Genomic DNA, 115,343 nt, shown 5'->3' on the forward strand with positions numbered 1-115,343 from the left:
CGAAAAGGCAGCAAGCGGTAGTGCTTGGCGTCTGTCGCAATCAGTGTCACCGCGAAACCCCACATCCAGCGAGCGCGGCTCGGGCCAGGACTTCGCGCAACCCTGCTGTTTCGCGGTTGATATGCTCGCGTAGGGCGAAGTCGTTGAGATGCTGGAGGATCAGCGAGTGAGCCTGCTCCGGGGAAAGCGTCAGCCTTGCTTCAGCGGGGTAGGCCGTGAGGCTTATTTGATTGGTTTCAATACCGACCTGGATCGCGACAGTGTCGGCCAGGGAATAAGCGGCGCGTTGCACCACGCTGAGCGGGTAGGCTGCGCTGTCGAGTTTCAGCGTGACTGGCCATGTCATCGGAACCGGTCCTTCAAATCCGTTGGGAACGTGTGGATTTTGTAGGTTATCGAGGCATTATGCCATCATAATTTTTTACATTTTCACGCATTTGTCCAGCGTGGTAGGTGGTGCGTTTACACGGCTCGGCCATTGATACGGGGTAGGGCCGAGGGTTGATATCTCCCTCAGTCCACCCACCGCCACAGCGGCTCATTCAGCATCCCAACCCCACGCAACTGCATTTGCCTCTGGTTCTTCTGCAACTCCAGCACATTGCCCCCGTTACACGACGACAACGCCTCAATCAGCAGTCTGCTGTGCGACACCACCCACACCTAGCTACGTTGCGACGGGCGGATGATCAGCCGCGCCGAGGCCGATAGCAGGTCGGCATACAGGCTGTTTTACGGTTCGTTGAGCACCATCAGCGACAGGGGGACGTGTCCTCCAGCGCGACGACGAGGTCTTCGACCTCACCGTTCTCGATGATAGTTTTGATCCTGAACTGACAATCTTCGGGGTTGGTGGTGATGTTGGATAAAGCATTTTTCTACCTGTCTGTGTAGCTTGGCACTGCGATAAACATGGCTCAGTTGGCAGGCTCTGTGTATTCGCGCCTAGCAGACGGCGGGCTTGAACCCCACCGTCTGCTCGCGTCAACCCTGGGAGACCGCTACTTACAACCCTTCAATAAACATCTCTTGAACTTGATCGGCACATTCAAACGCAGCCTCAATTGCTTTTTGATTCGCCCGCGTAATCTCCCCCAGCACGTCGCGTAGCGCATCCAGGCCGTCATCAAGACTACCTGCCTCCATCACACTTCTAAGCGCTTGCACATAGCACTCTTGCCCAGGATACATATCGACACCGGCCCGCTCGGTCTGCCCGAACACGCGGTAAATCAACCGTCCCTGAATCATCATGTACGCTACCTGTAGTTCCAGGCTGCTCCACAACTCGTCACTGCTTCGGAGCGCGAACACAGTCGCCAGGGTTTGTGCCAGCAGGTATTGCCCCAGCATCTCTGCACGGTCTGAACTCTGATGCTCTTGTAGGCGAGCGCTCACCAGCAAGAATGTGGCGAAGCAGCAGTCAGTCAGTGCCGTAATGAGCTCTCGACCCTGTGGATTGTCTAGGCGCATACGGCTGACGGCATCGTTGATGACATCGTCGTATATCGCAGACAGAACGTTGTCTAGCAGGCGAGGTAGCTGTGGTTCGCCCCCGCCAACCGAGCGCTGCTGCTGGTTGCCCAACGCCACAACCAGCTCTTTGAGCATGTTGGTCATCACTAGCACTTCGTTCTCTGAAAGCTGATCGAAGTACTGGAAGTCGTAGTCGTTGATGTAGAGATTCTTCGCCTCGCAGCGAATGCTGCGAATCTCGCTGATCGGGAATTGCTCGAGTTTGCGAAGTGTCCCCTTGGCCCACACTGCCTGAGCGGTCACCACCATGAAGTCCTTGGCGGTCTGCAGGAAGGTGTTATCGACGATCATCAGGATGTCGTATGGCTTGATCTGCCCAGCCGATACCTCGATGACCTTCTCGACCTTGTACACCTTGATCGAGGGTGCCACCTGGATCTGGTGAGACAACCTGTGCCGCTTGGCCACCGCATTGACGATCTGCAGCTGATCTTGCTGATAGCTGCCTTCGAACGCGGGCTTGCGAACAGGCTCGGGCTCGGGCTCGGGCTCAGGCTCAGGCTCAGGCTCAGGTTGCGGCGGCCGAGGAGGAATAACAGTTGCAGGCGGGGCGCTGACAGGCTCTTCGCGTACAACCGGCGCCTGGCCGGCAGCAGGTTGCCCAACGGGCGCCTCGACTGCTTGCCCCACCGGCTCGGCAGGTTCCTGCAACTGGTCCGCCAACTTCTCCAGCAGTTGCAGCAGAGTCTTGGGCTTCATGCTCGAACCGGCCATGCCGAACGCGCAGCCATTACCCAAGAACAGTTCAGAACCTTTCGTGGCCCGAGCCTGGGTCGTGGCTTTGAACTCTTCCCACTGCATATGAGTTTTAGCCGAGGTGGTAGTCCAGTCGTTTTTCCAGAACAGGCCATGTGAGGTAAACGCCAGGCCGTTCTTCGCCGAACCGAAAACCGTCGAATCGACGATGGCGAACACTTTCGCGGAAGAGGGCATGCCATAGGACGCGGCGGCGTTATCGGCCTTCTTGCGTGGAATGTCTGGGGCAACGTAAAGACCTTCGGAATGGAAATTCTGCAAAACACCAAGTACTTTTTTTTCCATGACTGCTCTCACTGGATCAACTGCGTTCGCATTCGTTGCGCACGGATTTCTACGCGCCAGAGGGCAGGCCCGCGGGCGCGAATTTGATAACTATCAGAGTTCGGAGTTGTGGCTGTATGGTGCTTCCGTCTGCTAGCGGCGCATTGGGTGGCCTGCGATAAGGCCACCGTACGTGCGGTAGTCCGGCGGTCTCTCCTTTATATCTGCCAAGCTTTCATTCTTTGAATCTGTCACGCACTCGCCACTAGCCGCTCGTATTCAGCGTCCAGGTAGGTATCGACGGCCTTGATGTCGAGCCTTCCGTCCTGGTACCAGGAGTTGAGTTCCTTGAGTGCCAGTGTGCCGAAGCGCGCCCAGGCAATGAGGTTTGAGCGCAACATGAACTGGATCATGTCGCCGCCCGAGCGAATCGCCGCATCGGCGCCATCCAACACACAAAGGGTGCCGTGTGCCATCAGCAGCATCCGCTGAAGTTCGGGATTAGTGGCCGATGGAATGCACTCAACCCATTCCTTCTCGTGATAGAAGCGCAGCTTCACGACCCACATCACTCGGGTCAACATTTCGCTAAGCATCACCGGAATAGCCATTGCGAGGCCGTGACGCAGGTCGTAGCCCTTTTCGAATACCTGGACGGCGATCGTGGCAAAGGTTTGCCGATGCTGTCCAAACTCGCCGAGGTTGATGAACTGCAGTAGCGAGTAAAACGGAATCGGAATACCCGACCCTCGCGTTTTCGCACCAGAGGAGCCGGCCACATCCGAAAACAGGTGCCCCAGCCAATTCATGCAGCCGCAGAACAGCTTAGCCACCAGGTTCGAGCCCTTGAGTTCGAACGTATCGGTATCGACACTGATGATTCGGCCGGCATCGACGAAATGTGCGCTACTGGTGAACTGATCCAGTATCGAGAAGAACAACCCGACAAGGTCCGGCGAATGCGCCAGGCTCTTGATGTGGTGGTTGCGCGTGCTCATCTTGAACAGGCCGCCGACATCGCCTCCGTGACGATGGTCGTAGTTGACCTTGTACTTCCTTTCCAGGAAACCAATGGCGCTGGTTACCGGGTCACTGCCTTTGTTAGGGCCTTGCCAGCCGTTCCAGGCAGCGAACCTCTGCACCGCTTTATCGGTCATGTCGTCAGTAAAGTGGGTGAGCGCTCCCTGACCTGGGAGGCCGACGAACAGAACGTCCACCAGGCCGCCGATCAGGCCGCAGGTGCCGGCGATCATGTAGTCGTATTTGTCGCAGTGGGCGCCCTTGTAAGAGAACTCATCGCGGATGCGTTTTTCCAGCGCAATACGTTGGCTTGCGCTCATCAGGTCGCGGAACGGATCGTGGCCAAACTCGATCCTCTGTCGCTGGGCATAGGCAGTGACCTGGTCGAGGTAGCCACTCCAGTCGCTCTCGCCTTTCATGTCGATGAAGTCGAGGTTTGGCAGCGGCGTGCCCACGCTCACGATGTTTTCTTGTACGGCATAACTGCTCTCGACAAGCAGCGCATCGTCGTCATCCACCTCGAAAATCACCTGGTTCCCTTCGACCAGTGTTTCAGCTTCGAGCATCAACAGTTCGAGATGCTGGCGGCTCTGTGCCTGCGTGGCCTGCAGGTTTTGCAGTGCACCATCGACCAGTTCTAAGTGGTTTCGCGCGGTGTTCAACTGGTGCTTTTGCACCAGCATCGCCTGGGCCTGTTCGGTCGACGCATCCTTATTGCTCATGAGAACAGACCGAGCAGCTTGCCCTTGGCCTTGTCTGCCATGTCGGCGGCGCCGCCGACAAGTACATCGCTGACGTTGAAATAACCGACCGCTTCAAAGGCTCGGGCAAGGTTCTCCAGCGCCTTCGGCGAAACGCCTGGTTTGATTGCGAGCTTGAGCGTCTCGAACTGCTGGCCGTCCTTCTCCTGGGAGAATGAACGTTCTTCGTAGAACGACCTGATGAAGTCGAACAGCTCTGCCTTAGTAGGCTCCTTGGTGAGCGTCTTGAGCTTGGCGTCGTCGAGGAAACGAGCGCAGCGCAGTTTGGTCGCGCTGCTCTGGGTCGCTTCGCACTTGTTGGTCAGCACGGTACCGGCGCCGATCATCTGCCCCATCATGGCGGTAAGGCGCTGGATCATCTGGCCTTGCTCGCCATGTTCGGCCAGGGCTTGGCTCAGCCGATCGGTAATGTGGTTGAGGTCCTGCATCAGCAGCGAGATGGTCGCCTGGGTCTGCTTGATGACCTCGACCAGCATCAGCTCGCGTCGCTTCGAGCGCGTGAGCTCGTCCGCACCCGTCAGTTTGCGCACGCCTGCGTAGGCGCCCACACCGAGCAGCACGGCGACACCGATCCCCGTGGTCATGCCCGACAGGCCGAGTATGCCGCCCATGCCCAGCGTGGCGAGGCCGGACGTCAGCCCGGCCGCAGACATGCCTACCACCGAACCCGAGAGATACACTGCGGCCAGTGGAGTGCCGACAGCCGCGGCCTTCGCCGAAAGCAGCTTCAGCGCGCTGACAATTTGGTCATCGGTGACATCGTCCTTCAGCATGCTGTGGTCGTTACGGATGGCCGCGACGGCGAGGTCGATCTCGTCATCGGTGACCTGCAAGAGCGCACGGTTTCTTTGCAGGAAGCCGAAGGTCTCCAGCGAGCCGCCGCCGGTGGAGAAGTACAGGTTGATCAAGTCTTTGGTCAGCGAAATGTGCAGCGGCCTGATCTGCCCCCGTGGGCAATGGCTGTCCAGCTCCGCAAGCAGTGCTTCGAGCGCTGCCGTCTGGTTGAAACCGGTCATGTAGGCGCGCACAGTGAAGCGCGACTCGGGTTCCAGGTCCAGCCGCGTCATCAACAGCAGGATCTCCGCGAACTCTTTTTCATCGATGACCGAGTCGTTGTCGTAGGCCATGTTCACGATGACTTTGAGGTAAGCCACTTTGACCGCTTCTTCCATCTCCTCGAGAGGGATGAGCTGTTTTTCGTCCTGGAACTCGGTGAAGTTTTCGATAACGCCCTGCAGCACGGATGCGAGTGCTGCGTAGTCGCAATCACTCAGGTCCTTGATGACCAGTTGGCTATTGTCCTTGCGCTCGAAGATCAGGGCGTGCTCGAGCTTGTCCATGCTTCCGGTGTGCACCTGGGTGTACTTGGCGCTGCGGATCTCTTCGTAGGGGAAGTGGATCGGGTCGGCGAATCCAGAGCGGTAGATCACTTGCTCGCCAGTGAACAACAGACCGTCCTTGCCATTACCGAACAGGTTGTTGTCGAACAATGCCACGACGTTTCCTGGCAGCCCGTTGTATGCGAAGGCCTTGAGCGCGTTGTTCAGCTTTTTTTCATCGATCCCCGGAGCAACGGAAACATTCTTGGAAGAGATAGAGCCGAGGTTTTCGCGAAGATAGGCGCTAACACTCATGGAAGGTCCTTTTCTAGATTAAGCGAGTCGCGACATGCTAACTCGGATGGTGGCGCAATGCCATTTTGACTTTAGGCGATAGCGGCTACACACAAGCAGCTCATGACTGAGCCTTTTCGCGTGCCGAAAGGGCGCGTTTTAGCTCCGAATATTCGCGGTACAACTCGTAGCCCTTTTTGATCACCACCACGAGCCCAATGGCTGCCAGGAGATTTTTCATGGCGCGTTCCTTTCGGGTAATTTGACTTATTGGGTCTGAAGCAGCGACCTGAGTCGATGAGGTCAACCGTGTCAGACAGGGGCAAGATATGTAGGATTTCAGGGCGTATCTAGAGTGTTTACATGTACAGGTAAACAATCCATGCAGGTTCGGGGGCGAAGTCATGGATGAACACCTGGCGTAGTTGGAAAGGGGCTTGCAGTTCGAGAGGAGGACGTTCGAGCCCTGGGCTCGGAGGCAAGGGCGCTTGCCCCCAGGGCCACTGCAAGTGGAGCTTCTGCAAGTGAATCAATGGGCGTTGAAGCGCACGCACGTCCCTAGCACCTTGGGTGCGTCGCAAACTTTACATATGTCTGCACACTGGCCACGATTTAACGGCCATCTCTCCTGTAACAGGGCTTATACATAGAGCCAAGGGGTCAGCGCCTCCAGGTTCTTCACCACGATCTGTTGCGCCGGAGCCTTGGGTTCAAGCTTTTTCGGATCAATCTGGTAGCGCTGCAGCACGTAACCCACGAGCGCACACCGCGTCGGGATGACCAGTTCGCCATCGTCCATACCGAAGTCGACTTCGATGATCGCCTTCTGGTCAGGTTTCAGCCGTGAATCTGGCTCGATGATCACATCGATGAGGGTGTTCCATTCCTCGTCATCGCCGATCAGGTTCTTGCTCGTTCGCTCGAACTCCGGCTCCCCGCGGAACCTGCTCAACACGAAATCCCGATACTTGCGGTTCTTCTCGCAGTAGGCCCGTACATGCCAGCGCATGCCTGTGTAGATCAAGGTATGCGGCGAGATCAGCCGCGTCTCCGGTATCGGGTTGGCTAACGACACGTATTCAATGGCAATCACCTCGCCATTGCGGCATGCCTTGAGCAGTGGCCTCAGTACCTCTGGGCGTATCGTGCGGTTCGGCACCTCCAGCACCTTGGTGTGTGCATAGGCGAGTGCCAGCCCCTCCACATGCGGTGCCCGCGAGTGAGTCTGGTTCAGCAGTTGCAGATAGGCATTGGCACTGTCGTCGATGAACAGCGGCTTGAAGTGCTTGCTCGGCACATAGCCCTTCAGTTGTTTGTCATATGTAAGGTTCTTAGGCGCATGCTCGGTGATGTAGGTGTTGATGTCCTTGGATGCCTGCTGGCGACTGATGCCGAAGCTCTGCATCAGATGGCCCGTGGTCAGGCGGCCTTCCCACCAGGCCACGGTCTCGATCAAGCGATAGCGAAGTGCCAGGTCCCAGCGAACCTGATTGATCTCTTGAGTGCGTTTCATGGGCCGTCCATGTGTGTGATTTGTTTACCTGTATAAGTCTACAATCTATACGTGTAAAACATCACTACATATCCTTTGACTGTCTTCGGAACAAATGACCTAGCGAAAGGATTGAGCATGACTACGACGGATGTGATTTCGACAGCGGCGCTGGTGATGACGGTGGTGATTGCTGTGCTGCTGTTGGCCCACTACTTGAAACTGCAGAAGGTGTGGACGGTGGTCGTCAATTGCCGTGCGAGCCTGCGTTGGGCGCGGATTCATGAGGCAGAGAACAAGGAGCTACGTTCGGCGCTTCGAGCGGAGAGGGAGCACGTAGATCAGTTGCTGAGGAAGGTGGCTCTATTGAATGTGGTAGAGCCGGAGGGCAAATGAATATCATCTGCTATCAATCGCGGGCTACGGATTACGGCGATGATCGGGGTTAGGAGGCGCTGTCCTTCATATAGAACGGCAGCAGAAACCCGCGATAATAAAGTGGCATTTCATTCGTTGCATCTGCCTGCGTGTGACCGGTTTGACACAAAATATAGAGAAATCCGCTTTACGTTTGATCGCTTCTTCGTAGATGCAGTTGGGACTGAATTTTTCGGAAGACACGGTACCGTCTGGAAAAAGCGGAAGTGAAATTACACGCTCCAATATCGAGAGTGTAAGGCCTGAGCAAGACTTATCTGAATCTATCCGGTTCACAGCTTTAACGATGGCTTTTGATAAGATCTTGTGAATAAGCGGAATACCAAATTGCTGTCAGACAGACATCGCCTATCCCATGCTGCTAACCCGACGAAGGGAAGTTTAAATTTTCATACTTCAAGTTCAGGCTTTCCTCCGCTGCCTGGCGGAACTGCTCAGCATCTATGGTGCAGTTAGGTCGGACGACGTAGATGCTTTCGTCAGATCCTGAGCTTGGGAATCCAGCCATAAACGATCCTTCTGGTCCGGTATGCAGTACCTCCCAGGTATCATCGTCGAACGCTTTGATGACCAAGCCAGCATTGTGAAATGGCCCTTTGTTGCGTCAGCAATGCGCCGTGACCTGCGGCAGGTATGATCGAAGAACAGCAGAATATCTCCAGGAAGAAAATTCGGGGACAGCATGGCTTGGTGCTGTGTTATTTGGTTTTGCCAAGTCGTTTTCTTCATTTTCTCACACGATTGGAGGCTATTTGCCATTGCAGTGGCATTTCATTTATGCAGCGTCAACAGTTGCACCGGCGGCATCCAAAATCCCCTCCAAAACGCGGCAGCCTTCATCGTCGTGGGTCAACTCACGCAGCAGATCCTCCACATCCAACGTAAACCCCTCATGGCTCCAGTTCATATTGAAGAACTTGAACGCCAACAACACCCCCGCGCGCTCAATCAGTTTCTGCTCCGGCTCCCGCACCAACTGCGGAAAGAACACCGACATCACCGCCGTAGCCAACGGCCGCATCTCCGACGAAAACTGAACATAGTCCCAATACCAGCGCCCCTTGCTCGGGCAACAGGCAGGCCCATCCTCCTCCAGCTCATGCCGCCAGCGGCTGCTCTCCCACATCCACGCCGGCGGCATTAAGACATACTCCGCTGCTCCCTCCGGCCGTACCGTAACTTCATGAGTCTGGCCACTCCCCCAAATCGTCATCGGTCGTTGATTCAAGAAGGCGAGGGCGCGCTGCCGCAAATGAAAAAGCGCCAAGGTGGCATTGATCTCTCTCTGCAACTGCGCCTGGCTGCAACCTTCCGCCACCCCGAGGACAGTTGTCCCGATATGAAGATTTCGACTGTGCAACGGCTGCAGGTTCAGGTACAGACGGCCTGCCAAAGGAGCGGGCAGTTGCCCAGAACAACAGGACTCCAGAATCAGCGGTATTATCCGCACCCCAGGCTCGTCAGCGATCTCCGCCAACATCAGAAGCTCATCGTACAGACCTCGTCCTTCGAGCTTGGCCGCCGCAAGATAGTCCTGGTCACACAAGCACAGAACCAGCAGTGGCCGCTTGGCCAAAGCTTTGCGAATGGTGCCTGTGATCATCTCGCCAAAGGCGATGTTGTCCCGATCCCAGAACACGTCGTGCCGCCAATCGAGACTGGCGACGATGCTTTGCCGTACCCATTCCTTTTTCTCAAACCCTTCGCCCCAGGCGTAAGAGATGAAAATTGATATGCCCTCGTCTTCTTTCGTCATGTTGCCTGTCTATATGCCAGTAGCCCCCGTCGGAGCACAGATGCATGATGATCTCTAAGGTCTCCTTAGGCTGCCCGCATCCCAACACACTGCCTGAGGTCCTGAACATGTCACAGAGACAATCCGGCACGTACCGGTGAGCTCCGCTTGGCCACGTCGGATCAGTTCGACTTGGAGCAACGGCTGTGGATCATCCCGCCTGAAGAGGTCAAGCAGCTGCAGCTCAGGAACCGCAAGACTCGCAGTCTAGCCTCCAAGGTGCCGCTTACATTGTTCCGTTAGACTTTGGAAACAGCCTGGTTTCTCCAAGGGAAGTTTGATCTGGCTGATGGTTGGCAGAGAGTAGTTGCGCGAAGACATTGGGTGTCTTGTCAGAGACTATCAGGATCGCCAAAGAACATCTGAATCCTCGAACGCAACCAACGCTCCGCCGGATCATTATCCTGCGCCCCACGCCAGGCCATATGCAGCTCAAAGCTACGCACTTCGATCGGCAGATCCTCCGCCCGCAAACCGCCGCCAGCGGTGAGGGCTGCGGCGGTGTAGTCCGGCACCGTGGCGACGATATCGGTCCCGGCCAGCAGGCTGCCCAGGCCGTTGAACTGAGGCACCGCCAGCACCACATGGCGCTTGCGGCCGATCTCGTCCAGCGCTTCATCGATAAAACCGGACAAATCGCCAGCAAACGACACCAGCGCGTGCGGCCGGGCGCAGAAGTCGTCCAGGGTGATGCTGCCGGGCATGCTGTCGGCGCGCAGCAGTTTCGGCTTGCTGCGGCGCAGCACCTTGCGCTTGGCGTTGGCGGGCAGGTCGCTGGTGTAGCTGACGCCCACCGAGATCTCGCCTGAGGCGAGCAGGGTGGGCATCAGCAGGTAGTTGACCCGGCGCACCACCAGGACGATGCCGGGCGCTTCGGCGCGGATGCGTTTGAGCAACTGCGGCAGCAGGGCGAATTCGGCGTCATCCGACAGGCCGATGCGAAACACCGAGGTGCTGGTGGCGGGATCGAACTCGGCGGCGCGGCTGACGGCGGTGGAGATCGAGTCCAGCGCGGGCGACAGCAGGGCGAAGATTTCATGGGCGCGGGCCGAGGGCTCCATGCTGCGCCCAGTCCGCACGAACAGCGGGTCGTCGAACAGGTTGCGCAGGCGCGACAAGGCGGCGCTGATCGCCGGCTGGCCGAGAAACAGCTTCTCGGCGGCGCGGGTCACGCTGCGCTCGTGCATCAGAGTTTCGAACACGATCAGCAGGTTGAGGTCTACGCGACGCAGGTCGTTACGGTTCATCGATGCGCTTAGCCTATTCGCCAAAGGTGGGGCAGGGGTGAATCTTAAGGCCAAAGGCTGTTACCCTGCACCGATTTCCGGGGGCCAATGTGCGAAATTGCCAGGGGCCCAATCAATGACAAGCATGTCGACTATTAACGGCCACTGATGGTCTAACGCTCAAAGCCCGGATAAAGTCCATGGTAATACGAGGTTCACACAGGCGAGGTATGCGATGTCCCGCATGATCCGATTCCATACGTTCGGCGCGGCCGATGTGCTCCGTTGCGAGGAGCAGGGCGAGCCGTCGCCCGCCGCCGGCGAGCTGCAGATCCGCGTCGAGGCGATCGGCGTCAGCTGGTACGACGTGCTCTGGCGACAGAACCTGGCGCCGTCCAAGGCGCGCCTGCCGGCGGGCATCGGCCATGAGATGGCCGGGGTAGTGACGGCAGTCGGCGAAGGCGTCGACGATATTGCTGTAGGCGACCGGGTGGCTAGCTTCCCGGCCACCAGCGCCAATGATCACCCGGTGTACGGCGATGTCATCGTCTTGCCGCGCACGGCCATTACCCGTTACCCCGATAACCTGACGCCGATCGAGGCCAGCGTTCACTACACGCCGCTGCTGATCGCCTATTTCGCCTATGTCGACCTGGCCCGGGCCAAGGCCGGGCAGACAGCATTGGTGACCGATGCCAGCCACTGCGCAGGGCCGGCCTTCGTGCAGTTGGGCAAGGCCTTGGGGCTGAAGGTATTTGCCGCCACCAAAGAGCCGGAGCAGCGTGATTACCTGTTGAGCCTGGGTGCTGACAAGGTCATCGTCACCGAAGAGCAGGACCTGCTCATGCAGATCGGTAAATACACCGATGGGCGTGGCGTCGATATGGTCCTGGACGGCCTCGGTGGCCCGCAGATGTCGCTGCTTGGCGATGTCCTGGCGCCACGTGGCAGCCTGGTGCTGTACGGGCTGCAGGGCGGCAACCAGACGCCATTTCCGGCGTGCGCTGCGTTCCAGAAAAATATCCAGTTCTACGTGCACTGCATCGGCAATTTCACTGGTAAGCCCGAACTGGGCATCACCCAGGACCAGGTGGCGCTGCAACGGGCGCTGCGCGATATCAACCAGTTCACCGCCGACAAGCTGCTGACGCCGCAGATCATCAAGGTCTATCCGTTCGAGCAGGTGGTCGAGGCGCATCGTTACATGGACGAATGCCCATGCGGTGGTCGTGTGGTGTTGGACATGGGGCAAGCCTGAGCGCTGTCTATCTAGTTCAAACTAGGCCTTAACCCTCAAACGCCCGGTGCAATGCATCGGGCGTTTTGCTTTTCTGGGGCTATGAGGCCGATCTGAGGTGTTGATTCACCCTTGCCTTAGCAACCCTCAGCAGACCTGCTGACGACTCACAGGGCTGCTCAGCAGCCGCTTTACCCAAGGCCTGTCCTGCACCCGCTGGACCTGCGTTCATTAAGCAGCGATCACTCTGCGCCAGGCAGCCTCTGCCTCCCAAGCGACCCACCGTAGTGACAACGTCGCTACATCAGCGGGTGCGGCTGACGAGCTGCGTTTTGCGACCCATAAAAAAGCCCCGCGGACCAAGGCCAGCGGGGCAAACGGTTGGGGGAGGAGCCAACCAAAGGAGTCGTTAAATCAGTATCAAGAATCAGCGCACACTGGCCACCGTCTCAGGCTGCCAGCCACCGCCCAAGGCCTTGTAGATCGCGACGATGCCGCGATACAGCTCGACCTCGCCCTGGGCCTGGGCATCCTCGGCACTGAGCCGTTCGCGCTCGGCGTCCAGCAGTACCAGGTAATCCACCGTGCCTTCGCGGTAGCGCACTGAAGCCAGCTCTGCGGCTTTGCGGCTGGCATCGCTCTGGCGCATCAACGCCTGCAAGCGTTGCTGGGTCTTGCCGTAATCGCTGAAGGCATTGGACGATTCTTCCAGCGCCAGCAATACCTGCTGCTCATAGTTGGCCAGCGCGCCATCGGCATCGGCCTTGGCCCCGCGCAGGCGGGCACGCACGCTGCCTAGATCGAACGCTGCCCACGTGATGCTCGGGCCAAGCGCCCAGGCGTTGGCGGCGGACGAGCCGATCTGCGAGCCGCGGGCGGCGGTGAAGCCGAGAAAACCACTGAGGCTGACCCGTGGGAACAGGTCGGCGGTGGCCACGCCGACATTGGCCGTGGCCGCTGCCAGCTGCCGTTCGGCGCTACGAATGTCTGGGCGACGACGCAGCAGTTCACCCGGATCACCCACTGGCAGCGCCTTGGCAATCGCCGGCAACTGCTTGGGCGACAGATCCACGCTCAGCGCGTCGGGCCGCTGCCCAAGCAGGGTGGCGATGCGGTTGCGGGCACGTACCTGCTCGGCCTGCAACTGCGGCACCGTGGCTTCGACTGCTGCCAGCCGGGCATCGGCGCGGACCACGTCCAGCTCGTTGCCCACGCCAGCATCGCGCAGGGTCTCGGTGATGCTGCGTGAGTCCTGCTGGGTCTTGAGGTTGGCCAGGGCGATTTTCTCGCGCAGTTGCGCACCGCGCAGTTGCCCATAGGCATCGACCAGCTCGGCGATCAGGCTGACCTGCAGTTGTTGCAGGTCGGCTTCGGCTGCCGCTTCCTGGGCTTCGCTGGCTTCGATCTGGCGGGCAATGCGGCCGAACAGGTCAAGCTCCCAGGCCATGTCCAGGCCCAGGTCATAGCGTTCGCTATTGACCCGGCGCTCGGTCTGGCCAGGAATCTGGCCCTTGCCCAGCTCGCTGCTGGCGCGGCTGCTGACCACCGGCAAATTGTCGTTCTCGGCATCTTCGCGAATCGCCCGGGCCGCCTTGAGGCGGGCAAACGCCACGCGCAGGTCACGGTTGCCTTGCAGCGAGGCCTGCACCAACTGGTTCAGCGCCGGGTCGTCGAATTGCTTCCACCACACGCTTTCAAAGCGGCTGCGATCGAACGCGTTGGCCTGTACGTCAGTGTCCAGCCTTGCCGGTTCGGTGTTCGGCGCCTGGTAGTCCGGGCCCACTGCGCAGGCCGCCAAGGCCAACGCCAGCAGGCTCGGGGTCAGGGGTTTGAGCAGCTTCATGCATGGTTCTCCAGCGGCTTGGCGTGCGCAGCCTTGCGGGCCTGGCGACGCTCGACGAATCGGCGGATCAGGAAGAAGAACACCGGGGTCAGGAACAAGCCGAACAGCGTCACCCCAATCATCCCCGAGAACACCGCAACACCCATGGCATGGCGCATCTCGCTACCGGCACCGGAGGAGAACACCAGTGGCACCACACCCATGATGAAGGCAATCGAGGTCATCAGGATCGGACGCAGGCGCAGACGGCAGGCTTCCAATACCGCTGCCAGCGGATCCAGGCCTTCGGCCTGTTTATCCTTGGCGAACTCGACGATCAGGATGGCGTTCTTGCACGCCAGGCCCACCAGTACGATCAAGCCGATCTGGGTGAAGATGTTGTTGTCGCCCCCGGAGATGATCACCCCGGTAATCGCCGACAGCAGGGTCATCGGTACGATCAGGATCACCGCCAGCGGCAGGCTCCAGCTTTCGTACTGGGCCGCCAGTACCAGGAAGGCCAGCAAGACGCAGAGCGGGAATACCAGCAGTGCAGTGTTGCCGGACAGGATCTGCTGGTAGGTCAGGTCGGTCCATTCGAAGGTCATGCCGTTGGGCAGTTCCTCTTTGATCAGTTTCTCGATGGCCGCCTCGGCCTGGCCGGAGCTGTAGCCGGGGGCCGCAGCACCGTTGATTTCGGCGGTAATGAAGCCGTTGTAATGCATCACCCGATCAGGCCCGGAGGTGTCGCTGACCTTGAGGAAGGTCGCCAGCGGGATCATCTCGCCGAGGTTGTTGCGCACCTTCAACTGGCCGATCTGCTCGGCGTCGAGGCGGAACTGCTGCTCGGCCTGGACGTTGACCTGGTAAGTGCGGCCAAAGCGGTTGAAGTCGTTGGTGTACAGCGAGCCCAGGTACACCTGCAGGGTGTCGAAGATGTCATTGATGGCCACGCCATGGGTCTTGGCCTTTTCCCGGTCGATGGCAGCATCGACCTGTGGCACGTTGACCTGATAGCTGGTGAACAGGCCCGCCAGCTCCGGCACGTTGTGGCTCTTGGCAATGATGTTCTGGGTTTCTTTGTACAGCGCCTCATAGCCCAGGTTGCCGCGGTCCTCGATCTGCAGGCGGAAGCCGCCGATGGTGCCCAGGCCCTGTACCGGCGGCGGTGGGAAGATCGCGATGTAGGCATCCTGGATATCAGCGAACTTGGCGTTCAGCGCGGCAGCGATGGCCGCCGCCGACTGGCTTGGGTCCTTGCGCTCATCGAACGGCTTGAGCGGGGTGAACACGATGCCGCTGTTGGGGCTGTTGGTGAAACCGTTGATCGACAGGCCCGGGAAGGCCACCGAATCGGCCACACCTGGCTGCTCCAGGGCGATCTCGCTCATGCGCTTGATCACAGCTTCCGTGCGATCCAGGCTGGCCGCATCCGGCAGCTGGGCGAACGCTACCAGGTACTGCTTGTCCTGGGCCGGGACGAAGCCGGTCGGTGTGGACGAGAAGCCGAGGTAGGTCAGGCCCATCAAGCCGGCGTAGACGAACAGGGCGATACCACTGGAACGGATGACCCGACCCACACCGCCGACATAGCGATTGCTGGCGCGGTCGAAGAAACGGTTGAACGGGGCGAACAGCCAGCCGCCTAACAGCCGCTCGAGCAGCCGCGAGAAGCGGTCCTTGGGTGCATGGTGCTCCTTGAGTAGCACCGCGGCCAGGGCCGGCGACAGGGTCAGCGAGTTGAACGCCGAGATAACCGTGGAGATGGCGATGGTCAGGGCGAACTGCTTGTAGAACTGCCCGGTAAGGCCGGAGATGAACGCCGCCGGGACGAACACGGCGCACAGCACCAGCGCCGTGGCGATGATCGGCCCGGTCACTTCGCCCATGGCTTTTTGCGTGGCTTGCAGCGGTTTCAGGCCAAGGCCGATGTTACGTTCAACGTTTTCCACGACGACGATGGCGTCGTCCACCACGATACCGATCGCCAGTACCAAGCCAAACAAGGACAAGGCGTTGAGCGAGAAGCCGAACAGGTGCATCACGGCAAAGGTACCGATCAGCGACACCGGCACGGCCAGCAGCGGGATGATCGATGCGCGCCAGGTTTGCAGGAACAGGATCACCACCAGCACGACCAGGATCAGCGCTTCGAACAGGGTGTGCACCACCGCTTCGATCGAGCCACGGACGAACACGGTCGGGTCATAGACGATGCTGTAGTCCATCCCTTCAGGGAAGTCCTTCTTCAGCTCGGCCATCTTCGCCCGCACTTCGTCGGAGATCTCGATGGCGTTCGAGCCTGGGCGCTGGAAGATCGGCAGCGCCACCGCCGGCTGGTTGTTCAGCAGCGAGCGCAGGGCGTACTGGCTGGAGCCGAGCTCAACCCGGGCGATGTCCTTGAGGCGAGTGATCTCGCCATCGGCGCCGGCGCGGATGATGATGTTCTCGAACTCTTCTTCATTGACCAAACGGCCCTGGGTGTTGATCGACAGCTGAAAGCTGGTCGAACCTGGCGCGGGCGGCGCGCCGAGCTGGCCGGCAGCGACCTGGCGGTTCTGCTCGCGAATCGCCGCCACCACATCACTGGCCGTCAGGTTGCGCGAAGCGGTCTTGTTCGGGTCGAGCCAGACCCGCAGGGAGTAGTCGCCCATGCCGAACAGCTGCACGTCACCGACACCGCCCAGGCGCGCCAGCTCATCCTTGATGTTGAGGATGGCGTAGTTGGACAGGTAGAGCATGTCGTAGCGCTGGTCCGGCGAGGTCAGGTGCACGACCATGGTCAGGTCGGGCGAGGCCTTGTCGACGGTGATACCAATGCGCGTGACTTCTTCCGGCAGCTTGGGCTGGGTGCGGGTGACACGGTTCTGCACCTGCACCTGGGCGTTGTCCAGGTCAGTGCCCAGGGCGAAGGTGATGGTCAGGGTCAGCTTGCCGTCGGCGGTCGACTGGGAGGACATGTAGAGCATGTTCTCCACCCCGGTGATGGCCTGCTCCAGCGGTGCGGCGACGGTTTCGCCGATCACCTTGGGGTTGGCGCCGGGGAAGTTGGCACGCACCACCACGGTGGGCGGGACCACTTCCGGGTATTCGCTGATCGGCAGCTGGAACAGCGCGATCGAGCCTGCAATCAGCAGGATCAGCGAGAGCACGGCGGCAAAGATCGGCCGTGTGATGAAGAATTTCGAGAAGTTCATCGGTGTTGTCCCTTAACCGCGCGGTGCCTGGGCACTGGCGACTTTCTCACTGGAGCCGGCCACGCGCGGCGCCGGGTTGCTGGCTTCGAGCGCCTGGCGCTGACGGGCCAGGGTGGCGAGGGTCTGCTCACTGGCCATGGCGATTTCTTCCGGGGTCACCGGCGAGCCCGGGCGTACCCGTTGCAGGCCCTTGACCACGATGCGGTCGTCCTTGCCCAGGCCGCTACGCACGATGCGCAGGCCTTCAAGCTTGGGTCCCAGCTCCACCGCGCGGTAGGCGGCCTTGTTGTCCTTGTCCATGACCAGCACGAACTTCTTGCCAAGGTCGGTGCCGACCGCTTCGTCGTTGATCAGCACGGCGTCGTACTTGGCGCTGCCGACCAGCTTGAGACGGGCGTACAGCCCCGGGGTGAACTGACCGTCGCGGTTGTCGAACACGGCACGGCCACGGATGGTGCCGGTGCGCGGGTTGACCTGGTTGTCGACAAAGTTCATCTGGCCCAGGTGCGGGTTGCCAGCTTCGTTGGTCAGGCCCAGGTAGACCGGGGTGCTCTGGCCGCGCTGGCCTTCGCGCGCCAGCTGGGTGTACTTGAGGTACACGCGCTCGTCGGCGTCGAAGTAGGCGTACACCTTGTCGGTGGAAACCACCGAGGTCAGCGGGGTGACGTCGGCAGTGACGATGTTGCCGGCAGTGAACTCGGCGCGGCTGACCCGGCCGCTGATCGGCGCGGTGACGCGGGTGAAGCTCAGGTTCAGGCGGGCCAGGTCCAGCTGGGCCTGGATTGCAGCGACACCGGCACGCGCTTCGGCAGCAGCGCTGGTGCGCGATTCGGCAAGCTCGGCAGAGATCGCGTTGCTGTCGCGCAGGCGCTCGCCACGACGCGCTTCGTTTTCGCTGCGCACGGCGGTGGCGCGGGCTTGTTGCAGCTGTGCTTCGAGGCGGCGGACTTCGGCCTGGAACGGGCGCGGGTCGATCTGGAACAGCAGGTCGCCTTTTTTCACTTGGGCGCCTTCGGTGAAGCCCACCAGGTCGATCTGGCCCGAGACCCGCGGCCGCACCTCGACGGTTTCCGGAGCTTCCAGGCGCCCGGTGAACTCGTCCCACTCGTTGATCGGCTGCTCGATCACCTTCGCCACACTGACCTTGGGCGCAGCGGGGGCCTGCACGGCGTCGGGGGTTCGACCGCAAGCGCTGATCACCAGCACTGCCAGGGCAGCGAGGGGATAGCGCAGGGGTTTGAGTGATGGTTCCATGGAGAACTCCGCCAATTATTGGATAGTGGGCGGATTCTGCGGCTCGTGCGCGCAGGGAACGAATCGAACGCGGCGAAGGTTATTATCACGCAGAATGATATGTCGCGATATTTCATCGATGGCGGGCATGATGCTTGGCGTCAATCAACTCAGGGACTGATGAGGCCGCTCAGGCTTGGAGCTAAGGGCTAGTGAGAATCCTCAGGCACACACGTAGCGCCCACGCCTGGATGCTCGCTTCGTCCAGTCCACCGCTGCGAAGATCCGCCGCAGCGTTGACGACCGCCAGTATGCCCGCCACCGCTGTGCGCCGGTCCATCACCCGAAAGCGCCCGCTGCGCTGTCCCTGCTCGATGATCGCCAGCAACGGCGCCTTTAACCGCTCAAGCCGCTGTTCGAGCCAGCGCCGCTGATCATCCAGCAGGTGCCGAGCCTCATGGCGCAACAACACCTCCTCCAACGGATGCGAGCACTGGCGTGCCAGCACATACTCCAGGTAGGTGCGCAGTTCGCGTTTGTTCCGGCGTACTCGCCAAGCGGCCAAGCGCCGATCCAGCACATCCATCAACACCAGCAACAATAGGTCCTGCTTACCGGTGACGTGATGATAGAGGCTGCCTGGCAGCATGCCCACTCGACTGGCCAACTGGCGCATGCTCATCGCGCCAAAGCCAATTTCAGCCATCAATTCGGCGGCTGCCTCAAGGATCGACGGCGGGCAACCGCCGCGCGCGTCAGCGGCTTGCGCGGTGCAGGAGCGCGCGGGCACGGAGGATCACCGGTGCATCGATCATCTGGCCATCCAGGGTAAAGACCCCGGCACCGTCTTCAGCCTGCGCCACCACACGCTGTGCCCACTGCAGCTCGGCGGCATCGGGCATGAAGGCTTGATGGATCAGGGCCACCTGCGCCGGGTGGATGCACAAGGCGCCGCCAAAACCCATGTCGCGGGCAAAGCCGATATGTCGGCGTAACCCCTCGCTGTCGGCAATTGCCGCAAACACCCCATCCAGCGGCGGCGCCAACTGCGCCACGCGGCTGTGCAGCAGTACCGCGTAACGCGCCTGGCCCAGTACCTGCGCAGCTGCCTCGCTGCCATCGCGCAGGTTCAGGTCCAGCGCCAGGTCGAGGCTGCCGAACGACAAGCGCTCGACACCTTGGGCACTGGCCAGTTGGGGCAGGGCGGCCAGGCCCCTGGCGCTTTCTATGATCGGCCACACCGGCTTGCCGGTGGCATGCACGCTGCGGATCTGTTCGACGGTTTCTGCCTTGGGCAGCAAGATGCCGATCACGCCTGGATAGCGCTGGCACACCTGCAAATCCGCCTGATGGCCGGTGTGCTCAGGGGCATTGACCCGCACCAGTACCTGCAGCGGGGCCGATTGTTCGAGAAATCTTTCAAGGTTTGCTCGGGCCTGATCCTTGAGGGCTTCCTCCACGGCATCTTCAAGGTCGATGATGACCCGCTCGGCGCCGCTGGCCAAGGCCTTGGCAAAGCGTTCTGGGCGGGTTGCCGGCACGAACAGTGCCGTGCGCACGATCTCCCGGTTCATTGGCTATCCTCCGAAACGAAAGCGACTTCGCCTATTTGTGCCAAACCCGCCTGGTTGCCGGCCCACACTTGCGCTTTGCCGTCTGCGAGCAGGCAACCGCCTACCTCGAATGGCTGCGGTGAGATCAGCGGCCGCAAGCCGCGGAAGGCAAAGCCAGTCACTCGAACGTGCGGGTTGGCGCGCTGGAACGCGCGCAGGCTAAGCGTGGCAATCAGCGGGCCATGCACTACCAGGCCCGGATAGCCTTCGGTTTCGCGCACGTAGGGCCAGTCATAGTGAATGCGATGGCCGTTGAAGGTGACTGCCGAATAGCGGAACAGCAGGGTCGCATTGGGCTGTACCGGTTCATGCCATTGCCCTTCAGGCATCGCTTGGGTCCCGCCAAGTTTGGGTGGGCTCGGTTCGCGGTAGACGATGTCCTGTTCATCGCGCAGGGCGATGCGGCCATCCTGGAAGTATTCATGCAGCACGGTGACGAACAGCAGCGCGCCAGTGCGGCCATGCTTTTCTTCGACCTTGGCTATCGTCGAGCGACAGATCACCTGCGCTTCCACCCGCAGTGGTTCGATGAATGTCAGGCGGCTGCCGGCCCACATTCGATTACGCTTGTCCGCCGGCGGCAGGAAACCGCCCCGCGCCGGATGGCCATCATCGCCCAGGCCGGATTCGGGCAGCGGGTCCTGGAAGAATGCCCAGTGCCAGAGTAACGGTAAGGCCTCGCCTGGACTGGGCGCAGCTTCGCCCAAGGTTGCGCCGATGCGCTTGACCAGGTTGTGGCTGAGGCGATCGCTGCGCTCTTCGCTGCGGCCGATCCAATCCTTGAGGTTGTGCGTTGTCATTGTTGTCCTCGTTGCAAGTCAGATCGCGCCAGCGCCTCGCAGGCTGGCAATTCGCTCAGGGCTAAGGCCCAGTTCGGCGAGGATCGCGGCACTGTGCTCACCCAAGGCCGGCACCGGATCCATGCGCGTTGTATAGGCATTGCTGGTCGCCGGCGGTAGCAGGGCAGGCACCTCGCCGGCGCTGGTCTTGACCAGGCGCCAGCGTTGCCGTGCTTGCAACTGCGGGTGCTGCCAGACACCGCGCATGTCGTTGACCTGGGCATTGGCGATACCGGCGCGCTCCAGGCGCCCGATCACCGTGGCCAGGTCCAGTGCCGTGAAGGCGCCAGTGATCAGCTCACGCAAGGCGTCGCGGTTTTCCACACGTTTGAAGTTGGCGGCAAAGCGCTGGTCCTCGGCCAGCGCGGGTTGTTCGAGCACCTGTTCGCAGAACACCTTCCATTCCCGCTCGTTTTGCAGGCCGAGCATGACCGTGCGGCCATCGCCGGTAGGGAACGGTCCGTACGGATAGATAGTGGCGTGAGCTGCGCCCGCCCTGGGCGGCGGGCTGGCACCGGCATAGGCGTAATACAGTGGATAACCCATCCACTCCACCAGGCTTTCCAGCATCGACACCTGTACCTGGCTGCCGACACCGCTCTTCTCTCTGAGTAGCAACGCCGAGAGAATCCCGCTGTAGGCATACATGCCAGCGGCGATGTCGGCGATGGAGTTGCCGGCCTTGGCCATGTGATCCTCCCCGGCATTGCCAGTTACCGAGAGAAAACCGCCTTCACTCTGGATCAGCAGGTCATAGGCCTTCTTGCCTGCATAAGGCCCGCCCGCACCGTAGCCGGAGATATCGCAGACGATCAGCCGCGGGTAACGCGCATGCAGTTTGTCGAAGCCTAGCCCCAGACGCTCAGCGGCGCCTGGCGCCAGGTTTTGCACCAGCACGTCGGCCTGCTCGAGCAACTGCTCGAGGATACTGGGTGCGATATCTTGCTTGAGGTCCAGGGTCAGGCTCTCTTTCGAGCGGTTGGTCCAGACGAAGTGCGAGGCCAAGCCATTGACGCGCTGGTCGTAACCGCGGGCGAAGTCGCCCACCCCAGGGCGTTCGACCTTGATCACGCGTGCGCCCAGATCGGCCAATTGACGGGTGCAGAACGGTGCGGCGATGGCGTGCTCCAGGCTGACCACGGTGATGCCATCGAGCGGACGGGTGCCAGTGGACTGAGTCATGATTCAGGCTCCAGATCAGAACGAGCGCGGCAAATCCAGCAAATGCTCGGCCACATAAGACAGGATCAGGTTGGTGGAGATTGGCGCCACCTGATACAGGCGTGTCTCGCGGAACTTGCGTTCGACGTCGTACTCGTTGGCAAAGCCAAAGCCGCCGTGGGTCTGCAGGCAGGCATTGGCCGCCTCCCAACTGGCCTTGGCCGCCAGGTACTTGGCCATGTTCGCCGCAGCCCCGGCATTCTGGCCGCTGTCGTACTCGGCGCAGGCGCGCCAGCGCATCAAGTCGGCCGCCTCAAGCTCGATATGCGCCTCGGCGATAGGAAATTGCACGCCCTGGTTCTGCCCGATCGGGCGGCCGAACACGACCCGGTCGCGCGCATACTGGCTGGATTTCTCGATGAACCAGCGGCCGTCACCAATACACTCGGCGGCGATCAACGTGCGTTCGGCATTGAGCCCATCGAGGATGTAGCGAAAACCCTTGCCTTGCTCGCCAATCAGGCTGCTGGCAGGAATGCGCAGGTTGTCGAAGAACAGCTCGTTGGTCTCGTGATTGACCATGTTGGCGATCGGCTGCACGGTTAGCCCGTTGCCGATGGCTTGACGCAGATCCACCAGGAAAATCGACATGCCCTCGGACTTTTTTTCAACCTGAGCCAGCGGAGTGGTGCGGGCCAGCAGGATCATCAGGTCAGAATGCTGAACTCGCGAGATCCATACCTTCTGGCCGTTGATCACATAATGCTCGCCGTCGCGCACGGCAGTGGTCTTGATCTTGGTGGTGTCGGTACCGGTGGTCGGTTCGGTGACGCCCATCGACTGCAAGCGCAGTTCGCCACTGGCAAGCTTGGGCAGGTAATAGCGCTTTTGCGCTTCGCTGCCGTGGCGCAGCAAGGTGAACATGTTGTACATCTGGCCATGAATGGTGCCGGAGTTACCGCCGCAGCGGTTGACCTCTTCAAGGATCACCGAGGCCTCGGCCAGCCCCAGGCCCGAGCCACCGTACTCCTCCGGGATCATCGCCGACAGCCAGCCAGCACTGGTCATCGCCTGGACGAAGGCTTCGGGAAAGCCCTTGTGTTCATCGATCTTGCGCCAGTACTCGGCAGGAAAGTCGGCGCACAGGGCGCGCACGCCTTCGCGAATCGCAGTGAGTTCTTCGTTGTGGTAATGGCTCATCTGGGTTCTCCAGGCAGGTTAGAGGGGCAGCAGGTCCAAAGCTGCACGAAAGCGATTCTTGATGTAGTGGCCATCGCGCGGCGGCAGAATCCGGGGTGGGTTTTCGGCCTTGATCTTGACTGTGGCCAGCTTGACCCCTTCGCGGTTGGCAAAGCGTTCGCGCAGTGCCTGCACACCTTCGATGTCACGAATTTCATCGGTCCAGCTGAAACCGCAGGTACGCGCGACCTGGTCGAGCTGGATGCCGAACCCTGCGTGACTGACCTGCATACCGGTCTCGCCGAAGTGGCCGTTATCCAGCACCACGATGCTCAGGTTGGCCGGTTTTTGCAGAGCAACCGTGGCCAGGGCGCCAAAACCCATCAGCAATTCGCCGTCACCGGTGATCACCACCACCGACTTGTCCGGCTGGGCGTTGGCCAGGCCCAGGCCGACAGTGATCGCGCTGCCCATGGCCGCCCACAGGTAATAGTTGTTGGGGTGATCACCGGCGGCCATCACGTCATATGAAGCCGAACCCAAGCCAGTTACCACCAGCAGGTCGTGGCGGTCGGCGAGCAGGCTGCGCACCACTTCGCGGCGGCACAGGCTGTGGTTTGCACTTACTTGACCCATTGTTTTTCTCCGATCAGGCGCTGGCCGAGCAGCAGGGCAGTGGCGGCATCACCGTTGAAGGCCATGGTTGCCGCGCCATGCAGCAATGGCGCGACATCCTCGGGCTGGTCGGCGCGCCAGGTCATGACCTTCATCAGTTGCAAGGAGGCCTCGGTGGCCTGGCCCATGGGGTTTTGCCAGGCATTGAACTCAGCCCAGTCGCCGCGCATGGTCACCACCATCAGCAAGGGGAAGCCGGCACAGTTCTGCAGGGCCAGGGTGTTGAGGCAGTTGCCCACGCCGCTGGACTGCATCAGCAGAGCGCCGCGTTCACCTCCCAGCCAGGCGCCGGCCAGGTAGCCGATGCCTTCTTCTTCGGTGGTGAGGACCACAGCGTTGATCTCGGGGTCTTGATAGGCCAGGCGGATGGCCGCCGAGTGGCCGGCATCGGGGACGAACACGATGTGCTTGACGTCGTGGGCCTTGAGGACGCGGAACACGTCTTGCTGCCAGGAAGGTTCAGTTGCATGCGATGACATGAGGGGCTCCAGTGCTGCGCTTGTTTTGCTTGATCATGGCGGCCATCTGCGGCTTGGACGACTACCGTTTTTCTCTTTGAGATATGCCGCCTGGGTATAGCTCTACGCGTTAAGCCACATAGAGTCAGGCAACATCGGCCAGCCGTTGGGCATCCTTCATTCCGGTGTTTTCCTCAACCCGCCCATCGCCGCTGATGTAGCCATGACGCGATAGATTGGGCATCAGCACCGAGGCGATGAACGTCACGCACAACACGGCTGCGACGTAAAAGAAGAAGTAGGTTTCAACGCCCTCGGCGCGAAATGACAACGCGACATACTCCGCTGTGCCGCCGAATGCCGCGTTGCCGAGCGCGTAGGGAAAACCCACCCCCAATGTACGCACTGCGGGCGGGAACAACTCGGCTTTGACGATTCCGGCAATCGGCGTGTACAGCGAAGCCACCACCAGCCCGCCGAATACCAAGGCAAACGCCATCAGTGGGCTCTGCGTGCCCTGAATGGCGAACAGCAGCGGGATCACCAACATTACCCCCAGACCGGAGAACAGCAGCATGTGGGTCTTGATCCCCAGGCGATCGGCGAGCAGCCCGAACAACGGCTGACAGAGCATGAAACCGATCAGTGCCGAGGTCATGATGAAGCTCACCGTCTCGGCATCGAAGCCGGCCGAGATCACCAGGAACTTCTGCATGTAGGTGGTAAAGGTATAGAAGTACAGCGAACCGCCAATGGTGAAGGCGATCACCAACGCCACGGCGCGTTTGTGCTTGAACATTGCGCGCAGGGAGCCGGCGCCTTCGCGGTGCATGTCTTTCTTCGAGGCGGTCTCGTGCATCGAGCGCCGTAGGTAGACCACCACCACTGCGCTCAATGCGCCAATCAAGAACGGAATGCGCCAACCCCATTCGCGCAGCTGTTCGTCACTCAGCGTCTGTTGCAGAACCACCACGGTGAACAGCGCCAGCAGTTGTCCGGCGATGATCGTGAAGTACTGGAACGAGCCATAGAAGCAGCGCCGCCCAGGGGTGGCGATTTCACTGATGTAGGTGGCGCCGGTGCCATATTCAGCGCCCACCGACAGACCCTGGATCAGCCTGGCAAGCAGTAGCATGATCGGCGCGGCGATACCGATGGTTTCGTAGGTTGGCATCACGGCGATCAGCAGCGAGCCGCCGCACATCATGAACACCGAGATGATCATCGACACCTTGCGTCCACGGGTGTCGGCCAGCCAACCGAAGATCCAGCCGCCAAGTGGGCGCATGAAAAAGCCGACCGCGAACACCCCGGCGGTGGCCAACAGTTGCGTGGTGGTGTCGCCCTTGGGGAAGAACGATGCGGCGAAATAGATGGCGGTGTAGGCGTAGATGAAGAAGTCGTACCACTCGACCAGGTTGCCCGAGCAAGCGCCCAGGATCGCGCGCACGCGGTTGGGCTGGGGCGGGGAGGTGGACGGATGCATGGCGGGGTCCTCGCTTATTGTTGTTGTAGGCGCGCAGGCAGGCTGCCTGGCGTTGGACCTCACGCTACTCCAGCCAGCGCGGGGCAATAAGGGGCCTGGGCAGCTAGCTGATATGCCGGATTTCTATAGCTGATGCAGGTAGACTCTGCGCACGCCAGTGCCGGACAAGCCCGCGTGCCTTTCGAGGATGCAGGCTTGCCCCGGGGTGGTGCCGGCATTGCCACCGCAAACCCAACGGACCCGCCCATGGACGTCGTTCAACTCAAAACCCTGATTCATGTCGCTGAGCTCGGCAGCCTGAGCAAGGCTTCCGACCGCCTGCACATCGCCCAGCCGGCGCTGAGCCGGCAGATCCGCCAGCTGGAAAAGGAGCTGGGCGTCTATTTGTTCGAGCGCCACGGCCGAGGCATGCAGATCACCGAGGCGGGCCGCGAAGTCCTGGCCCATGCCACACGGATCATGGAAGAGATGGAATCTATCCGCAGCTCCGTAGCCGGCGGCCGTGCGGCGTTTCGCGGTAGCGTGGTGGTGGGGACCACGCCAACGGTGGCTGAGATCGTCACCGTGCCCCTGGTCAGCCGCATCCGCCAGGCTCATCCGGATCTGGCTGTGCGCTTTTCTTCGGCCTTTAGTGGCTATCTACTGGATTGGCTGCAACGCGGCGAGCTGGAATTGGCTATCTCCTACGATCCGCAACCGCTGCACACATTGCGCATCGTCCCGGTAATGATGGAAAACCTCATGCTGGTCGGGCCTGCCCAAGCCGGTTTGCGCCTGGATCAGCCAGTGCCCTTCGACAGCTTGGCCGGACATCAGCTTGTGCTGCCTAGCGCCCGGCATGGTTTGCGCAAGATCATGGATGAATGTGCCCAGGCGCGAGGGTTGAAGTTGACTACCAGTGTCGAGGCGGATTCGTTCGGCGCGATGATCGACCTGGTGCGCCATGGCTTCGGCCTGACCGCGCTGCCATTGGCATCGGTACATGCCCAGCTGGAAAGCGGCACGCTTTGCGCCGCACCTTTGGTCGAGCCGACGCCGATGCGCAAGTTGGTGCTGGTGTATCCGGCTGATCGGCGGGTCAGTCCGGCGGCGCGCTATGTGGGCGATACCTTTGTCGAAATCGCTGCTGACCTGGTCGGACGCGGGATCTGGGCAGGGCATATGTTGTGAATGAGCGTATTGTGAAAGTTGATCCCCTTAACCCCAGCACGCAAACCATCATCGGTCTGGGCGTACTGCAGATCCTGGTCTGGGGCGGTTCGTTCTTCATCCTGGCGGTGATGGCCGAGCCGATCATGCGCGAGACCGGTTGGGCCAGCCAATGGGTGTATGGCGCGCTGTCGCTGAGCCTGATGGTCGCGGCCCTGTTGGCGCCGCTGTCCAGCCGACTGGTGGCGCGCTACGGCGGGCGCTCGCAGCTGGCTGGCAGCGGCGCGGTGGTCGCACTGGGGCTGCTGATCATGGCCGCCAGTCACAGCCTGGCGTTGTTTCTGCTGGCCTGGGCAGTGATCGGCGTGGGCATGGCGATGGGCTTGTACGAAGCGCTGTTTTCCACCCTCGGTGCGTTGTACGCCGAGGGCGCCGGGCGGGCGATCACCGGCATCACCCTGATCTCAGGCTTTGCCTCGACCTTGTCGTGGCCGGCCGTGGCCTTGCTCATCGAGCAGTTCGGTTGGCGTGTGGCTTGCGTGGCCTACGCGCTGGTCTTGCTGCTAGTGGTGGCGCCGCTGTACATGAAGGTGCTGCCCAAGGGCGGCCAGGGCGAACAGGCCAAGCTCGCCACAGCGGGCGAGAGCGCCGTGGTGGACCGGCGCCTGTACCTGTTGCTGACGGCGATCTTTGCCCTGGGCGCAATCATCATGACTGCAGTCGCCGTGCAATTGGTGGCGGTGTTGCAGGGCTTGGGGCACTCCCTGCCAGCGGCCATCGGCCTGGCGGCGATGCTGGGGCCGAGCCAGGTGGCGTCGCGGGTTCTGCAGATCCTTGCCGGCAAGCGTCATCCGATCTGGACCGCGCTGTTTTGCGTGTCGCTGGTAGCGTTGGGGCTGTTGTTGGTGGCCTTTGCGCCAGGTATGACCGCGCTGGGGCTGTTGATCTTCGGGTGTGGCAACGGCCTGCGGGCCATCGTTCGCGGGCTGTTGCCGCTGGCACTGATGCCACCTGCGCACTATGTGTTGCTGATGGGGCGTATGTCGCGGCCATCGTTGATTGGCCAGGCATTGACGCCGTTGCTGGGTGGCTACCTGTTCGAGCACTTTGGCGCGATGGGGGTGTTGGGCACGTTGTGTGGGTTGGCGTTGGTCAACGTGCTGCTGGTGTTGTGGGTGATGCGGTGGATGCAAAAGCCGCCAAGGGGGCTGCCTAGCAGCCCCGGTCACTCTACAGCCAGGCTTTGATCTGGCGGGCTACCGCTTCAGTCGATATCCCGTAGCGATCATGCTGACGCCCTATCGCCGGGCAACCGCAGAACTGCGTGGGAGCGGGCTTGCCCAGCGATGAGGCCGGCCCAAGCCCCACAAAACTATCGTCAGGTCATAGGTAAATCCTTCCCCACCCGCACGCCCGCTGAGCAAGCGCTAAGGTAAGGTGACAGGAATGATTCGAGCGCGCCGTCCACGGCGCCAGAGAGGTGCCTGTGGCTTCCTATACCTTGCGACAACTCAAGTATTTCGTCACCACGGTGGAGGCGGGCAGCGTGGCCGAGGCCTCACGCCAGCTGTACATCGCCCAGCCGTCGATATCCACGGCCATCAAAAGCCTGGAAGAAAGCTTCGGCGTGCAGTTGTTCATCCGCCACCATGCCCAGGGCGTCTCACTGACCCCCAGCGGCAAGCGCTTCTACGCCAAGACCAAGTCACTGCTGCAGATGGCCCACGAGTTTGAGCAGAACGCCCTGGCCGACAACGACACCGTGGCCGGGCAGATCGACATCGGTTGCTTTGAGACAGTGGCACCGCTGTACCTGCCGCGGCTGATCGCAGGTTTTCGCCAGCGTTACCCGGGCGTGGATATCCGCCTGCGCGATGGCGAGCAGCAGGACCTGATCCAGGGTTTGACCGCTGGCACCTTCGATTTGGCGTTTCTCTACGATCACGACCTCGATGGCACCATCGAAGCCGAACCCTTGATGCCGCCCCAAAAACCTTATGTGCTGTTGCCGGAAAAACACCGCTTTGCCGGGCAAGCCCAGGTGTCGCTGCGCGACCTCTGCCCAGAGCCGATGATCCTGCTGGATGTGGCGCCGAGCCGAACCTACTTCGTCAGCCTGTTCAACGAGCTGGGGCTGACGCCGAACATCGTCTTCAGTTCGCCGTCGATCGAGATGGTGCGGGGGATGGTGGGGCAGGGCTTTGGTTTTTCCCTGCTGGTGACCCGGCCGCATTCGCCGTGCACCTATGACGGCCAGCGGCTGGTGACAGTGGATATCGCCGAGCCTGTGACCCTGTCGGGGTTGGCGGCGGCGCGGTTGAAGCGGGTGCAGTGGACCAAGCCTGCGCAGTTGTTCGTCGAGTTTTGCCGCGAAGAGTTGGCCAGGATGTGAACACCATCGCGGGGCAAGCCCGCTCCCACGTGTGCGCACAATCAGCTGTGGCACGTGGGAGCGGGCTTGCCCCGCGATAGCGATCTCGCCTCATCCCACTTCAGAGATGATTGTATGCACACGTGGGAGCGGGCTTGCCCCGCGATAGCAATCTCAGCTCATCACACTTGATCCGGTACCACCGCAATCACGTCAATCTCCATCAACCACTCCGCCTGAGCCAACCCCGCCACCACCAGCCCGGTAGAAATCGGGAATACCCCTTTGAGCCACTTGCCAACTTCCTGATAAACCGGCTCGCGAAAACGCGGATCGGTGATGTAGGTAGTGGTCTTGACGATATGCGACATGTCCGAGCCAGCTTCTTCAAGCAGCTGCTTGACGTTCTTCATCGCCTGCTCTGCCTGAGCACGCGGATCGCCCAAACCCACCAGGCGCCCTTCGAAGTCGGTTCCCACCTGGCCCCGTACATACACCGTGTTGCCGGCGCGCACGGCCTGGCAAAGGTCGTTGTCCAGCGACTGATTAGGGTAGGTGGCCTTGGTGTTGAACATGCGAACGCGAGTATGAGTAGGCATCAGTGGGCTCCGAGGGTGCTCAGGGTAGTGATCGAGGTTTGGCCTTGCTCATCGGCATCGCGCTGCAGGCGATCGCGGTAAGCCAGGTAGGTGCGTTGGGTGGCGATATGGCCGGCAACGTGCTTGGCGTCGTGCCACACGCCCCAGATGAACGACGAACCGCGCCGCGACAACCACGGCAGGCCGAGGAAGTACACGCCAGGCTCTTTCGCGACGCCGCGCTGGTGTAGCGGCTTGCCATGGCTGTCGAAGGTGTCGACCTGCAGCCAGCTGAAATCCACCCCGTAACCAGTTGCCCAGATGATGCTGGTGACGCCAGCCTGGACCAGGTCGAGTTCGAGAATCGGTGCACTGACGCACTGCGGGTCGGCCAGGCGTTGGCGCGCTTGAGGTTCTTCAGGCAGGTCCAGGCCATTGCGCTCGACATAGGCATCGGCGGCATCGAGCAGGGCCAGGTAGTTGTCGTCGCCGCGCTGGATGTTTTCGGCCAGGTTGTCCTGAAAGCGCGCCACACCGTTGGCGAACGACTGGGTCAGCCCGACCAGGGTCATGCCTTGGTGGGCGAGGGCGCGGAAGTCCACGGTGTGGCCGCCACGCGCGCCGCTGACGGCGATGGTTACGTGCTCGCGGCCGGGCTTGGCGATTTCCGCATCCCATTCGCCGAGCACGCCCAGCCACCAGCAGAAGTCGCGGTTGCGATAGCTGCGCGGCGGGCGGTCATGGGCGCCCACCGACAGGTACACCTGACGGCCTGCGCGCATCAGCTCCTCAGCGATCTGCACCCCAGAGGAGCCCGCGCCCACCACCAGCACCGCGCCTTCAGGCAACTGCTCGGGGTTGAAGTAGGCGGCCGAGTGGATCTGGTGCAGACGCTCATCCTGCGGCGCGATGGCTGGGATGACCGGGCGCTGGAACGGACCGGTGGCGGCGACCACGCGGTTGGCGAGAATGGTGCCGTGGTTGGTCTCGATGGTGAAACCAGGGCGGTCGGCGTTGCGCACCACCTTTTTCACCTCGACCCCGGTGCGTACCGGCAGGTTGTATTTGCGCACATAGCGCTCGAAGTAGTCGGCGACCTGCTCCTTGCCGGCGAAGGCATCGGCATCGAGGTCGAATTCCAGCCCTGGGAAGCGGTCGTGCCAGACCGGGCCGTTGGCCACCAGCGAATCCCAGCGGCCAGTGCGCCAGGCCTCGGCGATGCGGTTGCGCTCCAGCACCAGGTGCGGCACGCCGAGCTTGCTCAGGTGTTCGCTCATGGCAACCCCGGCCTGGCCGGCGCCGACCACGAGGGTATCGATTTCAATTGTGTTCAAGTTCATCTCTGAGCCCTTCTTGGAAGGCGGTTTTAATCAGGTCGGTGGGTGAACCGCCTTTGCCTGGAATCAGCCTAGGGATGTGCCTTGGGTCGCGAAAATAGTATTTAGCTAGTGCTTGCCTATAGTTTGGCGAAGGCCTTGATAAATAAGGGCTGCAGCGCTGTCGTGGGGTTATTTGAAGAGGGTTTGAGGCGCGCGTTTACAGACTTAGTTTTTTCCTTTTCAAGGCCAAGGAAAAAGGTCGTTTCGTGGCCCGTGGGCTTCTGTTCAGAATGCGTTCAACATCGAGTGGAAGTTGCCTTTCGCTGGATTAGCCAATAAACGACAGGAGCTGCACCATGACCTTCTCCATCATTGGCCGCTGCCAGGAAACCGGCCAAGTCGGCATTGCCATCAGCTCTTCGAGCATTGCCGTGGGAGCCCGATGCCCGTGGGTGCGCGCAGGCGTCGGTGCGGTGGCGACCCAGAACATCACCTTGCCGGCGCTTGGTCCGCAGATCCTCGACGCCCTGGAGCAGGGTGACTTGCCCGCGGCAGCGGCACTGGACCGGGTGCTCAGTACCAACGGCTGGAGCGAGTACCGCCAGGTGACGGTGATCGACAGCCACGGGCAGGTTGCGCTGTTTACCGGTAAAGAGGCCTTGGGCGTGCACAACGCAGTAGCCGGCGAGCAATGCGCCGCAGCCGGCAACCTGTTGTCGTCGATCCAGGTGATCGAGGCGATGGTCGCCGCCTTCGAACAGGCCAGCGGGCATCTGGCTGATCGCCTGCTGGCAGCGATGCATGCGGCGGTGGCCGCAGGGGGCGAGGCCGGGCCGATTCATTCGGCGGCGCTGAAGATTGCCGGTGAGCTGACCTGGCCGCTGGTGGACCTGCGTGTTGACTGGGCGGATGAAGACCCGATCGCTCAGCTCGATGGCCTTTGGCAAGCCTACCGCCCGCAGATGCAGGACTACGTGACCCGCGCGCTGAACCCGACCAGCGCACCGAGCTACGGAGTACCGGGGGATGAATGAGCAAAGCAGCCGCGACCTGCTGGCGCGGCTGATCGGATTTGCCACGGTCAGCCGTGACTCGAACCTTGAGTTGATCGGCTTTATCCGCGACTACCTGGCCGGCCTGGGGGTGGACAGCGAGCTGTTTCACAACCGTGAAGGCACCAAGGCTAATCTGTTCGCGACCATTGGCCCCTTGGATAAGGGCGGCGTGGTGCTCTCCGGGCATACCGACGTGGTGCCCGTGGATGGCCAGGCCTGGACGGTCGAGCCGTTTCGCCTGAGCGAACGTGACGGGCGCCTGTACGGTCGCGGCGCGGCTGACATGAAAGGCTTCATTGCCTCGGTACTGGCCGCAGTGCCAGCGTTTCTCGCTCAGCCGTTGAAAACCCCGGTGCACCTGGCCTTCTCCTATGACGAGGAAGTCGGTTGCCTGGGCGTGCGCTCGATGCTCGCAGCCCTCCAGGAGCGGGCGCACAAGCCACGCTTGTGCCTGATCGGCGAACCCACCGAGCTCAAGCCGGTGCTCGGCCACAAGGGCAAGCTGGCCATGCGCTGTCAGGTGCAGGGCGCGGCCTGTCATTCGGCTTATGCGCCGTATGGGGTCAATGCGATCGAGTATGCCGCACGCTTGATCGGCAAGCTGGGCGAGATAGGCGAGGTTCTGGCGCAAGACCAGGACGCGCGCTTCGATCCGCCGTTCTCCACCGTGCAGACTGGCCTGATCAAGGGCGGCAGGGCGCTGAACATCGTGCCTGAAGAGTGCGAGTTCGACTTCGAGGTACGCGCGTTGCCAGGCTTCGAGGCGCAGGCTGTGGCCGACCAGTTGCAAAGCTATGCCCAGGCACAACTGCTACCGCGCATGCGTGCGGTCAATCCGGCTAGCGACATTCGCCTGCAACCGTTGAGCGCGTATCCGGGCTTGGCCACGCCTGCTCAGAGCGAGGCGGCGCAGTGGGTTGCGCTGCTCAGTGGCTCGACTGAGTTCGGCACCGTGGCTTTTGGGACTGAAGGTGGGCTGTTCGATCAGGCCGGCATCCCCACTGTGGTGTGCGGGCCGGGCAGCATGGAGCAGGGGCACAAGCCCGACGAGTTTGTCAGTGTCGAGCAGTTGGCGGGGTGCGATGCGATGTTGCGGCGCTTGGTGGATTACCTCCAGGCGCATTGACGGGGTGGCCTCATCGCGGTACACGCCCGCTCCTGCAAGACACGTGCAGGAACGGGCGTGTGCCGCTATGCGGGCAGATGATCAGAAGGTTGCCTTGACCTGCAATCCAACCACCAGGGCATTATCGATGTTGGTCCCGGAGAAGGCCCCCGGCTCGATGATGTACTGCACATCCGGACGCAGGTTCAGCCAAGGCGTGGCCTGGTAGCCGTAGCTCAGCTCGATCAACTGCTCGGCGCTGTCGATGTCGGGGAAGTCCTGGCCACTTTGCAGCGCTGCGTCTTCAAGCAAATCGCGGCTGCGCGGGTTAGGCACGGCGCGGCCATAGCCCAAGGCCACGGTATCGCGCGGGCGCCCTTCGAACGGTTTGTACAGCACCACGCCTGCGCCATACCATTTGGTGAATGGCGAAGCGGCCTTGCTCGACGCCGAGTACTGGCCAAAGGCATGCAGGCTGCGCCCCGGCAGGCTTTGATCGTTCCACACGGCCTGGTCGATCAACAGGTAATGCCCGCCACGACCGGCCACTTCCTTGTCGCTGCCAATGCGTTTGACGTTGGAGCTGTCGTAGTAGTACCCCAGCTTGTACTCACCCGGCAGTTCGCCCTGCAGCTTGTACACCAGCTCCACCGGCACCACGGTACCGGTGGTGTGCTTGGGCCCCAGGTGCCAGGCGCGGCTGGAGTTGCCGTTGCTCTCGGGGTCGACGTTGAACGCCGCCACGCGCAACTGCCAGGACGAGGAGAAGTCGTATTTGACCCGGGCGCCCAAATGCGCGTTGGGGTAGTTGGTCCAGCCACTGCCCCCGGACATGTTCAGTGGGTGACCGCAGAAACCGGCGTTCATGAAGTTGCACAGGATGCCGGTGTCCAGGCCGCCGAGGTCGTTGCCCATGGCCATGTAGCCGAGCTTGACGTTGAGCGCGGGGGTGAAGTTGCGCTCGTAGCTGAGCTCAGTCAGGCGGGTGTACAGGCCACCGTAGTTTTCCTGGATGGGCAGACGGTTGCCGACCAGATCCTCGGAGGCGCTGTTACCGCGACGGTCGTTGATGGTCAGTTGGACCTTGCCAGCGTTATCCAGACCGTACAGCTTGCTCAGGTCGAACTGCACGCCGAGCTTGAGGTTCTGCGAGTAGCGCGCCGAGCGGTGCAGGCCACCGTGGGCGTTATAGGCGGTCTCGCCGCTGTAGTCGCCGGTGAACTTGACGCCGTCGTCCTCAAGCTGGTGACGCAAGCCGCCCCAGTCGCCGGTCATGGTGCTGCGATTGAGCAAATCGGTTTCGGCCATGGCGCAGGTGCTGGCCAGGGCCAGCAGCAGGCCGGCGGTGATGCGGGTAGGGGTGAAGGGCAAAGCACAGAACATTGCGAGGCTTTCCTGGGGAATTGCGGGGCTCATCGCGGGGCAAGCCCGCTCCCACGCCGGATTGGATCGTTGGCGTGGGAGCGGGCTTTTCCCGCTATGAAGTCAACAGCGGTTTACGGCAAGGCGTAAGCAATCACATAGTCGCCACGGTCGGTCGACTGACGGGCGCCGCCGGCAGTGATCACCACATACTGCTTACCGGTCTTGGGCGAAACATAGGTCATCGGGCCGCCCTGGCTGCCCACCGGCAGACGGGCTTTCCAGGCTTCTTCACCATTGGCGCTGTTATAGGCGCGCAGGTAGAAGTCCTGGGTGCCGGCGATGAACACCAGGCCGCCTTGGGTGGACAGGGTACCGCCCAGGGTTGGCAGGCCGATCTTGATCGGCAGGTGCATGCGGATGCCGAGCGGGCCGGTGTCTTCCACGGTGCCGACCGGAACCTGCCAGGCCACCTGGCGGGTCTTCATGTCGATGGCGGTCAGGGTGCCGAAGGGCGGGGCCTGGCACGGAATACCGGCAACCGACAGGAAGCGGTTCTTGTTCACCGCATACGGCGTGCCCTTCAGAGGTACCGCGCCCATGCCGGTGTTCAGTGCTTCACCACCGCCGGCAGCCGCACCTTTGTTCTGCGACGGGATCATCTGAATCCACAGGCCCAGGCGCATGTCGTTGACGAAGATGAAGCCATGCACCGGGTCGGTAGAAATGCTGCCCCAGTTCATGCCGCCCAGCGAGCCTGGGAAGCTCAGCGACAGGTCAGTGCCGGGCGCGGTGTACAGGCCGTCGTAGCGCATCTTCTTGAAGTCGATACGGCACAGCAGCTGGTCATACGGGGTAGCGCCCCACATGTCCGACTCGGTCAGGGTCTGCGCGCCGATCTGCGGCATGCCGACCGATTTTGGCTGGGTAGGCGAATACGGCTCGTTAGGGATGTTGCCCGGCTTGACCGGTACTTCGTCGACCTGGGTCAGCGGTTGGCCGGTGGCGCGGTCGAGCACGTAGATCTGCCCGGCCTTGGTGCCGATGACCACCGCAGGTACGGTCTGGCCGTCGTCCTTGGTGAAGTCGATCAGGCTTGGCTGCATGGGCAGGTCGAAGTCCCACAGATCGTTGTGCACGGTCTGGTAGACCCATTTCTGGTTGCCGGTGGTGGCGTCCAGGGCCAGCACCGAGGCGCCGTAGGTGTGGTCCAGCTTGCTGCGCTCGACACCATAGATGTCGGTGGAGGAGGAGCCCATCGGCAGGAACACGGTGTTCATTGCCGGGTCGTAGGACATCGGCGCCCAGCTGTTGGGCGTGCTGCGTACATAGCTGCTGCCGTCGGCTGGCGCGTTGCGATCTTCAGGGTTGCCCGGGTCGAAGGCCCAGCGCATTTGCCCGGTGATCACGTCGAAGCCACGGATCACGCCGCCTGGCATGTCGGTTTGGACGTTGTCGGCGACGCGCCCGCCAACCACCACGGTGGTGCCGGCCATCAGCGGCGCGGAGGACAGCTGGTAGTACGAATCCGGAACATCGCCCAGGCCGGCCATCAGGTTGACCTGGCCATTGTTGCCAAAGCCCTGGCAGAACTCGCCGGTGTCGGCATCGACGGCGATCAAGCGGCCGTCGATGGTATTGGTCAGCAGTCGACGCTGGCAGTTGGCGCCAGGCGCCACGCTGGCCACGGTGATAGGCGAGCTGTTCGGTTGGGTCGGCTGGGCCAGCGGCGCGCTGGCGTCGAAGTAGGCCATGCCACGGCAACGCTGCCAGACCTTGGACTGGGCATTGATGGCGTTCTTCCACAGCTCTTTACCGGTGTCGGCATCGAGGGCGATCAGGTTGTTGTGCGGGGTGCAGATGAACACCTTGTTGCCAACCTGCAGCGGCGTCAGCTGGTCCTCGGCGCCGTTACCGTCGCTGATGGCCACGTCACCGGTGTGATAGGTCCAGGCCACTTGCAGCTTGTCGACGTTGTCGCGGTTGATCTGATCGAGGGCAGCGAAGCGGCTGCCACCTTCGGTATTGCCGTAGTGAGCCCAGTCTTTCTGGGCTTTCTCCGGCTCGACCGGGGTCATGCCCGGGCCATTGCCGGTAGGCGCTACGCTTGGGTGGGCGACGAACATGTTGCCGGCGGCGATCACCAGGCCAACGGCCATGACCGCGGCCAGACCATAAGCACCACGACCGGCGCTGCGCCCATTGGCGCGCGCCAGCATCGGGTAGACCAGGGCGACCACCATGCCGATGGCGGCAAACATGAACAGGCGCGAGAACAGCGGCCAGAACACCAGGCCGGTATCGGCCACGGCCCAGATGGCAGTGCCTACCAGGAACGCAGCGAACAGCCAGGCGCCAGCGGTTTTGCGCCGGGCGATGAGGATACCGGCGATGGCCATGGCCAGGCCGCCAATCAGGAAGTACCAGGAACCGCCCAGGCCGGCCAGCTTGACGCCGCCAGCAGCCAGGAGCAAGCCGAGCAGGGCGATGACAACGCCCAAGCCGACCAGGATGAATGTCGAGGCGCCAGAGGCGCGCGGTGTTTCGTTCATGCCAGGGATCTCGCAGGTGGAATGTGCGTAGTTTAAGCCCTTAGCAAGCTAATTAACAAGTTAGTACATTTCAATGTGAGGCTGATTGTCGCAGGCGTTTGCAAGCTAAGATGCACCGAAAAGAGTAGATCAGGTGGTGAATTTGTCACTAAACGGCGCGTTTTTTTACTTGTGAAAATTTTGCAATTACGACGTTGGTCGTAGCTGGCCTTGAGAGCCGCAGTGTGTACTCAGCGAGGGAAACGGATTGCCGTGCGATGGCTTGCGAATTCACCCAGTTGATCGATCGCGATAGAACACCGCCAGCCACACGGTACTCACCCCAGCCTCGGTCCACTCCACCCGATGCCGGCAATGAGCGGGGATATCCAGATAATCCCCCACGCGCAACACCCGCTCCTGGGCCTCATGCTCAAGGCGCAATCCAGCGCTGCCGCTGAGCACGACCAGCCACTCACCCTCAGCCTGGTCGTACCAGAATCCCGGCGCACTGGCCTGGCCACTGGAAACGATGCGTTCGATGCGCAAGCCTGGTCGGGTCAACAGCTCGTCGAAGTGCTCGGCGGCATGCACGTCAGGCAGGGGCAGGGCAGCAAACAGATTGTCTGGCATGGGTGGCTCGCGCTGTGTTGATTCCGAACTCTGATTGTAGGAAGGTTCCAGGATTTGGCGGACAGAAACAGCCGATGGACAAGTTGCTGGCGATCAAGACGTTCATGGCCACGGTCGAGGCTCGCGGGTTTTCCGCCGCCGCGCGCAAGCTGGGCGTTGCCACCTCCTCGGTAACGCGCCTGGTCGACGCGCTGGAGAGCGAACTGGGGGCCACCTTGCTCAACCGCTCGACCCGTCAGGTCAGCTTGACCGAGGCCGGGGTCGGTTACTACCAGCGCTCGCGGGAGATCATTCAAGCCCTGGCCGAGGCCGACGCCAGTGTCGCCGATCGCGGCGAGGAGCCGGTTGGGGTGCTGCGCCTGTGTTTGCCGGTGGAGTTCGGTCGACGGGTGATCGCGCCGCACCTGGGGCGGTTCTTGGCGGCGCACCCGGGGTTGGAGTTGGACATCGACATGAGTGACCGCTTCGATGATCTGCTCGATGGTCGCTACGACGTGTCGATCCGCTTGGGCGAACCTGCGCCGAGCGACGAATTGGTCTGCAAGCGCCTGGGATGCTTTGAGCGCTGGCTGGTCGCCAGCCCCGCCTATCTTTGCGCTAGCGCACCCTTGGTGCATCCGCAGCAGTTACTCGAGCAGGCCTGCCTGCGTTTTCGCTATGGTCAGTCCGGCCGGCCGTGGCGGCTGCGCCAGGGCGAACAAGCGCTAGAGCTGGACGTCAGCGGACCCCTGCGCAGCGCCAACGCCGACCTGCTGCGTGAAGCTGCGTTGGCCGGCAGCGGGATTGCCCTGCTGGCCGATTGGCTGGTGCGCGAAGATGTCCGGGCCGGGCGCTTGCAGCGGCTGTTCGCCGACTGGCAGATCAGCCCGGGGACTGCCAGCAGCGCCATCAACGCGCTGTACCTGCCCAACCATCGCGGCTCGCGGCGGGTACAGGTCTTCGTCGATTTTTGCCAGGCACTGCTCAGTCGTTGAAACCCCAGCGTTGCGCCTGGCGCAAAAGCGCGTTGCGCAGGCGCTGGATTCTCCCGCTCCTCGCGCCTGGGTAAGGTGCGCGGCATATCCCGTCATTTGCCGAGGCACCTGCAATGAACCCTTCCATCGCTGTTCCCCAGTCGTCTGCCGGGGGCCTGAGCCGGGCCCTGGTGACCCTGCTGGCGTTCTGCTGCGGCGCGATTGTCGCCAACATCTACTATGCCCAACCCATCGTCGGCTTGATCGCGCCAGACTTGGGCCTGTCTGGCGAGCGGGCCAGCCTGATCGTCTCGCTGACCCAACTCGGCTACGCCTTGGGTCTGTTGTTACTGGTGCCGCTGGCCGACTTGGTGGAAAACCGCCGGTTGATGATCGCCACGGCGATATTGGCGTGCGTCAGCCTGCTGTTGGCCGGTAGCAGCGGCCATGGCCAAGGGGGGTTGTTCCTTGGTTATGCCTTGCTGATCGGCTTCAGCTCGGTGGCGGTGCAGATGCTGATCCCGCTGGCCGCGCACCTGGCGCCTGAGCAGCAGCGCGGGCGGGTGGTGGGCAACATCATGGGAGGCTTGCTGTTGGGCATTCTGCTGGCGCGGCCGCTGTCGAGCCTGGTGGCCGATCACTTTGGCTGGCGTGCGGTGTTCATCGGCGCGGCAGGGGTGATGTTGGCGATCATCCTATTGCTGGCCCTGACCCTGCCGCGGCGGGTGCCGGATCACCAGGCCAGCTATGCCGGGCTGATGGCTTCGCTGGTCAGCCTGCTGCGTCGCTATCCGCTGTTGCGCCAACGCTCGCTGTACCAGGCGCTGATGTTCGCTGCGTTCAGCTTGTACTGGACCGCTGTGCCGATGGCGCTGGCGGGGCAGCATGGCTTGAGCCAAAGCCAGATCGCGCTGTTTGCCCTGGTCGGGGCGGTGGGGGCGATTGCCGCGCCCATTGCGGGCCGCCTGGCCGATGCCGGGCATGCTCGGCGCGCTTCACTGTTGGCCTTGTTGCTGGCGCCGCTGGCGTTGTTGCTGGGCTTGAGTGCACCGGGCTTGAGCGTGATTGGCTTGGGCTTGACCGGGGTGCTGCTGGATTTTGCCGTGCAGATGAACATGGTGATCGGCCAGCGTGAAGTGTATGCGCTGGATCCGGCTAGCCGGGGGCGCCTCAATGCGCTGTATATGACCAGTATCTTCCTCGGCGGGGCGCTGGGGTCGGCCGTGGCCAGCCCGCTGTACACGCAGTTTGGCTGGCATGGCGTGGTATTGGTGGGCGCGGGGTTGCCGCTGCTGGCGCTGGTGGTTTTCCTGTTGATTTCGCGGCGTGCTTCTTAGGGGGCGCTTCACGCCCCTTCGCGGGCAAGCCCGCTCCCACACGCATCGCGCTAGCATCAAGGGCAGTCTGTGACGAGCCCGGCGTTGCAAAGCCGGGCTCATCGGCCGAGTGGCAAGGCGATCCCGATCAACGCAAACAGGCTGCCACAGCAGCGGTTGAACCCCGTTCCGCCCTTGGCCAGCCAGGGCCGAACCCGAAACGCCAGGCGCGCCAACAGGTATTCGACAACAAACTCGACACTGGCAAAAGTCGCCGCCATGACCACGAACTGCACCAGCAAACCACGTTGCGGATCGATGAACTGCGGCAAGAAAGCCCCATAGAACAGCAGCACCTTGGGGTTGGCCATGGCCGCAAGAAAACCCTGGCGCATCATCCCCGCATTGCTCAAGCGCGTAGCCCCCTCGGTCAGCTCCAGGCGCATCGCCGGGCTGCGCCACAGCTGGATGCCAAGCCACACCAGATAAGCCCCACCCAGCCACTTGAGCACCTGCAGCACCGAGCCCGAGGTTTGCAGCAGCGCGCTCAGGCCGAACATGGTCAGGGCGATCAGCGCGCTGAAGCCCACCACCCCGCCGACGATGGTCAACAGCGTGCGCCGCGCGCCATACAACGCGCCGTGGGTCAGCACCAGCAGGCTGTTCGGACCAGGGGTCAGTGACAGGCCAATGCTGGCGAGCAGGTAGATAAGCCAGGTATCCAGTGCCATGGTGTTTGCCTTGCAGTGTCAGAGGGCGCCAGTCTAGGCCAAATGCGGCTAAACCCAGGGTATGATCTGGACATCTGAGGGTTATTTCTGGACTGCTTCATGACGCCTGATATCCGCTTGCTGATCCTGCCGCTGCCGGAGTTCGCCTTGCTGGCGTTTGGCGCGTTCCTCGACAAGCTGCGCTTCAGCGCCGATGACGAGGATTACAGCCAGCAGCGCTACTGCAGTTGGACGCTGCTGGGCCTGAGCGATCAACCGGTGCCCTCCAGCAGCGGGGCGGTGGTGCAAGTGGAGGTCACGCCGCAGGCGCTGGACTTCGCCGGCTACGACTATCTGGTGCTGTTCGGCGGTCGCAATGCCGCAGCTACTGCAGCCTTGGCACCTGACTACCGGGCGCTGCTCAAACGCGCGGCCAGGGCAGGGGTGAAGCTGGTGTGTGTCGACAACGCCGCGTTTCTGCTGGCTGCCTGCGGCCTGTTGGAGGGGCACAAGGTGGTGGTGCACTGGCGCCACGAAGCCGAGTTTCGGGCGTCCTTTGCGCATTTACAGCTACTGACCGGGCAGTTGTATTGCTTCGACGGTGCGCGCATTTCTTGCGCCGGCGGCAGTGCCGCGATCGACCTGGCGGTGGAGCTGTTGTCGCGCAACTGCGGCCGGGCGCGGGCGCTCAAGGGGTTGGCCGATATGCTGGTCGATGAAACCCGTGACAGTCGCCATGCCTTGCGTTCGTTGGAGGTTGGGGCAGGGCAGGTGCAGCGTGCGGCGGCATTGATGCGTCACCACTTGAGCGCGTCGATGACCGTCGAGCAACTGGCGGCGCAGTTGGGTATCAGTCGGCGCCAGCTGGATCGCCAGTTTCTCGCCAGTCATGGCATGAGCGCCAAGGCCTGGTGGCTGGAGATGCGCCTGCAGCAAGTGCGCTGGCGTTTGCTCAACTCAAGCCACGGCTTGGCGCAGATTGCCGATGAGGTGGGCTTGGGCGATGCGGGGTATCTGGGCAAGTGCGTGCGGCGGCGTTTTGGCTGTACCGCAATGGCTTTGCGTAAGGGCGTTTGACGCTATCGCGGGGCAAGCCCGCTCCCACGCAAGGCACATGGCTCAGGCACCTGAGTACCTTGCGTGGGAGGTACCTGGCTCAGGCCCCTGAGTACCTTGCGTGGGAGGCACCTGGCTCAGGCCCCTGCATACTTTGCGTGGGAGCGGGCTTGCCCCGCGATAGCGTTACTGCGGCGCGCCGAACAGCCCAGTCCAGTAAATGCCCGCATCGCTCTTGGGGTCGACCGCGTAAGCGGCGCCCAACTCGGTGAAATCTGGGTTCATCAGCGTCGCGCAATGCCCAGGGCTGGCCAACCAGCCATCGACCACCTTGCGCGGGGTATCACGCCCGGCGGCAATGTTCTCGCCAATCTGCCGGTACAGGTAGCCGGCCAGCTCGGCGCGATCGCCTGGGGTGCGGCCATCGCGGTCGATATGGTCGAAGAAGTTCTGGTTGGCCATGGCTCGGGTATGGTTGGCGGCAACGCCCGCCAAGGTTGTGCTCCAGGCCAGCGCCGGCGCTGCGGCGAACGGCTGGCCAGCGCATTGGCGCGGCAGCTTGCGCGCGGCATTGATCTCTTGCAGCAGTTTCTGCCCCTCGGCCTGCCAATCACCCAGCCGCCCACTGAGCAAAGGCCGGGCGAGCACGATACGCCAGTCGCGGCCTTCCTGGCTGACGCCGATGTCGACGAACTGCGGATCGAGTACCACCTGGCAGAAGCTTTCGGAAATGGCATGCATCGCCGCTTTCGCATCACGCGGGCCGGACAGGCTGATGGCCTGGACGTTGACCATTGGGTAGGCCGCGCGGGTCATCGCCTGTTGCAAGTCGCGGGTGCCCTCTGGCGACAGCGCCAGGCGGGTATCGCTATTGAGCGGTGGCAGCTCCAGCGAGCCTGCGTCGCCGCAGCGCTGAGCCTGGCTGCGGTAAGCGTTGATCGACTCGATCAGTTGCCCTTCTTCGCCAGTGAAGGCCTGGGCGCTGGTGGCGGCGAGCAGGCCCATCGACAGCATGGCAATGCAGGCAACGGATGGCAGGACGCGCATGTATATCTCCCTATCTGGCAGCGCCTTGGTTTGCGCTGCTCATCCTACACAAGCACGGGGCTTTTGGCCCTCTGCCGTGCAGTTCGAATAAACGGCCGGCTATGACATAGAAGCGGCAAAAGAGGCAGTAGACCGCTGGTCGCGTCGAAAGTGCGATGATTTGGTAATAATTCGTAACCTCGTCTAGAAACAATACTCAATTGTTTTCAATTTCTCATCTGCCAGGAAGGCCTCCCTCTACCGCTTGCGGAGCTTTTCCATGGCGCGACCTTGCCCTGTTCGTCCGACCTTGCTGGCCCTGTGCTGTTCCCTCGCCGTCAACGCCCAGGCGGCCGACGGCCCTATCGAACTCGACGCCACCGCCGTCAACGCCGAGGCAGCCAAGCCATCCCCCAGCCAATTGCCCGAGGTATTTGCCGGCGGCCAAGTGGCGCGCGGTGGGCAGATGGGCATCCTGGGCAACCAGGACATGATGGACGTGCCCTTTACCATGACCAGCTACACCGCCCAGTTGATCGAGGATCAACAGGCCGAAGACATTGGCGACGTGTTGCTCAACGATCCCTCGGTGCGCCAGTCGTTCGGCTTTGGCAACCAGTCGCAGGTCTTCATCATTCGCGGCCTGCCGCTCAATGGCGATGATGTCGCCTTCGGCGGGCTGTACGGCGTGCTGCCGCGGCAGATGATCTCGCCTGATGCCATCGAGCGTGTCGAGGTGTTCAAAGGCCCCAACGCCTTTCTCAATGGCGCCAGCCCCACCGGCACCGGCTTGGGCGGCAACGTCAACCTGCAACCCAAGCGCGCCGGCGACACGCCAACCCGTCGCTACACCCAGGACATCAGCAGCGATGGGCGCCTGGGCGAGCACCTGGACCTCAGTCAGCGATTTGGCGCAGACAACCGCTTCGGCGCGCGCCTGAACCTGTCTCAGCGCGAGGGTGAAACCGCGGTCGATGATCAGGACCAGCGCAGCAAGCTGTTCATGATCGGCCTGGATTACCGTGGCGACAACTTCAAGCTCTCGACCGACTTCGGCTATCAGAAACAGCGGGTCAACCACATGCGCAACTCGGTGCGCCTGGGCGCCGGCCTGACGGATATTCCACGCGCCCCCGACGCCGATCACAACTACGGCCAGGAGTGGGCCTGGACCGAAACCGAGGACACCTTCGGCATGGTCCGCGGTGACTATGACTTCAACGACAACTGGAGCGGCTACCTGGCCGGTGGCGCCAAGCACACCCACGAGAATGGCTTCTACGGTACGCCGATCCTTACCGACAGCAGCGGCGCGGCGACTATCGGTGGCTCCAAGATCCCCCACAATGAGGACAACACAACCTTCATGGGCGGCATCAACGGCCGCTTCCAGACCGGGCCGCTGAGCCATCAGCTGAATATCGGTGCGGCAAGTATCTGGACCCAGCAGGAGAACGCCTTCGTCTTCTATAACTCGCAAGACACCAACATCTATCACACCGACCCGCTGCCCAAACCGACCACGCCGACCTTCGTCGGCGGCAAGCTGGACGACCCGGGCGTGACCGGCAAAACCCGCAACCGCAGTATCGCCATCTCCGATACCGTGGGCCTGTTCGACGACACCCTGCTGCTCACCGCAGGGGTGCGCCGCCAGCAACTGCGGGTCGAGGGCTATGCCTATGACGGCGAGGGCCCGGATGCTGGGCGCAATGCCTTCTACGATGAAGCGGTCACCACGCCCGTGTATGGCATCGTCTACAAGCTCAATCCGTCGATCTCGCTGTACGCCAACCGCATCGAAGGCCTGGCCCAGGGCGCAACGGCTTCAGGGCAGGTGATCAATGCCGGCGAGGTATTTGCGCCCGCCGAGACCAAGCAGGTCGAAGCCGGGGTCAAGTTCGACTATCAGCACTTTGGCGCCAACCTCGCGGTTTATCGCATCGAGCGGCCCACTGATGGCTTTGTCCAGGGCAACGTGTTCGTCCAGGATGGTGAGCAGATCAACAAGGGCGTGGAGTTGAGCGTGTTCGGCGAACCGATTGCCGGCTTACGGCTGATGGCCGGCGGCACGCGCATGGACACCGAGTTGAAAAATACCCTGGATGGCAGCAATGACGGCAACCACGCCGTCGGCGTGCCGACCTTCCAGCTCAACGCCAGCGTCGACTGGGATGTGCCGGGGCTCGAGGGGCTGGCGCTGAATGCGCTCATGCTGCGCACCGGCGGGCAGTATGCCGACCCTGGCAACACCCTCAGCCTGCCGACCTGGAACCGCTTCGATGTCGGCGCGCGCTATCGCTTTAGCGTGCAGCGCAAGGACATCACCTTGCGGGTCAATGTGGAGAACCTCACCGACAAGAATTACTGGGCCTCGGCCAATGGTGGTTACCTGACCCAGGGCGATCCGCGGTTGGTGAAGTTCTCGGGCTCGATCGATTTTTAAGTGGCGTCGATTGGCGATGAGGCGGCAACTGTTGGCAGGCCAACAGCAGCCCTACATTTTGCCCGCCTTCATTCACTGCAAGCATCGCCAACCCCAATAAAATCAGGCCCTTGAACCCGGCACAACTCCTGCAACAGCCCCTTGACCATCCTTGGGCCTTGCGCAGGAGCGACCTTGAATCATCCAATCCTTCCCCTGATCCCGCTATGTGCCGCCTTGGCCCTGGTCGGCTGCGAGCGCGCCGAGCAGCGCACGGTCCACAGCGACCAGCCGGTGCATGGCGGCACCCTGGTCTACGCAACCGACCGCGAGCCGACTTGCCTCGACCCGCACGTTGCCGGCGATATGCCGCAAGTGTTCGTCGCCCAGCAGTACCTCGACTCGCTGGTGTCGATGGACAGCGACGGACGTATCGGCCCGTGGCTGGCGACTGGCTGGGAGGTCTCCGCCGACGGCTTGCGCTATACCTTCCACCTGCGCCGCGACGTGCGCTTCACCGACGGCACGCCGTTCAATGCCGAGGCGGTCAAGGCCAACCTCGACCATATGGCCGACCCCAAGACCCAATCGAGCACGGCCGGCGGCTATATCCGCCAGTACCGCGGCACCGATGTGCTCGACGACTACACCGCCGTGGTGCGCCTGGCCACGCCCTACGCGGCGTTCCTTGAAGTCTTGGCCCAGGGCTTTCTGGGTATTCAGTCACCCACCGCGCTCAAGCGCAGCCGTGACCAGAACTGCGAAAGCCCCGTGGGCAGCGGCCCGTTCAAGGTGGCCCGTTGGGACCGGCAGAACCAGGTCGAGCTGGTCCGTAACCCGGACTACAACTGGGCGCCGCCTACCGCCAAGCATCAAGGCCCAGCGTATCTGGAGCGGATCGTCTGGAAGTTCATCCAGGAGCCTTCGGTGCGTTTTGCCTCGCTGCAGGCGGGCGAGGTGGATGTGATCGAAACCCTGCCGCCGGAATCCCACGAAGCCGCGCGGCGCAACCCGGACGTCGAGTTGATCGTCGCCCAGCGCCCCGGCAACCCCACCAACGGCACCTTCAACATGCGCCGTGCACCGTTCGACGATATCCGAGTACGCGAGGCGTTCGTGCGCAGCGCCGATGTCGAGGGCGCGCTCAAGAGTGTCTACTTTGGCGAGTTTCCCCGTGCTGCCGGGCCACTGAGCGTGGCCACGCCGTTCTACAGCGGCGATTTCGAAGGCAGCCAGAACTACCAGCCGGCCCGTGCGGCGAAGTTGCTCGATGAAGCTGGCTGGACCGGGCGTGACGGCGACGGCTACCGCACCAAGGATGGTAAGCGCCTGAGCGCCACCGTGCTGATCGGCGCGCGCACACCGCCCTCGGAGCTGACCTTGTGGGAGCAGGTCCAGGCCACCACCCGCCAGGTCGGCCTGGAACTGGTGCTGGACCAGATGAGCGACGCCCAGGTCACCGCGCGCCAGGCGGCCTGGGACTACGACATCCGCACCGGCTACTGGAATACCAATACCCCCGATGTGCTGCGGATCATCTTCAGCTCGGCGTTCGTCCAGCCTGCGGGCGTCGGTGGCTACCACCAGAACTCCTCGGGCTATGCCGACCCCGGCTTCGATGCCTTGCTCGAAAGCGCCCTGGCCACCCAGGACCCGGAGCAGCGCCGGGCCCTCTATTACCGGGCGCAACAGCAGGCGGCCGCGCAGTACCTGCAATTGAACACCTACCCGCAAAGCACGCGCCTGGGTATCTACAAGACCGCCCACGGGGTGCGCCTGGAGCCGTCGTTGGCGGTGACTTATCTGTATGACGCATGGGTGAGCAAATGAGCAGCGCAACTTCCCTGGCAGTGACCGACCCACGCCGCGAACGCCTGGCCGCCCTGGGCCGGCGCGCCGTCATCCGCCTTGCCGGTGGCGTGCTGGTGCTGTGGGCCGTGGCCAGCTTGACCTTCTTCGCCCTGCGCTTGATGCCGGGTGATCCGGTGTTGGCGATCCTCGGCGGCCCTAGTGCCAACCCAAGCCCGGAGACGATCGAAGCCACGCGCAAGGAATACGGCTTGGACCAGCCGCTGGCGGTGCAGTACGTGTTCTACCTCGGCCGCCTGCTACAAGGCGACCTGGGCGTGTCCTACTCGCAACACCAGCCGGTGACCCAGGTGTTGGCGGAGCAGGGCGGGGCAACCCTGGAGCTGACCGTGGCGGCGCTGCTGCTGGCCTGGTTGCTGGTGTTGCTGCTGACGGTGGTGACCGCCGGGCGTGGCAGGCTGGTCGGTGGCCTGGCGTCGATGGCCGAAACCCTGAGCGCGGCATTACCGCACTTCTGGCTCGGCGTGGTGCTGCTGGCGGTGTTCGCCTTTGGCCTGCGCTGGTTCCCGCCGGCGGGCAGCGACAGCTTGGCGAGCCTGGTGCTGCCGGCGTTTTCCCTGGCCATCCCGCTGGCCGGCTTCATTGCCCAGGTAACCCGCGAATCGCTCGAACTGACCCTGGACCAGCCGTTCATCCTCACCGCCCGCAGCCGCGGCTTGAGCGACCTGGCCGTGCGCTTTCGGCATGCCCTGCGCCATGCGCTGCTGCCGGGGGTGTCGTTGTCCGGCTGGGCGATTGGCGCGCTGATCAGCGGCGCGGTGGTGTGCGAGGTGATCTTCTCGCGCAAAGGCGTCGGCCGTCAGCTCTATCAAGCGGTGCAAGTGCAGGACCTGCCACTGGTGATCGGCATCAGCCTGGTGGTGGCTGCCGGCTACGTGCTGGCCAACATTCTGGTCGACTTGCTCTACCAGTGGATCGATCCCCGTCAACAGGAGGCCAAGCCATGAGCGAACTGATCCTTGAGCGGGCGCAGGCCCCGCTGCGCCGGCAACGGCGGCTGCACCTGCCGCCGCTGGGTGCGAGCCTGGCCCTGGTGTTTCTCGCCGGGTTGCTGCTGGCGGCCCTGGCGCCGCAGCTGTTCACCCATATCGACCCACTGGCCATCGTGCCCCGCGAAGCGTTCCAGCCGCCGAGCTGGGCGCACTGGCTGGGCACCGATCAGTCCGGTCGCGATATCTTCGCCCGGGTCATCCACGGTGCCCGCCAGAGCCTGCTGATCGGTGTGGCGGCCACGGCCTTGTCGATGGCCATCGCCATCAGCCTGGGGCTGCTTGGCGGGTTGGGCGGGGCCAAGCTCGACCGTGGGGTCGGTTGGTTGCTAGAAGTGCTGTTCGCCTTTCCCAGCCTGGTGCTGGCGCTGCTGTTCGTGGCGGTGTTCGGCAGCGGCATTGGCCCGCTGATCGTCGCCACCGGCCTGGGCGGCGCCCCGGGCTATGCGCGGATGGTCCGCGGCCAGGTGCTGGCGGTGCGCAATGCCGGCTACATCGAAGCGGCGCGGGCGCTCGGCCATCCGACCTCGCGGATCATTCTGCGCCAGCTCCTGCCCAACGCCATGCGGCCGCTGATCGTCACCCTGACCATGGGCGTTGGTCAGGCCATCGTCTGGGCCTCTGCCCTGAGCTTTCTTGGCCTTGGCGCCCGGCCACCGGCACCGGAGTGGGGGACCATGCTGTCGATGGGCCGCGACTTCATCGCCAACGCCTGGTGGCTGACCTTCTTCCCAGGCCTGTTCATCGTGCTGACCACCTTGGCCACCACGGTGACCGGCCGCTATATCCAACAACGCTTGGAGGGCCGCCTGCCATGACTGACAAAACCCTAATCGTCGAAGGCCTGACGGTGTCCTTCGCCGGCAACAGCGTGGTCCGCGACGTGAGCTTCACCCTGGCCCCGGGGCGCTGCGTGGCGCTGGTCGGTGAATCGGGCTCAGGCAAGAGCGTCAGCGCGCGTAGCCTGGTCGGGCTGACCGGGCCCAACAGTGAAGTGACCGCGCGCCAGCTGAGTTTTGCCGGCCATGACCTGCTTGATTTGAGCGAACGCCAATGGCGCCAGGTGCGCGGCAAGGACATCGGTTTCGTGCTGCAGGATGCGCTGGTCTCGCTCGACCCCTTGCGCCCGGTTGGCAAGGAAATCCTCGAAGTGCTGCAGACCCATCGGTACGGCGACCGTCAGCAGCGCAATGCGCGGGTGCTGGAGCTGCTGGAGCGGGTCGGCGTGCCGGACGTTGCCCTGCGCGCCCGTCAGCGCCCAGGGCAGCTGTCTGGGGGGCTGCGCCAACGCGCGCTAATCGCCAGCGCGCTGGCCCTGGACCCTGCGCTGGTGATCGCCGACGAGCCGACCACGGCCCTGGACGCCACGGTGCAGGCGCAAATCCTTGAAGTGTTCCAGCAGATCAAGGCGCGTGGCGCATCGCTGCTGATCATCAGCCATGACCTGGCGGTGGTCGCCCAGCTGGCCGACGAGGTATTGGTGCTGCGCCATGGCGAGGTGGTGGAGCAGGGACCGATGCAGCAGGTCTTGCGCCAGCCCCGGCATGCCTACACCCAGGCCTTGCTCGCCGCAGTGCCGGCCGAGCATCCGCGTGGCACGCGGCTGTCGCCACAGCCAGCGGGCCTAACCCGCCCAGCCGTTGCCCGCGGGCATGGCGATGTATTGATAGAAGGGCGCGGCCTGGGCAAGCGCTATGCCGGCCCCGATGGCCTGGTGCGGCAAGTGGTGCAGGGCGTTGATTTCACCCTGCGCGCCGGGCGCACCCTGGGCATCGTCGGTGAATCGGGCTCTGGCAAGACCACCATCGCCCGTATCGCCCTGGGCCTGCTGAGCCCCGACGAGGGCCAGGTGCTGTATCGCGGCCAGCCCTGGAACTTGCCGGGCGAGGCGGTCAGCGAAGCCAGCCGACGGCCGCTACGACGGCAGATCAGCGTGATCTACCAAGACCCGCTCGGCTCGTTCGACCCACGCTGGAGCGTGGCGCAGATCCTCGACGATGCCCTGCAAGTGGCGGGTATCGATACCGCCGCGCGGCCGGCGCGCATCGCCTTGCTGCTTAATCAGGTGCGCCTGCCGGCTGAGCTTGCCCAGCGCCGGCCATTGCAATTGTCGGGCGGCCAGCGCCAGCGGGTGGCGATCGCCCGGGCGATTGCCAGCGAACCCCGCCTGATCATCTGCGACGAGCCGGTCTCGGCGCTGGATGTCTCAGTGCAGGCCCAGGTGCTCGACTTGCTGGCTGACCTGCAGGACGAGTTGGGCCTGGCCTACCTGTTCATCTCCCATGACCTGGGGGTGATCCGCCATGTCAGCGACGACGTGCTGGTGATGCGCCATGGCCAGGTGGTCGAGCACGCGCCCGTCGAGCAGCTGTTCGAGCGCCCTGAACATGAATACACCCGCCGCCTGCTCGGCTCGGTGCCGCGCCTGCCGGGCGCCGGCGCCGAACTGGTAGTGCCGCCGCTGGACCTGGAACACGAAGCCTTCGACCTGTTCGATGAATCACGACTGTGGAAAATTGCCATCTAAGGACTGCCCCATGACCACCTTTCAACGTTTCCCTGCCCAGGCACCCGCTGCCACTGTCGCCGCACTCAAAGCGCGTATCGCGGCCTTGCTGCCGGAGATCGCCGCCGGGGCAGCCCTGCGCGAACGCGAGCGCAGCCTGCCGCACGCGGCCATCGCCCAGCTCGCCGCCGCTGGGCTGTACACCGTGCGCATTCCCCAGCAATACGGCGGCCCGGGCGGCAGTGTCAGCGACGTGATCGACGTGTTGTTGCAGGTGGCCTCGGTCGACTCCAACGTTGCCCAAGCCCTGCGCCCTGGCTTTGCCTTCGTCGAGGGGCTGTTGGCCGCAACCGCCGAAGGCGCCGAACAGGAGCGTGAGCGTTGGTTCGCCCGCTACCTTGAGGGCGCGGTGATCGGCAATGCCGGTTGGGAGCTGGGCGGCGCCAATGGCGCCATCGCCGCCCGCCTGGTGCGCGAGGGCGATCATTTTCGCGCCAACGGCAGCAAGTTCTACAGTACCGGGGCGCTGTTCGCCGACTACGTCAGCGCGGTGGCCTTGGATGAGGACGAACAACCGGTGTCGTTCATCCTGCCGCGTGACCGTGAAGGTCTGGAACTGGTCGACGATTTCGACGCCATGGGCCAACGCCTGACCGCCAGCGGCACCACCCATTTGCACAACGTGCGGGTCGAGGCCAGTGATATCCGCACGCGCACGGTGCAAGAAGGCCAGCGCACCATCGTCACCCCGTTCTTGCAGCTGTTTCTCGGCACCGTGCTGGCCGGGATCGCCCGCAATGCCTTGAACGATGCCAGCCAGTTTGCCCGCGAGCATGCCCGGCCGATCAAGCACAGCAGCGCCAGCCGCTCGGTCGATGATCCGTACGTCGAGCTGTCGGTAGGCGATATCGCGGCGCGCGCCTTTGGCGCCGAGGCGCTGGTGCTCAAGGCCGCGGCGAGCATCGACCGGGCCTGGACCGCACAACTTGACGAAGCCGCAGTGGAACAGGCCGCCCTGGACGTGGCGCAGGCCCAATACCTGGTGGCGGAGTTGGCCCTCAAAGCCGCCGAAACGCTGTTCGACGTCGGCGGCGCCTCGACCACTGGCCGCCAGCACAACTTCGATCGACACTGGCGCAATGCCCGCACCGTGGCCAACCACAACCCGCGTCACTGGAAGGCGGCGGTGGTGGGCGCCTGGCAACTCAAAGGCACCCGGCCACCTGTCTCGGGGCTGTTTTGACGGCACAGCCGGCCGCCCTGGTCGGCCATCTGCAAAGCCCCAAGGTGCCGGTGATCATCGGCGCCGCATTGTTCATGGAATTGCTCGACAGCACCGCGGTGATGACCGCGCTGCCGAGCATGGCGGCGGATTTTGGCGAGCCGGGCCTGCGCATGAACCTGGTGGTGTCGCTGTACATGCTGGCCTTGGCCCTGTGCGTGCCACTCAGCGGCTGGGCCGCCGAGCGCTTTCGCCCGCGTCAGGTGATGTTGCTGGCAATGGGGCTGTTCACCGTTGCATCACTGGCGTGCGCCTTGGCCGAGTCGCTCTGGCAGCTGTGCCTGGGGCGCATGTTGCAGGGCGCGGCGGGGGCGCTGATGACCCCGGTGGGGCAGGTGATCATTCTGCGCTGGTCGAGCCGCGAGCAATTGCTCCAGGCCATGTCCTGGCTGGCCTTGCCTGCCTTGGTGGGGCCGCTGCTAGGGCCGTTGCTGGGCGGTTTGTTGGTGACGGCGCTGTCGTGGCACTGGATCTTTTTGATCAACTTGCCAATCTGCCTGCTGGGATGCGTGCTGATCCTCAAGCACGTTCCGGATTTCCCCCCGCGCGCGGTGCCACCGCTGGATGGGCGCGGCTTGCTGCTCAGTGGCGGCGCCCTGGCCCTGCTGGTATTGGGCCTGGAGTCGCTCGGGCTGGGCCAACTGCCACGGATGTGGGCCTTGGCCTTGATCGGCGGCGGCGTAGCTTGCGCCTTGGGTTACCTGCTGCATGCGCGGCGCCATCCCAACCCGCTGGTTGACCTGTCGTTGCTGCGCCTGCGCAGCTTTGGCGTGACCCAGGCCGGCGGCGGGCTGTTTCGCCTTGGTTCGGCGGCGCAGCCCTTCCTGCTGGTGCTGTTGTTGCAGAACTGCCTGGGCATGAGCCCGATGGCTGCGGGCTGGCTGGTGGTCAGCGGCGGCGTCGGCGCCTTGTTGATGAAGCTGCTGGCAGTGCCGCTGGTGCGCCGTTATGGCTATCGCCAGGTGCTCAGCTGTAATGCCGTGCTAAGTGGCGCTGGGATTGCCCTGTGCGCCTGGTTCGACCGGGATACGGCGATCTGGTTGATGGCACTGGTGTTGTTCGTCGCAGGGCTGGTGCGTTCGTTGCAGTTTTCCACCCTGGGGGCGGCAAGCTATCAGGACGTACCGGGGGAGCGCTCGGCGGCTGCCACCTCGCTTGCGTCGATGTCGGGGCAGTTGACCATGGCCATGTCGGTGAGCCTGGCGGGGTTGATGCTGGGGGTGCTGGCGGGGGTGGACGGGCGGACGGAGACGTCGGTGGCGGATGTCACCACGGTCATGCTGGTGTGTGCGGGGTTGTGCGGGGTATCGGGGATGGTGTTTCGGCGTTTGGCCAATTGAGGTACGCGGCCTCCAGGGCCTCATCGCGGGCCAAGCCCGCGCCTACACAATCGGCGAACAACGCGGATCGTGTGGGAGCGGGCTTGCCCCGCGATGAGGTGCTAAAGGGCAGCGTGATCAGGCCACATCGACCAGGACGATCTCGCTGTCCTCGATTGCCGTGACGGTCAACAGCGCTTCCTGCTCGATCGCCAGGCCATCCCGGGCATTGACCCGTACCCCATTGACCTCGACCGCGCCCTTGGCCGGCACCAGGTAGCCGCGGCGGCCCTGGTCAAAGCGGTACTCTGCGCTTTCCCCGGCTTGCAAGGTAGCAGCCACCAGGCGCGCATCGGTGCGGATGCGCAGCTGCTGCTCATCGCCCTCGCGGCCGCTGGCCAGGGTCACGAAGCCTTCGCCGCGCTGGCCTTTAGGGAATGGCCGGGTACCCCAGGACGGCGCATCGCCGACCCGCTGTGGAATGATCCAGATCTGGAAGATCCGCGTATCGACCTGCTCCAGGTTGTACTCGCTGTGCACGATGCCGCTACCGGCACTCATCACCTGGACGTCACCGGCCTCGGTACGGCCTTTGTTACCCAGGCTGTCTTCATGGGTGATGGCGCCTTCACGCACATAGGTGATGATTTCCATGTCGCGGTGCGGATGTGGCGGGAAGCCACTGCCGGCGGCGATCAGGTCGTCGTTCCACACCCGCAGGTTGCCCCAGTGCATCCGCGCCGGATCGTAGTATTCGGCGAACGAGAAGTGATGGTGGGCGTCGAGCCAGCCGTGGTTGGCATGGCCGAGGGTATCGAAGGGTCGCAGTTGCAGCATGATCGTGCTCCTTGAGTCGGTGGAATGGGGCCATGATGCGCGTTTGAATGATCGAAAATAAGCGTAAATATCGGCTAAATATAATCGTATTGATCGATATATAAAGGTGCGGTGCTTTATGCGTTTCATCGCCTAATCCACTGATCTTCAAGCATTCGCTGGTGATTTTTGGCGGATGCGGCGAACATGCACAGCTGATTGGATTTTCAACGGAGTGACCGTGTCACACGAGCAGCCCCTTGTCCCGGCGGACCTGTCTCCGCCTGCCCAACTGCCTTGGTTTCGGCGTCTGGCGGCACGCCTGTTGGGCCGTGGCCTGAGTCGCCTGCAAGCGCAGCACCGCGACTCCTGGTTCCTCGGCCATGCCACGGGCCAGCGCAGCGGCCATACTGATGGCCTGCGCGAGGGTTACGAGCGTGGCCGGGCCGAGGGTTATGAGGCCGGGCGCCAGGTTCTGGTGATCCGCGATACTCGCCCGGAAAACCCTGGGGTACCCGGCCAGGACGACAAACTGTTCGATGACTGGCGCCTACCGCTGAGCGCCGAGCTGAAAAAGCGCTTCAAGGCTGATGTGGCCCAGCGCCTCCCGGCCGAGGCCCAGCCTAGCGCTGCGCAGTGGAAGCTGATTTTCAGCGATACGCCGTCAACCTGTGTGGTGGCCGGGGCGGGCGCGGGCAAGTCGACCTCGCTGGTGCTGCGCATCCTGTTGCTGCGCCATTACCTGGGCTATGAGCTCGACGCCATGACCGTGGTGACCTTCACGCGAGAGTCACGCAAAGACTTCATCAAGCGCTTGCAACAGGTGTTCGCGCTTTGGCAGCTCGACTTGCCAGCGGCCAGCGCCCGCGAGCTGGTGCGTACCTTCCATTCGCGAATCCTGCCGCTGGTTCGCAGCCTGCCTGGCTTTGGCCAGCTGCGCGCCTTCGAAACCCTGGGCAACGAGATGCCAGCCGGCAGTGAGGCAGCCGCCGACAGCAACCCGTTCGACCTGCGCTTGAACGACGCCCAGCGCCAACAGCTCAACCTGTGTTATCGCGACCTGTTGCGCGACAGCCCGCGTTTCGCCGAGCTGATAGGCGCCTTGCGCCGCGAGGCCTTGCAGCTCAAGCCGCTGGACCCGGACCACCCCGACGTGCAAAAGCGCGTGCAGGTGACCCAATTGGCCGCCCAGCGCGACGAAGAGCTGTGCGACGTGATCGAGGATCTGTGGTTCGCCGCCGGTGCCTGGCCGATCAAAGGCATCGAGCCATGCCGCGAAACCGTGCAGATCCGTGGTCACAGCTTCCATGTGCATGGGCGTTTGCAAGGCCAGGATGGCTGGGTGGTGCTGGGCTTCGACCCTAATGAAAGTGCTCAGTATCAGCGTCCGGGGGCCAAGCTTGCGGTGCGCGCAGAGTGGGCGGTAAAACGCACCTTGTTTCAAGCTTTCTGCGATAAGCCACTGATATGGTTAGATAATTATGCAACAGCCAAGCGCCTGGCCGCCTCCTTGGCGGGCGACGCTGTAGCCGGGCCTGGCTTTGAATACAAGGTCAAGGGCGAGCTGGCGCCGGCGCCCTTGCTGGATGCTTTCGTAGCGGCCGCGAGCTTCATCGAGAACCTCGGCCTGGAAGTGGGCGGCGCGGTGACCGCCATGAGCTTCCCGCCAGGTGACAGCGATGGGCAATTCTTCGAGGCCTTGGCGCTGTACTGGCGAGCGTTGGAAGCGCACCTGCTGGCCCAGTCGCCACCGGTCATGACCTACAACCGGATGTTTGCCCTGTTTGGCGAGAACAACCCAGAGAACCTGCAGCTGTTGCCTGATCCATTGCTGCGCCCATTGGCGCATTTGATGATCGATGAGTTCCAGGACGTCTCGCCGCAGATCGTCAGCTGGCTGCGCGCCAGCCTCGCCGAGATTCGCCGGCGCGGCCCAGCGATGCATGTGGGACGCAGTGCCCAGCATTCATCGTTGCTGTGCGTGGGCGATGACTGGCAGTCGATCTATGGTTGGCGCGGCAGCTCGCCGAAGTTCTTCATGGAGTTCACCAAGACCTTCCCGTCACCGGCCAATACCCGGGTGATGCTGGTGGAAAACTACCGCAGCCAGCAGCAGGTCATCGATGCCGCTGAGCATCTGGTCAAAGGCGCGCAGGCGATTTCCGGCAAGAAGGCCCGAGCCACTGGCGTGGCGGCAGCGCTGCCGTTGTCACCGGTGCGGATTTTCGATCGTGATGAGGCGGCCCTTGGCCAGACCGTGATCGAGCACTACGAGCGCGGCGAATCGGTGATGATACTGTTTCGAAAAAGTAGCGATAAGTTGCTGATTTCAGAACATATTCAGGCTGTAGTTAAAGCTGATTCTAGCTTGCCAGCCGAGCAGCGCCGCCTGCGCCAACTGACCTACCACAGCGCCAAGGGCTTGCAGGCCGATGCGGTGTTCATGCTTGGCGACTGCCAGTACCTGACCAGCTCGCCGTACAAGAACCAGGTCTATCGTCTGGCCGATCTTGGCCGCGCTGGCGACGCCCAGCCGTTTGATACTGCGCAGAAAGAAGAAGTGCAGCGCCTGGCCTACGTGGCGGTGACCCGCGCAGTCAGGCACTGCTATTGGCATGTGGAGGCGGCATCTGGCGAGACTGCCAAGTTGCCGCGTGCCTCCAGCCAGGTTGATGGCCGGCAGGTGTTCTTCGAAGACCTGCGCGGCCAGTAGTGGGATGTCAGATTAGCTGTTGGGCCCTCGGTCATTACGATCCAGGGCGGCGGTCAGGCGCAACTGGAGTGCGTGCTCAGCGCGCTCCTTTGCTTGCTTGAACGACGCCCAGGCATCGATCAGCGCTTGCCCCTCAAGCTCAGCCTGACGCAACTGGCCGTTCTCTATGGGGCTGTGCCCTATCGCGGCCGTCAGCGCCTGAGTTACCTCAGGGGTGAGCGCTCCGTCTGTGAGCTCATACACGCCAGAAAGGTAGTTGGAGCCGTGCAGCCAGGCTTCGGTTAGGGCGCTTAGCTGGTCGCCGTATTCACGCTGAAGAAACAGTTGCCAGGTCGGGTGGCGGACCATCCACTCATGTCGGTTGGCGGGTACGCTATCGAGTTCGTATACCCGTTGCTCGACGTTGTACTCAATGGTCCTGGTGATCATTGCCGTCTGTCGATAGAGCATGCCCTGGCTTGGCTCAGGGAAGTTCAGCAAGGCTTCGGGCGCCAGGGCCTGGCGTAAGGCCAACCGAATCTCGATGTCGTCAACCAGCGAGTTGCGCAGGTCTTCGTCACTGATAGCGTCTTCTGGGGCGAGTTCTGGCAGTTCAGGCAGGTTGTCCACGAGGGCCGCCCGGCGTAGCGCTCTGCGCACGGCGATATTGTCGGCTATAGCGTTGACCTGAGCGCGGCGGAACAGCCTGCGGTAGAAGTTGAAGCGGTATTGCGGCGCAAGATCTGCATACTCGGTTTCGTCGAAGGCCAAAACTTCCAATTCCAGCGCACTGAACGCATCGGTCCCAGCATCGCCGCAAGTTGCCGGGTACTCGCGCGCAACCTCTACGATGCGTTGGCGCAACTGGTCATCTTCGGTCACCCGTCCCAGCAGTGCCCACACCCGACGATAAAGGCCTTGCGGGTGATGCAGGGCTTCGGCGGAAAGCGTCAGACGATCCAGAACATCGACCACCGGCTCATTCTCAAGGCTGATCATGAACGCTTCAGCGCGCGCTCGTTGGTGCGCCGAACCTGCCTCCAACCAGCCACCCTCGCTTTCTGATTCGGACACGGAGTGTTCGATAACGCTGATGCCGGATTCACGCAGCCGCAGGGCTTGACCTTCCTGCAATCTGTTGTAATTGAAGTGCCAACGCAGACCGGCGCGCTCATCGCGTAGGCCCTGCGCATACGGTGTGGCAAGCACTGTCTCAATCTCCGGCACCAAGGGGATGGCGTTGTCACTCAGGTCAAGATGGCGCAGTTGATAGTTGCGTTGACTCATCAAGGTGGTCAGCCCTTCGGGCCAGCTGGTCAACTGGGTTCTGCTCAGATTCAGATGTTCCAGGCGCGCCAGGTAACGTACATCAGGGGCGATTCGCAGCGGATTGCCGGCGAGTTCCAGGCGGCTCAGATGCACCATGTCCTGGAAGTAGGCGGCTGTGCTGGCATCGAGCTCGATGGCATTGCGGTTTAGGTCCAGGTATTCCACGGGCAGCTGAGTCAGCGCTCGCAACTGTTCCGCGCTCAACCGCAAGTCATTGTGACGCAGGCTCAGGCTGCGCAACTGCCGCAGTTGCGTGAGCGTTGGCAGCGCATTTGCCGGAAATGTCGCCATCTGATTATTGCGCAGGTCCAGCTCATGCAGGCGCGTGCTGCGGCGCAACGCCTGAAACAGGGTTGTACTGTCTAGTTCAGGGTTCTGGATGACGCGCAAGCGCTCAAGATTGGGGAAGCTCTGCAGAAACGCTTCGGCCACATGACGCACCCCCGCATCACGCACGGTGATGGCAGTAATGTGCTCCATACGCGCCGGCAGTGGGGGCAAGGTTTCCAGCTCAATGGATGTCACCTCCAACGTGGCGCCGGTTTCCCGCCGCCAAGCGCTGCGCACAGCGTCACTGAACACCTCGCGACTTGCCCGTTGCACATCCCCGACTGCCTGCGACCAGGCACTTAGGCTGCTATCAAGGTTGCGCCATTCTTCCTCTAGGACGTTGAGTTGCGTGGCCAGATCGCCGCGCTGGGTGAGCCGCTGGAGCATTGTTTGGCGCTGGCGGGAGTCTAGTGCGGGGTACAAATCGCGTAGACGCCGTGCGCTTGTGCCTTGTCTGCCGCTCAGTGGATAGCCCACGCGTCCATCGCTTAGGCGCAAGGGCGAACGAAAGCCCGGTCTGATTGGTTGTTGGCCAAGCAGTCGGGCAGCCAGCGGGCGGTCATTGGCCAGTAGCGCAAACAGTTGCGCTGGCGTGGCATTGGCCAGATCCGGTCGCTCAACCAGGAGCGCCTCCTCCAACAGGCGTGTGTCGGCGTTTGCCAGCGTTGGGCGGTGCAGGCCGATCAAGGCTCGGTCCAGGCGCACCCTTGATTGCAGCCGCCGCGCTTCCTCGCCAATGCGCAAGGGCACACCACCACTAGCCAGACGCTTGCGCTCCAGTGGCGTGGCGTACTCGACGATTTCCTCAAGGGCAGGGTCTGGCAGGCTGGTGAACTGGCGACCCAGTGTCTGCGCGGCTTCACTGAGCGCCGGGCGATGCCCCAGATACAGGCTCTGGAACATGGCCGTGTGCTGGCCATTGAGGTGATCAGCGAGCTTTTTCTGAAGGTTTTGCGCGCGTAGTTCTTGGGAAGTATTCGGTAACAGGGCGCTGGCAGTTTGGTCGTCCATTTGACTCAACACTGCCGTGGCCAGTTCGCCTTGTTCCAAGTTCGTTCGATGCAGCTGGATTTCCGCACTGCCTTGGCCATACAGGGTAGAGCTTCCCCATAACTCAGGACCATTAAAGACGCGGATCGCGTGGTCCTGCGGCCAGTTTGGCAGTTCCAGCAGCGCCGGGACCGCGTAGTTTTTATAGGCCGCGAGCGAGCGTCCGCCGCCCACGCGGGCAATGATGTCGTCTACTTCGTGGTCAAGCCTGAGCCGGGTGAGCGCGTCTACAAGCAGCGCCGGTGCGGGTTTTGCGCGCATATGGGTGTAACGCAAAACATCCTCGTCAAGGCCGGTGCTACGCAGTGCGCTGATTAGTTGCTGATCAGACAAGCCTGCGCTGGGTGGGCCAAGGCGGCGCAGCAGACGCGCAGTGTCCCAGTCCATGGGCTGTTCGTGCTCAACGCGCCAGGCGCCTTGCTGGTTGTGCTCCAGGCGCGGGCTGTAGGCGTGTGCGTCCTCGGGATGCTTCAGCCGCCAGCTGTTATCGGCGGCTTTGGCCTGCTCATAGAGTTCACCGTCCAAGCGGATGTAGTACTTGCCATCAAGTAGATATTGGCCTTGCTCGTTGGGCTCAAGCGAAGCGGGCAGCTCGACAGGGCTGCGGTAGCCAGTGAGGTTGGCCGACCACAGTCGCTCCTCGCCCTCGACCCACACCCTTTTCATGACATCGACGAATCCGGAAGCTTTGATCAGTGCAGCCCCGCCAGCAAGGGTGCCGACGACTGCAAGATCGACCATGATCGATTCCAGCTGCGCCAAAGCCTCGGCTGTTTCGCCTTCTTCCCAGGCGTGGAGGCCTTGGAAGACGCTTTGCAGGATCTGGCTGGCGCCGACTGCCAACATCACAGTGTTCAGCCCCGGGACGAACATGGCGGCGACGTTGAGTACGTTCAGGCCGACCTCATACCAATGTTTCAGGCGTTCCAGTTGCGCTTTGGCGTCCACCGCTGCGGTCGGCACAGCGATGCATGCCGCATCGCCTTTGAGCCGCAGTACATGCAGTTTGTGCAACGTGGTCCATGGCTGAATAGGTAAGCGCGTGATATTCAGGTCGATTGTTGGGGCGCTACGCGGATGCAGGACCTCGCTGCCATCGAGTTCGCGGCGTTCGAACAGCGCGTGTTGCAGTTTTTTGGCCAGCGCAGGCTGGAGTGGGCCGGGGGCAAGGGCATTGATCTGGCGGCGAAACGTAGTTCTGAGCAACTGCGCTTTGAAATTAGCCATCGCTTCGCGCCGTGACGTGTACTCGCGCAGCGGTTCCTGATCATCGCCTGGGATATAGAGGATCACTGGGTTGATCTGGTCGGGTTGGTCTGGGCCGATCAACAGGACTTCGTGCAGGCCGATATCAAACACACTCAGTCGCCAGCAGTGCAGGGCGGAGTGCTTGTAACGCGGCGTCGGCAGGTTGTTGCTCAGTTGCTGCAGGGCATCCAGGCCGTGGGCGGTTAGCAGCCCTTGCAGCGAGGCGATCCGAGCCCTGACTCGCAGTTCATCTCGGTTCGCTTCTGCCATCAGGGCCTCAAGCGTCTCACCCGCGACGCCGCCATGGATAGTGTCCAGATGCGCTTGATAACGTGCTCCCAGGTCCAGCGTCCGGCAATGCTGGATGAACTGCGCCACAGTCAGGGTGGGCAGTGTTCGAGTGTCTGTGGCGCTGTATTGCAGGGTGCTGTAGGGACCTGCCTGGGAAGTACCGGTAAAATTGTGCAGCGCCGCCTCGAGCAAACTGCGCAGCTGTGGTGAGCCCTTAGGGCGGGTGACGCTGACGTTGGTCTCTCGCTCGGTCGCCACTGGGTATTCAACGTCGATGGGAGATACCCAGCTGTCGCCGATCTCTTCAAAGGGCTGAAAGCTGTACTGGGCTTGATCGACTGGAATGTCGAGGGCCAACCGTTGCTCAAGCAAGGGTGCGCAGAATTCGGTAATGCCTTTGAGCGGTGCCAGTGCTTGTTGCAGCGCTTTGCGGCTTGCATTGCGCTTGGCTATAGCCCTGCGTACGCCATCCTGCCAATCAGGACGAGCGCCGGCAAACCACGGATAGGGCACGCCGTGCTCGTCCAGGTAGTCGTTGCGCAGGCTCTGGATCATCTTGCGGGTGTGGCTTGGGTGTAATTGTTTGCTCCACGCGGGCAGCGTGCGCACGATTTGCGCGTGGTGGTAGGCGGGGGTGCTGGTCATGCGGGTGCTCCTGAAAAGTGGAGCCCCATCAAGCCGTAATCGCTGCCACGCCTTGCGGTACATAGCTAGCGCTCGGGGTCGGTGTCGCGCATGTCGCCGTCGGTGACGGGCCAGCAGCTGGCGGCGCACTAGGCGATGGTAGGCTGCCGGCCTGGCGCGTGGGCGTCGGGCGCAGTCATGGAGAGTGCCCATGAGGCCCAAGGATCACCTGCTAGACCTCGACGGCATCGAGATCGCCGTGCGTACCTGGGGACCGGAGGACGGTATCCCAGTGTTGGCCCTGCACGGTTGGCTGGATAATGCCGCCTCATTCGAACGCCTGGCGCCGTTGCTCGATGGCTGCTTCGTAGTGGCCCCCGACCTGGTCGGTCATGGCCGCTCCGATCACCGCCGTCACGACAGTGGCTACTACCTGTGGGAGCATGCCGAAGACATGCTGGCAGTGGTCGACAGCCTCGGCCTAAGCCAGTTTCATCTGATCGCCCATGGCATGGGCAGTGGCATCGCCACCCTGCTGGCGGCAATGACCAGTGGCATTGCCAGCATGATCCTGCTCGATGGCATGGGCGCACCGTTTACCGTGGCCGAGGATGATCGCGTGCAGCACCTGGCCAAGGCCTATCGACTCAAGCGCTTGGTGCGGCGCAGTCGCTTGCAGGGCTTCAGCGAGCCGGATGGCCGTCAGTTCGACAGCCTTGACGCGGCATTGCAGCAGCGCCGTAGTCGCCTCGCTGGCAATTTGTCGGAGGACGCTGCGCGGCTCTTGGCGCTGCGTGACCTGTTGCAGGTCGGCGATGGTTACTGCTGGCGCCATGATCCGCGCCTGGTGTTGCCCGAACCCATGCCGCTGACCGAAGGTGAAGCCTGCACGCTGCTGGCGCAGGTCAGCTGCCCGTTGTACCTGATGCTGGGTCGTCAGGGCGCGTTTGCCGGTGACGGTTTCGCCCGCCGTGAGGCGGCTCTGCCGCGCCAGGCCAAGGTCTCCTGGCATCCGGGTGGGCATCATCTGCACCTGGAGGCACCTGAGCGCGCCCTGGTTGACCAGATCTTGCGGGTACTGGCCCGGCATGAGCAGGGGGCCGTGCAGCGGCTGGTCAATGAGTGACATGGGTCTATTGCCGCACGCTGTGATGGGCTATGTTGGTGCACTTGTTTCCAAGTCGCCACAGGGAGATGCGGCATGCGGCCTTTCACCATCGAGCAGATCGACCATCTAGTCCTGCGGGTTAGCGACCTTGAGCGCAGCATCGGCTTTTATCGAGACCTGCTCGGCTGTCAGGTCAGTCGGATTCGCGAAGACCTGGGCATGGTCCACCTGGCCGCCGGTAGCGCGATGATCGACCTGGTGCGCATCGACGGCCCGTTGGGCCTGCCGGGAGGTCGCGCTGCCCAGGATCAGGGGCGCAACCTGCATCACTTCTGCCTGCGCATCGAGCCGTTCGATGAGCAAGCGCTGAGCGACTACCTCAAAACCGCTGGGGTAATTGTCGAGCCGGCCGAGAAACGCTACGGCGCCCAGGGTGAGGGGCTGTCGTTGTACTGTTTCGATCCCGACGGCAACCAGGTCGAGCTCAAAGGGCCGGTGCAGGAGAAACCATGATGCAGCTGCAGGTCAGGCAGCACTGGATCGCAACTGCACAGGGGCGGCTATTCGCCCAGGACTGGACGCCCGAGGCCGAGCAGGGCGTGCCGATCATCCTGTTGCATGACTCGCTAGGCTGCGTGGCGTTATGGCGCGAGTTTCCCGAGCGCCTGGCGCGCGCTACCGGGCATCGGGTGATTGCCTATGACCGGCTCGGCTTTGGCCGCTCCGACCGCCACCCTGGCCAACTGCGCCTGGGTTTTGTCGAAGCGCAAGCTGAGCAGGAATTTACCGCGCTGCGCAGCCAGCTCGGCATCGATGCGTTCATCGTCTTTGGCCACAGTGTCGGTGGCGGCATGGCGATCAGCTGCGCGGCACGCTTTGCCGAGCATTGCCAGGGGCTGATTACCGAATCGGCCCAGGCCTTTGTCGAGGCGCGCACCCTTGCCGGGATTCGCGCCGCCGATCGCCAGTTCGCCGAGCCTGGGCAGATCGAACGGCTGAGCAAGTACCACGGCAACAAGGCGCACTGGGTGTTGCGTGCGTGGGTAGACAACTGGTTGTCCGACGCTTTCGCCGGCTGGAACCTGGATGCAGTGCTTGCCCAGGTGCGCTGCCCGCTACTCAGTTTGCACGGCGATCTGGACGAGTTCGGCTCCGACGCCCATCCGCGCCGCTTCATCGCCATGGCCGGCGGGCCGAGCGTGATGCGGATGCTGCCCGGTTGTGGGCATGTGCCTCATCGCGAACATCAAGAGGTGGTGCTGAGCGCCGTCAGGCAGTTTCTGGCCTGAAGGTGCCGCGATTCATCCGCCGCCAGCGCTGTGCCTGGAGAGGGGCGCGGGCTGGCGAGTGGATATCCGCGCAAAGCCGATTATGCTTGAGCTTACCTTGCTGCGATCCGAGGCGGTTCGTCTCGTCGTGCTTCGCGCAACCGTGAGCCAAACAAGCCCAAGGGCCAGGGTGCGGTGTTGATCTTTGAGGTACTCAGGCCTTCAAGAACAAGACGGAGGCAACCCATGGCGGTTATCGACAGCACATCGACGGGCAGCGCGCCCCAACGCGGCATCACCCGGGAGGAGCGCAAGGTCATCTTCGCCTCATCCCTAGGCACAGTGTTCGAATGGTACGACTTCTACCTGTACGGCTCACTGGCCGCGATCATTGCCAAGCACTTCTTCGCCGGCGTCAACGAAACCACCTCATTCATCTTCGCCTTGCTGGCCTTTGCCGCAGGCTTTGCCGTGCGCCCGTTCGGCGCCATCGTGTTCGGTCGGCTGGGGGATATGATCGGGCGCAAGCACACCTTCCTGATCACCATCGTCATCATGGGTCTGTCCACCGCGATCGTCGGCCTGTTGCCCAGCTACGCGAGCATTGGCGTGGCGGCGCCGGTCATCCTGATAACCCTGCGTCTGCTGCAAGGGCTGGCGCTGGGCGGTGAGTATGGCGGTGCGGCAACTTATGTGGCCGAGCACGCGCCCAAGGGCAAGCGCGGTTTCTTCACCTCGTGGATCCAGACCACCGCCACCCTGGGCCTGTTCCTCTCGCTGTTGGTGATTCTCGCGTGCCGCACCGTACTTGGCACCGAGGCCTTCGAAGCGTGGGGCTGGCGGATCCCGTTCCTGCTGTCGATCCTGCTGCTGGCGATTTCGGTGTATATCCGCTTGCAGCTCAACGAATCGCCGGTGTTCCTCAAGATGAAGGCCGAGGGCAAGTCATCCAAGGCGCCGCTGACCGAGTCCTTCGCCCGCTGGGACAACCTCAAGGTGGTGATCATGTCGCTGCTTGGCGGCACCGCCGGCCAAGCGGTGGTGTGGTACACCGGCCAGTTCTACGCGCTGTTCTTCCTCTTGCAGACGCTCAAGATCGACCCGCAGACGGCCAACTTGTTGATTGCCGGGTCACTGCTGATCGGCACGCCATTCTTCGTCATCTTTGGCAGCCTGTCGGATCGGATCGGGCGCAAGAAGATCATCATGGCCGGCTGCATCATCGCTGCGTTGACCTACTTTCCGATCTTCAAAGCCCTGACCGAATACGGCAACCCGGACGTGTTCGTGGCCCAGGAGCAGAACCCTGTGGTGGTGGTCGCCGACCCTGACCAGTGCTCGTTCCAGTTCGACCCGGTCGGCAAGGCCAAATTCACCAGCTCCTGCGACATCGCCAAGAGCCTGCTGGCCAAGCGCGCGATTCCCTATGAGAACCAACGGGCCGAGCCTGGCAGCGTGGCCCAGATCCGCATCGGCGAGCGAGTGATCCCAAGCTTCGATGGCCGGACGATGGCGGCGGCAGACTTCAAGGCGCAGAACGATGCCTTCACCGCCACCCTTGGTGGCGCGCTGAAAGAGGCGGGGTATCCGGAGAAGGCCGATCCGGCCAAGATCCATTACCCGATGGTGCTGTTGCTGCTGACCATCCTGGTGATCTACGTGACCATGGTCTACGGGCCGATCGCCGCCTGGTTGGTGGAGCTGTTCCCGACGCGCATCCGCTACACCTCGATGTCGCTGCCATACCACATCGGTAATGGCTGGTTCGGTGGTTTCCTGCCGACGGTGGCGTTTGCCATGGTCGCAGCCACCGGCGACATCTATTACGGGTTGTGGTACCCGATCGTGATTGCAGTGATGACGGCGATTCTAGGGATCTTGTTCCTGCCGGAAACCAAGGATCGCGATATCACCTGATCGCGCTCTGGACGCTATCGACGGTATTGCCTGGTATTACTTGGCGATACCGTCGGTAGGGCCAGTCGCTCAAGCGAAATCCCCGCGCAGGGTAAAGGCATAGCCGGTATCGACCCCGGAGGCGTCGCCGCGGCTCCAGGACTTTTTCAGCAGGAACTCGAAGGTCGGCTCGTAGAGCCCGTCGCGCTTGACCGCGCCAGCGAGCACCTCAACGTTGTACCAGCCGTTTTCCAGCTCGATGATCGGCCGATTCGGCATCTGGTAGCGCGCCAGCAGGTCGCCCAAGGTCTTGTTGGTGAAATGCTGGAGGATTCTCCAGGTGAACAGCATCACTGCACGGTTTTCTACCCGCAGTACATAGCCGCCGCGCCGATGTTGCAAGCGGCTGCCCGCTTCGAGCAGGGCCGGGTTGTCTTCATCGACACTGAAAATGATCGTGTAGGGCAGGTTCTCGATGCCGGCCAGGGGCAGGACCACCCCTTCAAGCACTGCCTGATCGCCGCTGTCGTTATGGGTGAACTCGTAGGCCAGGTCATCAGGCAAGTCGTTTTCCTGCTTGAAGCGCGCTAGCAGCTGGATGTCACCGAGCAGGAAGTAATCGACCAGGTCGTTGAGCACTTCGTTGAATTCATAGCGCATGGTGTTTTCCTTGTTCTGGATGCGCTGGGTGTCTTGAGACTGTAGCGGAAGGCTGGGTAGGTGTCAGTACCGGCATCCGCGTTGGGAAATTGCCGGTACTGCGGGGCGTGATTGCTGATTAATGGCGCTGGGCGATCTGGATCAGGTTGCCGCAGGTATCGTCGAACACTGCGACGATGACCGGGCCCAGATCGGTGGGTGGCTGGGTGAACTCAACGCCGGCCTTGCACAGGCGGGTGTACTCGGCGTGGATATCGCGTACGCCAAACGAGGTGGCGGGAATGCCGTCTTGCTTGATGGCGGTCTTGTACGCCTTGGCGGCGGGATGGGCGTCGGGTTCGAGCAGCAGTTCGACGCCGTTGGGGTCATTGGGGGAGGTAAGGGTGAGCCAGCGGTGGCGGCCCATGGGAATGTCGTGCTTGGGCTCGAAGCCCAGTACGTAGTGGTAGAACGCCAATGCCTTGGCTTGATCGTCGACAAGAATACTGGTGACCACAATCTTCATGGGGCACTTCCCTCTGTGACGGGTTTGGTTTTTCTTCAAGTAAAGCTGGTATGGCTGAGTTGACCAGGCTTCGTCGCTGCGCTCTCGCAGAAGCCGAAGCCGAAGCCAAGGATTGAATTTTTTTGTGGGGTTTGTTCTGGCCTCCTCGCGGGCAAGCCCGCTCCCACAGGTACCGCGCCGATTTCAGTCCAGTGATGAGCCAGCACTGACACCACGCAGATGCTGCGCACGCCTCGAACCCTGTGGGAGCGGGCTTGCCCGCGAAGAGGCCGGAATAGTCACCAACAATTCCAGTATCGCCCCCAATTCGGGGAAACCTACTGGGGAATCCTCCCCAATCCGTTGCACTTCAAACTCCAACCACCTGAAAAACCACAAAAATTTTTATGGCATACACCTTGCTCCACCTCCTCGCAGAGTCCCTGTGTCCCCCGGAGGTGCAGCATGATGACCCCGCTCAAAGGCTCAGTCCTGACATCACTCGTGCTGGCCCTGTTCGGCTGGCAAGCGACCAGCGAAGCGGCGGTGCAATGCCAGCGCAACCTGGTCGCCAACGTAGTGGCCCTGGACCAGCCCCTGATGTTCAACCGCCTCGGCGCGCAGAACGCCAACGGCATGATGTTCGCCCTGCGCCAGGATGTGGTCGACGAACACCATATCCCGCTGACCCAGGGCGGCGCCGCGGTGCCAGGCAAGGTCACCCTGCGCCCAGACAAACGCCCACGGCCGATCGTATTGCGCGTAGCCGCCGGTGACTGCCTGACGGTCAATCTGACCAACTTGCTGGCCTACCAGGCCAACCCCAATAAGCACGGCATCGACCACGACGACAACGAAGTCGAGGGCGAGGAAGAGAACGAGAACGAAGCCGGTGAATTGGAGAACGAGGGCGGTGAGCATTTCATCGCCGACGAGCAAGTCACCGACCGTCACGTGGGCTTCCAAGTCAATGGCATGCAGGCGGTCAACGGTATCAGCGACATTGCCGCCAACACTGGGCGCAATGGCAATTTCCTAGTCGCCCCCGGTGGCACCCGCAGCTATACCCTGTATGCCGAGCGCGAAGGCGCCTTCGCCGCCACCAGCCAGGGCGCTACGTTTGGCGGCCAGGGTGGTGCTGGCAACGTCGCCAATGGCCTGTTCGGCCAAGTGGTGGTAGTGCCTAAAGGCGGCCGTACCTACCGCAACACCCTGACCGAAGAGGAGATGCGCCTGGCCAGCACCGGCCGTGCACCCACCGGTCAACCGGTGGTCGACTACGAAGCGCGTTACCCGCAAGTGGAACCCTGGATCAGCGAGGGCAAGGCTGGCAAACCGATCATCGCCATGATCGACGGCAGCGAGATCCTCAGCAGCGAGACCGACGCCATCGTCATGGGCCCCAACCCTGACGGCAGCTTCCCGCGCTCGACCTATCCGCTGGAAAGCATCAACAAACGTAACCCGGCATTGCCTAACCGGCTGGAAGCGTTCCGCGACTTCGGCTCGCAGTTCGCCGACGAAGTGGCCGGGACCCAGGCATTCCCAGGCTACTGGGCCGACCCGATCATGGGCCATGTGCTGGAACCTGCGCGTGACTCGTTCATGATCAACTATGGCTCCGGCGGCATGGGCGCTGAGGTGGTGGCCAACCGCCTGGGCGTAGGCCCGATGCATGACTGCCTGTCCTGCGCCTACGAGGAGTTCTTCCTCAGTGCCCACACCGTGGGCGATATCGGCACCTTGGTCGATGTCCCGGCCAACGTTGGCCTGGAACACATCCGCCCAGGCGAAACACCGCCGGCCAATGCCGTCGGGGTCAAGGCCAGCATGGCCCTGTACCCGTCGGAGCCGGCCAACGTGCACCACAGCTATATCGGTGACTTCACCAAGTTTCGCAACACCCACAACGGTCACGAACAGCACATCTTCCACCTGCATGGCCATCAGTGGCTGTTCAACCCCAACGACGATAACTCCGACTACATCGATGCCCAGGGCATTGGCCCAGGCATCGGTTACACCTACGAGATCGCCAACGGCGGTTCGGGCAACCGCAACCGGGTAGCGGGCGATGCTATCTACCACTGCCACTTCTACCCGCACTTTGCCCAAGGCATGTGGGCCATGTGGCGGGTACACGATGTGTTCGAAGAAGGCACCCGCCTGGAAGTCAGCGGCGAGGCGCAGGACGGCTACCACAGCACCCCCTTTGCCCTGCGCAGTGGCAAGCCAGCAGCGGGCGCCCGGGCTTTGCCGGATGGCGAGATCATTGCCGGTACGCCGATTCCGGCCATCGTGCCGCTGCCCGGTAAAGCGATGGCGCCGATGCCCGGCAAGGTGGTAGTGGTGCCCAAGCTGGCAGAACAGCTGGTCGCCGAACATGAAGAGGAGGAAGAGGACGAGGAGGAGGGCGACGACGACCATGGCCATCACGGCAATGACGACGCCGCCCCCCGGGCCATCGGCTCGCTGGCCCTGGTCGATCGTAGCGAAAGCAACCGCAACGCTGACGGCAGCCTGAAAAACCCCGGCTATCCGTTCTGGATCGGCGGCATGGAAAGCAGCGTCGGCCAACGTCCACCGACGCCACCACTGGACATGCTCGACCCTGTCCTGGCGCAACAGCTCAAGAACAGCGGTAACGCCCTGTGGGCCAACCTCGATGCCGGTCAGGTCGATGGCTGGGATGGGGGCCTGGGCCGGCACGCGCTGGATGGCATTTCCGCTGGCGGCGAAGCGGTGTCGACCACCACCAGGCTGGACTTTTCCAAGGTGGTGCACAAGGCCAAGCCGATCTACATGCCCGAGGAGGGCACCGACGTCGAGCAGGCCGCCATGCAGTTCCACGCCAAGGCCGAGCACGCCAGCTACGCGTTGATCCCAGGCAGCCAGCCGGTGGCGCGCAACTTCCGCACCAACGGCGCCTTGCCTACTGCTGGGGCACCGTTCTATGAACCGTGCATGGATGACCGGGGCAAGCGCCTGACGCAAGCTTCCGGCGCGGGTGAGTTCTTCAGCGGCGAGAGCCTGACGGGCTTGAATTTCCGCGGTGCCTCGACCTTCACCGCCGACCGTCCGCGGATCTACAAAGGCGCCAACATCCAGTTCGACGCGGTGTACAACAAGGTCGGCTACCACTTCCCGCAGGCGCGCATCCTGGCCCTGTGGGAAGACGCCTGGCCGGTGATTACCAAGCAGCGCCCACCAGAGCCACTGGTGATGCGCATGAACACCTTCGACTGCACCATGTACACCCACACCAACCTGATCCCGTCGTTCTATGAGATGGACGACTACCAGGTGCGCACCCCAACCGACGTGATCGGCCAGCACATCCACCTGCCCAAGTGGGACCTGACCGCCGCCGACGGCTCGGCCAACGGCTGGAACTACGAAGACGGCATTCTCTCGCCCGGCAGTGTGGTCGAGCGCATCCAGGCCATCCGCAGCTTCAATGGTTGCAGCGAAGGCGATGCCCGTGATGGCAGCGCCGCTTGCCCGAAAGCCAAGCAGCACCCGTACTTCGGCCGCTTCGGCAGGGCAGACTGGCTCGGTGCGCGCACCGCCATGCAGCGTTGGTTCGCCGACCCGTTGATCAACGTGCATAACGTCGATCGTGGCTTGGGCACCATCTTCACCCACGACCACCTTGGCCCATCGACCCATCAGCAACTGGGCCTGTATGCCACTGTGCTGGCCGAACCTGCCGGCTCGACCTGGTACCACGCCGAGACCGGCGAGAAGCTCTACAACCCGGCGATTCGCCAGGACGGTGGGCCGACCTCGTGGCAAGCGGTGATCCAGACCGGCGATCACGACGGCGACGGGCGTAACGACAGCTATCGCGAGTTCTTCCTGGAGTACAGCGACTTCCAACATGCCTATGAAGCCGGCGTGTATGTTGGCGCCGGCCCCGATGGCGTGCCCAATGGCCAGGCGTACCCGGCCACCAGCGACAGCTTCCGCTACGCCATCAACCCACCGGTGCGCCAAGCAGCCTCCAACCTGCTCGAGTCGGTGGTCGAGTCGCGCGGCGGCCTAAGCCCAGGTTGCCCAAGCCGGCCGTGCCCGCAAGCGATCTCGGTGGATGACCCTGGCATGTTCGTCGTCAACTACCGCAACGAGCCGCTGGCCCTGCGCGTGTTCGACCCGAACAAGGTCGGCCCGGATGGCAAGCGCGGCATGCAGGCCGATGGCCTGGCGGGAGACCTGAGCTATGCCTTGCAGACCCGTACCGACCGCGCCATCCCGGCGATGAACCTGGCGCCCTCGGCGATCACCTCGGCGCTCGGCCCAACCGGCGGCACCACGCTGTTCCCGCCGCACATCAACAAGGGTAGCGAGCCAGGCGACCCGTTCACCCCGCTGCTGCGTACCTACTCGGGCGACAACGTGCGCCTGCGCATGCACGCCGGCGGTCATGAAGAGGAGCACAACGTCACCTTGCACGGGGTCAAATGGCTGCAAAACGGTTCAGGCTTCGGCAACAGCTCCAACTCGGGTTGGAAGGCTTCGCAGATGATCGGTATTTCCGAGCAGCTCGGCTTCATGGCGCCGGTGTCGATGATCTCCAGCTCCGCGGCCACCAACGGGGATTACCTGTACTCGCTCGACGCGGCCCTGGAGGGCTACTGGAACGGCATCTGGGGCATCATGCGCAACTACACCGCGCAGCGCGCCGACCTGTTCCCGTTGTCGAATAACCCGCAGCCGGTGGCCATGCGCAACACCGTGGCGTTCGACGGCATCTGCCCCAGGACCACGGCCAATACCAATGGCATAGGCAGCAAACCTACGGTCAAACGCAACTATGAGATCGTCGCAGCGCTGGCCAACGACATCCTCGACAACCGTCATGGCGTGAGCATCGCCGACCCGGCAGGGCTCGGCCAGCATGTCGGCGGCCCCCTCAAGGCCAATGGCGGCACCCTGGTGTTCAACAGCCGCAAGACCAGCATCCCGCAAGTGACGGTAACCGACGAGGAGGACGGTGCCACCTTCACCATCGGCGGCCACAGCGCGCCGCTGCATGACCCGACCGCGGTGCTGTATGTGCGCAAGGGCGACCTGGACACCAGCACCGGCAAGCTCAAGGCCGGGGTGCCGGTCGAGCCGCTGGTGCTGCGCGCCAACGCGGGCGACTGCATCAGCATCACCCTGGAAAACCGCCTGCCGCTGATGATGCCGGACCTGCCCAGCACCGCGGTGATGCAGAACGTGGTCAAGCGTGATCGCAACGGTAGCGAAGGCTCCACCGCCTTCAACAACAACCTGATGCGACCTTCGAGCCACGTTGGCCTGCATGCCCAGCTGCTGAGCTACGACATCACCAAGTCCGATGGTGCCAACGTAGGCCTCAACCCGATCCAGACCGTACCCCCGCGCGCGGGTAGCAGCGGCGCCTACCCGAGCAAGGTGTATCAGTACTACGCCGGGCACCTGGAGCGCGAAGGCAAGCCGGTGCTGCAACTGGGCCGTACGGTGGACAACATCAACACCACCGCGATCGAGTTCGGCGGCCTCAACCTGACCCCTTCGGATGTGATCAAGCAGCCGCAGAAGGGCCTGGTCGGTGGCATGAGCATCCTGCCGCAGAGTGCGACCTGGACCGAGGACAACGCCAGCCGCGCCCAGGCCACGGTCAAGGTCAGCGGCCAGCCCGACTACCGCGACTTCGTCACTGTCTGGCAGCGTTCGCTGAACATGCGCTGGGCCGATGGTCGGCCGGTTGAGGGCATCGCCACCGAAGGCAACGGCGTGCCGGGTGACCCGAAAGACAACGGCAACATGGCCATGAACTACAAGACCGAGCCGCTGTGGCTGCGCTTCGGCCTGGCGCCGGACGCACCGTTCGGGCATGCCGATGGCTTTGGCTTCGCCGATGTGCCCAACGCGCACATGGCCTACAGCAATGCCCTGGTCGGTGGCGATCCACAAACCCCAGTGCTCTGGGCCAAACCAGGGCAACCGGCACGCAGCCACGTGCTGATGCCCAGCGGGGGGAGCCGCGGTATCACCTACCAACTGGACGGCCACTTGTGGCCACTGCACGCCTACCAGGCCGAGAAGAACGACCTCGACGGCTACCCCATGAGCCTGCCGGGCATTGGCTCGGTGCGCTTTGGCTACAACCCGATGTCGATCTACATCGGCGCCCAGGAAAGCGTGCTGCCGGCCGCGCACTTCAGCTTCATGCTGCCAAGCGCCGGCGGTGCCAACGCCATCCCTGGTGACTACCTGTTCCGCGACTACGCCGCCTACGGCAATGCCTCGGGGCTGTGGGGGATCCTGCGGGTGACCAACGAAGCGCCGCCGGCAACCGCCCCGGCGCAATGACAGAAGGGGAGCGCGAGCATGAACAAAAAGACTCGCCCTGCTTACTTGGGGGTACTGCTGGGAGTGGCGCTGATCGGCATGGGCGTGGCCTACGAGAAGCTCTGGTGCGACCCGCGCGAGCTGTTGCAGGAGGCTGCCGACCCGCAGGCCCTGCACCGGCTCAGCCGCGACGGGGTGACCGTGGAGTTCCAAGCCAAGGCCATGGACGGTGGCCAGCTGCGTGAAGGCAGCTTTGCCAACGTGCGCTTCAAGGTCAGCGACCAGAGCAGTGGCCAACCGTTGTCGGGGATGTCACCGGGGGCCTGGCTGGACCCGGCCCAGTCGGCCCCGGCAGGTGACCGCGACAGCAGCTGCAAGGCGCGCGTGGCGCTGTTTCTCAAGAGCAGCATCGGTGCCCGGCCATTGCTGGACCTGAACAGCTACTTTCTGTTGGTGCTGAACAAGGACCCCAGCCTGACGGTGATCGACCCCACCGTGTCGGTGGGCGGGGTTACCAGCACCTTGGCGCGTATCGACCTGCCAGGCCGGCCGATGGATTGGGCGGCGACCGGCGATGACAAGCAGGTGTTCGTGTCCATGCCTGAGCGCGGCCAGGTGGCGGTGATCGACACCGAAACCTTCCGCCGCGTGGCGACCCTGGAGGCCGGCGCCCAGCCGTTGCGGGTTGCCCTGCAGCCCGACCAGCGGCTGCTGTGGGTGGGTAACAACAGTGATGATCCGGCCAAGGGTGGGGTAACCGTGATCGATGTGCACAGCCGTAGCATGCTCAAGTCGTTCGCCACCGGCTCCGGGCACCATGAGATCGCCTTCAGCAGTGATTCGCGCTATGCCTTCGTCACCAATCGCGATGGCGGCACGCTGAGCATCATCGATGCTGCCGAGATGCGCCTGGTGAAAACCCTCGACGTTGGCCCGCACCCGTTGTCGGTGGCCTATTCGCCGCTGTCCCAGGCGGTCTATGTGGCCGATGGCGAGGAGGGGACGGTGCGCGTCATCGACGCACGCAGTCATCAGCTGCGCCACACGGTCAAGACAGAGCAGGGGCTGGGGCCGATGCGCTTTAGCAACGATGGCCGCTACGGCATCGTGCTCAACACCCTGGAAAGCCAGGCCTTGGTGATCGATGCCAGTACCGACACGCTGATCCACCGCATTGCGGTGGCGGCCGAACCGTACCAGCTGACCTTCACCAAGGGCTACGCCTACGTGCGTGGGCTGTCGTCGCCGAAGGTCAGCATGATCAACCTGGGCAGCCTGGGCGAGGGCCGCCAGCCAATCGTCCAAGGCTTCGAGGCCGGCCCCGCCGCGCCGCGCCAGGCCGGTGACTTGCCCTTGGCCCAAGGCCTGTCGGTGGCCCGCGACAACAACTCGGTGTTCGTGGTCAACCCGGTGGACAACACCACCTACTTCTACGCCGAGGGGATGAACGCGCCGATGTCCGGCTACAACAACCGCGGGCATCAGGCGCGGGCCGCGATCGTCATCGACCGCAGCTTGCGCGAGCTGGCCCCAGGTGTTTACGGCTCGACCGTGAAGATGCCGGCGGCGGGCAAGTTCGACGTGGCCTTTCTGCTCAACCAGCCGCAAATCATCCACTGCTTCAGCACCGATATCGCCGTGGCGCCTGAGGCGGCCAAGCGCAAGGGCGCTCACGCCGAGTTCATCGGCAATGATCAGCCGGCCTTGCAAAACAGCCCCATCGTTGCCCGCGTGCGTATCCTCGGTGACGACGGCCAGCCACGCCTGGGCCTGCGCGACTTGAGCCTGCGCTACTTCCTGGCGCCGTCGTCGCTGCCGCGCAGCTTGCCCCTGACCGAGGTGGGTGAGGGGGTCTACCAAGCCTCGCTGGAGTTGGCCGAAGCCGGTGCCTGGTACCTGCACGTGCAGTCGCCATCACTGGGCCGCACGTTTGCCGAAGAGAACTACACCAGCCTGCGCGTCCTGCCGGCCGCAGCGTCTACCGCTTCCCAAGGGGAACCCAGGAGTGTGCGATGAACTGCCCAAGCAAACTGCTCGCCCTGAGCCTGCTGCTCGCCAGTAACCTGACCTGGGCGCATGCCGGTCATGATCACAGTGGGCATGCCCCGCAACCGCCAGCGGCGCGCCAGGAAAAGGCCAGCGTCAGCTTTGCCGACGTCGCCCTGCAGGACCAGGACGGCATGCCGGTACGTCTGGAAAAGGACCTGGTGGGCGATCACCTGGTGGTCATGGGCTTTATCTACACCAGCTGCACCACCGTGTGCCCGGTGGTGTCGTCGATCATGTCCAAGGTCCAGGCGCAGATGGGCGGGCGGGTTGGCGAGGAGATCCAGCTGGTGTCGATCAGCGTCGACCCGCAGCGCGACGATGCCAAGCGCCTGGCCAGCTACGCCAAGGCGTTCCAGCAGGGACCGGGCTGGAGTTGGCTGACCGGCTCACCCTATGCCATCACCCAGACCTTGAAGGGCCTGGGCAGCTTCAGCGCCGACCTGACCCAGCATCCACCGATGATCATCGTCGGTGATGGTCGCAGCGGCCACTGGACCCGCTACTACGGCTTCACCGACCCGGCCGTGCTGGTCGCCGAGATCAACCGCCTCAGCGCCCGCCGTGTGCACGCCAAGAGCACTGCGATCGCCGCAACCCCAGACCCTGCCGCCCAGGAGGCACAACCATGAGCAGTCTTACCAGCCGCCGAAGCGGCATGCGTGGTCTCGACTGGCTGACCCTGATCGGCTGCCTGTGGATCCTCAGCAGCGTCGCCTTGGCCCACGAGGGCCATGCGCCGACAGCCCCCGCGCCGCAACCGGCACCGCCGACCATCAGCAGCGGTGGCGGCACCCGCGATGCCCAGGCCTGGTTCACCGATACCGTGCTCAAGGACCAGAACGGCCGCGAGCTGCGCTTCTACAGCGATGTGCTCAAGGACAAGGTGGTGATGCTCAATGTGATTTTCACCCACTGCAACGATGCCTGTCCGTTGATTACCCGCAAGTTGCGTGAAGTACGCGAGGCCATGGGCAGCGAACTGGCCAGCCAGGTGACCTTCATCTCGGTCAGCAGTGATCCGCTCAACGATACCCCCGCAGTGCTCAAGGCGTTTGCCGAAAAACAAGGCGTGGATGGCCCCAACTGGCTGTTCCTGACCGGTGACAAGGCCAATGTCGACCTGGTGCTGGGGCGCCTTGGGCAGTTCTTGCCCAGCCCAGAGCAGCACTCAACTCAATTGATCGCTGGCGATGTGGCGAGCAAACGCTGGAGCAAGATCCGCCCCGACGCGCCGCCTGCGGCCATCGCCCAGCGCATGCAGCTGCTCACCCAACCGCTGGCCGGCCGGTGAGCGCCGTGAGCCGGCTGCTGGCACTGTGGCTGGGGCTGTCGCTGTGCAGCACAGCCCTGGCCCTGGACTTGACCGCGCAGGAACAGGCGGGCAAGCGCCTGTATCGCCAGGGCCTTGCCAGTGGCGACGCCCAGGTGGTCGCCCGGGTCGGTGTCAGTGACATGAGCGTGCCGGCCAGCGTGCTGCCCTGTGCCAGTTGTCATGGTAACGATGGCAAGGGCCGCGCCGAAGGCGGTGTGCGCCCGCCAAGCCTGGATTGGCAGCGCCTGAGCGTCGGCGCCGGTGAGCGCCAGGCCAATGGCCGCAGTTACCCGGCCTACGACGCATCAGCCCTGGCCCGGGCGGTGCAGCAGGGCATCGACCCGGCTGGCAATCGGCTCGATCCGGCGATGCCGCGCTTTGTCCTGAGCCAGGCCGACCAACGCAATCTCACCGCTTATCTCAAGCGCCTGGGCGAGGAGCGTGATCCGGGCGTGGAGGACAGCGTATTGCGCCTGGGCACCTTGTTGCCTGCTTCCGGGCCCTTGGCTGAGGCGGGCAGGGTGGTGCGGGCCGTGCTCGACGACGGGCTGGAGCAGCTCAACCAGCAAGGCGGGATCAATGGCCGGCGTTTGCAACTGGTGGTGCTGGATCCGGGTGTAGACCCAGACAGCGCCAGCCGCGCCTTGGACCGCTTGCTGGACGAGGAGGGGGTATTCGCCGTGGTTTCGCCGCTGGTGCCGATGCTCGATGAACGTCTGGCCGCCGCCCTCGAACAGCGTGGCGTGCCGCTGATCGGCAGTACTCCACGCAGCGGCCCCAGCCCGCAGATCTTCGACCCGATGCCGGGTCTGCTGGAGCAGTTGCTGAGCCTGGCGGTGCATGCTCGCGACGGTTTGGGCTTGCCTGCCGATGGCTTGCAGGTGGTCTACGCCGATGCCGAGCAGGCTGCTTTGGCCGAACAGTTGCGCCAGCGGCTGCAGCAGGTCGGATGGAGTGTGTCCGCCGCGCAGGCGTTCACCGGGCAGGCGCCGGAGGCCCGGGGGGTGGTCTACCTTGGCCACGCGCACGCCTTTGGCCAACTGACCCAGGCGCTCAACGCCGCTGGACGAGAGCCGCTGTTGTTCGCTGCCGCCAGCCAGGTCGCCGGGAGTTTGCCGAACCTTGCGCCGCAGTGGTCGCAGCGGGTGTTCCTGGCCTATCCGTTCGTCCCCGGCGATTGGACCGAGCAGGGCCGCGCCCGGCTGGCAGGCCTGCACCAGCGCCAGGGCCTGGATGCGCGCCAGGCCTCACTGCAGGTCAACACCCTGTGCGCCTTGCGCCTGCTCAGCGAGGCACTCAAGCAGATTGGCCGCGATGCCAGCCGCGAACAACTGGTGCGCGCCCTCGAAAGCCTGCATGACATCGACACCGGCCTGACCCCGGCCTTGAGCTTCGGCCCGGGCCGGCGCCAGGGCATGGCCGGGGCTCATGTGGTGGCGGTGGCCCTGCCTGGGCCGCGCTTTGCCGAAGTTGCGCCGTACCGGCCGCTGCCGGACACCCCTTGAACGGAGGTTGCCATGCGTATCGTCTTGCTGTGCCTGTTGCTGGGGATCACCCCGATCAGCTGGGCCGACCTTGCCGCCGCGCGGGTCAATGGCGTTGAGATCAGCGTCATGCGCCTGGAGCGCTATTTCAGCGAGTACCTGCAGGCGCAGGGGCGGGCGCTGAGCAGTATCCGCAACCCCAACCTGTACAAGCGCCTGCGCGACCAGGCCCTGGATGAGCTGATCGACAAGGAGCTGCTCTGGCAGGAGGCGCAGCGGCGCGGCATCGTCGTCAGCGACGAACAGGTTTCGGCGCAAATCGGCCAACTGGAACAGGCCTTCGGCAGTCCAGTGATATTCGAGCGGCAGCTGAGCGAGGCGGGCTTTAATCGGGCAGAGTTTGCCGACTACACTCGTCACGAAATGGCTGCCCAGCGCGTCTACGCGCAACTGAGCGCGGTAGCGGCGCCGTCCGAGGCTGACGTCCAGGCTTTCTACCAGGCCAATCGAGAAAGACTGCAAGGAGCGCAGAACCAAAGTGATAACACTTCTGTCATACCCGAACAGGGCCTGCAGATGGCCAGGCTCGCGCTCGCCGAACAGCTCAGCGCCCAGGCACGGCAAACGGTACGCCAACGTTTGCGTGAATCGGCCCACGTCGAGCGCGCAGACTGATACGCTCTGGCAGAGATTTCCCCAAGTGTGGGGACATATCTCTGGGCAAAGTGCCATCAAGCTCCCCGGTTGTGGGGAACTGGGTGCTCGGGTGTTTTTCTGGGTATCTGGATGGCTAAGTAAAATCAAAGACTTACAGTGGTGCAACATGACCTTTCATGCCTGGCACGAAGCCTGCTCAAGCCTTTACAAGGCCGCACTTCGCAGACCGGGAAACCGGGTAGTTCTTGGGAGTCGACCTTGGTGAACAGAGTATTGGTAGTCGATGACGAGCAGACCCTCGCGCTGAACTTGCAGGCGTATCTGCAAGCGCAAGGCCTGGAAGTTGATGTTGCCCACGACGGTTTCAGCGGTATTGAGCAGGCTGAGAAGCTCAAACCCGATGTGATCGTGCTGGATTACCGCTTGCCCGACATGGAGGGGTTTCAGGTTCTGGAGACCGTGCGCAAGAACAGGCAGTGCCATTTCGTGCTGATCACCGCCCACCCGACCGCCGAGGTCCGTGAGCGGGCCGCCGAACTCGGCGTTACCCATGTCCTGTTCAAGCCGTTCCCCTTGGTGGAACTGGCCCGCGCAGTCTCCGACCTGACCGGGGTAGAGCGCCAGCGCAGGGCAAGCGACAACCCGGCCGAAGGTTTCGTCGAACGACGCCAGAACAGGAACGATACGTTCCCCATGCAGTTGTTCGATGGAAGCTGGGTACTGGCCGACCGCCGCCGTCATGGCGCACGACCTCCTGGACCTGACGACGACCAACTGCTCACCGGGGAATAGCGGCGCCCGCGGCCACCCCGGTCCCCACCGAGCCAACCTGCGACGCGCCCTTGAGCGGAGTCGCAGGCCATGTCCGATGTACTTGAGCAGAGCCAACCCGAGCATCCAGATCCGGCGCTGCAGATCGTCAGCTTCCCCCGCGAATTGCTCGCCCAGGCCCGCCTGGCAGCCGGTGAAGAACGCCTGCTGAACTGCCTGCAACGTCTGAGCAACGATGCCCCGGCCACCTTCACCCAGCGCCTGGCCCACACCCTGCATTACCCGCTTCTGGACAGCCCCAGCCTGTTCGCCTGCACCCCAGTGTTCGAGCGGGTCAGCCTGGCCCAGTGCCTGAAGCACGAGTTCGTACTGGTCCAACAGGCAGGCGAATTGATCGGCGTGTTCGCCGACCCCTTCGATCATGCCCGTCTGGCCTGGATCGACGATAACCTGCAAGGCGCCGCCTTGTACCTGGCCCACGCCGCCGACCTGGCAGCGTTCCTGGCCCGCCACGAGGAAAGCTTCCACGCCGTCGACGCCATGGACCAGGACGGCGAACCCGGCAGCGAGGCCGGCCCGCTGCAACGGCTGTCGCTGACCAGCATCAGCGAAGACCAGAGCCGGGTGGTCAAGCTGGTCAACTCGACCCTCTACGACGCCCTCAAGCAACATGCCAGCGACATCCACCTGGGCATGACCGGCCAGGGCCTGACCATCAAGTACCGCATTGACGGCGTGCTCAACGGCGCCGGTAAAGCCAGCGGCAGCGCCTTTGCCGAGCAGGTGATCTCGCGCATCAAGGTCATGGCCGAACTGGACATCGGTGAAAAACGCGTACCCCAGGACGGCCGCTTCAAGGTGGCGGTGGGCGAGCGGCAGATCGACTTCCGCGTCTCGATCATGCCCAGCATCTTCGGTGAAGACGCGGTGCTGCGGGTGCTCGACAAACAAGACCTGTCGGACAAGGTCAGCGGTGTGCAGTTGCAAGCCCTGGGCTTTCAGGAGCAGACCCTGCGCGCGCTGCGCCGGCTGGCCAGCGAGCCCTACGGGATGATCCTGGTCACCGGCCCCACCGGCAGCGGCAAGACCACCACCCTCTACGCGATGATCAGCGAGATCAACCATGGCGTAGACAAGATCATCACCATCGAAGACCCGGTCGAGTACCAGTTGCCGGGGGTGTTGCAGATTCCAGTCAACGAGAAAAAAGGCCTGACCTTCGCCCGCGGCCTGCGCTCGATCCTGCGCCATGACCCGGACAAGATCCTGGTCGGCGAGATCCGCGACCCCGACACCGCCCAGATCGCCGTGCAGTCGGCGCTCACCGGGCACCTGGTTTTCACCACCATCCACGCCAACAACGTGTTCGATGTGATCGGCCGCTTCAGCCAGATGCAGGTCGACCCCTACAGCTTCGTCTCCGCGCTCAACGCAGTGCTCGCCCAGCGCCTGATTCGCCTGGCCTGTCCGCACTGCGCAGTGGCTTGCGAGCCGGACGATGAGCTGCTGGCAGTCTCCGGGCTTAGTCGCGAGGCGGTCAGCGGGTGGCACTTCGTTCGCGCCCAAGGCTGCGGCCAGTGCCGTGGCAGTGGCTATCGCGGACGCAACGCGATTGCCGAGTTGCTGCACCTGGATGACGACCTGCGCCAGATGATCGTCGAGCGCCGCCCGCTGGCGCAGATCAAGGCATTGGCTTGCCAACGCGGCCTGCGCCTGCTGCGCGCATCCGCCCTGGACCTGGTCCGCGAGGGCCGTACCACGCTTGAGGAGATCAACCGTGTCACATTTATCGCCTGATCGCTATTGCGCCGTACTCGGCGCCGAGGGTGTCGGCCTGGGTCGCTGGCACGCCAACCAACATCAATGGCTGGGCAGCCGCGGCTTTACCTGCGATGCCACGCAACCGGCCTGGGCACCTGCTTTGCAAGCGCTGGACGCGCTGCTCAGCGAGCACGCGCTGCCCGGTGCGCAGCTGCGGGTACTGCTGTCGGCGCGCTACAGCCGCTTCTGCCTGGTGCCCTGGAGCGATGCCATCGGCCACCCCCGCGAACTCGATGCCTACGCCCGGGCGTGCTTCGAGAACCTCTACGGGCAGTCGCTGGATGACTGGCGCATCGTCCTCTCGCCCGAAGCTGCCGGTGCTGCGCGGATCGCCACCGCGCTGCCGCAAGCACTGATGCAAGGGCTGCAAGCCTTGGCCAAGGAGCGCCGGCTGGGCTTGCGCTCGGTGCAACCCTACCTGATGGCCGCCTACAACCATTGCAGCGCCCAACTGGAGCAGGGCGACTTCCTGTTCGTCCTCGCCGAGCCCCGGCGCAGTGTGCTGTTGCTGGCCGCTGGCGGCGCCTGGCAGCAAGTCCTGGCCCAAGGCTGCGCCGACACTGACCAGGCCCTGCAAGCGCTGATCGAGCGCACCTGCGAGCTGTACGGCGAGCATCTGCCACGCATCTACCTGCATGCCCCAGGGCGCAGCGATGTACCACAGCTGGCCGCCGTGCAGCTGTGCCAGAGCGCAGGCGACAGCGACCCGCTGTGCGCCATGTGGCGGGCGGTGGCCTGAGATGCGCCGCCTCGATCTGGAATTCCAACCCCGGCGCAGCAGCGCGTTGGCCTGGTCGCTGCTGGCCTTGGGCAGCGCAGTGCTGGCGCTGCTGTTGCTGGTGCAGCAGCAGTTGCAGAGCGAGCACGTCGACCTGGAGGCGCGGGTGCACAACCTTGAGCTCAAGCTTGGCCGCCGACCCGCTACCGCCGCGCCGCTGAGCAGCGCCGCCAGCCGCGAACAGGCCGAGCAACTGGCGCAGATGCGCAACGTCTCGCAGCAGCTGCAACGGCCGTGGGAGCAATTGTTCGCGATGCTCGAAGCGATGCCGCAGCAAGACGTCGCGCTCCTGACCATCACCCCGGACGCGCGCAAGGGCCAGGTGCGCATCGCCGCCGAAGCGCGCGACCTGGAAGCGATGCTGCAGTACCACCAGCGCCTGGAACGCAGCGCCGAGCTGCGCGATGTGTCGCTGCTCAACCACGAAGTGGTCGCCGGCCAGCCTGAGCACCCGGTGCGCTTCAACCTTACCGCCACCTGGGAGATCGGCCATGCGCGTCCCTAGCCTGATCCTGCATGAACAGGCGCGCCGCTTCGGTCGCGCTGGCCTCGGCGCGCTGCTGGTCAGTGGCGTTGCCCTGGTGTTCGGCGTGGCCAGCGTGCTGCCGCAGTGGCAAGCGGTGCGCGAACTGCGCGCCAACGAAGCCGATGCCAGCGTGCAGGTCCAGCGTTTGCAGCGTGGCGAGCTGAAAATCACCGTCAAGCCCGAACAGCAGGCGCTGGACAGCCTGCGCCAGCAACTGCCAGGCCAACCCCAGGCCAGCGAGCTGATCGAGCGCCTGTACCGCCTGGCCAGTGCCGAGCGCATCAGCCTGGCGCGCGGTGAATACGCCCTGGGCGTCGACCCCAAGACGCAGCTGGCGCGCTACCAGATCGTCCTGCCGGTGCGCGGCAGCTACCCACAGATTCGCGGCTTTCTCCAGGCCCTGCTCGGGCAACTGCCGACCCTGGTGCTCGAAGACCTGGAACTGCAGCGCAAGCGCATCGGTGACAGCGAACTCAATGGTCGCCTGCGCATGACCCTTTACCTGTCGAGGTCGTCATGAACACCAAGCGCACGGCGATGTGGATTGGCTTTCTTGGCCTGAGCGCTGTATTGGCCTGGGCGCCTGGGCGCTGGTTTGGCCAGACCCACGACAGCGTTGAACCCCTCGCCGGGCAAGCCCGCGCCCCCGTTGCCGAGCGGGCAACGGACCGGCGCGTGACGGCGAGCGTGCCCGGCGATAAGGCCGCAGGCAAGCCATCACGCGATCTGTTCCCGGTACAGCGCTGGAGCGCAGCGCAAACCCTGGCCACGGTCACCGAGCAACCGGCGCTGCCCACCCCGGTCGCTGCCGCCGCCCCCACGGCGCCCATGCTGCCGTTCCAGTTCATCGGTCGCATCGGCGATCGCGACGACTTGCAGATCTTTCTGCAGAGCGGCGAAAAGCTCTACGTCGTGCGCCAAGGCGACGTGATTGACGACACCTACCGCCTCGATCACGTCTCGGCCACCGAGCTGAGCCTGGTCTACCTGCCACTGCACCAGCCACAGACCCTGTCTGTCGGGAGCGCACCATGAAGCCTTCGAAGTTGTGCAAGCCTGCTCCATTCCTGCTCCTGGCGCTGTGCGTGGCGATGGCCGGGTGCGGCTCCAGCGCGGTGCGCAAAGACAGCGATGCGCTGTTCAAGGAGGGCCAGTACGAGGCCGGCATCGCTCGCCTGGAAGATGCCCTGCGCGAAGACCCGCGCGACACCGAGCTGAACATCGCCCTGGCCCATGGCCGCCAGGCAGCGGTCGAGGCCTTGCTGACCCAGGCAGACAGTGACCGCAGCCGCCATGATTTTGCCGGCGCCCGCATGGGCTACGGCCGTGTGCTGACCTTCGAGCCGAACAACCGCCGCGCCCAGGAAGGCATTCGCCAGATCGAGCTGATGCGCACCCTCGAAGACCGCATCGCCCTGGGCCAGGCCTCGCTGCGCCAGGGCGACCTGTTCGGCGCCGAGCGTATCGTGCGTGACGTGCTGCGCCTGGATCCGCAAAACCAGAAGGGCATCATGCTGCGCAGCGACATCGAGAACGTCCAGGCGCGCACCGCACAGCCGTTCCCGCAACTGCGCAGCAAGCTGGAACGGCCGGTGACCCTGGAGTTTCGTGACGCTAACCTCAAGACCATCTTCGAGGTCCTGGCCCAGGTCGCCGGGATCAACTTCATCTTCGACAAAGACCTGCGTCCGGAAATGAAAGCCACTATCTTCGTGCGCGATGTGCGCATCGAGGACGCCGTGGCCCTGCTGCTGGAGCAGAACCAGCTGCACCAGAAGATCGTCAACGACAACACCCTGCTGATCTACCCCGACTCGCCGCAAAAGACCAAGGACTACCAGGAACTGGTCATGCGCACCTTCTACCTGACCAGCATCGATGCCAACACCGCGATGAACATGGTCAAGACCATGCTCAAGACGCGCGACGTGTTCGTTGACGAGCGGCTCAATACCCTGACCATGCGCGACACGCCCGACGCCGTGCGCATGGCCGAGAAACTGCTGCAATCGCAGGATCAGTCCAACCCTGAAGTGGTGCTGGAAGTCGAAGTGATGGAAGTGGCCCGCTCGCGGATCCTCGACCTGGGCCTGCAATGGCCGAACACCTTCGGCCTGCTCACCAGTGAAGGCAAATCGGTCAGCGTGCTCGACCAGCTGCGCGGGATCAACTCCAGCCGCATCAGCATCGCCCCGGCGCCGCAAGCCAAGATCAACGCCCAGGACAAAGACATCAACACCCTGGCCAGCCCAGTGATTCGGGTCAGCAACCGCGAGCAGGCGCGCATTCACATCGGCCAGCGGGTGCCGATCATCAGCGCCACGTCGGTGCCCTCGACCCAAGGCCCGGTGATCACCGAGAGCATCACCTACCTGGACGTCGGCCTGAAGCTCGAAGTGCAGCCCACCGTGCACCTGAACAACGAAGTGGCAATCAAAGTGGCGCTGGAAGTGAGCAATGCCACGCCGCTTGAGGCCACCCGCCAAGGCACTATTCCGGTCCAGGTCGACACCCGCAACGCGCAGACCAGCCTGCGCCTGCACGACGGCGAAACCCAGGTACTGGCCGGCCTAGTGCGTAACGACCACAACGCCAGCGGCAATAAGATCCCCGGGCTTGGCGATATCCCCGGCCTGGGTAGGTTGTTTGGCAGCAACAAGGACGACATGACCAAGTCCGAGCTGGTCTTGGCGATCACCCCACGGATCGTGCGCAACCTGCCGTACCAGAGCCCCTCGGACATGGAGTTCGCCACCGGCACCGAGTCGAGCCTGCAAGTGCGGCAACTGGCCCAGCCGCTACCGGCCAGCGCCTTGCCTAGCGATGCACCGGGCGATGCGCCGAGCGATGCGCCCGCCGAGGCGCCCTTGGTCAATGGCCAAATGGCCGTGGTCCCAGCCAACCGGACTGTCCAGCCATGAAACGCCAAGCCCGTGGCTTCAGCCTGATCGAGGTGGTGCTGACCCTGGCCCTGCTCGGCATGCTCGCCGCCATGGCCGCACCACTGACCGAGACCGTGGTACGGCGCGGCAAGGAGCAACAGCTGCGCGAAGCGCTGTACCAGATTCGCGATGCCATCGATGCCTACAAGCGTGCGTTCGACGCCGGTTACATCGAAAAGCGCCTCAATGCCAGCGGCTATCCGCCCAACCTGCAAGTGCTGGTCGATGGCGTGCGCGATGTGCGCAGCGCCAAGGGCGCCAAGTTCTACTTCCTGCGGCGCATCCCACATGACCCGCTGTTGGCGGTCAAGGACGACGACCAGGGTGGCTGGGGCCTGCGCGCCTACGACAGCAGCGCCGACAACCCACGCGATGGCGAAGACGTCTTCGACGTGTATTCCAAGGCCCGCGGCAAGGGCCTCAACAGCATCCCCTACGGGCAATGGTGACGGCCATGAAACGCAGCCAAGGCTTCACCCTGATCGAGTTGCTGGTAGTGATGGCGATCATCGCCACCCTGATGACCATCGCCATGCCGCGCTACTTCAACAGCCTGGATGCCTCGCGCGAGGCCACCTTGCGCCAGAGCTTGGCGGTGTTGCGCGAATCGCTCGACCACTACTACGGCGACACCGGCCGCTACCCCGAATCGCTCGAGCAACTGGTCGAGCAGCGCTACCTGCGCAACACCCCAGTCGATCCGATCACCGAGCGCAGCGATGCCTGGCAGCTGCTGCCACCACCAGAGGGCGTGCCCGGCGGCGTGGCGGACATCAAGAGCGGTGCAAGCGGGAGGGCGCGTGATGGCAGCCTCTATGCAGAGTGGTAAGGCTTGCGCCGGCTTCACCTACCTGGGCGTGCTGCTGCTGATCGCCATCAGCAGCATGGCCCTGGCCGCTACCGGCACCCTATGGTCGACCAGCGCCCTGCGTGACCGTGAGCGGCAATTGCTCTGGGTTGGCGGCCAGTACGCCCAGGCCCTGCGCAGCTACTACCGCGCATCCCCGGGCCTGGCCCAGTACCCGCAAGATCTCAACGATTTGCTCGAAGACAACCGCTTCCCCACGGCCAAGCGGCACATCCGCAGGTTGTATCCCGACCCGATTGCCGTCGGCGAGGAGTGGGGCCTGCTGCGCTCGATCGACGGGCGCATCACCGGTGTGCACAGCCGCGCCGATGCCGCCCCGCTCAAACGCAGCGGCTTCGATGCCCAATGGTCGGCCTTCGAGGGCCTTGAACACTACAGCGATTGGCAGTTCGTCGCCGAGCAAGCTTTTGCCGAAGGTGGCAACGGCGAGCGTCGGCCCAGCGCCCAGGGAGATGCGCCATGAACCGCAGAACGTTCGTCCTGGCCTTGTGCCTGCTGCTCAACCACGGCGCGGCCAATGCCGGCCCCGAGGACGAGATGATGGGCTTTATCGTCGACAACACCATCTCGCACATCGGCCACGACTTCTACAACGCCTTCACCGAGCGCCTGCGCGCCACCAGCCGCCTGGACTTCAACCTGGTGGTGCGCGAACGCCCGGACGCCCGCTGGGGCAGCCTGGTGACAGTGGAGTTTGAAAGCGACGTGCTGTACCGGCGCTTCCTGCCCCCGAACACCACCCAACTTACCGATGAGGCCGTCGCGGCCGCCGACCTGGTCAAGCAGCAGATCATCCAACGCAAGTTGCAACGCCTGCTGCAGGACACCACCGATCTGGAGAGGGACGAGCTATGAGCAAGCACATTCCACAGCAGCTTCTACGTGGCCTCGCCGCCAGCCTGCTGGCAGGTGTCCTGGCCAGCCAGGCGCAGGCCACCGAGCTGGTCTACACCCCGGTCAACCCAGCGTTCGGTGGCAACCCGTTGAATGGCACCTGGCTGCTCAACAACGCCCAGGCGCAGAACGACTATGACGACCCGGACCTCAAGGATCGCACCTCGTTCGCCGGCACCTCGGCCCTGGAGCGGTTCACCAACCAACTGGAGTCGCGGATGCTCTCGCAGTTGCTCGACAACATCAGCAACGGCAACACCGGCAGCATGTCCACCGACACCTTCCTCATCGACGTCATCGACGATTCCGGGGCCTTGAGCATCAAGGTCACCGATCGGGCGACCGGTGAAGTTTCGATCATCGAGGTCAGCGGCCTGAACCCCTGAGAGGGACGGGACTAGCATTTAGGGGAGAACGACCATGAAACGTCTGCTGAGCACACTGCTGATCCTCGCCACCTTGCAAGGCTGCGGCCTGCGCGAACCGATGCCCGCCGAACAGGACACCGATTCGCCCACCCTGACCCCGCGCGCCTCGACCTACTACGACCTGATCAACATGCCCCGGCCCAAGGGCCGGCTGATGGCGGTGGTCTATGGCTTTCGCGACCAGACCGGGCAATACAAACCGACTCCGGCCAGCTCTTTCTCCACCAGCGTCACCCAGGGCGCGGCCAGCATGCTGATGGACGCCCTGAGCGCCAGTGGCTGGTTCGTGGTGCTGGAGCGCGAAGGCCTGCAAAACCTGTTGACCGAGCGCAAGATCATCCGCGCCTCGCAGAAAAAACCAGACGTTGCGCCCAACATCCAGAGCGAACTGCCACCGCTGCAGGCCGCCAACCTGATGCTCGAAGGCGGCATCATCGCCTACGACACCAACGTGCGCAGCGGCGGCGAGGGGGCGCGCTACCTGGGTATCGACATCTCCCGTGAGTACCGGGTCGACCAGGTCACGGTCAACCTGCGTGCGGTCGACGTGCGCACCGGCCAGGTGCTGGCCAACGTCATGACCAGCAAGACCATCTACTCGGTTGGCCGCAGCGCCGGGGTGTTCAAGTTCATCGAGTTCAAGAAGTTGCTCGAAGCCGAGGTCGGTTACACCACCAACGAGCCGGCCCAACTGTGTGTGCTCTCGGCGATCGAGGCGGCGGTGGGGCATTTGCTGGCCCAGGGTATCGAGCGGCGGCTGTGGCAGGTCGAAGGCAGCGGCGACAAAGCGACGGTGGACAAATACCTGAGCCAGTACCAGGAGCAATGAGGTGGCAAGCCCGCCCCCACGTGAGCAAAGCCCAATACCGACTGGCGTGGGAGCGGGCTTGCCCCGCGATGAGGCCCGAACTGATACAGCAAAGGAACAAGTCATCACCTGCAGACTCCATAGAAAGCAGCCAGACTGTGCAAACGACTTTTTTGGAAGTACCCGCCATGCTCACCAGCCTGCTGATCTTCCTGCTGACCCTCACCGCCATGGAAGCGGTGGCCTACCTCGCCCACAAGTACATCATGCATGGCTTCGGCTGGGCCTGGCATCGCTCGCACCATGAGCCGCGCCAAGGCTGGTTCGAAAAGAACGATCTGTACGCGCTGGTGTTCGCCAGCCTGGCCATCGTGCTGATCGCCCTGGGCAACCTCGGCTGGTATCCGCTGCAATGGATCGGCGCTGGCATGACGGCCTATGGCGCCTTGTACTTCATCGCCCACGATGGCCTGGTGCATCACCGCTGGCCGCTGCGCCTGGTGCCACGCCGGGGCTACCTCAAGCGCTTGTACCAGGCGCACCTGATGCACCATGCGGTGCAGGGCAGACAAGGCTGCGTATCGTTTGGTTTTCTCTACGCGCCGCCTATCGACCGTCTGCGGGCACAGTTGCGGGCGCGTCATGGCGGGCCGCTGCGGGCGTCGAGTGAGGCCGCGCCCACAGCCCAGGGTCGCGTGCTGGGTAACGACGCAGGCGGCAACTGAGGGCGCGCCACAGGCCGCCAGCGACAGCGCGCAGTTTCTCCCATTTCGAAGTCGACAGCCGGCCATCCCAGGCATCGGCACCTGCCTTGCGCACCTTTAGCCCTATCTGTCGATACACCAGCGCCGCCGTCGCCACTGCCCACGCCGAGCGCCAGGGCAGTGCCGGTAACCCGGCCTGGGCACTGAGGTAGTAAGGCTCGGCGTGATCGACCAGGCGTTGCGCCAGTTGCGCCAACCTGCGGCGATAGCGCTTATCGGTCAGCCTGTCGCCAGGGATGGCGAGCTCCTCCAGCCACTGCTCAGGCAGGTAGCAGCGCCCGACCTGGGCATCGGCGACGATGTCGCGGGCGATGTTGGTCAATTGCATGGCCAGGCCCAAGTCGCAGGCGCGGTCGAGCACTGCCGGGTCACGCACGCCCATCACCCGCGCCATCATCAGGCCCACCACCCCGGCTACGTGGTAGCAGTAGCCCAATGTCTCGTCCAGGCTGCGGTAATGCTCGCCGGCAACGTCCTGGGCGAAGCCGGCCAGCAGGTCGAATGCCTCCTGGCGCGGGATGCCATGTTGCCTGGCAACTTCACGCAAGGCGGCGAATGCCGGCTGCTCAATCGGGGCACCGCGACAGGCGGCGTCGGTCTGCACTTGCAGCTCCAGCAGGCATTGCAGGGCCAGCGCTGGAGCTTGCACGCTAGCCTCGTGGCCGGCCTGTTGGCCGTCGATGACATCGTCGCAGTGCCGACACCAGGCGTATAGCAGCATCGCACTGCGGCGGGTGTTGCCGTCGAACAAGCGCGCGGCGGCGGCGAAACTCTTTGAGCCGACGGCGATACTGCGTTCGGCGTGGGCGAGTAAGGGGTCGTGGCTCATCGGTGCAGATCCTCAAGCATCAGCCCAGCGGTGGCCTTGGCCGAGGCAATCACCCCAGGCACGCCCGCGCCAGGGTGGGTGCCGGCACCCACCAGATACAAGTTGCTCAACTGCGCATCGCGATTATGCGGGCGGAACCAGGCACTCTGGGTGAGGATCGGCTCCAGGGAAAACGCCGAGCCCACGTGCGCATTGAGCTGGTCACGAAAATCCAGCGGGCTGAAGGTGCGGCAGGTCACCAGTGACTCGCGCAGCCCCGGCATGTAGTAGCGCTGCAGATAGGCCAGGATCCGATCACGGTAGCGCGGGCCCTCCCGCTCCCAGTCGACCGGCGCGTTGCCCAGGTGTGGCACCGGTGCCAGCACGTAGTGACTGGAGCAACCCGGCGGCGCCAGGCTGGGGTCGGTGGCGCAGGGGCTATGCAGGTAGAGCGAAAAGTCCTCGGCCAGCCCCGGCCCGCTGAAAATTTCATCGATCAGCGCCTGATAGCGCGGCCCGAAGCACACGGTGTGATGGCGCAGCTGTGGCTGCGGACGGTTCAGGCCAAAGTGCACGACAAACAGCGAGTTGCTAAAGCGTTTGCCCTTGAGCCGTCGGCCCTCCTGCTGACCACGCGGATGCGCGCCGAGCAGCTCGGCGTAGGTGTGTACCACATCGGCATTGGAGGCCACGGCATCAGCCTGCCAGTGTCGACCATCGTGGCTGCGGGCACCGGTGAGGCGGCCAGCTTGGACGTCGAAAGCGGCGACGTCGGCATTCAACTCCAAGGTGCCGCCCAGGTCTTGGAACAGTTTCACCAGCCCCTGCACCAGGGCGCCGGTGCCACCGCGTGCAAACCACACCCCCCACTGCCGCTCCAGGGCATGGATCAGGCTGTAGATCGAAGAGGTAGCGAACGGGTTGCCGCCCACCAGCAGGGCATGGAACGACAAGGCCTGACGCAGCCTGTCGTTACCCACGAAGCGGGCCACCATGGCATACACGCTGCGCCAAGCCTGTAACCGCGCCAGCTGTGGACCGGCCTGCAGCATGTCGCGAAATGACAGGAACGGCACCGCCCCGAGCTTGACATAGCCCTCGTCGAGCACCGCCTTGGAGTAGGCCAGAAAGCGCCGGTAGCCAGCCACGTCAGCGGCATCCAAGGCATGGATCTGGCGCTCCAGTTCATCCTGGTCGTTGCCATAGTCAAAGCAGGTGCCATCTTCCCAGCACAGCCGATAGAACGGGCTGACGGGCAGTAGCTCGACATAATCGGCCATCGGCTTGCCGGCCAGGGTGAACAGCGCCTGGATCGCCGTGGGGTCGGTGATCACCGTGGGCCCGGCATCGAAAGTGAAACCCTGGTCGCGGTAGACGTAGGCGCGGCCACCGGGTTGGTCACGCTTTTCCAGCAGCGTCGTATTGACCCCGGCGGCTTGCAGGCGAATGGCCAGGGCCAGGCCGCCCAGGCCTGCGCCGATAACCAGTGCTGTTTTCGCTTGGCTCATTGTGGCTCCTCGAAGTGCCGGGGTGAGTGGCGCAGTGCCGCGCGCAGGGCTTGCCCGACCGGCACCGGCGGCTTGCCCGAGAGCAGCCGCAGGCGGTCGCGCCAGGTGCTTTGTCCAGCATAGAAACGGGCGATCAGCGCCTCTGGAAGCTGATAGAAACGCTGCAACACCTGCCAGCGCTGTTCAGGCCGACCGGCTAGGAACAGCATGCGATTGAGCAGGCGGTAGAAGCCTTGGTCATGCCAGCGATCACTCAGGTAGTGCTTGAGGTTGTGCGTCAGCTGGGCGGCCTCATCGAGCGGTTGGGTCGCTAACCAGTCTGCCAGGCGCACCGCTTCGGGCAGCGAATAACCGGTGGTGCAATGAAACAGCCCGGCACGCAGCCCCGACAGCGGTTGATTGCTTTGCTCGGCCCACCAGCGGGGGAAGTCGCCGGCCAGGGTAATCGGCAGCACGCCCTGTTCTTCGCGCAGCACTTGCGCTACTGCCCAGCCGTGTGCCTGCAGGTAATCGGCAATGTTGGCCCGTAGCAGCTCGGGCGCGGGCGGGTCACGCTCGACGTAGTGAGTATCTTCAACCAACAGGGTGTCGGCAGTGAACGGCAGGACATAGACGAATCGATAGCCCGCGCCCTGGGCCACGCGCGCATCCATCACTATCGGTGCCAGCAGGCCATGTGGCTGGCGTAGGCGCAGCACCTGGCCGAGAAATGCCTGCCGGGCCAAGATTCGCTGGCTGCTGGGCTGCGCGCCGCGACCGTCGATGACAATCCGCGCCTGCAATTGCTCGCCAGTGTCCAGGCGCACCTGGCTGGGCCCCAACGCCTGGATCTGGCAGCCGGTACGCAGGGCCGGCCCGAGCACTGGCGTGATGATCTGGGCAAAGCGCTCGCTGGTGATGCTCGCATAGCCGCTTTGCAGCCTGCGGGACAGCTGTGGAAAGTGCACGTGATAGGCCGGCCAGCGCTTGACCACTAGCGGCTGCAGCCACTGTTGTTGCTGGTGGTCGAGGTCGTGCTGGTGAAACGACCAGGTATGGTTGCCGCCAAGGCTGTCTTGCTGTTCCAGGCACACTACATCCAGCTCGGGTCGCAGCTGACGCAGGCGCCAGGCGATCAGGCCATTGGCCAGGCCGCCGCCAGCCAGGATCAGGTCATGGCTCATAAAGGTGCCTGCGCCAATACAGGTTGCCCGGTACGCACGGCCGTCTCGATGATATCGGCAGCCAAGTCAACGCCGCCGGCCTGGGCCAGCTCGGCTTGCAGCGGCGCCAGGCCGGGCATCGGCTGCTCCAGCAGATGCGCCAAGGCTGCGGCAATCGCGCTGACCCCGGCCCGCCGTGACAGCGCCAGGCCCAAGTGGTGATAAACCACGCGCGCCGCCACCCCAGGTTGATCGAAGGCGATCGGTAATACCAGCAGCGGCGTCCCCGCGCCCAGCGCATCCATCACCGTGTTCAGCCCGCCATGACTGATCACCACGTCGGCGCGGCGCACCGCCCACTGCTGCGGGGCAAAATCAGTGACCACCGCAGCACCCATTTGCAGCAAGCGCGCCTGTTGCGGCACATCGAGCCCGCCACAATGGGCGATCAGCAGTTGCACATCGAGCAGGCGACAGGCTCGGGCAATGCGCGCGAACAGGCCGAAGCGGTGACCTTGCAAGGTGCCCAAGCTGGCAAACACCACGGGTTTGCGCGGATCGAGCGGCCAAGCGCCAGGCGCCTGTGGTTCGCTGTTGCGCAATGGGCCGACGGCATGAAAATGCGCGGGCAAGGTCTGGCGCGGAAAGTCGAAGCCGGCCAGGGTCTGGCTGATCTGCGCCAAGGGCGAGAGGTAATCTTGCAAGCCCCCGCGCGTGGGCAAGCCGAGGCGCTGTGCGGCAGTTTCCAGCACTTGGGTCAATGGCCGCATCAGCCAGTCATGCACATCGGTGCTGCCCTGATACAGCCGTTGGCTGCGTGGGTCGTGGGCGTACTTGAACGGCATGACCGGCAACGGCACCCCCTCTTCACGATTGATGGGCAAGGCGCAGGCAATCGATACCATGGGCAAGTGCAGCGCCTCGGCGACCAAAGCGCCGGCCGGCTCCATCTGGTCACTGAGCACCGCGTCAATGCGCTGCTGTTGCAGCGCCGCGGGTAACTGCGCGCAGAGCAGGGCGCTGGTCTCTGCCAACTGGCGGATCAGCCGGCGAAGACGCCAGGGGTTGCTGGGATTGGCGGCCAGCTGGAGCGCCTGATCGAGGCTACCGGCAGGCCGCTCGTCCAGGCCTACCGGGCAAAAGGCGATGCGCGCATCGTCGAGCCAGCGCTGGCTGTCGCACTGATGAAAAAACGTCACCTGGTGGCCGCGCTGCAGCAACGTCCCGGCCAGCGCTTGCAGCGCTTTGAAATGGCTAGGGTAGGGCGGCGCTACCACCGCGAAATGGCTCATGGCAGGTCCAGCTGGTTGTCCAGCAGCCGCGCCCGACGCAGCTCGAGCAGATTGCGCGATCCGGTACAGAAACAGGCAATGCGCAACTGGCGCAGGACAATATCGAAATGCTCCACCACCGCGTCGCTGGACTGGGTGGCAGCCTGCAACACCCCAGCCGCCTGTCCGACCAGATCGGCGCCCAGGCGAATTGCCTTGGCTGCATCGATGCCATCACCAATGCCCCCAGAGGCGATCAGCGGCAGATTTGGCAAGGCTCGGCGTACAGCTAGCAGGCACTGCGCCGTGGGGATGCCCCAATCGGCGAAGGCCATCGCCACGGCGCGATCGGCCTCGGTTTGCGCCCGGCGCGCCTCGACCGCAGCCCAGCTGGTGCCGCCTGCGCCGGCCACATCGATCATGCGCACCCCGGCTTCGACCAGCGCGCGGGCCACCGTCGGCGAGATTCCGGCGCCGACTTCCTTGACGATCACCGGCACCGGCAGCTCGCCAGTCAGCGCCGCGATCCGTGCCAGCACCCCGCGCCAGTCGCGATCACCCTCTGGCTGCACCGCCTCCTGTAACGGATTGAGGTGGATGATCAGCGCGTCCGCTTGCAGGCTGTCGACGGCCCGGCGCGCCAGGTCCAGGCCATCTGCCTCACTCAACTGGGCGGCGCCCAGGTTGGCCAGCAACGGGATATCCGGCGCCAAGCGGCGCAGCTCGCCGGTCAGCCCTTGGTCATGGCCGCTACGCAAACTGACCCGTTGTGAACCGACCCCCATGGCGATGCCCAGTGCTTGCGCGGCCTCGGCCAGATGCTGGTTGATGAAGCGGGCGCGCTCGGCACCGCCGGTCATCGAGCTGATCAGCAATGGCGCGCGCAGGGCGATGCCCAGCAGCGAGCTGCTTAGGTCGATTTCGTCCAGGGCCAGTTCAGGCAGGGCGCAGTGCTCGAAGCGGATCGCCGACCAGCCTGGATCCTGGCGTAACTGCGCCGGATCAGGCGCCAGCACGATGTCCAGGTGGTCGTCCTTGCGTTGACTGAGGAAGCTTTTCTTCATGCCGGCTCCGGTGCCTGGGAATCATTGAAGGGCAAGCGGGGTCATTGCTTAACGTTAAGTTGTACAACGTTAGCCGCTTTGTACAGCTAAGCTCAAAAAACGCTATAGCGTCAGGCCACGACTGCTGACAGTCGTTCCATTTCACCTGCGGCCCTGGTGCCGCGCTGAGCAGAAGAGGCAAGGATGACGACCATCGCACCACCGCTCCCGGCCGCCGACACCGGCCTCACTGAGCATATCGCCGCCTTGCAGCATGCGCTGCAGACCCGGCTGGATGAGCTGCTGCCGGCAGGCCAGGAACGAGACCTGCTGGCTGCGGCCATGCGCGCAAGCACCTTGGCACCGGGCAAGCGCCTGCGACCGCTGATGCTCCTGCTCAGTGCCGATGGCCTGGGGGCATGCCCACGCGCGGCACTGGAACTGGGCTGTGCGGTGGAAATGGTGCATGCCGCATCGTTGGTGCTGGATGACCTGCCGTGCATGGACGACGCAGCGCTCAGACGAGGCCGGCCTACGCTGCACCTGGCCTTTGGCGAAGACGTGGCGATCCTTGCCGCCATCGCCTTGCTCTCGCGCGCGTTCGGCCTGGTCGCAGGGATCGAAACCCTGCCGGCGGCGACGCGTACTCGCCTGGTGTCGATCCTCGCCGAAGCGATTGGTGCGCAAGGCTTGGTCAAAGGCCAGTTGCAGGATTTGCGCGAAGGCAGCCAGCCACGTAGCGCGCAGCAGATCGCCGAGACCAACCGGCTGAAGACCGGGGTGCTGTTTGCGGCGATCATGCAGATGGCGTGTGAGATTGCTGACTCACCGCAAGCGGTGCGTGAGGCCTTGCTGCATTTTGCCGGTGAGCTGGGGCAGGCGTTTCAGCTGTATGACGACCTGCGCGATCACGACCCTGGCACTGGCAAGGATCAGGGCAAGGATGCGGGTAAATCGACCCTGGTCGCCGTGTGCGGCGAGACCGCGACCCGCGAGCGTTTGTTGGCGCATTTGCACTGTGCCGAGCGGTGCCTTGAACAGGCGTTCATGGGCGAGCAGGCCTTGGCCAGCCTGGTGCGGCGGGTGTTTGGTTGTGTTGAAACAGGACGAACTTGAGGGGCTGCACCCGCGAAGGGCACACAAGCCCTACAGGCGCTTTATGCTGTTCACTCGAGATGTTGGGGCCGCTTTGCGGCCCCACTATCAAAACGTATAGGCAATCCCCGCCTGCACCGTGCGCGGCGCACCCGGGTAGACGTAGGTGTTGAACGCCCCTTCGTCATAGCCCTTGTTGAACAGGTTCTTCACATCCAGGTTCAGCCGCACATGCTCATTGAGCTGGTAGAAGCTCAGCAGGTCGACCACGCTGTACTGCGCCATGGTGTAAGTCTGCGCCTGGGTCTGGCCGGCGCGATCATCGACGTATTTGACCCCCACGCCCAAGCCCAGGCCTTTGGCCAGACCATCCTGGAACTCATAGGTATTGAGCAGGCTGAAGCTGTTGCGCGGAATGTTGGCCAGGCGGGTGCCGGAGGGCAGGCTGGTGTCCTTGGTGACCTCGGCATCGACATAGGCATAACCGCCAATCACCCGCCACTCAGGGGTGAGGTTGCCGGCGACATTGATGTCCAGGCCACGGCTGCGGACTTCGCCTGCGGCAACCTTGTAGGCATCATCCTGCGGGTCGTTGGCCAGCACGTTCTGTTTGACGATGTGGTACACCGCCGCATCGATGCTCAGTTGTTGGTCAAGGGCCTGCCACTTGACGCCCAACTCATACGACTTGCCTTTCTCCGGGTCGAAACCATCACCCTGGCGGCTGGCACCGCTGTTGGGCTTGAACGAGCGTGCGGTGTTGGCGTACACGGCAAGGCTGTCGGTCAGGTCATAGATCACGCCAAAACGCGGCGTCACTGCGTTGTCTGCCGCTTGCCAGCCCTGGGTGTTGGGCAGGTAGTTGTCGTAGTCGTGCTCGAAACGCTCCAGACGCACCCCGGCCAACAGCTTCAGGCGCTCGGTTAGCGCTACCTGGTCCTGGATGAACGCAGCCCAGGTCTTGAGGTGCTCCTGATCATGGGTGGTGGTGCGGCTCAGTGCCGGGCGGGGCTGCCCCAATACCGGGTCGAACAGGTCGATGGGGTAGGCACCGGCACCTGCGGCCGAGCGTTGGATGATCGACTGGTAGTGGTAATCCTCGTACTCGATGCCGGTCAGCAGGGTGTGGGCAAAACCTGCGGTGTCGAAATGGCCGGTGAGGTTGAGCTGGTAATCGCGGTCACTCCATTGCAGTTTGCGGTAGTTGAAGTTGCGCCCCAGGGTGCGCCCATCGGCCTGCAAGGCATTGGCTTCGACGGCATTGCCTTCGAGGGTGCCGTCCAGCCACTGCATGCCGCCGGCCAGGGTCCAGTTGTCGTTGAGCAGATGCTCGAAACGGAGCTGGGCCATGTTGTTGTCGTTGTGCAGCAGGTTGTCGCTGCCTGTCTCCCAGATGTTGGTATCACGCGAGGCGCTGCCGCGCTGGGTCGGATAGCGGGTCAGCCCGCGGTCGAGCGGGTGGTTGTTGCGCATGAAATCGCCCTCGAAGACGATCTTGGTGCTATCGCTGACTTGCCAGCTCAGCACCGGTGCAACGTCATAGCGTTCGCTGTCGACATCATCACGGAAACTTTCACCGCCCTCGCCAAGCACGTTGAGCCGGTAGGCCAGGCGGCCGTCCTCGCTCAGTGGCCCGCTGGCATCGAGGGTGGCGCGCTGCATGCCTTGGTCGTCGACCTGGCTGCCCAGGGTCACCCTGGGTTCGGCCAATGGTTGCTTGCTGACCACGTTGAAGGTGCCGCCAGGGTCGCCGCGACCGTACAGGCTGGTGGCCGGACCACGGATCACTTCCAGCCGTTCGACGGTATTGGCATCGGGCGCGTTCGGGTAGCCGCGGTTGATCGGGAAGCCGTTGCGGTAGTACTCACCGGTGGTGAAGCCGCGCACGGTCACGGTGGTCAGGCCCTGGCCACCGAAATTGTTTGCCCGACCGACGCCGCCGGCGTAGTCCAGGGCATCCTGCAAGCGGGTGGCTGCGGTGTCTTCAAGGACATCGCGGGGCACCACGCTGATCGACTGCGGCGTCTCATGCAGCGCGGTGTCGGTGCGCGTCGCACTCGCCGAGCGCGTGGCCCGGTAGCCAACCACCGGCCCATCGGCACGTTCGCGCTCGCTGGCCGCATCGATATTGACCGCTTGCAGCTCAACCGGCTGGGCGGCTGCCGATTCAGCCAGGACCGCTGGGGAAACTGCATTGAGAAGGCAGAGTGAAACGAACGCACGACGCATGGACGATACGATCCTTGGGGGTGGGAGAGGGCCCGGATCATATCTGGTAGCAATTATCATTTACAGTGGTATTTGGTGTACCGTCGTACCAAATTCCACGTCCGGTCACATAGCGAATATCACATGAGACAAAATGGGCTCAATGCAGCCGCACAGGCCCCTGGACGATGTGTCCAGGGGCCTGTGCGGCTGCTTGTGCAGGCTTGGGTTGTGCTTGGTGGTGCTGGGGCTCGCCTCGCGATGAGGTCCGCGCTGCCAGCGCAGCAATCAGTGCGGCGCGCGCACGATGGTCTTGAGCAGGTCTTCCGGGCTGATATGCCCAACCACCTGTGCCACACCACTACCTGGGGTCGGCAGATCGATGATGTGCGACTTCATCTTGCCCACTACATGCATCTCGCAGGGCTTGCAGTCGAACTTCAGGGTCAGCACTTCATCGCCCTGAATCAGCTGCATCGGTGCTACCTTGGTCCGCACGCCAGTCACGCCCTTGGCCTGCTTGGGGCACAAGTTGAAGGAGAAGCGCAGGCAGTGCTTGGTGATCATCACCGGTACTTCGCCGTGTTCCTCGTGGGCCTCGTACGCCGCGTCGATCAACTGCACGCCATGGCGATGGTAGAAGTCGCGGGCCTTCTGGTTGTAGACGTTGGCCAAGAACGACAGGTGCGACTCCGGATACACCGGCGGCGGAGTGGTCTCGGCTTTACGCCCGCCACGAGGGTGAGCCTTGACCCGTGCTGCGGTCAGCGCCTCGATCGCCTCGCGGCGCAGGGCTTTGAGCTGTGAGTTGGGAATGAAGAACGCCTGCGGCGCATCCAGCTCGATGGCAGTGGCGTGGTACTGAGTGGTACCCAGCTGGCCGAGCAGGTCATGCAATTGCTCTAGTGCCTGCTGCGGCTTGTTGGCCTCGCCAAACGGGCCATCCAGGGCAACGCTGACGCTGACGCCTTCCTCACTGGTCGCGTTCAACTCCAGGCGCGCTTGGCGCAGCTGTGCTTTCCACGCCACGCCCACGCGGCGCTCAGCGGAGGTGCGTTGCAGCGCCAGCTGCCAGTTGTGATCGAGGTTGCGCGACAGCGGGTGATTCGGGCGCAGGCGGTGCATACCGTCAGGCATCTCGTTGGGCTCGACGCGGTAGCGGTAACGCTTCTGGCCATCTTCCTCGAACTCGCCCTTGGGCTCGGCGATGTTGGCGCGGAAGCCCACCACTTCGCGCTTGACCAGCACATTAAGGCCATCGCCATTGCTCAGCGGCACTTCAGTGACCACTTGCAGGTCGCGCTTGCCGACCTTTTCCACCACGCCCACGTGCAGGCCGGTGAAGGTAGGCGAGTCGAAGGCACCGATATCGATCTTGCGGTCGCTGACGAAATAGTCGGTGCTGCCGCGGTGGAAGGTCTTGTCCGGATCGGGCAGGAAGAAGTGCTCGGTGCGGCCGCTGGAGGCGCGGGCCAGGGCCGGGCGGTCTTCCAGGATCGCATCGAGCTCCTTGCGGTAGTGAGCGGTGATGTTCTTGACGTAGGCCATGTCCTTGTAGCGGCCCTCGATCTTGAACGAGCGCACGCCCGCGTCGACCAGGTCGCGCAGGTTGGCGGTCTGGTTGTTGTCCTTCATCGACAGCAGGTGCTTCTCGAACGCCACTACCCGGCCCTGATCATCCTTGAGGGTGTAGGGCAGGCGGCAGGCTTGCGAGCAATCGCCACGGTTGGCGCTGCGCCCGGTCTGGGCGTGAGAGATGTTGCACTGGCCGGAGAAGGCCACGCACAGGGCGCCATGGATGAAGAACTCGATGGCTGCATCGGTTTCGCTGGCGATGGTGCGGATTTCTTGCAGGTTCAGCTCACGGGCCAGAACCAGCTGGGAGAAACCAGCCTGGTCGAGAAACTTGGCCCGCGCCAGGGTGCGGATGTCGGTCTGGGTGCTGGCGTGCAGCTCGATCGGCGGGATGTCCAGCTCCATCACCCCCAGATCCTGGACGATCAGCGCATCGACTCCGGCGTCGTACAGCTGATGGATCAGCTTGCGCGCAGGTTCCAGTTCGTTGTCGTGAAGGATGGTGTTGATGGTAGTGAACACCCGCGCATGGTAACGCCGGGCGAACTCCACCAGCTCGGCGATCTCGCCGACTTCGTTGCAGGCATTGTGGCGCGCGCCGAAGCTAGGGCCGCCGATGTAGATGGCATCAGCGCCGTGCAGGATGGCCTCGCGGGCAATCGCCACGTCGCGGGCAGGGCTGAGCAGTTCCAGGTGATTCTTTGGCAGGGACATGTCGTTATATTTTCGGGCTGTCACGGTTTAGGCGCGCATTGTAGCGGTGAAATGGCTTGGCGGCACCACTGGTTCTCCTTGAGCGATCCGGCCATGGAAGAAGCGCTCTACGAAATCGTTCCCATGCGCCAATTTGCACGCCTGACGCTGAGCGCGCCGATCCCCGAAGACACCGCAATCATAAACTTCTGCGATCCTTGCGGTCATCAACGGTTATTTGTAGGAGAAGGGCCCGTCTTTGCGTAATGCATCCTCTTGCTGGAGGGTAAAGGATGCAGCATGACTTTCTCAGATTGAAAACTAGCATTTTTGACAGGTGAAAGAATTTCGGTCTAGTCGCATCCTGTGCAAGCGAGCCACTGAGGGAAGGTTACATTTGGGCAGATTTTAACGGCTCATCTACCTTTGCGCTTATACGGACAAGGAGTTAGGTATGACCCGATTTTCGGATTGTCTTGTTGATGGCTATAATAAAAGAATTATCGATAAGTCAGGCCTTGCTAGAGGAACCCAGATACGAGTAAACGGCGACAAATGCTGGTTTCTCGCGGCATACGAGACGCACATTGAAGTTTTGTACCGTGATGAGTTCTTGGAGTCAGCGGCACAGAAATTTCCCGTTATCCATCGCTACGATAATTCGGAAGGTGGATTCAACTGCATTAATACCTTGAGTGGCGTCAATAGTGAGAAGGTAACTCGACGCAGTCAGGATGAGTCAAAGTATCGAGCACTGGAGCAGCAATTTGCACGTGATCTGAAGACTATGCTTTCATCTGGTGTTTCTCAGGTTTCACTTGATGATGCAACGCTCTTGTCTACCTCTTCACTGCCTGTTCTGATCGAACTCCATCCTGAATCCGTTCAATATTTTGTATCCTCGTTCGGTAGAGGTGCTGACACAGATACCTATGGTCTGCTTTGCTACTTGGATCTTGTTGAGCCGGATCCATCGTCCGAGGCAAGCCTCATCATTTCAACGGATGCCGCGCTTGAGCAACTACGCGATGAACTTGCGTCGGAATACTCGTTTGTAGACCATTTTGCAAATACAACGTTTGACACGCCGAATCAAGTGGGTATGCAGCACGTCCTTGCAGTCTACTCACTTTCGGGCGTCGCCAAGCTCGCACCCCTGATGGAGACGTTACGCACCCAGTCATCTGTCACCCAGGCGCTGCTAGCCGAAGGTGGAACCGAGGTTAAGGCTGACCAATGGTCGTCACTTACCGAAACATCGGGGCCGGTGCTGATCAAACTTCGTACCCCCGATGGCGTGTGCGAGGGCTATTACGGTGTGTTTGGGATTATCAGTTGCGTTGATGAAGGGTGGGCACTGAAGGTAACGTGCGATGCGCAACACCAAGCACTTTACGATGCTGCGAAAAAAGAATTGACCCTCCTTTCTCACTATACGCCTCTTACTGCTGGGATGGTTCAGTGGGATAATGTCAGTGCTATTTACGCGCTTTCTGAAATTGGGCTTGTGAAACAGGCACTCACACCGACCTTCGTGCAAGCCCGCAGTGTTTTCCCATGGTGGGTCGACACCGGAAGTTCAGTGGACAACGATGTGCTGCCTCGGATGAGCGGGTTCGAATCGGCCAGCCTCGGTGCGGGGCACCATACGTGGCTAAGCCCAGGCTACTTGCTGGCCGACCGCGATCTGGCGGTGGGTGAGCGCGTGCAAGCCTGGGTCATCAGCGAGCGCGATGGGCGCATCGTCAAGACTGTTGCCTTGACTGCAAGCAACAGCAATAAAAGCAAGGCAGATTGGCCTCACGCTTTCTTGTCAGCCATCAACGCGGCTCCCGCTGCAGACGACGCCAAGTGGATGTGTGCGGGCTTCCTGAATGCCAGCGGCGAGCTAGCCGTGGGCAAGGCGGGTAGCCCGACAACGGCGGCATTCGATGCGCTAGCGGCTGCGGGTAAAACCGAGCTCAATCGGCTGTGGTATTACGCCGAGGATTGTCGGCTATTCAGCAATGCCCCGTTCGAGGCCAATCAGGTGATTGCCGGGTGGGTGCCTGACATCCCGCCACCTGAGGGCGAGCGGCTTTCACTACAAGTACGCGACAGGACTACGCAGTATCTGTATGAAACCTACCTGTTCTGCCCCGAGGCCACGGATGAAGCGTCAAGCACATCAACTGCTCAGCAGTTTTGCGAGTTCATCAATACCCGCCGCCAGGCGGCTGACAAACAATATGGCATGGTGCGCGCCGGTGTATTGGGGAGTGATAAGGTTAGTGTTTCACCCGGCAAAAGTGACAACGCCTTATGGATCGCGCAACATTCCAACTTGTCTGTAGAGCTCGACTCGCTGGCCTGGCAAAAGTACCGCGATGTGGGGGGCTTCACCCCAACGGTCGGAGCTACCCTTAAGTTTCTGCTGTATGACCGTTATTCGGGTGCGCAGCTACCGGGCTCACCTTTTAGTTACACCGTCGAGCATGCCGATGCTACGCAGTGCCTGGCAGCGCTGGCTGCCGCGCTCAAGGCTTCAGAATTGGGCAACTACCTGCAACTGGGCAGCGCCAGATCGCCGGAGGTAACACCGGCCAGCGTAGACAAATACGCGCTCTGGGTCATGCCGTTGCCCACCCGTATCATTGTGGTGGGCGTGCCTGGCCTAGCCGACAATTATGAAAAGGCACTGATAACGCCCGAGGGTAAAGCGCTTACGCTGGGAGCATTGTATGAAGGCTACAAGGAAGGCCTAAGCCTGACCCTGAGTGATCGCTGGAATGGGCACGCCGTCGAGTCGTGGGAACTCAAGGTAGGTGCTGAAGCAGGCATGAATCTGCAGAAATGGGTGGGCGAACTTGGCACGCTATTAAATTTAGTGCGCACTACGTATATGCCTTTCTTTGGATGGGGTAAAGACAAGGCTGGGTTTGCACTGCCGGGTGAAGCAACGTCGGATCTGTCGGCATGGTCGCTGTGGCTACCCAAAGATGTGGAATTCGAACTGATTGCCCGGCGTTTGAATGTCGCGGCACCAAAAGAGGTTAACGCGCCGCCTCGGTTAAAGCCTCAGCTGGAGTTTTTGCGAGACAAATTGGTTTGCGAGGAAGCCCTGTATTACGGAGCGTCAGCTGGTACTTTGGCTGGCAGCAGTAAAGCTAAGTCGGTACACATCAAGCAGCTTGCCCAGTTTGGGGAGGAGGTGTTTTCTTCAAGCGATGGAGACGGTCTAAAAAGAAGTGTGAGGGGCACTGATTACGGATCTCATGATGAACGATTTCGGTACATGATGGACCGCCTAGATACCAAGGGGTTAAGGATTTCTGAGCTTCCAGGTATTGTTAAAGCCGATCCAAGAGAATCGCTGAGTTCGGGTAACTTTCCTGCGCTTGTAGCATCACGAGTAGCACGGCACAATCTCGTTTCTGCTGAGAAAGATAATTGGCAAATAGACTGGCCTTCTGAGTGTTGGGTCGAAACTGTATCCTGTGCGAGCGACTGTATAGTCCTTGCTGTGCAGTGCGGTAAAGAGTTTTTGGGCTTATCAAGTGCCATTACATCGATTCTGGAGTCTCGTGCCCATGTGGTGACGAAAAGATATCTTGCAGAGCTCGATGCTGATGTTAAAAAAACAGGGGCTCAGCTTTCGACGCGTTACGGGGACGCACTGGAGCACGCAAAAAAAGTTGCTGAGCTGCACGGTTTGTTGGATTTGGCAGGTAGCGGTTTCGTCAAGAAGTTTTCGGGGAGCTCAGTGCGGGTTGCAGTTCGCGCTTTCAAGGACGCCGGTTTTTTCATAGAGGATGCCGAAAGAATTATCGAGCAAGTTGCACATTATTTTGAAAGGCACTTTCCACGCCCTGGTAGCTATGAGGTTGATTCGTACAAAACGTGTTTGATTAGTGTGTTTAAAGAAAATTTGCGTAAATTTGGGGTTGCTTCTGAGGTTGTGGAGAAATTAGGCGTCGATCTTACTCATGAATTTTCTGGGGCGGGCGATGATTCTGGAAAAGTTTTCGCGGCAGCTGTGTCGGCGCTTAGACGTAATGTATTTTATGTTGATGACGCGCAGTTGGATGATTTTAAGTCTGTTCTTGTCTCTCCTCGTAGTGGCACATGCAAAGAACTACTACAACTGTGCTTGTCTGCTGATGCCATCGCCAAGGGTATCCGATTTGTATCGCACACATCGGATCTCTCACCCGCCATTCTCGACGCCGACCCACCCGTTCACCCGATCTACAGCCTCTATAATCGGACTGGGGGCGTAAGCTTGCACATCCCCGATGGTGTCGATATTCCATCTAGCTATGCACTCTGCAGCGCTAGTTACATCAGTCAATCCGGTATTACCTCCGCTGCACCTTCAGCGCTACTCATCGACCCCCCGCTCACTGGCAAAACTTTCATTCCCAAGGATTCGTTGTGTGCCGACTACGCGGGCACTGTCTGCTCCGAGATGTATGACGTCAGCGGCGCCAGCGAAAACGGTGTCGACCCCAAGACCGGCCTGTTCCACGCCCATTACCCGGTAGGTGTAATCCGTGGGCTCAGTGGCAAGGGCCCTGAACTTGACCTGACCCTGCACTACAGCGCCACGCGTGCCAATGAGAGTGCCCTGGGTGATGGCTGGGCGTTCCGCTTCAGTTCTTATGACAACCGCATGCACAGGCTTACCCTGAGCAATGGCCAAACCATTACGCTTACCGCTGACCATGTTGCCAAGGCCCAATCCACTAAAAAGTTGCCTATCAACGGCGTCACCCTGACCGGCGCCAAAGGCAGCCACGCTAACCTGACCGAACTGACCGTGATCTTCCCCTCCGGGCGCACCGAAACGTTGGCCAAGCCTGGCAAGCATGATGGCGTTGAGGCCAGTGAAAATTATAAAAATGCGTTCAGCAAAAAAATTCGCAAGCTCAAAGAGAACCTGGAGCAGTTGCTCAAAGAGCCAGGTGTAACAAGCGAACAAACAGAGCGCTACAACGAAAAGATCAAGCAGCTGGACAAACTCGACAAGGATATGAAGCGCAAGGCCTTGATCCTAGTTCCCAACAGCATCACCTCGCCCCAAGATGGCACGCTGACCTTGGCTTGGGAGGGCAAGAGTGGCCACGTGCAGCTGCTGTCCATCCACGATGGCAGTGCGAAACTGCTGAGCGCAGCGCACGACGCGCCGACCGCGACCGGTGAATACAGCAGCACCTTCACCGTCTGGCCAGACACCGATGAAGCCTATGACGTTTGCCTATTGATCAAAGACTGTCTGTTGGTCCGCCTTACCCGCCAGGGCAAAAACGCTACCGCGCCGGTACAGACCGTAGTGTTCGGCTACGAAGGCGAACCGGTCCTCGACCGCGTGCTGTGCTCTGTTGCCGAAGAGGACGGCTCACTGGAAGTCGTGAGCTATGGCCCTAGCTGGAGAGACTGGGACATCAATGACAGCCTTATCCCGCTGTCGCGGGTACTGCGTCACACCTTGGTACCCGGAGCAGGCCAGCAGTCAATCACTCACACCTGGAAGTGGAAGGGCGCCCTGAAGCAGGTGTTAAAAGAAGGCCAAACCTTTTCCGCCACGAGCATGCTCGATACCGGTACCAGCCAGCGTGGAGCCTCTACCCGTCGCACGTGGATTGTCAAAAATGGCGTGCTGGTGGAGTCCGAGGTGGTCGAGGAAGCCCCAGGTATCACCCGCAAAACAACAACCATGGCCTATCCGGATGCAATCACCAGTACAGACCCAGCAGTGATGTACCGCCTCGCCACCCAGCCGTTGAGCACGACGGTTACAACCGAAGATCTGCGCCCACCACACATCGCTGCCACAGCCTCCCCAAGCCCAGCCCAACCGTCCACACAGGAGAGCAACTGATGAGCCAGAGCACCGCAAACACGAGCACCTCGCCGGCACCGGCTACCCCTGTGACCGCGACGGAGTCTACCCATTTCACCTACGATCCAGACTCTGGGCTAGTGACACAAACCGTCACCGATGATGGCGCGACATCTCATTTTTGCTATTACCCCGTTACGGCAAGCCAGGCGAAGGCAGACCGCAGTGACAAGGTGCCCGCACTGACCACGTTGTTGGCCAAGTTCAAGCTGGAAGGTTCCGAAACGCTTTTGTCTTCCGAAATGGCCTTGGCATGCCCAACTATTGCGGACCCGACCTCACCGCCGCTGATGGCGCATTGCGGCTACATGAAGTTTCCAGACGGCAGCCTGTCAGACATTACCTTGACCTTGTTCGGCTATGCCCAGGCCAGCACTGACAGTAAAGGCGTGTTGGTACCAGATACGGTGCTCAACCTTGAAGGTGTTTCGGTAGACTTTACCACCACGCCATGGACCGTTACCAAAGCCACTGGCCGTGAAGGCATCACTGTCCGCCTGCAACAGATCAGCAAAAGCACTGCCGGCGATGATACCGTTACCGCGACTACTTCGACGCGCTGGTACAAGGACAATACTGCCCGTCAGACTCAAAAGCTTACAGAAACCACCACAGTCAATACCAGCGCAGGCACTTTACGGGCGAAAAGCGAGTCGCCATTGAAGGTCGGAGCCCTGAACATCACGTCCATCCTGTCGCAGCACATACGCTCGGCCCGCAGCGGTCGTGTGCTGCGCGAAACCCTCCAGGATGAACTGGGGCGGCCGACAACGATGGTGTATCACTCCTACGATGCGCGCGACCGTTTACTGTCCAGCATCCACTATGACTGGGACAGCGAACGCTTTGCGCAGGGCAGAGGCAACGGCATCGGCCAGGCCGGCACCTTTGAGCAATGGGCAGATCAGGGCAACGGCACCTGGGTCACGACCATTGGCCCCGATGGCCGCGCGGGCCGCACGTTGCTAGATGGCTTACAGCGCCCCGTGCGCAGGGAGCTGCAGCGGGTGATTAGCGATGATCAATCGGCCAACAACTTCGTCTGTGTAGAGCAAATTGCTTACGGCGCGGATGGCGAGCCGCTGCAGCGATGCACGTATGATTATTTGCCCGGTGGTCTTTGCGTGCGCAACGATGGCGTCGCTTTGTCGGGCCAGCTGCGAGACTGGTTCTGGGAAGTCCAGCAGCAGGCCACTACCGTTGATACCACAGGCAGCCAATCGCACAGTACCGAAACCCTGACTGGGACCGTGTTGAAGGGCCCGCTGCGCAGTCTGGTAGAAACCCAGTGCAACCACGCTGACGGCCAGGTAACCCTCACCCGCCAGCCCAAACGGTGGGACGCCATCGACCGCACCATGAAGGATCTGGGTTTGGTAACCAAGCAGCGGATCAATAGACGCGGCCAATGCGACCAAGTAACGGAAACCGTGGGTGGCGTCGACCGAAAGTGGGTGCGCGAGTATGACGAGCTGGGGCGGTGCACCAAATTGACTGCCCCCGACGGCACACACGTGCACTGGACCTACCAAGGCCTTAGCAACACGCCCACCGAGATCAGCCTTGAAGATGCCTCGGGCGAGAAAAAGGTGATCGGCCGGCAAGGCCTGCGCGGCGCAGGGAATCAGGGTGATGATGTTTTGTCGAGGACTGTAGGGGCGGTCGGCTCTAGCCGAACCTATACCTTCCAGGATAAGGGCCATCAGCGCCCAGACGGCACCCGGATATGGAGCGAGAGTAATGATGACGGCGCTACGGTGTCGTGGTACACCGAAAGAGCTTCAAGCGGTGTTGCCATACCGAAAACGCTAGTGGCGTCATTTAGTTACAACGAGATCACCCAGGCAATCACAGCCGAAAGGCCGCAAGTACAAGAAAACCTGCAAAGCCGCATCAGCAGCGAAAGCCTGGCGCCTGAGCTGTTGGGACGGTTGCGGACTGAACGGACCATCCGTGGGGTTCGTCAAGTGCGCCGTAGTTTGTACTCGCTGCGCGGCAGTATCGACACGGTTCAACAGCCCAGCGGCATCGTCAGCCGAGCCTGGAAAGATGCTCAGAACCGCCGCAGCCGAGTTCGCCGAGGCCGGCTCGAATATCGCTACCGCTACACCGAGCAGGGCGAGCTCGATCAGCTGGTAGTGCAAGATCTGCATAGCGGACGGAGTATGACGGTCTGCTATGGCTACGACAGTTTCGGCCGAGAAACCCAGCGCACTTATCGCCTCGATGGTGTGGTTAAAAGCCGCTACGAGCAAAGTTGGTCGGTGAGGGGCCAACTGGTCAGCAAGCACTGGTATCGCAATGGCGAGGCTACAGCCACCCGCACGGAAACCTATACGTACGACACGATACGCAATGAGCTCAAGCGTTGGAGCGTCAGCGCCACCAAGGGCTATGAGATTCAGGATGCCAATGCGAACACTATCAAGGACCAGGCTTACACCTATGATGCACTCGGCAACATCCTGACTTGCACAACCCACTATCTTGACGGCGCAAGCGAGGCACGCACCTACGCTTATGGTAATGCCTTGCAACCGTCGCAGCGCACCCGTGTAACCGTGACGCATACGGCCAAAGGTGGCCAGGCGGGCACGCCGACAGTGATCGATCTTGTCAGTGATGACAACGGCAGCCTGACGAATGATTCACGCGGGCAAGTGCTTAGCTACACCCCCGCTGGTCAGCTTCAGTCTGTCAAGAAGGTAGCAAATGAAAAGCCTGCTGCCACCTATGAATATGATGAGCAGGGTCGGCTCGCTGCGCAGTGGGATGAAGCTAACCAGCAGCGACGGGTTCTCGCATACAGCGGGGATCAGCTCACTGGCGAATCATGGCTGGATGCACAAGGTAATCTTGTTCGGCAGCGCACCCTTGATGAAGAGGCAGGCTTGGTTGTGCATTGCCGCCACATCGGTGAAGACCGTGATACCTGGCAAACGTATTTCATGTTGGCGGACCCGCAAAACGGCAGCGCTGAGGAGTATTCGGTCGACAGCGACGGCGCGTGGCAAAGCCAGTCTGTCGGTTACACCCCCTGGGGCGAAGCGCCAATTGCGCGCTTGAATGCCTTGAACAGCGGCCAGGGTTACAACGGTCAGCGTTTTGACCCGGTTACTGGCGTCTATCACTTGGGCCACGGCGCACGTGTTTTCCAACCTGAGCACCAAGCGTTTTGGCAAAGTGACAGCTTGAGCCCGTTTGCTGAAGGAGGGTTGAACGACCTGGCTTATTGCGCTGGCCGAGACCCGGTGAATTGGCATGACCCCAGTGGCCACATCATGATCAGCCGCCGCGAAGAGGCGTCAAGCCTGGCATCGCTCGACGAGATGATTCGCGATACCACGCCGCCCCATCACGAGCCGGCGGCTTGGTGGGAGTGGTTAGTACTGGTTGTCGTTTTTGTCGTTGGAGTGATCGGGGCGGTCATGACCGGCGGCCTCCTGGGGCTTGTATTTTTGGCCATTGCGGGGGTGGCGTTTGGCTTGGGTGCGGCCGAACTGGCATTGCGACAAAGCAACCCGGCCTTATCAACCAAGCTGGGGTGGGCATCCCTGGCCGTTAGCCTTTTCGATGCCTCTGGCAAGGGTTTTGCGAAACTGGGGGGGGCTGCTGCTTAAAGGGGCTCGCAAAGGGCTTCAAGGGCTTCGTGCGCTACGCAATGCGGTCAACCTCAGTAAGCTGAAATCATTTTATAGAGGGGTACGAGGAAGTCAGCGTGCCGCTTCAATGCTGACCAAAAGCGCAAGAAGAGCCTCAGTGCCGTTGAGTGGAAAGTTATCGGCCGCGCAGAATATACTCCCGCAAAGACATATAGCTACGATGGGTGGTGATTTTGATTCGTATGGCCCGATGTATCTAAGTGTTAGTAGTCCCGATGATTTGACGGGGGTTATAGTTATGTATGATCGCTTCAATGTAAAAGGGGCGTTCGAATTGAATGTAAACTTATCGCAAATCAGTAGGCGGGAGGCGGGAGCGGCTTTAGGAGCCTTGGACAACATTTTGGCTGCCCCCGGGAAGTCAGTAGGGCATGAATACACAGCGCTTGAGTCGGCTATCAATCACCTGAAAAAAGTAGATGCAAAGCTAGTCAAAAATGAACAGAGCATGGTGGATATTGTTGATTTATTGAAAAATACTGAGGAATCTTTTCAGGTCGCAGCGAAAAAAGTAGACCCAGTGGAAAAGATGTTTGATGAATTTGACAAGCTTACGAAGATCGTGAGAAGCGGCGCGAATGGAAAACTGCCTGCTCAGTTGCCTGGTAAATCTAGCCAACAAATTTTGGCGTTCCTCGATAGTCATAATCTGAAACCAAGTTGCTACAATGGTTTAGCGAATGCTACTCAGCAAGCTGTTATCGACCAAGCATGCGACGATGTACTAGCTCATATCAAGGCTGTGCATGCGCCGCTCGCCGCTTCAGCGAATAATGCAACAGCGGCCAGCAGGAAAGTTAACAAAATGGTCTCGCCGTTGTTTGGGGGCGCAGAAGCCCTTAATGCTGAATTTAATGATGCATTGAAAGAGGTCGGTAAAAAGCTTGAAGCATATGTAGATAGTCTACCTTACGCGCAGGCCGGCAGCGCTTCCATTGAACCCAGCATTCAGAAAGCCAATGCCGCGCTAGCGAACGCAAAGCTTGAATTTAGTTATCCTCTAAAACGCCTTAGAGTTCACTGCCATGGTACAAGACCGGATGCTGCACAGGGAGAATTGTCGGCGTACGCCGTTGTGCGAACAGCTCCCGATCCAGCGGCTAAGGAGGGTTGGGAGGCGACACTGCTTTATGATCATCTTGAGTCGCTAAAAGATAGTATGGGAAACCCTTTGCTCCGCAACAATAAATTTGATCTGATTGAGCTCAACATGTGTTATAGCGCTGCTGGCGGCCAACAGTCTTTTGCTAATGAATTTTCGAAGCGCTCGGGTAAAATTGTCAGTGGCTACGAGGATGTGTACACGACCAATGTGCTGTATGCTGATTCCGCTGCGAGAAATTTTTCTCGACTTTTAAATAATGCCTCTGCACAGAAATATAGCAAGCATCAACTAGCTGACTACGCGGTTTTTATGTCTGCTGAAGATCGTCTAATGAAGGCTGTAAGAGGGGATAAGCATGTCAAAAAGTATTTTTTCAATAACTCAAGTGGCCCACAAACGCATGATGAACTGAAACGCTGGTTCCGGCCCAGCTATTCGTAACCCTATCGCCGTTTTGAGAGAGCCCACCGGCCACGGGGGCTCTCTGCATTAATTTCAGACCAAGATAGCTTCAAAAATCGACGCAGTCGGCAGCGATGCGCCGCTGGCAACGAACGCCTCGGCGACAAAACGGTGAGCTTGCACGCCCGCAGCCAGGCACAGCTCGCGGGCCTAGCTGATCATTGCACTGTTGCCGCAGGCATAGTCCTGGGTATCGGCCCAGCGGTGGGCATGCGTCAGCGCGACCTGCTGCATGCGGGCTTGGGCCGACAGCACGCGGTGCCAGCGAAAGCGTGGATGGGCAAGGCTGGCTTGATCGAGGAACGCGTCGTCATAAAAATCGGCTGCGGATTCTCCGAACAAGTCCCCAAACGTGCTGAAATACGCCTGACCCTCTGAACAGAGCCGCCCATGCGCCAGTTCGCACGCCTGACGTTGAGCGCGCCGATCCCCGAAACCACCACGATCATGAACTTCCGGCATTTGCGGGAGAAGCATCAACTCGCACCTGCGATCCTTGCGATCCTTGCGATCCTTTTGGTCATCAACGGTTATTTGCACGAGAAGGGCCTGTCGTTGCGCCAGGGCACTCTCGTTGATGGCACCATTATTCATGCCCCAAGTTCGACCAAGAACGAAGAAGAAGTTGACCACGATGTTCGCCGTGTCAAACCTATGGATGGCTCGAAAACAGCTGATGGGTATGGGTGAGTTACGCGTCTAACACGCAAGACCGGGCGACAAAGTCCCCAAAACGCTGTGCGTGGGTCGTTCTTTCGGCAAACAGCGGTACGCGCAGAGTGAGCGTGTTCGGTGACCTCGAAGGCCTGCCAGACATTGACTTTCTGTGATTGCGCCGTGGAAGGCTTAGGGAGGAGGGAGGGGCGTGGGATGAGTGGGGGCTGATGGCATGAGCTGGATCAGCCCAGCGGGTGATGAGCTAGGGAGCGATGGAGCAGCTCTGGGTCGGCCCAGACCCAGAGCACAAGCGCTTAGAACTGATACTCCAACCCAGCCCCGGCATACCACGAGCGCCCCGGCGCGGCTTCGTAATAGCGGCCATTGCCATCGCCAACGATCACCGAGCCGACGTACTGACGATCGAGCAGGTTGTCCAGGCGCACCAGTTGATGGAAGGTCCACGGCCCGAACTGTTGCTCAAGGCGGGTCCGCCAGTTGAACACCGCATAACTGGGAGCCGCGTGCTGGTCATTGGTGTCCTCGACATAGACCTTGCTGCGGTACTGCCCCTCAAGCCCCATGCTGATACCGGCACGCGGTTTCCATACCAGCTCGCCGAATACGCTGCTGCGCGGCACGCCCGGTAGGTGGTTACCTTTATCGATGGTGTTGCTGCCCTGGCTGAACGCTTCGTCATAGGTGGCGTCGAGCAGGGTGTAGGCAAGGTTGGCCTGCCATTGCTCGCTCAGTTCACGCTGGATGCCCAGCTCCAGGCCGCGGCGCAGGGTTTTGCCGGCATTGTGGTAGCTGGTGCGGCCGTCTTTGGAGCTGTCGACCACGATCTCGTCACGGGTGTGGATCTCGAACACCGCGACATTGATGCGGGTTTGTTCGTCAGGTCGAGCCTTGAGGCCCAGCTCGTACTGGGTGCTGGTGGAGGGCTTCAAGCCGAAGTTAAAGCCTTCCACCGAGCCTGGCGCATAGGCCATTTCCGCCTGGGTAGGCGTTTCGAACGCTTTGCCTGCACTGATGTAGCCGTGCAGGTCAGTGGTAAAGGCATACATCACCGACAAGGTCGGGGTGGTGCGTTGGTATTTCTTCGAACCGCTGGCGTCGCCGTTGCTGAGGAAATGGTCATTGACCTCCATCTCCATGCTGCTATGGCGCACGCCAGCGTCGACAGTCCAGCGCTCCAACTCCCAATGGGCTTGCAGGTATGGGTCGAGGCTGGTGGCGGTGTCCTGTTCATCGCGGCGCAGTTCGCCTTTGACGCCCAAGGCGTCGCCGCTGAAATTCTGGTAGCCACGGCGGTCGTCGCGACTACGGTCGTAGTCGGCCCCGGCGGTCAGGGTCAGGGCGCCGAAGGCGACATCGACGGGCTGGATCCAGCGCAGGGTGCCGCCGTGGAATTCGCGGTCGAAGTCGACCACGCCGCCGCCGCGATTGTTCGCCGGGGTGCCTTTGGGGATCGACAGGTACTGAATCACGCTGCGTTTGCCGGCATACAGATTGAACTGCAGGGTAGCCTCGCCGAACGAGCGTTCGTAGTTCATGCCCACTTGTTGATGGTGAATGCTTTTGCGCGTGTCGTATTGCTCGGCCCGGTTGCTGACCGAACGCGGATCGTGCTTGTAGGCCTCCCAGGTCTGGCCGAGTGGATCCTGGGTGCCATTTTGTTCCAGGCTGCTGAAGATCAGCGCCAGACGGCTGTCGTCATCGGGGCGCACATGCACCTTGGCAAAGGTCTGGTCACGGCGCGCGGCGCTGTGGTCGCGGTAGCCGTCGGTGTCCAGGCGCGAGGCGTCGAGGACGAACCCGGCCTGGTCGTTGCCGCCTTCGCCGTACAGGTGATTCTTGTTGAAACCGTCGCTGCCGACGGTGGTTTCGAGGCCAACCTTGGGCGGCCCGGCGCCGTCGCGGGAGAACATCTGGATCACCCCGCCGGCGTTACTGCCGTAGATCGCCGAGGCCGGGCCGCGCAGTACTTCGATGCGCTCGGCAACATCGAGGTTGAGCGACGCCGCCTGGCCCTGGCCATCGGGCGTGCTGGCCGGAATACCGTCGCTGAGCAGCTTGATCCCGCGGATGCCGAAGGCAGAACGTGCGCCGTAGCCGCGTGAGGAAATCTGCAGGTCCTGGGCGTAGTTCTGACGGTTCTGCACCACCAGGCCGGGGACGCGGTTAAGCGCTTCGGACAGATTCACCCCAAGTTGGCCATCGGCGATTTGCCCGCGCTCCACGGTGTCGATGGAGTAGGGCAGGTCGAAGCTGGGGTTGGGGGCATAGGTGCCGGTGACCACCATCGGTTCGAGCAGGGTGAAGGCAGTGGGCGACGCTGCGTGAGCCAGGGAGCAAAGGCTGAGGCCCGGGAGCAAGAGGTAGAGGTGGCGAGGCATGGGGCTTCCTGCTGTGTAGCTATTGAATATCCTGGTTGCCGGTACCGGCGCTATCGGGGGCAATCCGGCAAAGGCTACGCACCGTGGGAGCGGGCTTGCCCCGCGATAGCGCCGGCACTGGCGACAAACCAATCAGCCCTTGGCCGCCATCGCAGTCACTTCCACGCGCATGCCTTCCAATGCCAGCGAAGCGACGCCCACTGCTGCGCGCACCGGCCACGGCTTGCTGAAGAAACGCTGGTAGACCTCGTTGAACGCCGGGC

The 115,343-nt window shown here is 62.4% G+C and carries 84 protein-coding genes and 4 pseudogenes (1 of these 88 running past the window's edge); 49 read left to right on the forward strand and 39 right to left on the reverse strand.

Going from position 1 to position 115,343, the window contains the following annotated elements; genetic code table 11:
• Nucleotides 1–46: 46 nt before the first annotated feature.
• The 5 genes from hxsD to ACI2JX_RS18770 all read right to left on the reverse strand — a co-directional run bounded on the left by hxsD (nucleotide 47) and on the right by ACI2JX_RS18770 (nucleotide 7,463).
• Nucleotides 47–346 carry a His-Xaa-Ser system protein HxsD gene (hxsD, locus tag ACI2JX_RS18750; protein WP_404690706.1) on the reverse strand — a complete coding sequence of 100 codons (300 nt, stop codon included), beginning with the start codon at nucleotides 344–346 and terminating at the stop codon, nucleotides 47–49.
• Nucleotides 347–1,005: 659 nt separating this feature from the next.
• Nucleotides 1,006–2,577, reverse strand: a complete 1,572-nt coding sequence (locus ACI2JX_RS18755) for a hypothetical protein (RefSeq protein ID WP_404690707.1) — start codon at nucleotides 2,575–2,577, stop codon at nucleotides 1,006–1,008.
• Between the two features lie 230 nt (nucleotides 2,578–2,807).
• Nucleotides 2,808–4,298 carry a hypothetical protein gene (locus ACI2JX_RS18760; RefSeq protein WP_404690708.1) on the reverse strand — a complete coding sequence of 497 codons (1,491 nt, stop codon included), beginning with the start codon at nucleotides 4,296–4,298 and terminating at the stop codon, nucleotides 2,808–2,810.
• A complete protein-coding gene (locus tag ACI2JX_RS18765) occupies nucleotides 4,295–5,971 on the reverse strand; it encodes a hypothetical protein (RefSeq protein ID WP_404690709.1) in 1,677 nt (558 codons plus the stop codon). Before ACI2JX_RS18765 ends, ACI2JX_RS18760 begins: the two co-directional genes overlap by 4 nt.
• A gap of 619 nt (nucleotides 5,972–6,590) precedes the next feature.
• Nucleotides 6,591–7,463, reverse strand: coding sequence for a helix-turn-helix transcriptional regulator (locus ACI2JX_RS18770; protein WP_404690710.1), 873 nt, complete (start codon nucleotides 7,461–7,463; stop codon nucleotides 6,591–6,593).
• 117 nt (nucleotides 7,464–7,580) lie between these two features.
• Between ACI2JX_RS18770 and ACI2JX_RS18775 the strand changes: the two genes are divergently transcribed.
• Nucleotides 7,581–7,838, forward strand: a complete 258-nt coding sequence (locus tag ACI2JX_RS18775; RefSeq protein WP_404690711.1) for a hypothetical protein — start codon at nucleotides 7,581–7,583, stop codon at nucleotides 7,836–7,838.
• A gap of 817 nt (nucleotides 7,839–8,655) precedes the next feature.
• Here ACI2JX_RS18775 and ACI2JX_RS18780 read toward each other — a convergent pair.
• Entirely contained in the window at nucleotides 8,656–9,636 is a 981-nt protein-coding gene (locus tag ACI2JX_RS18780; RefSeq protein WP_404690712.1) for a toll/interleukin-1 receptor domain-containing protein, read from the reverse strand.
• 129 nt (nucleotides 9,637–9,765) lie between these two features.
• On the opposite strand from ACI2JX_RS18780, the pseudogene ACI2JX_RS18785 reads away from it, so the two are divergent.
• Nucleotides 9,766–9,917: pseudogene (locus ACI2JX_RS18785) on the forward strand (integrase); the annotation flags it as partial.
• A gap of 90 nt (nucleotides 9,918–10,007) precedes the next feature.
• Here ACI2JX_RS18785 and ACI2JX_RS18790 read toward each other — a convergent pair.
• Nucleotides 10,008–10,922 (reverse strand): LysR family transcriptional regulator, encoded by a 915-nt coding sequence (locus tag ACI2JX_RS18790; RefSeq protein ID WP_225915595.1) that lies wholly within the window; start codon nucleotides 10,920–10,922, stop codon nucleotides 10,008–10,010.
• A gap of 214 nt (nucleotides 10,923–11,136) precedes the next feature.
• On the opposite strand from ACI2JX_RS18790, the gene ACI2JX_RS18795 reads away from it, so the two are divergent.
• Nucleotides 11,137–12,159 carry a zinc-dependent alcohol dehydrogenase family protein gene (locus ACI2JX_RS18795; RefSeq protein ID WP_264234585.1) on the forward strand — a complete coding sequence of 341 codons (1,023 nt, stop codon included), beginning with the start codon at nucleotides 11,137–11,139 and terminating at the stop codon, nucleotides 12,157–12,159.
• A 406-nt stretch (nucleotides 12,160–12,565) separates the two neighbouring features.
• On the opposite strand, the gene ACI2JX_RS18800 is transcribed toward ACI2JX_RS18795, so the two are convergent.
• The 11 genes from ACI2JX_RS18800 to ACI2JX_RS18850 form a co-directional block, all read right to left on the reverse strand.
• Entirely contained in the window at nucleotides 12,566–13,981 is a 1,416-nt protein-coding gene (locus tag ACI2JX_RS18800; RefSeq protein WP_404690713.1) for an efflux transporter outer membrane subunit, read from the reverse strand.
• The gene (locus ACI2JX_RS18805) at nucleotides 13,978–17,157 is read right to left on the reverse strand and encodes an efflux RND transporter permease subunit (RefSeq protein ID WP_404690714.1); all 3,180 of its coding nucleotides are present in this window, start codon (nucleotides 17,155–17,157) and stop codon (nucleotides 13,978–13,980) included. Before ACI2JX_RS18805 ends, ACI2JX_RS18800 begins: the two co-directional genes overlap by 4 nt.
• A gap of 12 nt (nucleotides 17,158–17,169) precedes the next feature.
• Nucleotides 17,170–18,411 carry a multidrug efflux RND transporter periplasmic adaptor subunit MexE gene (gene mexE / locus ACI2JX_RS18810; RefSeq protein WP_186553307.1) on the reverse strand — a complete coding sequence of 414 codons (1,242 nt, stop codon included), beginning with the start codon at nucleotides 18,409–18,411 and terminating at the stop codon, nucleotides 17,170–17,172.
• 181 nt (nucleotides 18,412–18,592) lie between these two features.
• Nucleotides 18,593–19,180 carry a TetR/AcrR family transcriptional regulator gene (locus ACI2JX_RS18815; RefSeq protein WP_404690715.1) on the reverse strand — a complete coding sequence of 196 codons (588 nt, stop codon included), beginning with the start codon at nucleotides 19,178–19,180 and terminating at the stop codon, nucleotides 18,593–18,595.
• Complete coding sequence (locus ACI2JX_RS18820) at nucleotides 19,146–19,964, reverse strand: HpcH/HpaI aldolase/citrate lyase family protein (RefSeq protein WP_404690716.1); 819 nt, start codon at nucleotides 19,962–19,964, stop codon at nucleotides 19,146–19,148. Before ACI2JX_RS18820 ends, ACI2JX_RS18815 begins: the two co-directional genes overlap by 35 nt.
• Complete coding sequence (locus tag ACI2JX_RS18825; protein WP_404690717.1) at nucleotides 19,961–20,803, reverse strand: MaoC family dehydratase N-terminal domain-containing protein; 843 nt, start codon at nucleotides 20,801–20,803, stop codon at nucleotides 19,961–19,963. Before ACI2JX_RS18825 ends, ACI2JX_RS18820 begins: the two co-directional genes overlap by 4 nt.
• 18 nt (nucleotides 20,804–20,821) lie before the next feature.
• Nucleotides 20,822–22,024: a CaiB/BaiF CoA transferase family protein gene (locus tag ACI2JX_RS18830; RefSeq protein WP_404690718.1), complete on the reverse strand. Its 1,203-nt coding sequence runs from the start codon at nucleotides 22,022–22,024 to the stop codon at nucleotides 20,822–20,824.
• A gap of 15 nt (nucleotides 22,025–22,039) precedes the next feature.
• On the reverse strand, nucleotides 22,040–23,203 hold the full coding sequence (locus tag ACI2JX_RS18835; protein WP_312152922.1) for an acyl-CoA dehydrogenase family protein: 1,164 nt from the start codon (nucleotides 23,201–23,203) through the stop codon (nucleotides 22,040–22,042).
• Between the two features lie 18 nt (nucleotides 23,204–23,221).
• Nucleotides 23,222–23,818, reverse strand: coding sequence for a thiamine pyrophosphate-dependent enzyme (locus ACI2JX_RS18840; RefSeq protein ID WP_404690719.1), 597 nt, complete (start codon nucleotides 23,816–23,818; stop codon nucleotides 23,222–23,224).
• A complete protein-coding gene (locus tag ACI2JX_RS18845) occupies nucleotides 23,806–24,336 on the reverse strand; it encodes a thiamine pyrophosphate-binding protein (protein WP_312152925.1) in 531 nt (176 codons plus the stop codon). Before ACI2JX_RS18845 ends, ACI2JX_RS18840 begins: the two co-directional genes overlap by 13 nt.
• 124 nt (nucleotides 24,337–24,460) lie before the next feature.
• Nucleotides 24,461–25,801, reverse strand: a complete 1,341-nt coding sequence (locus ACI2JX_RS18850) for an MFS family transporter (RefSeq protein ID WP_404690720.1) — start codon at nucleotides 25,799–25,801, stop codon at nucleotides 24,461–24,463.
• Between the two features lie 246 nt (nucleotides 25,802–26,047).
• On the opposite strand from ACI2JX_RS18850, the gene ACI2JX_RS18855 reads away from it, so the two are divergent.
• The 3 genes from ACI2JX_RS18855 to ACI2JX_RS18865 all read left to right on the forward strand — a co-directional run bounded on the left by ACI2JX_RS18855 (nucleotide 26,048) and on the right by ACI2JX_RS18865 (nucleotide 29,342).
• Nucleotides 26,048–26,971: a LysR substrate-binding domain-containing protein gene (locus ACI2JX_RS18855; RefSeq protein ID WP_404690721.1), complete on the forward strand. Its 924-nt coding sequence runs from the start codon at nucleotides 26,048–26,050 to the stop codon at nucleotides 26,969–26,971.
• 11 nt (nucleotides 26,972–26,982) lie between these two features.
• Complete coding sequence (locus tag ACI2JX_RS18860; RefSeq protein ID WP_404690722.1) at nucleotides 26,983–28,197, forward strand: MFS transporter; 1,215 nt, start codon at nucleotides 26,983–26,985, stop codon at nucleotides 28,195–28,197.
• Nucleotides 28,198–28,436: 239 nt separating this feature from the next.
• On the forward strand, nucleotides 28,437–29,342 hold the full coding sequence (locus tag ACI2JX_RS18865) for a LysR family transcriptional regulator (protein WP_368971462.1): 906 nt from the start codon (nucleotides 28,437–28,439) through the stop codon (nucleotides 29,340–29,342).
• 161 nt (nucleotides 29,343–29,503) lie between these two features.
• Here the strand turns inward: ACI2JX_RS18865 and ACI2JX_RS18870 are convergent, their stop codons facing one another.
• Both ACI2JX_RS18870 and ACI2JX_RS18875 read right to left on the reverse strand, forming a co-directional pair.
• Nucleotides 29,504–29,920 carry a RidA family protein gene (locus ACI2JX_RS18870; RefSeq protein WP_186553300.1) on the reverse strand — a complete coding sequence of 139 codons (417 nt, stop codon included), beginning with the start codon at nucleotides 29,918–29,920 and terminating at the stop codon, nucleotides 29,504–29,506.
• On the reverse strand, nucleotides 29,920–31,239 hold the full coding sequence (locus tag ACI2JX_RS18875; RefSeq protein WP_404690723.1) for a flavin-containing monooxygenase: 1,320 nt from the start codon (nucleotides 31,237–31,239) through the stop codon (nucleotides 29,920–29,922). The genes ACI2JX_RS18870 and ACI2JX_RS18875 overlap by 1 nt, the downstream gene beginning before the upstream one ends.
• Nucleotides 31,240–31,574: 335 nt before the next feature.
• On the opposite strand from ACI2JX_RS18875, the gene ACI2JX_RS18880 reads away from it, so the two are divergent.
• A complete protein-coding gene (locus ACI2JX_RS18880) occupies nucleotides 31,575–32,252 on the forward strand; it encodes a DUF1028 domain-containing protein (RefSeq protein WP_404690724.1) in 678 nt (225 codons plus the stop codon).
• Complete coding sequence (gene argE / locus ACI2JX_RS18885) at nucleotides 32,245–33,399, forward strand: acetylornithine deacetylase (protein ID WP_404690725.1); 1,155 nt, start codon at nucleotides 32,245–32,247, stop codon at nucleotides 33,397–33,399. Before ACI2JX_RS18880 ends, argE begins: the two co-directional genes overlap by 8 nt.
• An 81-nt stretch (nucleotides 33,400–33,480) precedes the next feature.
• Here argE and ACI2JX_RS18890 read toward each other — a convergent pair whose 3' ends face one another.
• From ACI2JX_RS18890 to ACI2JX_RS18900, 3 genes are all read right to left on the reverse strand, one after another.
• Complete coding sequence (locus tag ACI2JX_RS18890; protein ID WP_404690726.1) at nucleotides 33,481–34,761, reverse strand: carbohydrate porin; 1,281 nt, start codon at nucleotides 34,759–34,761, stop codon at nucleotides 33,481–33,483.
• A 113-nt stretch (nucleotides 34,762–34,874) separates the two neighbouring features.
• A complete protein-coding gene (locus ACI2JX_RS18895; protein WP_264234594.1) occupies nucleotides 34,875–37,292 on the reverse strand; it encodes a glucose/quinate/shikimate family membrane-bound PQQ-dependent dehydrogenase in 2,418 nt (805 codons plus the stop codon).
• Nucleotides 37,293–37,562: 270 nt separating this feature from the next.
• Nucleotides 37,563–37,904 carry a cupin domain-containing protein gene (locus ACI2JX_RS18900; RefSeq protein WP_368971467.1) on the reverse strand — a complete coding sequence of 114 codons (342 nt, stop codon included), beginning with the start codon at nucleotides 37,902–37,904 and terminating at the stop codon, nucleotides 37,563–37,565.
• Between the two features lie 74 nt (nucleotides 37,905–37,978).
• Between ACI2JX_RS18900 and ACI2JX_RS18905 the strand changes: the two genes are divergently transcribed.
• Nucleotides 37,979–38,878 carry a LysR family transcriptional regulator gene (locus tag ACI2JX_RS18905; RefSeq protein ID WP_368971468.1) on the forward strand — a complete coding sequence of 300 codons (900 nt, stop codon included), beginning with the start codon at nucleotides 37,979–37,981 and terminating at the stop codon, nucleotides 38,876–38,878.
• Between the two features lie 113 nt (nucleotides 38,879–38,991).
• The gene (locus tag ACI2JX_RS18910) at nucleotides 38,992–40,194 is read left to right on the forward strand and encodes an MFS transporter (protein WP_404690727.1); all 1,203 of its coding nucleotides are present in this window, start codon (nucleotides 38,992–38,994) and stop codon (nucleotides 40,192–40,194) included.
• 98 nt (nucleotides 40,195–40,292) lie between these two features.
• Here ACI2JX_RS18910 and ACI2JX_RS18915 read toward each other — a convergent pair whose 3' ends face one another.
• A complete protein-coding gene (locus tag ACI2JX_RS18915) occupies nucleotides 40,293–40,904 on the reverse strand; it encodes a LysE family translocator (protein ID WP_368971471.1) in 612 nt (203 codons plus the stop codon).
• A 99-nt stretch (nucleotides 40,905–41,003) separates the two neighbouring features.
• On the opposite strand from ACI2JX_RS18915, the gene ACI2JX_RS18920 reads away from it, so the two are divergent.
• The gene (locus tag ACI2JX_RS18920; RefSeq protein WP_404690728.1) at nucleotides 41,004–41,960 is read left to right on the forward strand and encodes a GlxA family transcriptional regulator; all 957 of its coding nucleotides are present in this window, start codon (nucleotides 41,004–41,006) and stop codon (nucleotides 41,958–41,960) included.
• A gap of 165 nt (nucleotides 41,961–42,125) precedes the next feature.
• Here ACI2JX_RS18920 and ACI2JX_RS18925 read toward each other — a convergent pair whose 3' ends face one another.
• On the reverse strand, nucleotides 42,126–42,986 hold the full coding sequence (locus tag ACI2JX_RS18925) for a CAP domain-containing protein (protein ID WP_264234600.1): 861 nt from the start codon (nucleotides 42,984–42,986) through the stop codon (nucleotides 42,126–42,128).
• Nucleotides 42,987–43,245: 259 nt separating this feature from the next.
• Between ACI2JX_RS18925 and ACI2JX_RS18930 the strand changes: the two genes are divergently transcribed.
• From ACI2JX_RS18930 to ACI2JX_RS18960, 7 genes are all read left to right on the forward strand, one after another.
• Nucleotides 43,246–45,411, forward strand: coding sequence for a TonB-dependent receptor (locus ACI2JX_RS18930; RefSeq protein ID WP_404690729.1), 2,166 nt, complete (start codon nucleotides 43,246–43,248; stop codon nucleotides 45,409–45,411).
• 216 nt (nucleotides 45,412–45,627) lie between these two features.
• Nucleotides 45,628–47,220 carry an ABC transporter substrate-binding protein gene (locus tag ACI2JX_RS18935; protein ID WP_404690820.1) on the forward strand — a complete coding sequence of 531 codons (1,593 nt, stop codon included), beginning with the start codon at nucleotides 45,628–45,630 and terminating at the stop codon, nucleotides 47,218–47,220.
• Nucleotides 47,217–48,206, forward strand: a complete 990-nt coding sequence (locus ACI2JX_RS18940; RefSeq protein WP_225915596.1) for an ABC transporter permease — start codon at nucleotides 47,217–47,219, stop codon at nucleotides 48,204–48,206. Before ACI2JX_RS18935 ends, ACI2JX_RS18940 begins: the two co-directional genes overlap by 4 nt.
• Nucleotides 48,203–49,066: an ABC transporter permease gene (locus ACI2JX_RS18945; protein ID WP_404690730.1), complete on the forward strand. Its 864-nt coding sequence runs from the start codon at nucleotides 48,203–48,205 to the stop codon at nucleotides 49,064–49,066. Before ACI2JX_RS18940 ends, ACI2JX_RS18945 begins: the two co-directional genes overlap by 4 nt.
• Nucleotides 49,063–50,775, forward strand: a complete 1,713-nt coding sequence (locus ACI2JX_RS18950; protein ID WP_404690731.1) for a dipeptide ABC transporter ATP-binding protein — start codon at nucleotides 49,063–49,065, stop codon at nucleotides 50,773–50,775. Before ACI2JX_RS18945 ends, ACI2JX_RS18950 begins: the two co-directional genes overlap by 4 nt.
• 10 nt (nucleotides 50,776–50,785) lie before the next feature.
• On the forward strand, nucleotides 50,786–51,997 hold the full coding sequence (locus ACI2JX_RS18955) for an acyl-CoA dehydrogenase family protein (RefSeq protein WP_368973137.1): 1,212 nt from the start codon (nucleotides 50,786–50,788) through the stop codon (nucleotides 51,995–51,997).
• The gene (locus ACI2JX_RS18960) at nucleotides 51,994–53,376 is read left to right on the forward strand and encodes an MFS transporter (RefSeq protein WP_368973138.1); all 1,383 of its coding nucleotides are present in this window, start codon (nucleotides 51,994–51,996) and stop codon (nucleotides 53,374–53,376) included. Before ACI2JX_RS18955 ends, ACI2JX_RS18960 begins: the two co-directional genes overlap by 4 nt.
• 117 nt (nucleotides 53,377–53,493) lie before the next feature.
• On the opposite strand, the gene ACI2JX_RS18965 is transcribed toward ACI2JX_RS18960, so the two are convergent.
• Nucleotides 53,494–54,192, reverse strand: coding sequence for a pirin family protein (locus tag ACI2JX_RS18965; RefSeq protein WP_186553281.1), 699 nt, complete (start codon nucleotides 54,190–54,192; stop codon nucleotides 53,494–53,496).
• A 175-nt stretch (nucleotides 54,193–54,367) separates the two neighbouring features.
• Between ACI2JX_RS18965 and ACI2JX_RS18970 the strand changes: the two genes are divergently transcribed.
• Nucleotides 54,368–56,884: a UvrD-helicase domain-containing protein gene (locus ACI2JX_RS18970; RefSeq protein ID WP_404690732.1), complete on the forward strand. Its 2,517-nt coding sequence runs from the start codon at nucleotides 54,368–54,370 to the stop codon at nucleotides 56,882–56,884.
• A gap of 12 nt (nucleotides 56,885–56,896) precedes the next feature.
• Here ACI2JX_RS18970 and ACI2JX_RS18975 read toward each other — a convergent pair whose 3' ends face one another.
• Nucleotides 56,897–61,756, reverse strand: a complete 4,860-nt coding sequence (locus ACI2JX_RS18975; protein WP_404690733.1) for a dermonecrotic toxin domain-containing protein — start codon at nucleotides 61,754–61,756, stop codon at nucleotides 56,897–56,899.
• Between the two features lie 190 nt (nucleotides 61,757–61,946).
• Here ACI2JX_RS18975 and ACI2JX_RS18980 point away from each other — a divergent pair, with 190 nt between their 5' ends.
• From ACI2JX_RS18980 to ACI2JX_RS18995, 4 genes are all read left to right on the forward strand, one after another.
• Nucleotides 61,947–62,861: an alpha/beta fold hydrolase gene (locus ACI2JX_RS18980; RefSeq protein WP_404690734.1), complete on the forward strand. Its 915-nt coding sequence runs from the start codon at nucleotides 61,947–61,949 to the stop codon at nucleotides 62,859–62,861.
• A gap of 75 nt (nucleotides 62,862–62,936) precedes the next feature.
• Complete coding sequence (locus ACI2JX_RS18985; RefSeq protein ID WP_264234609.1) at nucleotides 62,937–63,356, forward strand: VOC family protein; 420 nt, start codon at nucleotides 62,937–62,939, stop codon at nucleotides 63,354–63,356.
• Entirely contained in the window at nucleotides 63,353–64,132 is a 780-nt protein-coding gene (locus ACI2JX_RS18990; protein ID WP_404690735.1) for an alpha/beta fold hydrolase, read from the forward strand. Before ACI2JX_RS18985 ends, ACI2JX_RS18990 begins: the two co-directional genes overlap by 4 nt.
• A gap of 225 nt (nucleotides 64,133–64,357) precedes the next feature.
• The gene (locus tag ACI2JX_RS18995) at nucleotides 64,358–66,028 is read left to right on the forward strand and encodes an MFS transporter (protein ID WP_368973143.1); all 1,671 of its coding nucleotides are present in this window, start codon (nucleotides 64,358–64,360) and stop codon (nucleotides 66,026–66,028) included.
• Nucleotides 66,029–66,097: 69 nt separating this feature from the next.
• On the opposite strand, the gene ACI2JX_RS19000 is transcribed toward ACI2JX_RS18995, so the two are convergent.
• Nucleotides 66,098–66,667 carry a hypothetical protein gene (locus ACI2JX_RS19000; RefSeq protein ID WP_404690736.1) on the reverse strand — a complete coding sequence of 190 codons (570 nt, stop codon included), beginning with the start codon at nucleotides 66,665–66,667 and terminating at the stop codon, nucleotides 66,098–66,100.
• 118 nt (nucleotides 66,668–66,785) lie between these two features.
• Nucleotides 66,786–67,172, reverse strand: coding sequence for a VOC family protein (locus ACI2JX_RS19005; RefSeq protein WP_186553273.1), 387 nt, complete (start codon nucleotides 67,170–67,172; stop codon nucleotides 66,786–66,788).
• Between the two features lie 444 nt (nucleotides 67,173–67,616).
• Here ACI2JX_RS19005 and mnxG point away from each other — a divergent pair, with 444 nt between their 5' ends.
• From mnxG to ACI2JX_RS19105, 20 genes are all read left to right on the forward strand, one after another.
• On the forward strand, nucleotides 67,617–73,490 hold the full coding sequence (gene mnxG, locus ACI2JX_RS19010; RefSeq protein WP_404690737.1) for a manganese-oxidizing multicopper oxidase MnxG: 5,874 nt from the start codon (nucleotides 67,617–67,619) through the stop codon (nucleotides 73,488–73,490).
• An 18-nt stretch (nucleotides 73,491–73,508) separates the two neighbouring features.
• A complete protein-coding gene (locus ACI2JX_RS19015) occupies nucleotides 73,509–75,485 on the forward strand; it encodes a cytochrome D1 domain-containing protein (RefSeq protein WP_404690738.1) in 1,977 nt (658 codons plus the stop codon).
• Nucleotides 75,482–76,147 (forward strand): SCO family protein, encoded by a 666-nt coding sequence (locus ACI2JX_RS19020; RefSeq protein WP_264234614.1) that lies wholly within the window; start codon nucleotides 75,482–75,484, stop codon nucleotides 76,145–76,147. Before ACI2JX_RS19015 ends, ACI2JX_RS19020 begins: the two co-directional genes overlap by 4 nt.
• Nucleotides 76,144–76,809, forward strand: a complete 666-nt coding sequence (locus ACI2JX_RS19025) for an SCO family protein (RefSeq protein WP_368972677.1) — start codon at nucleotides 76,144–76,146, stop codon at nucleotides 76,807–76,809. Before ACI2JX_RS19020 ends, ACI2JX_RS19025 begins: the two co-directional genes overlap by 4 nt.
• 5 nt (nucleotides 76,810–76,814) lie before the next feature.
• The gene (locus ACI2JX_RS19030; RefSeq protein WP_404690739.1) at nucleotides 76,815–78,335 is read left to right on the forward strand and encodes an ABC transporter substrate-binding protein; all 1,521 of its coding nucleotides are present in this window, start codon (nucleotides 76,815–76,817) and stop codon (nucleotides 78,333–78,335) included.
• Between the two features lie 12 nt (nucleotides 78,336–78,347).
• Nucleotides 78,348–78,989 carry a SurA N-terminal domain-containing protein gene (locus ACI2JX_RS19035; RefSeq protein WP_404690740.1) on the forward strand — a complete coding sequence of 214 codons (642 nt, stop codon included), beginning with the start codon at nucleotides 78,348–78,350 and terminating at the stop codon, nucleotides 78,987–78,989.
• Between the two features lie 240 nt (nucleotides 78,990–79,229).
• Nucleotides 79,230–79,763: a response regulator gene (locus tag ACI2JX_RS19040; protein WP_264234618.1), complete on the forward strand. Its 534-nt coding sequence runs from the start codon at nucleotides 79,230–79,232 to the stop codon at nucleotides 79,761–79,763.
• Nucleotides 79,764–79,832: 69 nt separating this feature from the next.
• On the forward strand, nucleotides 79,833–81,539 hold the full coding sequence (locus ACI2JX_RS19045; RefSeq protein ID WP_404690741.1) for a GspE/PulE family protein: 1,707 nt from the start codon (nucleotides 79,833–79,835) through the stop codon (nucleotides 81,537–81,539).
• Entirely contained in the window at nucleotides 81,520–82,302 is a 783-nt protein-coding gene (locus ACI2JX_RS19050; RefSeq protein ID WP_404690742.1) for a hypothetical protein, read from the forward strand. Before ACI2JX_RS19045 ends, ACI2JX_RS19050 begins: the two co-directional genes overlap by 20 nt.
• 1 nt (nucleotide 82,303) lies before the next feature.
• Nucleotides 82,304–82,846, forward strand: coding sequence for a pilus assembly protein (locus tag ACI2JX_RS19055; RefSeq protein ID WP_404690743.1), 543 nt, complete (start codon nucleotides 82,304–82,306; stop codon nucleotides 82,844–82,846).
• Nucleotides 82,833–83,387, forward strand: coding sequence for a type 4a pilus biogenesis protein PilO (gene pilO, locus ACI2JX_RS19060; protein ID WP_404690744.1), 555 nt, complete (start codon nucleotides 82,833–82,835; stop codon nucleotides 83,385–83,387). Before ACI2JX_RS19055 ends, pilO begins: the two co-directional genes overlap by 14 nt.
• Nucleotides 83,384–83,902 carry a hypothetical protein gene (locus ACI2JX_RS19065; protein ID WP_404690745.1) on the forward strand — a complete coding sequence of 173 codons (519 nt, stop codon included), beginning with the start codon at nucleotides 83,384–83,386 and terminating at the stop codon, nucleotides 83,900–83,902. Before pilO ends, ACI2JX_RS19065 begins: the two co-directional genes overlap by 4 nt.
• Nucleotides 83,899–85,788, forward strand: a complete 1,890-nt coding sequence (locus ACI2JX_RS19070) for a secretin N-terminal domain-containing protein (protein ID WP_404690746.1) — start codon at nucleotides 83,899–83,901, stop codon at nucleotides 85,786–85,788. Before ACI2JX_RS19065 ends, ACI2JX_RS19070 begins: the two co-directional genes overlap by 4 nt.
• Complete coding sequence (locus tag ACI2JX_RS19075) at nucleotides 85,785–86,258, forward strand: type II secretion system protein (RefSeq protein ID WP_264234625.1); 474 nt, start codon at nucleotides 85,785–85,787, stop codon at nucleotides 86,256–86,258. Before ACI2JX_RS19070 ends, ACI2JX_RS19075 begins: the two co-directional genes overlap by 4 nt.
• A 5-nt stretch (nucleotides 86,259–86,263) precedes the next feature.
• Nucleotides 86,264–86,638, forward strand: a complete 375-nt coding sequence (locus ACI2JX_RS19080) for a type II secretion system protein (RefSeq protein WP_404690747.1) — start codon at nucleotides 86,264–86,266, stop codon at nucleotides 86,636–86,638.
• Nucleotides 86,613–87,140, forward strand: coding sequence for a type II secretion system protein (locus ACI2JX_RS19085; RefSeq protein ID WP_264234627.1), 528 nt, complete (start codon nucleotides 86,613–86,615; stop codon nucleotides 87,138–87,140). The genes ACI2JX_RS19080 and ACI2JX_RS19085 overlap by 26 nt, the downstream gene beginning before the upstream one ends.
• Complete coding sequence (gene csgE, locus ACI2JX_RS19090; RefSeq protein WP_186553256.1) at nucleotides 87,137–87,532, forward strand: curli production assembly/transport protein CsgE; 396 nt, start codon at nucleotides 87,137–87,139, stop codon at nucleotides 87,530–87,532. The genes ACI2JX_RS19085 and csgE overlap by 4 nt, the downstream gene beginning before the upstream one ends.
• Complete coding sequence (locus ACI2JX_RS19095) at nucleotides 87,529–87,957, forward strand: curli assembly protein CsgF (RefSeq protein ID WP_186553255.1); 429 nt, start codon at nucleotides 87,529–87,531, stop codon at nucleotides 87,955–87,957. Before csgE ends, ACI2JX_RS19095 begins: the two co-directional genes overlap by 4 nt.
• A gap of 34 nt (nucleotides 87,958–87,991) precedes the next feature.
• A complete protein-coding gene (locus ACI2JX_RS19100; protein WP_264234628.1) occupies nucleotides 87,992–88,828 on the forward strand; it encodes a CsgG/HfaB family protein in 837 nt (278 codons plus the stop codon).
• 167 nt (nucleotides 88,829–88,995) lie between these two features.
• Nucleotides 88,996–89,532, forward strand: coding sequence for a sterol desaturase family protein (locus tag ACI2JX_RS19105; protein WP_368972671.1), 537 nt, complete (start codon nucleotides 88,996–88,998; stop codon nucleotides 89,530–89,532).
• On the opposite strand, the gene ACI2JX_RS19110 is transcribed toward ACI2JX_RS19105, so the two are convergent.
• Genes ACI2JX_RS19110 through fni form a run of 5 tightly spaced genes read right to left on the reverse strand, consistent with a single transcriptional unit; the run spans nucleotide 89,414 to nucleotide 95,364 of the window.
• Nucleotides 89,414–90,400, reverse strand: coding sequence for a phytoene/squalene synthase family protein (locus ACI2JX_RS19110; RefSeq protein WP_404690748.1), 987 nt, complete (start codon nucleotides 90,398–90,400; stop codon nucleotides 89,414–89,416). The genes ACI2JX_RS19105 and ACI2JX_RS19110 overlap by 119 nt on opposite strands.
• Nucleotides 90,397–91,887 (reverse strand): phytoene desaturase, encoded by a 1,491-nt coding sequence (locus tag ACI2JX_RS19115; protein WP_404690749.1) that lies wholly within the window; start codon nucleotides 91,885–91,887, stop codon nucleotides 90,397–90,399. The genes ACI2JX_RS19110 and ACI2JX_RS19115 overlap by 4 nt, the downstream gene beginning before the upstream one ends.
• The gene (gene crtY, locus ACI2JX_RS19120; protein WP_404690750.1) at nucleotides 91,884–93,050 is read right to left on the reverse strand and encodes a lycopene beta-cyclase CrtY; all 1,167 of its coding nucleotides are present in this window, start codon (nucleotides 93,048–93,050) and stop codon (nucleotides 91,884–91,886) included. Before crtY ends, ACI2JX_RS19115 begins: the two co-directional genes overlap by 4 nt.
• Nucleotides 93,047–94,321, reverse strand: a complete 1,275-nt coding sequence (locus ACI2JX_RS19125) for a glycosyltransferase (RefSeq protein WP_404690751.1) — start codon at nucleotides 94,319–94,321, stop codon at nucleotides 93,047–93,049. Before ACI2JX_RS19125 ends, crtY begins: the two co-directional genes overlap by 4 nt.
• On the reverse strand, nucleotides 94,318–95,364 hold the full coding sequence (fni, locus tag ACI2JX_RS19130; protein ID WP_368972666.1) for a type 2 isopentenyl-diphosphate Delta-isomerase: 1,047 nt from the start codon (nucleotides 95,362–95,364) through the stop codon (nucleotides 94,318–94,320). The genes ACI2JX_RS19125 and fni overlap by 4 nt, the downstream gene beginning before the upstream one ends.
• A 183-nt stretch (nucleotides 95,365–95,547) precedes the next feature.
• Between fni and ACI2JX_RS19135 the strand changes: the two genes are divergently transcribed.
• Entirely contained in the window at nucleotides 95,548–96,459 is a 912-nt protein-coding gene (locus ACI2JX_RS19135; RefSeq protein WP_404690752.1) for a polyprenyl synthetase family protein, read from the forward strand.
• Between the two features lie 87 nt (nucleotides 96,460–96,546).
• Here ACI2JX_RS19135 and ACI2JX_RS19140 read toward each other — a convergent pair whose 3' ends face one another.
• Together ACI2JX_RS19140 and ACI2JX_RS19145 are read right to left on the reverse strand one after the other, a co-directional pair.
• Entirely contained in the window at nucleotides 96,547–98,667 is a 2,121-nt protein-coding gene (locus ACI2JX_RS19140; RefSeq protein ID WP_404690753.1) for a TonB-dependent siderophore receptor, read from the reverse strand.
• Nucleotides 98,668–98,934: 267 nt separating this feature from the next.
• Nucleotides 98,935–100,935 carry a U32 family peptidase gene (locus ACI2JX_RS19145; RefSeq protein WP_404690754.1) on the reverse strand — a complete coding sequence of 667 codons (2,001 nt, stop codon included), beginning with the start codon at nucleotides 100,933–100,935 and terminating at the stop codon, nucleotides 98,935–98,937.
• A gap of 66 nt (nucleotides 100,936–101,001) precedes the next feature.
• Between ACI2JX_RS19145 and ACI2JX_RS19150 the strand changes: the two are divergent.
• From ACI2JX_RS19150 to ACI2JX_RS19165, 4 genes and pseudogenes are all read left to right on the forward strand, one after another.
• Nucleotides 101,002–101,155 (forward strand): annotated as a pseudogene (locus ACI2JX_RS19150) (transposase); the annotation flags it as partial.
• Nucleotides 101,156–101,368: 213 nt separating this feature from the next.
• A complete protein-coding gene (locus ACI2JX_RS19155; protein ID WP_404690755.1) occupies nucleotides 101,369–106,774 on the forward strand; it encodes a hypothetical protein in 5,406 nt (1,801 codons plus the stop codon).
• Complete coding sequence (locus ACI2JX_RS19160) at nucleotides 106,774–110,415, forward strand: RHS repeat-associated core domain-containing protein (RefSeq protein ID WP_404690756.1); 3,642 nt, start codon at nucleotides 106,774–106,776, stop codon at nucleotides 110,413–110,415. The genes ACI2JX_RS19155 and ACI2JX_RS19160 overlap by 1 nt, the downstream gene beginning before the upstream one ends.
• 109 nt (nucleotides 110,416–110,524) lie before the next feature.
• Entirely contained in the window at nucleotides 110,525–112,003 is a 1,479-nt protein-coding gene (locus ACI2JX_RS19165; protein WP_404690757.1) for a hypothetical protein, read from the forward strand.
• A gap of 78 nt (nucleotides 112,004–112,081) precedes the next feature.
• Here ACI2JX_RS19165 and ACI2JX_RS19170 read toward each other — a convergent pair.
• Nucleotides 112,082–112,360 (reverse strand): annotated as a pseudogene (locus tag ACI2JX_RS19170) ((Fe-S)-binding protein); the annotation flags it as partial.
• A 54-nt stretch (nucleotides 112,361–112,414) separates the two neighbouring features.
• On the opposite strand from ACI2JX_RS19170, the pseudogene ACI2JX_RS19175 reads away from it, so the two are divergent.
• Nucleotides 112,415–112,645: pseudogene (locus ACI2JX_RS19175) on the forward strand (IS5/IS1182 family transposase); the annotation flags it as partial.
• Nucleotides 112,646–112,995: 350 nt separating this feature from the next.
• Here the strand turns inward: ACI2JX_RS19175 and ACI2JX_RS19180 are convergent.
• Complete coding sequence (locus ACI2JX_RS19180) at nucleotides 112,996–115,080, reverse strand: TonB-dependent receptor family protein (protein ID WP_404690758.1); 2,085 nt, start codon at nucleotides 115,078–115,080, stop codon at nucleotides 112,996–112,998.
• A 132-nt stretch (nucleotides 115,081–115,212) separates the two neighbouring features.
• A protein-coding gene (locus ACI2JX_RS19185) for a RidA family protein (RefSeq protein WP_404690759.1) crosses the window boundary here: on the reverse strand, nucleotides 115,213–115,343 show its 3' end. It continues 250 nt past the right edge of the window; 131 of the gene's 381 nt are visible here — the last part of the coding sequence; the start codon falls outside the window, past its right edge; it ends in the stop codon at nucleotides 115,213–115,215.

Origin of the sequence: Pseudomonas sp. NPDC088890 (assembly GCF_044900155.1) — a bacterium.
Lineage (GTDB): Bacteria > Pseudomonadota > Gammaproteobacteria > Pseudomonadales > Pseudomonadaceae > Aquipseudomonas > Aquipseudomonas urmiensis.

Bases quoted from the DNA above. Each gene is read 5' to 3' on its own strand.
- ACI2JX_RS18825 (WP_404690717.1), bottom strand. From the start codon at position 20,803: ATGACAACGCACAACCTCAAGGATTGGATCGGCCGCAGCGAAGAGCGC.
- ACI2JX_RS18900 (WP_368971467.1), bottom strand. From the start codon at position 37,904: ATGCCAGACAATCTGTTTGCTGCCCTGCCCCTGCCTGACGTGCATGCC.
- ACI2JX_RS18850 (WP_404690720.1), bottom strand. From the start codon at position 25,801: ATGCATCCGTCCACCTCCCCGCCCCAGCCCAACCGCGTGCGCGCGATC.
- crtY (WP_404690750.1), bottom strand. From the start codon at position 93,050: ATGAGCCATGACCTGATCCTGGCTGGCGGCGGCCTGGCCAATGGCCTG.
- ACI2JX_RS18945 (WP_404690730.1), top strand. From the start codon at position 48,203: ATGAGCGAACTGATCCTTGAGCGGGCGCAGGCCCCGCTGCGCCGGCAA.
- ACI2JX_RS18875 (WP_404690723.1), bottom strand. From the start codon at position 31,239: ATGAACTTGAACACAATTGAAATCGATACCCTCGTGGTCGGCGCCGGC.
- ACI2JX_RS19055 (WP_404690743.1), top strand. From the start codon at position 82,304: ATGCGCCGCCTCGATCTGGAATTCCAACCCCGGCGCAGCAGCGCGTTG.
- pilO (WP_404690744.1), top strand. From the start codon at position 82,833: ATGCGCGTCCCTAGCCTGATCCTGCATGAACAGGCGCGCCGCTTCGGT.
- ACI2JX_RS18870 (WP_186553300.1), bottom strand. From the start codon at position 29,920: ATGCCTACTCATACTCGCGTTCGCATGTTCAACACCAAGGCCACCTAC.
- ACI2JX_RS18805 (WP_404690714.1), bottom strand. From the start codon at position 17,157: ATGAACTTCTCGAAATTCTTCATCACACGGCCGATCTTTGCCGCCGTG.
- ACI2JX_RS18905 (WP_368971468.1), top strand. From the start codon at position 37,979: ATGGACAAGTTGCTGGCGATCAAGACGTTCATGGCCACGGTCGAGGCT.
- csgE (WP_186553256.1), top strand. From the start codon at position 87,137: ATGAACCGCAGAACGTTCGTCCTGGCCTTGTGCCTGCTGCTCAACCAC.
- ACI2JX_RS19100 (WP_264234628.1), top strand. From the start codon at position 87,992: ATGAAACGTCTGCTGAGCACACTGCTGATCCTCGCCACCTTGCAAGGC.
- ACI2JX_RS19035 (WP_404690740.1), top strand. From the start codon at position 78,348: ATGCGTATCGTCTTGCTGTGCCTGTTGCTGGGGATCACCCCGATCAGC.
- ACI2JX_RS19000 (WP_404690736.1), bottom strand. From the start codon at position 66,667: ATGCGCTATGAATTCAACGAAGTGCTCAACGACCTGGTCGATTACTTC.
- ACI2JX_RS19070 (WP_404690746.1), top strand. From the start codon at position 83,899: ATGAAGCCTTCGAAGTTGTGCAAGCCTGCTCCATTCCTGCTCCTGGCG.
- ACI2JX_RS18995 (WP_368973143.1), top strand. From the start codon at position 64,358: ATGGCGGTTATCGACAGCACATCGACGGGCAGCGCGCCCCAACGCGGC.
- ACI2JX_RS18895 (WP_264234594.1), bottom strand. From the start codon at position 37,292: ATGAACGAAACACCGCGCGCCTCTGGCGCCTCGACATTCATCCTGGTC.
- ACI2JX_RS18795 (WP_264234585.1), top strand. From the start codon at position 11,137: ATGTCCCGCATGATCCGATTCCATACGTTCGGCGCGGCCGATGTGCTC.
- mnxG (WP_404690737.1), top strand. From the start codon at position 67,617: ATGATGACCCCGCTCAAAGGCTCAGTCCTGACATCACTCGTGCTGGCC.
- ACI2JX_RS18925 (WP_264234600.1), bottom strand. From the start codon at position 42,986: ATGCGCGTCCTGCCATCCGTTGCCTGCATTGCCATGCTGTCGATGGGC.
- ACI2JX_RS18970 (WP_404690732.1), top strand. From the start codon at position 54,368: ATGCGGCGAACATGCACAGCTGATTGGATTTTCAACGGAGTGACCGTG.
- ACI2JX_RS18835 (WP_312152922.1), bottom strand. From the start codon at position 23,203: ATGAGCCATTACCACAACGAAGAACTCACTGCGATTCGCGAAGGCGTG.
- ACI2JX_RS18770 (WP_404690710.1), bottom strand. From the start codon at position 7,463: ATGAAACGCACTCAAGAGATCAATCAGGTTCGCTGGGACCTGGCACTT.
- ACI2JX_RS18980 (WP_404690734.1), top strand. From the start codon at position 61,947: ATGAGGCCCAAGGATCACCTGCTAGACCTCGACGGCATCGAGATCGCC.
- fni (WP_368972666.1), bottom strand. From the start codon at position 95,364: ATGAAGAAAAGCTTCCTCAGTCAACGCAAGGACGACCACCTGGACATC.
- ACI2JX_RS18940 (WP_225915596.1), top strand. From the start codon at position 47,217: ATGAGCAGCGCAACTTCCCTGGCAGTGACCGACCCACGCCGCGAACGC.
- ACI2JX_RS19160 (WP_404690756.1), top strand. From the start codon at position 106,774: ATGAGCCAGAGCACCGCAAACACGAGCACCTCGCCGGCACCGGCTACC.
- hxsD (WP_404690706.1), bottom strand. From the start codon at position 346: ATGACATGGCCAGTCACGCTGAAACTCGACAGCGCAGCCTACCCGCTC.
- ACI2JX_RS18840 (WP_404690719.1), bottom strand. From the start codon at position 23,818: ATGGGTCAAGTAAGTGCAAACCACAGCCTGTGCCGCCGCGAAGTGGTG.
- ACI2JX_RS18990 (WP_404690735.1), top strand. From the start codon at position 63,353: ATGATGCAGCTGCAGGTCAGGCAGCACTGGATCGCAACTGCACAGGGG.
- ACI2JX_RS19065 (WP_404690745.1), top strand. From the start codon at position 83,384: ATGAACACCAAGCGCACGGCGATGTGGATTGGCTTTCTTGGCCTGAGC.
- ACI2JX_RS18800 (WP_404690713.1), bottom strand. From the start codon at position 13,981: ATGAAGCTGCTCAAACCCCTGACCCCGAGCCTGCTGGCGTTGGCCTTG.
- ACI2JX_RS19015 (WP_404690738.1), top strand. From the start codon at position 73,509: ATGAACAAAAAGACTCGCCCTGCTTACTTGGGGGTACTGCTGGGAGTG.
- ACI2JX_RS19165 (WP_404690757.1), top strand. From the start codon at position 110,525: ATGCTGACCAAAAGCGCAAGAAGAGCCTCAGTGCCGTTGAGTGGAAAG.
- ACI2JX_RS18830 (WP_404690718.1), bottom strand. From the start codon at position 22,024: ATGACTCAGTCCACTGGCACCCGTCCGCTCGATGGCATCACCGTGGTC.
- ACI2JX_RS19155 (WP_404690755.1), top strand. From the start codon at position 101,369: ATGACCCGATTTTCGGATTGTCTTGTTGATGGCTATAATAAAAGAATT.
- ACI2JX_RS18950 (WP_404690731.1), top strand. From the start codon at position 49,063: ATGACTGACAAAACCCTAATCGTCGAAGGCCTGACGGTGTCCTTCGCC.
- ACI2JX_RS18820 (WP_404690716.1), bottom strand. From the start codon at position 19,964: ATGAACCGGGAGATCGTGCGCACGGCACTGTTCGTGCCGGCAACCCGC.
- ACI2JX_RS18975 (WP_404690733.1), bottom strand. From the start codon at position 61,756: ATGACCAGCACCCCCGCCTACCACCACGCGCAAATCGTGCGCACGCTG.
- ACI2JX_RS19135 (WP_404690752.1), top strand. From the start codon at position 95,548: ATGACGACCATCGCACCACCGCTCCCGGCCGCCGACACCGGCCTCACT.
- ACI2JX_RS19110 (WP_404690748.1), bottom strand. From the start codon at position 90,400: ATGAGCCACGACCCCTTACTCGCCCACGCCGAACGCAGTATCGCCGTC.
- ACI2JX_RS19080 (WP_404690747.1), top strand. From the start codon at position 86,264: ATGAAACGCAGCCAAGGCTTCACCCTGATCGAGTTGCTGGTAGTGATG.
- ACI2JX_RS18845 (WP_312152925.1), bottom strand. From the start codon at position 24,336: ATGTCATCGCATGCAACTGAACCTTCCTGGCAGCAAGACGTGTTCCGC.
- ACI2JX_RS18915 (WP_368971471.1), bottom strand. From the start codon at position 40,904: ATGGCACTGGATACCTGGCTTATCTACCTGCTCGCCAGCATTGGCCTG.
- ACI2JX_RS18780 (WP_404690712.1), bottom strand. From the start codon at position 9,636: ATGACGAAAGAAGACGAGGGCATATCAATTTTCATCTCTTACGCCTGG.
- ACI2JX_RS18765 (WP_404690709.1), bottom strand. From the start codon at position 5,971: ATGAGTGTTAGCGCCTATCTTCGCGAAAACCTCGGCTCTATCTCTTCC.
- mexE (WP_186553307.1), bottom strand. From the start codon at position 18,411: ATGGAACCATCACTCAAACCCCTGCGCTATCCCCTCGCTGCCCTGGCA.
- ACI2JX_RS18965 (WP_186553281.1), bottom strand. From the start codon at position 54,192: ATGCTGCAACTGCGACCCTTCGATACCCTCGGCCATGCCAACCACGGC.
- ACI2JX_RS19105 (WP_368972671.1), top strand. From the start codon at position 88,996: ATGCTCACCAGCCTGCTGATCTTCCTGCTGACCCTCACCGCCATGGAA.
- ACI2JX_RS18955 (WP_368973137.1), top strand. From the start codon at position 50,786: ATGACCACCTTTCAACGTTTCCCTGCCCAGGCACCCGCTGCCACTGTC.
- ACI2JX_RS19075 (WP_264234625.1), top strand. From the start codon at position 85,785: ATGAAACGCCAAGCCCGTGGCTTCAGCCTGATCGAGGTGGTGCTGACC.
- ACI2JX_RS18920 (WP_404690728.1), top strand. From the start codon at position 41,004: ATGACGCCTGATATCCGCTTGCTGATCCTGCCGCTGCCGGAGTTCGCC.
- ACI2JX_RS18910 (WP_404690727.1), top strand. From the start codon at position 38,992: ATGAACCCTTCCATCGCTGTTCCCCAGTCGTCTGCCGGGGGCCTGAGC.
- ACI2JX_RS19140 (WP_404690753.1), bottom strand. From the start codon at position 98,667: ATGCGTCGTGCGTTCGTTTCACTCTGCCTTCTCAATGCAGTTTCCCCA.
- ACI2JX_RS18985 (WP_264234609.1), top strand. From the start codon at position 62,937: ATGCGGCCTTTCACCATCGAGCAGATCGACCATCTAGTCCTGCGGGTT.
- ACI2JX_RS19180 (WP_404690758.1), bottom strand. From the start codon at position 115,080: ATGCCTCGCCACCTCTACCTCTTGCTCCCGGGCCTCAGCCTTTGCTCC.
- ACI2JX_RS18930 (WP_404690729.1), top strand. From the start codon at position 43,246: ATGGCGCGACCTTGCCCTGTTCGTCCGACCTTGCTGGCCCTGTGCTGT.
- ACI2JX_RS18775 (WP_404690711.1), top strand. From the start codon at position 7,581: ATGACTACGACGGATGTGATTTCGACAGCGGCGCTGGTGATGACGGTG.
- ACI2JX_RS19025 (WP_368972677.1), top strand. From the start codon at position 76,144: ATGAGCAGTCTTACCAGCCGCCGAAGCGGCATGCGTGGTCTCGACTGG.
- ACI2JX_RS18890 (WP_404690726.1), bottom strand. From the start codon at position 34,761: ATGTTCTGTGCTTTGCCCTTCACCCCTACCCGCATCACCGCCGGCCTG.
- ACI2JX_RS19125 (WP_404690751.1), bottom strand. From the start codon at position 94,321: ATGAGCCATTTCGCGGTGGTAGCGCCGCCCTACCCTAGCCATTTCAAA.
- argE (WP_404690725.1), top strand. From the start codon at position 32,245: ATGAATGAGCAAAGCAGCCGCGACCTGCTGGCGCGGCTGATCGGATTT.
- ACI2JX_RS19145 (WP_404690754.1), bottom strand. From the start codon at position 100,935: ATGTCCCTGCCAAAGAATCACCTGGAACTGCTCAGCCCTGCCCGCGAC.
- ACI2JX_RS19045 (WP_404690741.1), top strand. From the start codon at position 79,833: ATGTCCGATGTACTTGAGCAGAGCCAACCCGAGCATCCAGATCCGGCG.
- ACI2JX_RS18855 (WP_404690721.1), top strand. From the start codon at position 26,048: ATGGACGTCGTTCAACTCAAAACCCTGATTCATGTCGCTGAGCTCGGC.
- ACI2JX_RS18760 (WP_404690708.1), bottom strand. From the start codon at position 4,298: ATGAGCAATAAGGATGCGTCGACCGAACAGGCCCAGGCGATGCTGGTG.
- ACI2JX_RS19005 (WP_186553273.1), bottom strand. From the start codon at position 67,172: ATGAAGATTGTGGTCACCAGTATTCTTGTCGACGATCAAGCCAAGGCA.
- ACI2JX_RS19095 (WP_186553255.1), top strand. From the start codon at position 87,529: ATGAGCAAGCACATTCCACAGCAGCTTCTACGTGGCCTCGCCGCCAGC.
- ACI2JX_RS19085 (WP_264234627.1), top strand. From the start codon at position 86,613: ATGGCAGCCTCTATGCAGAGTGGTAAGGCTTGCGCCGGCTTCACCTAC.
- ACI2JX_RS18790 (WP_225915595.1), bottom strand. From the start codon at position 10,922: ATGAACCGTAACGACCTGCGTCGCGTAGACCTCAACCTGCTGATCGTG.
- ACI2JX_RS19020 (WP_264234614.1), top strand. From the start codon at position 75,482: ATGAACTGCCCAAGCAAACTGCTCGCCCTGAGCCTGCTGCTCGCCAGT.
- ACI2JX_RS18880 (WP_404690724.1), top strand. From the start codon at position 31,575: ATGACCTTCTCCATCATTGGCCGCTGCCAGGAAACCGGCCAAGTCGGC.
- ACI2JX_RS19115 (WP_404690749.1), bottom strand. From the start codon at position 91,887: ATGAGCCAAGCGAAAACAGCACTGGTTATCGGCGCAGGCCTGGGCGGC.
- ACI2JX_RS18755 (WP_404690707.1), bottom strand. From the start codon at position 2,577: ATGGAAAAAAAAGTACTTGGTGTTTTGCAGAATTTCCATTCCGAAGGT.